This window comes from Streptomyces sp. BK79 (genome assembly GCF_044142145.1).
In the GTDB taxonomy this organism is placed as follows: Bacteria; Actinomycetota; Actinomycetes; order Streptomycetales; family Streptomycetaceae; genus Streptomyces.
The window spans coordinates 169,818-282,696 of the sequence record NZ_JBHVOC010000008.1; the positions used below are offsets into that span (position 1 = coordinate 169,818).

At 73.0% G+C, this 112,879-nt stretch carries 105 protein-coding genes, 1 pseudogene and 1 riboswitch; of the genes and pseudogenes, 54 read left to right on the top strand and 52 right to left on the bottom strand.

Annotation, left to right across the window (positions count from 1 at the left end; genetic code table 11):
- The first annotated feature begins 123 nt into the window (after positions 1-123).
- Both ACFIF2_RS12415 and ACFIF2_RS12420 read left to right on the top strand, forming a co-directional pair.
- Entirely contained in the window at positions 124-1,080 is a 957-nt protein-coding gene (locus ACFIF2_RS12415; protein ID WP_395572644.1) for a 5-dehydro-4-deoxyglucarate dehydratase, read from the top strand.
- On the top strand, positions 1,077-2,246 hold the full coding sequence (locus ACFIF2_RS12420) for a hypothetical protein (protein WP_395572645.1): 1,170 nt from the start codon (positions 1,077-1,079) through the stop codon (positions 2,244-2,246). The genes ACFIF2_RS12415 and ACFIF2_RS12420 overlap by 4 nt, the downstream gene beginning before the upstream one ends.
- A gap of 80 nt (positions 2,247-2,326) precedes the next feature.
- On the opposite strand, the gene ACFIF2_RS12425 is transcribed toward ACFIF2_RS12420, so the two are convergent.
- Positions 2,327-3,559, bottom strand: a complete 1,233-nt coding sequence (locus tag ACFIF2_RS12425) for an MFS transporter (RefSeq protein WP_395572646.1) — start codon at positions 3,557-3,559, stop codon at positions 2,327-2,329.
- A 142-nt stretch (positions 3,560-3,701) separates the two neighbouring features.
- On the opposite strand from ACFIF2_RS12425, the gene ACFIF2_RS12430 reads away from it, so the two are divergent.
- The 15 genes and pseudogenes from ACFIF2_RS12430 (at position 3,702) to ACFIF2_RS12500 (ending at position 20,414) form a co-directional block, all read left to right on the top strand.
- Positions 3,702-4,301 carry a TIGR03086 family metal-binding protein gene (locus ACFIF2_RS12430; RefSeq protein ID WP_395572647.1) on the top strand — a complete coding sequence of 200 codons (600 nt, stop codon included), beginning with the start codon at positions 3,702-3,704 and terminating at the stop codon, positions 4,299-4,301.
- Between the two features lie 205 nt (positions 4,302-4,506).
- Entirely contained in the window at positions 4,507-5,175 is a 669-nt protein-coding gene (locus ACFIF2_RS12435) for a GntR family transcriptional regulator (protein WP_310873985.1), read from the top strand.
- Positions 5,172-6,080: a dihydrodipicolinate synthase family protein gene (locus ACFIF2_RS12440; RefSeq protein WP_395572648.1), complete on the top strand. Its 909-nt coding sequence runs from the start codon at positions 5,172-5,174 to the stop codon at positions 6,078-6,080. Before ACFIF2_RS12435 ends, ACFIF2_RS12440 begins: the two co-directional genes overlap by 4 nt.
- Positions 6,077-7,813, top strand: coding sequence for an L-arabinonate dehydratase (araD, locus tag ACFIF2_RS12445; protein ID WP_395572649.1), 1,737 nt, complete (start codon positions 6,077-6,079; stop codon positions 7,811-7,813). Before ACFIF2_RS12440 ends, araD begins: the two co-directional genes overlap by 4 nt.
- Positions 7,814-7,924: 111 nt before the next feature.
- On the top strand, positions 7,925-8,860 hold the full coding sequence (locus ACFIF2_RS12450) for a carbohydrate ABC transporter permease (protein ID WP_395572650.1): 936 nt from the start codon (positions 7,925-7,927) through the stop codon (positions 8,858-8,860).
- A complete protein-coding gene (locus ACFIF2_RS12455) occupies positions 8,857-9,756 on the top strand; it encodes a carbohydrate ABC transporter permease (RefSeq protein WP_395572651.1) in 900 nt (299 codons plus the stop codon). Before ACFIF2_RS12450 ends, ACFIF2_RS12455 begins: the two co-directional genes overlap by 4 nt.
- Positions 9,753-10,910, top strand: a complete 1,158-nt coding sequence (locus ACFIF2_RS12460) for a Gfo/Idh/MocA family protein (RefSeq protein WP_395572652.1) — start codon at positions 9,753-9,755, stop codon at positions 10,908-10,910. Before ACFIF2_RS12455 ends, ACFIF2_RS12460 begins: the two co-directional genes overlap by 4 nt.
- Positions 10,907-11,752 (top strand): PmoA family protein, encoded by an 846-nt coding sequence (locus tag ACFIF2_RS12465; RefSeq protein WP_395572653.1) that lies wholly within the window; start codon positions 10,907-10,909, stop codon positions 11,750-11,752. The genes ACFIF2_RS12460 and ACFIF2_RS12465 overlap by 4 nt, the downstream gene beginning before the upstream one ends.
- Positions 11,749-13,269, top strand: coding sequence for a family 43 glycosylhydrolase (locus ACFIF2_RS12470; protein ID WP_395572654.1), 1,521 nt, complete (start codon positions 11,749-11,751; stop codon positions 13,267-13,269). The genes ACFIF2_RS12465 and ACFIF2_RS12470 overlap by 4 nt, the downstream gene beginning before the upstream one ends.
- A gap of 33 nt (positions 13,270-13,302) precedes the next feature.
- Positions 13,303-14,349, top strand: a pseudogene (locus tag ACFIF2_RS12475) (polysaccharide lyase family 1 protein); the annotation flags it as partial.
- A 78-nt stretch (positions 14,350-14,427) separates the two neighbouring features.
- Positions 14,428-15,792 (top strand): ABC transporter substrate-binding protein, encoded by a 1,365-nt coding sequence (locus ACFIF2_RS12480; protein WP_395572655.1) that lies wholly within the window; start codon positions 14,428-14,430, stop codon positions 15,790-15,792.
- Between the two features lie 126 nt (positions 15,793-15,918).
- A complete protein-coding gene (locus ACFIF2_RS12485) occupies positions 15,919-16,719 on the top strand; it encodes a rhamnogalacturonan acetylesterase (RefSeq protein ID WP_395572656.1) in 801 nt (266 codons plus the stop codon).
- A gap of 36 nt (positions 16,720-16,755) precedes the next feature.
- Complete coding sequence (locus tag ACFIF2_RS12490; protein WP_395572657.1) at positions 16,756-18,090, top strand: polysaccharide lyase family 1 protein; 1,335 nt, start codon at positions 16,756-16,758, stop codon at positions 18,088-18,090.
- An 88-nt stretch (positions 18,091-18,178) separates the two neighbouring features.
- Positions 18,179-19,318: a pectinesterase family protein gene (locus ACFIF2_RS12495; protein ID WP_395572658.1), complete on the top strand. Its 1,140-nt coding sequence runs from the start codon at positions 18,179-18,181 to the stop codon at positions 19,316-19,318.
- The gene (locus tag ACFIF2_RS12500; RefSeq protein ID WP_395572659.1) at positions 19,302-20,414 is read left to right on the top strand and encodes a dienelactone hydrolase family protein; all 1,113 of its coding nucleotides are present in this window, start codon (positions 19,302-19,304) and stop codon (positions 20,412-20,414) included. Before ACFIF2_RS12495 ends, ACFIF2_RS12500 begins: the two co-directional genes overlap by 17 nt.
- 168 nt (positions 20,415-20,582) lie before the next feature.
- Here ACFIF2_RS12500 and ACFIF2_RS12505 read toward each other — a convergent pair whose 3' ends face one another.
- The 6 genes from ACFIF2_RS12505 to ACFIF2_RS12530 all read right to left on the bottom strand — a co-directional run bounded on the left by ACFIF2_RS12505 (position 20,583) and on the right by ACFIF2_RS12530 (position 25,894).
- Entirely contained in the window at positions 20,583-21,416 is an 834-nt protein-coding gene (locus ACFIF2_RS12505) for a pectate lyase (RefSeq protein ID WP_395572660.1), read from the bottom strand.
- A gap of 85 nt (positions 21,417-21,501) precedes the next feature.
- On the bottom strand, positions 21,502-22,392 hold the full coding sequence (locus ACFIF2_RS12510) for a hypothetical protein (protein ID WP_395572661.1): 891 nt from the start codon (positions 22,390-22,392) through the stop codon (positions 21,502-21,504).
- The gene (locus ACFIF2_RS12515; RefSeq protein WP_395572662.1) at positions 22,389-22,955 is read right to left on the bottom strand and encodes a SigE family RNA polymerase sigma factor; all 567 of its coding nucleotides are present in this window, start codon (positions 22,953-22,955) and stop codon (positions 22,389-22,391) included. Before ACFIF2_RS12515 ends, ACFIF2_RS12510 begins: the two co-directional genes overlap by 4 nt.
- A 140-nt stretch (positions 22,956-23,095) precedes the next feature.
- A complete protein-coding gene (locus ACFIF2_RS12520; protein WP_395572663.1) occupies positions 23,096-24,547 on the bottom strand; it encodes a peptidoglycan D,D-transpeptidase FtsI family protein in 1,452 nt (483 codons plus the stop codon).
- Between the two features lie 99 nt (positions 24,548-24,646).
- Positions 24,647-25,117 carry a GNAT family N-acetyltransferase gene (locus ACFIF2_RS12525; protein ID WP_395572664.1) on the bottom strand — a complete coding sequence of 157 codons (471 nt, stop codon included), beginning with the start codon at positions 25,115-25,117 and terminating at the stop codon, positions 24,647-24,649.
- A 3-nt stretch (positions 25,118-25,120) separates the two neighbouring features.
- Complete coding sequence (locus ACFIF2_RS12530; RefSeq protein WP_217162798.1) at positions 25,121-25,894, bottom strand: IclR family transcriptional regulator; 774 nt, start codon at positions 25,892-25,894, stop codon at positions 25,121-25,123.
- A 113-nt stretch (positions 25,895-26,007) separates the two neighbouring features.
- Here ACFIF2_RS12530 and ACFIF2_RS12535 point away from each other — a divergent pair, with 113 nt between their 5' ends.
- The 4 genes from ACFIF2_RS12535 (at position 26,008) to ACFIF2_RS12550 (ending at position 30,163) form a co-directional block, all read left to right on the top strand.
- Positions 26,008-27,537, top strand: coding sequence for an aldehyde dehydrogenase (NADP(+)) (locus tag ACFIF2_RS12535; protein ID WP_395572665.1), 1,530 nt, complete (start codon positions 26,008-26,010; stop codon positions 27,535-27,537).
- Positions 27,538-27,596: 59 nt separating this feature from the next.
- Positions 27,597-28,205 carry a DUF1349 domain-containing protein gene (locus ACFIF2_RS12540; RefSeq protein ID WP_395572666.1) on the top strand — a complete coding sequence of 203 codons (609 nt, stop codon included), beginning with the start codon at positions 27,597-27,599 and terminating at the stop codon, positions 28,203-28,205.
- A gap of 90 nt (positions 28,206-28,295) precedes the next feature.
- Positions 28,296-29,009, top strand: a complete 714-nt coding sequence (locus ACFIF2_RS12545; protein ID WP_395572667.1) for a DsbA family oxidoreductase — start codon at positions 28,296-28,298, stop codon at positions 29,007-29,009.
- 59 nt (positions 29,010-29,068) lie between these two features.
- A complete protein-coding gene (locus tag ACFIF2_RS12550; protein ID WP_395572668.1) occupies positions 29,069-30,163 on the top strand; it encodes an aminotransferase class V-fold PLP-dependent enzyme in 1,095 nt (364 codons plus the stop codon).
- A 127-nt stretch (positions 30,164-30,290) separates the two neighbouring features.
- On the opposite strand, the gene thpD is transcribed toward ACFIF2_RS12550, so the two are convergent.
- The 5 genes from thpD to ACFIF2_RS12575 form a co-directional block, all read right to left on the bottom strand.
- The gene (gene thpD / locus ACFIF2_RS12555) at positions 30,291-31,190 is read right to left on the bottom strand and encodes an ectoine hydroxylase (protein ID WP_395572669.1); all 900 of its coding nucleotides are present in this window, start codon (positions 31,188-31,190) and stop codon (positions 30,291-30,293) included.
- 6 nt (positions 31,191-31,196) lie between these two features.
- Positions 31,197-31,595: an ectoine synthase gene (locus ACFIF2_RS12560; protein WP_043374438.1), complete on the bottom strand. Its 399-nt coding sequence runs from the start codon at positions 31,593-31,595 to the stop codon at positions 31,197-31,199.
- 89 nt (positions 31,596-31,684) lie between these two features.
- The gene (gene ectB, locus ACFIF2_RS12565) at positions 31,685-32,956 is read right to left on the bottom strand and encodes a diaminobutyrate--2-oxoglutarate transaminase (protein WP_395572670.1); all 1,272 of its coding nucleotides are present in this window, start codon (positions 32,954-32,956) and stop codon (positions 31,685-31,687) included.
- A 106-nt stretch (positions 32,957-33,062) separates the two neighbouring features.
- Positions 33,063-33,581 carry a diaminobutyrate acetyltransferase gene (gene ectA, locus ACFIF2_RS12570; protein WP_395572671.1) on the bottom strand — a complete coding sequence of 173 codons (519 nt, stop codon included), beginning with the start codon at positions 33,579-33,581 and terminating at the stop codon, positions 33,063-33,065.
- A gap of 327 nt (positions 33,582-33,908) precedes the next feature.
- The gene (locus ACFIF2_RS12575; protein WP_395572672.1) at positions 33,909-35,039 is read right to left on the bottom strand and encodes a pyridoxal-phosphate-dependent aminotransferase family protein; all 1,131 of its coding nucleotides are present in this window, start codon (positions 35,037-35,039) and stop codon (positions 33,909-33,911) included.
- Between the two features lie 276 nt (positions 35,040-35,315).
- On the opposite strand from ACFIF2_RS12575, the gene ACFIF2_RS12580 reads away from it, so the two are divergent.
- Positions 35,316-36,407 (top strand): amidohydrolase family protein, encoded by a 1,092-nt coding sequence (locus ACFIF2_RS12580; RefSeq protein WP_395572673.1) that lies wholly within the window; start codon positions 35,316-35,318, stop codon positions 36,405-36,407.
- 186 nt (positions 36,408-36,593) lie between these two features.
- Positions 36,594-37,538: an SCO1860 family LAETG-anchored protein gene (locus ACFIF2_RS12585; protein ID WP_395572674.1), complete on the top strand. Its 945-nt coding sequence runs from the start codon at positions 36,594-36,596 to the stop codon at positions 37,536-37,538.
- 273 nt (positions 37,539-37,811) lie between these two features.
- On the opposite strand, the gene cobC is transcribed toward ACFIF2_RS12585, so the two are convergent.
- From cobC to cobM, 6 genes are read right to left on the bottom strand one after another with little or no spacing between them, the layout of a single operon-like run.
- Positions 37,812-38,894, bottom strand: a complete 1,083-nt coding sequence (gene cobC, locus ACFIF2_RS12590) for an Rv2231c family pyridoxal phosphate-dependent protein CobC (protein ID WP_395572675.1) — start codon at positions 38,892-38,894, stop codon at positions 37,812-37,814.
- Entirely contained in the window at positions 38,866-39,786 is a 921-nt protein-coding gene (locus ACFIF2_RS12595) for a sirohydrochlorin chelatase (protein ID WP_395572676.1), read from the bottom strand. The genes cobC and ACFIF2_RS12595 overlap by 29 nt, the downstream gene beginning before the upstream one ends.
- On the bottom strand, positions 39,783-40,373 hold the full coding sequence (locus ACFIF2_RS12600) for a precorrin-8X methylmutase (RefSeq protein ID WP_395572677.1): 591 nt from the start codon (positions 40,371-40,373) through the stop codon (positions 39,783-39,785). The genes ACFIF2_RS12595 and ACFIF2_RS12600 overlap by 4 nt, the downstream gene beginning before the upstream one ends.
- Entirely contained in the window at positions 40,370-42,052 is a 1,683-nt protein-coding gene (gene cobJ, locus ACFIF2_RS12605; protein ID WP_395572678.1) for a precorrin-3B C(17)-methyltransferase, read from the bottom strand. The genes ACFIF2_RS12600 and cobJ overlap by 4 nt, the downstream gene beginning before the upstream one ends.
- Complete coding sequence (gene cbiE / locus ACFIF2_RS12610; RefSeq protein ID WP_395572679.1) at positions 42,049-43,284, bottom strand: precorrin-6y C5,15-methyltransferase (decarboxylating) subunit CbiE; 1,236 nt, start codon at positions 43,282-43,284, stop codon at positions 42,049-42,051. The genes cobJ and cbiE overlap by 4 nt, the downstream gene beginning before the upstream one ends.
- A complete protein-coding gene (gene cobM / locus ACFIF2_RS12615) occupies positions 43,281-44,138 on the bottom strand; it encodes a precorrin-4 C(11)-methyltransferase (RefSeq protein ID WP_395572680.1) in 858 nt (285 codons plus the stop codon). The genes cbiE and cobM overlap by 4 nt, the downstream gene beginning before the upstream one ends.
- Positions 44,139-44,224: 86 nt before the next feature.
- Here cobM and ACFIF2_RS12620 point away from each other — a divergent pair, with 86 nt between their 5' ends.
- On the top strand, positions 44,225-44,953 hold the full coding sequence (locus tag ACFIF2_RS12620; protein ID WP_395572681.1) for a ZIP family metal transporter: 729 nt from the start codon (positions 44,225-44,227) through the stop codon (positions 44,951-44,953).
- A gap of 11 nt (positions 44,954-44,964) precedes the next feature.
- On the opposite strand, the gene cobI is transcribed toward ACFIF2_RS12620, so the two are convergent.
- The 9 genes from cobI to ACFIF2_RS12665 form a co-directional block, all read right to left on the bottom strand.
- The gene (gene cobI / locus ACFIF2_RS12625; RefSeq protein WP_395572682.1) at positions 44,965-45,696 is read right to left on the bottom strand and encodes a precorrin-2 C(20)-methyltransferase; all 732 of its coding nucleotides are present in this window, start codon (positions 45,694-45,696) and stop codon (positions 44,965-44,967) included.
- Complete coding sequence (locus ACFIF2_RS12630) at positions 45,693-47,060, bottom strand: cobyrinate a,c-diamide synthase (protein WP_395572683.1); 1,368 nt, start codon at positions 47,058-47,060, stop codon at positions 45,693-45,695. The genes cobI and ACFIF2_RS12630 overlap by 4 nt, the downstream gene beginning before the upstream one ends.
- Positions 47,054-47,653 (bottom strand): cob(I)yrinic acid a,c-diamide adenosyltransferase, encoded by a 600-nt coding sequence (cobO, locus tag ACFIF2_RS12635; protein WP_395572684.1) that lies wholly within the window; start codon positions 47,651-47,653, stop codon positions 47,054-47,056. Before cobO ends, ACFIF2_RS12630 begins: the two co-directional genes overlap by 7 nt.
- Entirely contained in the window at positions 47,653-49,671 is a 2,019-nt protein-coding gene (locus tag ACFIF2_RS12640; protein WP_395572685.1) for a putative cobaltochelatase, read from the bottom strand. The genes cobO and ACFIF2_RS12640 overlap by 1 nt, the downstream gene beginning before the upstream one ends.
- A 169-nt stretch (positions 49,672-49,840) precedes the next feature.
- A complete protein-coding gene (gene cobN, locus ACFIF2_RS12645) occupies positions 49,841-53,491 on the bottom strand; it encodes a cobaltochelatase subunit CobN (RefSeq protein WP_395572686.1) in 3,651 nt (1,216 codons plus the stop codon).
- Positions 53,488-54,996 (bottom strand): cobyric acid synthase, encoded by a 1,509-nt coding sequence (locus ACFIF2_RS12650; protein WP_395572687.1) that lies wholly within the window; start codon positions 54,994-54,996, stop codon positions 53,488-53,490. Before ACFIF2_RS12650 ends, cobN begins: the two co-directional genes overlap by 4 nt.
- On the bottom strand, positions 54,993-55,958 hold the full coding sequence (locus ACFIF2_RS12655) for a cobalamin biosynthesis protein (RefSeq protein WP_395572688.1): 966 nt from the start codon (positions 55,956-55,958) through the stop codon (positions 54,993-54,995). Before ACFIF2_RS12655 ends, ACFIF2_RS12650 begins: the two co-directional genes overlap by 4 nt.
- A gap of 113 nt (positions 55,959-56,071) precedes the next feature.
- A riboswitch (cobalamin riboswitch) is annotated at positions 56,072-56,214 on the bottom strand.
- 161 nt (positions 56,215-56,375) lie between these two features.
- On the bottom strand, positions 56,376-56,597 hold the full coding sequence (locus ACFIF2_RS12660; protein ID WP_395572689.1) for a hypothetical protein: 222 nt from the start codon (positions 56,595-56,597) through the stop codon (positions 56,376-56,378).
- A 34-nt stretch (positions 56,598-56,631) separates the two neighbouring features.
- Entirely contained in the window at positions 56,632-57,867 is a 1,236-nt protein-coding gene (locus ACFIF2_RS12665) for an anion permease (RefSeq protein WP_395572690.1), read from the bottom strand.
- A 224-nt stretch (positions 57,868-58,091) separates the two neighbouring features.
- Between ACFIF2_RS12665 and ACFIF2_RS12670 the strand changes: the two genes are divergently transcribed.
- From ACFIF2_RS12670 to ACFIF2_RS12680, 3 genes are all read left to right on the top strand, one after another.
- Positions 58,092-58,787 carry a class II aldolase/adducin family protein gene (locus ACFIF2_RS12670; protein ID WP_395572745.1) on the top strand — a complete coding sequence of 232 codons (696 nt, stop codon included), beginning with the start codon at positions 58,092-58,094 and terminating at the stop codon, positions 58,785-58,787.
- A 1,171-nt stretch (positions 58,788-59,958) separates the two neighbouring features.
- Positions 59,959-61,086 (top strand): alpha/beta hydrolase, encoded by a 1,128-nt coding sequence (locus tag ACFIF2_RS12675; protein WP_395572691.1) that lies wholly within the window; start codon positions 59,959-59,961, stop codon positions 61,084-61,086.
- A gap of 168 nt (positions 61,087-61,254) precedes the next feature.
- Positions 61,255-62,682 carry a hypothetical protein gene (locus ACFIF2_RS12680; RefSeq protein WP_395572692.1) on the top strand — a complete coding sequence of 476 codons (1,428 nt, stop codon included), beginning with the start codon at positions 61,255-61,257 and terminating at the stop codon, positions 62,680-62,682.
- Positions 62,683-62,711: 29 nt separating this feature from the next.
- Here ACFIF2_RS12680 and ACFIF2_RS12685 read toward each other — a convergent pair whose 3' ends face one another.
- Complete coding sequence (locus tag ACFIF2_RS12685) at positions 62,712-63,125, bottom strand: VOC family protein (protein WP_395572693.1); 414 nt, start codon at positions 63,123-63,125, stop codon at positions 62,712-62,714.
- A gap of 305 nt (positions 63,126-63,430) precedes the next feature.
- Here ACFIF2_RS12685 and ACFIF2_RS12690 point away from each other — a divergent pair, with 305 nt between their 5' ends.
- The 3 genes from ACFIF2_RS12690 (at position 63,431) to ACFIF2_RS12700 (ending at position 66,548) form a co-directional block, all read left to right on the top strand.
- Positions 63,431-65,029, top strand: a complete 1,599-nt coding sequence (locus tag ACFIF2_RS12690; protein WP_395572694.1) for an ABC-F family ATP-binding cassette domain-containing protein — start codon at positions 63,431-63,433, stop codon at positions 65,027-65,029.
- A 335-nt stretch (positions 65,030-65,364) separates the two neighbouring features.
- On the top strand, positions 65,365-65,586 hold the full coding sequence (locus tag ACFIF2_RS12695; RefSeq protein ID WP_003976983.1) for a helix-turn-helix domain-containing protein: 222 nt from the start codon (positions 65,365-65,367) through the stop codon (positions 65,584-65,586).
- 158 nt (positions 65,587-65,744) lie between these two features.
- Positions 65,745-66,548 carry an enoyl-CoA hydratase/isomerase family protein gene (locus ACFIF2_RS12700; protein WP_395572695.1) on the top strand — a complete coding sequence of 268 codons (804 nt, stop codon included), beginning with the start codon at positions 65,745-65,747 and terminating at the stop codon, positions 66,546-66,548.
- A gap of 245 nt (positions 66,549-66,793) precedes the next feature.
- Here ACFIF2_RS12700 and ACFIF2_RS12705 read toward each other — a convergent pair whose 3' ends face one another.
- Positions 66,794-67,564 (bottom strand): nucleopolyhedrovirus P10 family protein, encoded by a 771-nt coding sequence (locus tag ACFIF2_RS12705; protein WP_395572696.1) that lies wholly within the window; start codon positions 67,562-67,564, stop codon positions 66,794-66,796.
- A gap of 80 nt (positions 67,565-67,644) precedes the next feature.
- Between ACFIF2_RS12705 and ACFIF2_RS12710 the strand changes: the two genes are divergently transcribed.
- The 5 genes from ACFIF2_RS12710 to amaP are packed head-to-tail and all read left to right on the top strand — an operon-like array spanning position 67,645 to position 69,958.
- A complete protein-coding gene (locus tag ACFIF2_RS12710; RefSeq protein WP_395572746.1) occupies positions 67,645-68,118 on the top strand; it encodes an Asp23/Gls24 family envelope stress response protein in 474 nt (157 codons plus the stop codon).
- 22 nt (positions 68,119-68,140) lie between these two features.
- Positions 68,141-68,326, top strand: a complete 186-nt coding sequence (locus tag ACFIF2_RS12715; RefSeq protein ID WP_395572697.1) for a hypothetical protein — start codon at positions 68,141-68,143, stop codon at positions 68,324-68,326.
- Positions 68,323-68,703, top strand: coding sequence for a hypothetical protein (locus ACFIF2_RS12720; RefSeq protein WP_395572698.1), 381 nt, complete (start codon positions 68,323-68,325; stop codon positions 68,701-68,703). The genes ACFIF2_RS12715 and ACFIF2_RS12720 overlap by 4 nt, the downstream gene beginning before the upstream one ends.
- Entirely contained in the window at positions 68,700-69,374 is a 675-nt protein-coding gene (locus ACFIF2_RS12725; RefSeq protein ID WP_395572699.1) for a DUF6286 domain-containing protein, read from the top strand. The genes ACFIF2_RS12720 and ACFIF2_RS12725 overlap by 4 nt, the downstream gene beginning before the upstream one ends.
- Positions 69,371-69,958, top strand: coding sequence for an alkaline shock response membrane anchor protein AmaP (amaP, locus tag ACFIF2_RS12730; protein ID WP_395572700.1), 588 nt, complete (start codon positions 69,371-69,373; stop codon positions 69,956-69,958). The genes ACFIF2_RS12725 and amaP overlap by 4 nt, the downstream gene beginning before the upstream one ends.
- 87 nt (positions 69,959-70,045) lie before the next feature.
- Here amaP and ACFIF2_RS12735 read toward each other — a convergent pair whose 3' ends face one another.
- From ACFIF2_RS12735 to ACFIF2_RS12770, 8 genes are all read right to left on the bottom strand, one after another.
- Positions 70,046-70,801 carry an SDR family oxidoreductase gene (locus ACFIF2_RS12735; protein WP_395572701.1) on the bottom strand — a complete coding sequence of 252 codons (756 nt, stop codon included), beginning with the start codon at positions 70,799-70,801 and terminating at the stop codon, positions 70,046-70,048.
- A 4-nt stretch (positions 70,802-70,805) separates the two neighbouring features.
- A complete protein-coding gene (locus tag ACFIF2_RS12740) occupies positions 70,806-72,593 on the bottom strand; it encodes a glycoside hydrolase family 15 protein (RefSeq protein ID WP_395572702.1) in 1,788 nt (595 codons plus the stop codon).
- Between the two features lie 61 nt (positions 72,594-72,654).
- A complete protein-coding gene (locus tag ACFIF2_RS12745; RefSeq protein WP_395572703.1) occupies positions 72,655-73,446 on the bottom strand; it encodes an SURF1 family protein in 792 nt (263 codons plus the stop codon).
- A 115-nt stretch (positions 73,447-73,561) separates the two neighbouring features.
- On the bottom strand, positions 73,562-73,795 hold the full coding sequence (locus ACFIF2_RS12750) for a hypothetical protein (RefSeq protein WP_071528763.1): 234 nt from the start codon (positions 73,793-73,795) through the stop codon (positions 73,562-73,564).
- A gap of 101 nt (positions 73,796-73,896) precedes the next feature.
- Positions 73,897-74,883, bottom strand: a complete 987-nt coding sequence (locus ACFIF2_RS12755) for a DEDDh family exonuclease (RefSeq protein WP_395572704.1) — start codon at positions 74,881-74,883, stop codon at positions 73,897-73,899.
- A 234-nt stretch (positions 74,884-75,117) separates the two neighbouring features.
- The gene (locus tag ACFIF2_RS12760; RefSeq protein WP_395572705.1) at positions 75,118-76,125 is read right to left on the bottom strand and encodes a CopD family protein; all 1,008 of its coding nucleotides are present in this window, start codon (positions 76,123-76,125) and stop codon (positions 75,118-75,120) included.
- 209 nt (positions 76,126-76,334) lie between these two features.
- Complete coding sequence (locus tag ACFIF2_RS12765; protein ID WP_395572706.1) at positions 76,335-77,870, bottom strand: S8 family peptidase; 1,536 nt, start codon at positions 77,868-77,870, stop codon at positions 76,335-76,337.
- Positions 77,871-77,947: 77 nt separating this feature from the next.
- Positions 77,948-79,504, bottom strand: coding sequence for a S8 family peptidase (locus ACFIF2_RS12770; RefSeq protein ID WP_395572707.1), 1,557 nt, complete (start codon positions 79,502-79,504; stop codon positions 77,948-77,950).
- Between the two features lie 265 nt (positions 79,505-79,769).
- Here ACFIF2_RS12770 and ACFIF2_RS12775 point away from each other — a divergent pair, with 265 nt between their 5' ends.
- The 3 genes from ACFIF2_RS12775 (at position 79,770) to moaA (ending at position 82,915) form a co-directional block, all read left to right on the top strand.
- Positions 79,770-80,126 (top strand): DUF485 domain-containing protein, encoded by a 357-nt coding sequence (locus ACFIF2_RS12775; RefSeq protein ID WP_395572708.1) that lies wholly within the window; start codon positions 79,770-79,772, stop codon positions 80,124-80,126.
- Positions 80,123-81,757, top strand: a complete 1,635-nt coding sequence (locus tag ACFIF2_RS12780) for a cation acetate symporter (RefSeq protein ID WP_395572709.1) — start codon at positions 80,123-80,125, stop codon at positions 81,755-81,757. Before ACFIF2_RS12775 ends, ACFIF2_RS12780 begins: the two co-directional genes overlap by 4 nt.
- A 168-nt stretch (positions 81,758-81,925) precedes the next feature.
- Positions 81,926-82,915 carry a GTP 3',8-cyclase MoaA gene (moaA, locus tag ACFIF2_RS12785; protein ID WP_395572710.1) on the top strand — a complete coding sequence of 330 codons (990 nt, stop codon included), beginning with the start codon at positions 81,926-81,928 and terminating at the stop codon, positions 82,913-82,915.
- Here moaA and ACFIF2_RS12790 read toward each other — a convergent pair.
- Both ACFIF2_RS12790 and ACFIF2_RS12795 read right to left on the bottom strand, forming a co-directional pair.
- Positions 82,912-83,145 carry a hypothetical protein gene (locus ACFIF2_RS12790; RefSeq protein WP_395572711.1) on the bottom strand — a complete coding sequence of 78 codons (234 nt, stop codon included), beginning with the start codon at positions 83,143-83,145 and terminating at the stop codon, positions 82,912-82,914. The genes moaA and ACFIF2_RS12790 overlap by 4 nt on opposite strands.
- A 243-nt stretch (positions 83,146-83,388) precedes the next feature.
- Positions 83,389-83,787, bottom strand: coding sequence for a DUF3099 domain-containing protein (locus ACFIF2_RS12795; RefSeq protein WP_395572712.1), 399 nt, complete (start codon positions 83,785-83,787; stop codon positions 83,389-83,391).
- Between the two features lie 262 nt (positions 83,788-84,049).
- Here ACFIF2_RS12795 and ACFIF2_RS12800 point away from each other — a divergent pair, with 262 nt between their 5' ends.
- Positions 84,050-84,331, top strand: coding sequence for a GlsB/YeaQ/YmgE family stress response membrane protein (locus ACFIF2_RS12800; RefSeq protein ID WP_395572747.1), 282 nt, complete (start codon positions 84,050-84,052; stop codon positions 84,329-84,331).
- Positions 84,332-84,401: 70 nt separating this feature from the next.
- Here ACFIF2_RS12800 and tyrS read toward each other — a convergent pair whose 3' ends face one another.
- From tyrS to ACFIF2_RS12815, 3 genes are read right to left on the bottom strand one after another with little or no spacing between them, the layout of a single operon-like run.
- Entirely contained in the window at positions 84,402-85,670 is a 1,269-nt protein-coding gene (gene tyrS, locus ACFIF2_RS12805) for a tyrosine--tRNA ligase (RefSeq protein ID WP_395572713.1), read from the bottom strand.
- A 43-nt stretch (positions 85,671-85,713) separates the two neighbouring features.
- Positions 85,714-87,111, bottom strand: coding sequence for a metallopeptidase TldD-related protein (locus ACFIF2_RS12810; protein WP_395572714.1), 1,398 nt, complete (start codon positions 87,109-87,111; stop codon positions 85,714-85,716).
- Positions 87,108-88,631 carry a TldD/PmbA family protein gene (locus tag ACFIF2_RS12815; protein WP_395572715.1) on the bottom strand — a complete coding sequence of 508 codons (1,524 nt, stop codon included), beginning with the start codon at positions 88,629-88,631 and terminating at the stop codon, positions 87,108-87,110. The genes ACFIF2_RS12810 and ACFIF2_RS12815 overlap by 4 nt, the downstream gene beginning before the upstream one ends.
- A 287-nt stretch (positions 88,632-88,918) precedes the next feature.
- On the opposite strand from ACFIF2_RS12815, the gene fabG reads away from it, so the two are divergent.
- The 3 genes from fabG to ACFIF2_RS12830 all read left to right on the top strand — a co-directional run bounded on the left by fabG (position 88,919) and on the right by ACFIF2_RS12830 (position 90,933).
- Positions 88,919-89,638 carry a 3-oxoacyl-[acyl-carrier-protein] reductase gene (gene fabG, locus ACFIF2_RS12820; RefSeq protein ID WP_395572716.1) on the top strand — a complete coding sequence of 240 codons (720 nt, stop codon included), beginning with the start codon at positions 88,919-88,921 and terminating at the stop codon, positions 89,636-89,638.
- 5 nt (positions 89,639-89,643) lie between these two features.
- Positions 89,644-90,411 carry an enoyl-ACP reductase FabI gene (gene fabI / locus ACFIF2_RS12825; RefSeq protein WP_395572717.1) on the top strand — a complete coding sequence of 256 codons (768 nt, stop codon included), beginning with the start codon at positions 89,644-89,646 and terminating at the stop codon, positions 90,409-90,411.
- Positions 90,412-90,582: 171 nt separating this feature from the next.
- Positions 90,583-90,933, top strand: coding sequence for a hypothetical protein (locus ACFIF2_RS12830; protein ID WP_395572718.1), 351 nt, complete (start codon positions 90,583-90,585; stop codon positions 90,931-90,933).
- Here the strand turns inward: ACFIF2_RS12830 and ACFIF2_RS12835 are convergent.
- Positions 90,911-91,603 (bottom strand): FadR/GntR family transcriptional regulator, encoded by a 693-nt coding sequence (locus tag ACFIF2_RS12835; RefSeq protein WP_395572719.1) that lies wholly within the window; start codon positions 91,601-91,603, stop codon positions 90,911-90,913. The two genes, ACFIF2_RS12830 and ACFIF2_RS12835, sit on opposite strands and share 23 nt — an antisense overlap.
- 46 nt (positions 91,604-91,649) lie before the next feature.
- On the opposite strand from ACFIF2_RS12835, the gene ACFIF2_RS12840 reads away from it, so the two are divergent.
- The 4 genes from ACFIF2_RS12840 (at position 91,650) to ACFIF2_RS12855 (ending at position 94,313) form a co-directional block, all read left to right on the top strand.
- Complete coding sequence (locus tag ACFIF2_RS12840) at positions 91,650-93,053, top strand: CynX/NimT family MFS transporter (protein WP_395572720.1); 1,404 nt, start codon at positions 91,650-91,652, stop codon at positions 93,051-93,053.
- Between the two features lie 128 nt (positions 93,054-93,181).
- Entirely contained in the window at positions 93,182-93,298 is a 117-nt protein-coding gene (locus tag ACFIF2_RS12845; RefSeq protein WP_019329374.1) for an SGM_5486 family transporter-associated protein, read from the top strand.
- A gap of 181 nt (positions 93,299-93,479) precedes the next feature.
- A complete protein-coding gene (locus tag ACFIF2_RS12850) occupies positions 93,480-93,692 on the top strand; it encodes a hypothetical protein (protein WP_395572721.1) in 213 nt (70 codons plus the stop codon).
- 102 nt (positions 93,693-93,794) lie between these two features.
- Positions 93,795-94,313, top strand: a complete 519-nt coding sequence (locus ACFIF2_RS12855; RefSeq protein ID WP_395572722.1) for a SixA phosphatase family protein — start codon at positions 93,795-93,797, stop codon at positions 94,311-94,313.
- 121 nt (positions 94,314-94,434) lie between these two features.
- Here ACFIF2_RS12855 and serB read toward each other — a convergent pair whose 3' ends face one another.
- Entirely contained in the window at positions 94,435-95,679 is a 1,245-nt protein-coding gene (gene serB / locus ACFIF2_RS12860) for a phosphoserine phosphatase SerB (RefSeq protein WP_395572723.1), read from the bottom strand.
- Between the two features lie 119 nt (positions 95,680-95,798).
- The gene (locus ACFIF2_RS12865; RefSeq protein WP_395572724.1) at positions 95,799-97,757 is read right to left on the bottom strand and encodes a streptophobe family protein; all 1,959 of its coding nucleotides are present in this window, start codon (positions 97,755-97,757) and stop codon (positions 95,799-95,801) included.
- 262 nt (positions 97,758-98,019) lie between these two features.
- Here ACFIF2_RS12865 and ACFIF2_RS12870 point away from each other — a divergent pair, with 262 nt between their 5' ends.
- Positions 98,020-100,632 (top strand): FHA domain-containing protein, encoded by a 2,613-nt coding sequence (locus ACFIF2_RS12870; protein ID WP_395572725.1) that lies wholly within the window; start codon positions 98,020-98,022, stop codon positions 100,630-100,632.
- Between the two features lie 122 nt (positions 100,633-100,754).
- Here the strand turns inward: ACFIF2_RS12870 and ACFIF2_RS12875 are convergent, their stop codons facing one another.
- From ACFIF2_RS12875 to ACFIF2_RS12885, 3 genes are all read right to left on the bottom strand, one after another.
- Positions 100,755-101,492, bottom strand: coding sequence for a transglycosylase SLT domain-containing protein (locus tag ACFIF2_RS12875; protein WP_395572726.1), 738 nt, complete (start codon positions 101,490-101,492; stop codon positions 100,755-100,757).
- Between the two features lie 352 nt (positions 101,493-101,844).
- Complete coding sequence (locus ACFIF2_RS12880; RefSeq protein WP_395572727.1) at positions 101,845-102,951, bottom strand: S-adenosylmethionine:tRNA ribosyltransferase-isomerase; 1,107 nt, start codon at positions 102,949-102,951, stop codon at positions 101,845-101,847.
- Positions 102,948-103,646: an SDR family NAD(P)-dependent oxidoreductase gene (locus ACFIF2_RS12885; protein WP_395572728.1), complete on the bottom strand. Its 699-nt coding sequence runs from the start codon at positions 103,644-103,646 to the stop codon at positions 102,948-102,950. The genes ACFIF2_RS12880 and ACFIF2_RS12885 overlap by 4 nt, the downstream gene beginning before the upstream one ends.
- Positions 103,647-103,866: 220 nt before the next feature.
- Between ACFIF2_RS12885 and ACFIF2_RS12890 the strand changes: the two genes are divergently transcribed.
- The 3 genes from ACFIF2_RS12890 to chpE all read left to right on the top strand — a co-directional run bounded on the left by ACFIF2_RS12890 (position 103,867) and on the right by chpE (position 106,047).
- Positions 103,867-105,012 carry a GAF domain-containing sensor histidine kinase gene (locus tag ACFIF2_RS12890; protein WP_395572729.1) on the top strand — a complete coding sequence of 382 codons (1,146 nt, stop codon included), beginning with the start codon at positions 103,867-103,869 and terminating at the stop codon, positions 105,010-105,012.
- On the top strand, positions 105,005-105,646 hold the full coding sequence (locus ACFIF2_RS12895) for a response regulator (RefSeq protein ID WP_395572730.1): 642 nt from the start codon (positions 105,005-105,007) through the stop codon (positions 105,644-105,646). Before ACFIF2_RS12890 ends, ACFIF2_RS12895 begins: the two co-directional genes overlap by 8 nt.
- A gap of 155 nt (positions 105,647-105,801) precedes the next feature.
- Entirely contained in the window at positions 105,802-106,047 is a 246-nt protein-coding gene (chpE, locus tag ACFIF2_RS12900; RefSeq protein WP_395572731.1) for a chaplin ChpE, read from the top strand.
- A 271-nt stretch (positions 106,048-106,318) separates the two neighbouring features.
- Here chpE and ACFIF2_RS12905 read toward each other — a convergent pair whose 3' ends face one another.
- Entirely contained in the window at positions 106,319-107,107 is a 789-nt protein-coding gene (locus tag ACFIF2_RS12905) for a hypothetical protein (RefSeq protein ID WP_395572732.1), read from the bottom strand.
- A gap of 152 nt (positions 107,108-107,259) precedes the next feature.
- On the opposite strand from ACFIF2_RS12905, the gene ACFIF2_RS12910 reads away from it, so the two are divergent.
- The 3 genes from ACFIF2_RS12910 to ACFIF2_RS12920 all read left to right on the top strand — a co-directional run bounded on the left by ACFIF2_RS12910 (position 107,260) and on the right by ACFIF2_RS12920 (position 109,665).
- On the top strand, positions 107,260-108,057 hold the full coding sequence (locus ACFIF2_RS12910) for an ABC transporter ATP-binding protein (protein ID WP_395572733.1): 798 nt from the start codon (positions 107,260-107,262) through the stop codon (positions 108,055-108,057).
- Positions 108,058-108,111: 54 nt separating this feature from the next.
- Positions 108,112-108,543, top strand: coding sequence for an NfeD family protein (locus tag ACFIF2_RS12915; protein WP_395572734.1), 432 nt, complete (start codon positions 108,112-108,114; stop codon positions 108,541-108,543).
- A 168-nt stretch (positions 108,544-108,711) separates the two neighbouring features.
- A complete protein-coding gene (locus tag ACFIF2_RS12920) occupies positions 108,712-109,665 on the top strand; it encodes an SPFH domain-containing protein (RefSeq protein ID WP_395572735.1) in 954 nt (317 codons plus the stop codon).
- Between the two features lie 114 nt (positions 109,666-109,779).
- Here the strand turns inward: ACFIF2_RS12920 and ACFIF2_RS12925 are convergent, their stop codons facing one another.
- From ACFIF2_RS12925 to ACFIF2_RS12935, 3 genes are all read right to left on the bottom strand, one after another.
- On the bottom strand, positions 109,780-110,286 hold the full coding sequence (locus ACFIF2_RS12925; protein WP_395572736.1) for an HNH endonuclease: 507 nt from the start codon (positions 110,284-110,286) through the stop codon (positions 109,780-109,782).
- Positions 110,287-110,484: 198 nt separating this feature from the next.
- Positions 110,485-111,024 carry a YbhB/YbcL family Raf kinase inhibitor-like protein gene (locus tag ACFIF2_RS12930; RefSeq protein WP_395572737.1) on the bottom strand — a complete coding sequence of 180 codons (540 nt, stop codon included), beginning with the start codon at positions 111,022-111,024 and terminating at the stop codon, positions 110,485-110,487.
- A gap of 49 nt (positions 111,025-111,073) precedes the next feature.
- Positions 111,074-111,856 carry a sporulation protein gene (locus tag ACFIF2_RS12935; RefSeq protein WP_395572738.1) on the bottom strand — a complete coding sequence of 261 codons (783 nt, stop codon included), beginning with the start codon at positions 111,854-111,856 and terminating at the stop codon, positions 111,074-111,076.
- Positions 111,857-111,973: 117 nt separating this feature from the next.
- On the opposite strand from ACFIF2_RS12935, the gene ACFIF2_RS12940 reads away from it, so the two are divergent.
- Complete coding sequence (locus ACFIF2_RS12940; protein WP_395572739.1) at positions 111,974-112,615, top strand: DNA-3-methyladenine glycosylase; 642 nt, start codon at positions 111,974-111,976, stop codon at positions 112,613-112,615.
- The last annotated feature ends 264 nt before the right edge of the window (positions 112,616-112,879 follow it).

Sequence of the window (112,879 nt, forward strand, 5' to 3'; positions counted from 1 at the left end):
ATATGGACGCAGATCACGCATATGACGACGACGCTATGACGACTCGATGCCATGACGACGACGCGATGACGTCGCCAACACGTCGCCATGACGTCGCCCATGGATACGGAATGGGGAGCGCCCGTGACCTCAGCCCCTCTCGCCACCCGGCTCGCCGCTCCCGGCGGGCCGCTGTTCTTCCCCGTCACGGCCTACGGACCCGGCGGCGAGGTCGACCTCGACGTCTACCGCGCCCATGTGCGCGCCGGGGTCGAGGCCGGGGCCGCCGCCGTGTTCGCCTGCTGCGGCACCGGTGAGTTCCACGCGCTCACGCCCGAGGAGTTCCAGGCCTGCGTCCGGGCGGCCGTCGAGGAGACCGCCGGACGGGTACCCGTCGTGGCGGGCACGGGCTACGGCACCGCCCTCGCCGTGCGCTACGCCCGCCTCGCCGAGGAGGCGGGGGCCGACGGGCTGCTCGCCATGCCGCCGTACCTGGTGCTCGCCGGGCAGGAGGGGCTGCTGCGGCACTACCGGGAGGTGACCGCGGCGACCTCCCTGCCGGTGATCGTCTACCAGCGCGACAACGCCGTCCTCACCCCGGAGACCGTGGCCGGGCTGGCCCGTACCGAGGGGATCGTCGGCCTCAAGGACGGGCTCGGCGACCTCGACCTCATGCAGCGGATCATCAGCGCCGTGCGCACCGAGGCCCCCGGCGAGTTCCTCTACTTCAACGGGCTGCCGACCGCCGAACAGACCCAGCTCGCCTACCGCGCGCTCGGCGTCCCCCTCTACTCGTCCGCCGTGTTCTGCTTCGCCCCCGAGATCGCCCTCGCCTTCCACCGCTCGCTCCGCACGGGCGACGAGGCCACGGCGCACCGGCTGCTTGACGGCTTCTACCGGCCCTTCGTCGAACTGCGCGCCCAGGGCCGCGGCTACGCCGTCGCCCTGGTGAAGGCGGGCGTACGGCTGCGGGGCCTGGACGTGGGCGAGGTGCGGCCGCCGTTGCAGGAGCCGGCCGAGGACCACGTGAAGCGACTGGCCCGCATCATCGAGCACGGCCACGCGCTGCTGGACGACGCGAGCGCGGGGGAGGGCGCGTGAAGGCGTCGGCGTTCGTCTACCCCTGGGACGTCAACGGGGACCCGGCGGCGGCGCGGCTCATCGCCGGCACCGGCGTGGAGCAGGTGACGCTCGCCGCCGCCTACCACTCCACCCGCGCCCTCACCCCCCGCCACCCCCGCCACCGCGTCGTCACCGCCGAGTACGCCGCCGCCCTCTACCCGCCGGACGCCGCCCGCTGGGAGGGCCGCGAGTTCCGCCCGTACGAGGCCGGGGACTGGGCGCCCGGCGACGCCTGGGGCGAGGCCGCCGCCGCCCTCGCGGACGCGGGAGTGGAGGTGCACACCTGGGTCGTCCTCGCCCACAGCTCCCGCCTCGGCGCCGAGCACCCGCACACCTCGGTCGTCAACGCCTACGGCGACCGCTACCCCTGGGCACCCTGCATCGCCCAGCCCGCCACCCGCGCGTACCTCACCGCCCTGGCCGCCGAGGCGGCCACGCGGGACGGGGCGCGCGGCACCGAGCTGGAGTCCCTCGGCTGGTACGGGCTCGCCCACCTGCACGCACACGACAAGACGGGCGGGGTCGCGCTCGGGGACGCCGGGCAGTACCTGATGTCGCTGTGCTTCTGCCCGCACTGCCGGGCGGGCTACGGCGGTCAGGGCCTCGACCCCGACGAACTCGCCGCCGCCGTGCGCGCAGCGCTGGAGCCGGTGTGGCGGGGGACGGTGCCCTCGGACGGCGGCTGGGCGGGCGTCGGGAAACTGCTCGGCGAGGCGTCGGCCGAGGCGACCCGCGTATGGCGGGACGAGCGGGCCCGCACGCTCCAGGAGGAGGCGGTCGCGGCCGTGCGCACCGCCGCGCCCGACGGCTTCCAGGTCCTGCTGCACGCCGACCCGGTGTCGTACCACTGCGGCGCCAACGCCGGTGTCGACCCCGCGCACATCCTCTCCGTGGCGGACGGCGTGGTCGTTCCCTGCACGGGCGGCGCGGGCCTGCTGAGCCCCTTCGCCGAGCAGGGCCGCGCCGGCGCCGTCCTGGCCGCCAACCTCACCGTGGTCTCCGGCATGGGCGGCAGCCCGCACACCCTCGCCGACGACGCGGCCCGCGCGCGTGACCTGGGCGCGACACAACTGCGGCTGTACCACGCGGGGCTGGCGTCGGACGGGGACCTGGAGGCGGTACGGGCCGGGCTGGCGGCGAGGTGAGGGCGGGGGACGCCTGAGGGAGCGGTGAGATGAGGGCGGGGGACGCCTGAGGGGCGCGCGGGTGCCTCCGGGCCCCGTGCTCACGTCCCCTCGGTCTCCGCCGGCCGGCGGGCGAGCGGTACCGCCGTCGCCAGCAGGACGGCCCCCAGGGCGGGCAGCAGTATGCGGAGGTCGGCACGTTCCACCAGCACCGCGCCCGCCGCCAGGCCGAGCACGTTCGGTGCGAAGACCAGGGAGTGGGCCGTGGCCGTGACCCGGCCCAGCAGCGGCCCCGGCGTCTCCCGCTGGACGGCGGTCAGGGCGGCGATCAGCACCGCCGGCATCCCCGCCCCGGCCGCCGCGCAGGACACCAGGGCCACCGCGTCGTACGGCACGGCCCGCACGGCCACCGCCGCGGCCAGCAGCGCGATCCCGGCCGCCGCGAACCGCCGTCCGCCCACTCTGCGCAGGGCGGGCCCGGCCAGCAGCCCGACCGTCACCGACCCGGCGCCCTGGACGGCGTACAGCACACCGGCGTACGCGGGGGAGTGCCCCAGGGAGTCGACCACGGCGTACAGCGTGGGCCCGCAGACGCCCGCGCACAGCATCATGGCGCCGCCCGCGAGGACCAGCGGGCGCAGCCGGGGGTGCCCCCACAGGTACCGGGCGCCCTCGGCCGTCCCGCGCCGCCGGCTCACGGTGGGCCGCTCGGGCCTCGCCTCCCGCACGCGCAGAGCGGCGTACAGCCCCGTGGCCAGCACGAACGTCGCCGCGTCCAGCAGGACCACGCCGGGGCCGCCGTACGCCGCGTACAGGCCCGCGCCGGCCAGGGGCGCCACGAGCTTCATACCCTCGCTCGCGGTCGTGCGCAGCCCGTTGAAGTCGCCGAGCAGGCGCGGGTCGACGGCGGCGGCGACGAGCGCCGACTCGGCCGCGTCGTGGACCACGCCCGCCGCGCCGTAGACGAACAGCACCGCGAACAGCAGCCACAGGGTGTCCGGCGAGTCGACGGTGAGGAGGGTGAGCACGAGGGCGCCCAGGAGCAGGTTCACGCCGATCAGCAGCGGCTTGCGGCGGACCCGGTCGGCGAGCGTGCCCAGCGCCGGGCCCGCGAGCACCGGTGCCCACATGGCCAGCATGCACAGCGCCGCGAGCCCGTCCGAGCCGGTGAGGTCCTTCACCCACACCCCGGACGCCAGCCACAGCGCCGAGGTGCCGAAACCCGACACCACCACCCCGGCCAGACACAGCCCCGCGTCGCGGTCGTGCAGGACACGGGCCACGGGCCACGATCCGGGGGCCGTCCTTCGCCTGCGCGTCGTCCTTGTCGTCATGCCTGGTCATCGTGGGGCTGAGGGGTGGCCGTCGGCATCGGGCGGATGCCCTAGGAGCGGGCGCGCCCGCCGATGAGTTTCGGGGCCGTGACCGGTCTACCTCCTCAGGACAGCCGTCCCCGCGACACCCGAGGAGCACCCGATGACCCAGGCCCCGACCACCCTCGATCTCGGACCGCAGACCCGCGTCCTCACCCGCCTCGCCGAGGGTGTGGGCGACGCCCGTCTCGACGACCCGACGCCGTGCCCGGACCTGGCGGTCCGCAACCTGCTCGGCCACCTGACCGGCCTGGCCGTCGCCTTCCGCGACGCCGCGCGCAAGGACCTGGGCGCCACGACCGACACCGACCCCGGGGCGGCCGTGCCGGACATCGGCCCCGGCTGGCGCGAGGAGCTGGCGAAGGTGCTCGGGGAACTCGCCGAGGCCTGGCGCGCCCCGGACGCCTGGACCGGCATGACCCGGGCCGGCGGGATCGACCTGCCCGGCGAGGTGTGCGGTGCCGTGGTCGCCGACGAACTGGTGATCCACGGCTGGGACCTGGCCCGCGCCACCGGCCAGGAGTACCGCCCCGACCCGGCGGCCCTCCAGGCGTCGTACGGCCTGCTCTCCGCCGCCGCCGAGGAGGCCGACCGGGACGCCGGCATGTTCGGTCCCGTCGTCGCCGTCCCCGCCGACGCGCCGCTGCTGGACCGGGCGGTGGGCCTGAGCGGACGCGACCCGGGCTGGACGCGCCCCGCCTAGGAGCGGCACCAGAACCTCAACTTCCTTTGTCAGAAGCATTGACGTGGCCTCGCGCCCCTCTTACCTTCAACGCGTCGTACTCCGTACGTCATATATGAGACGCGATACGCGAGATCAGATTCCGGGCCCGGATCAGGGATTCAGATCCAGGGACGGCCCGGTGTCCGAGGTCCGCGCATCCGACGCGAGATTCCGAGAGGCGCGCATGACCTCTGTGCCCACGCCGATCCCCTCCCGCACGCAGTACGTGCTGGAGGAGATCAAACGCCGCATCCTCACCGGCCGGCTGACGCCCGGCCAGGCCCTGGTCGAGACCGACCTCGCCGCACAGTTCGGGGTGTCCAAGACACCGGTGCGCGAGGCGCTCAAGACCCTGGCCGGTACCGGACTGGTCGTCATGAGCCAGTACAAGGGCGTCACCGTGCGCATGGTGGACGCGGACATGGCGCGCGAGGTCTACGACGTGCGGCTGCTCCTGGAGCCCGAGGCGCTCAGGCGCGCGGTGCGCCGGGGAGCCTCCCTGGACGCCGCCCGGGACGCGCTGACCCAGGCCGACCAGGCCACGGACACCGCCGAACGGTCGCTGGCCAACCGGGAGTTCCACCGCGCCCTGTACGTGCCGTGCGGCAACCCGCTGCTCGGCCGGATGCTCGACGAGGTCCGCGACCAGGCGGCCCTCGTCTCCGCCGTCGCCTGGGCCGCCGACCCCTCCTGGGAACGCGAGGCCGGCGAGCACCAGGAGATCCTGCGCCTCGCCCTCGCCGGAGACGCGGACGGCGCGGCCCGCGCCCTGCACGCGCACATCGCGTCGTTCGTCGAGCGGGCCTTCCCCGAAGCGGGGACGGCGGCCCAGGAAGAGGACGGTCAGGCATGACAGCGACGTTCGAGACCCAGCGGGCGGCCCTGGCCGACGTGGTGGCGATCCCGGTGACCCCGTTCGCCGAGGACGGCACCGTGGACCCCACCGTCTACCGGGCCCTGCTGCGTCGTCTCCTCGACGGTGGCATCACGACCCTCACCCCGAACGGCAACACCGGCGAGTTCTACGCCCTCACGCCGGCCGAGCGCCGCCTCGTCACCGAGCTGACCGCCGAGGAGGCCGGCGACCGCGCGGACATCCTGGTCGGCGTCGGACACGACCTGCCCACCGCGGTCGCCTCCGCGCGGCACGCCCGCGACCTGGGCGCCACCATGGTGATGGTCCACCAGCCCGTCCACCCCTACGTCTCCCAGGGCGGCTGGGTCGACTACCACCGCGCCATCGCCGAGGCCGTGCCCGCGCTGGGCGTCGTCCCCTACATCCGCAACGCGCAGCTCACCGGCGCCCGGCTCGCCGAACTCGCCGACGCCTGCCCCAACGTCATCGGCGTGAAGTACGCCGTCCCGGACGCCGCCAGATTCGCCGCCTTCGCCCGCGACGCCGGCCTGGAGCGCTTCGTGTGGGTCGCCGGGCTGGCCGAGCCGTACGCGCCCTCGTACTTCTCCGCGGGCGCCACCGGCTTCACCTCGGGCCTCGTGAACGTCGCCCCGGCCGTCTCGCTGAACATGATCGAGGCGCTGCGGTCCGGCGACTACACGGCCGCCATGAAGGTCTGGGAGCAGATCCGCCGCTTCGAGGAACTGCGCGCCGCCAACGGCTCCGCCAACAACGTCACCGTGGTCAAGGAGGCCCTCGCCTCACTCGGCCTGTGCCGCAGGGAGGTCCGCCCGCCGAGCAAGCCCCTGCCGGAGGACGAGCGCGCCGAGGTCGCCGCCATCGCCGCGGGGTGGTCGATATGACCGGCCCCGCCCGCAAGCGCCCCGAGGACCTCCGCAGCCACCAGTGGTACGGCACCGACGGACTGCGCTCCTTCAGCCACCGCGCCCGCACCCGCCAGCTCGGCTACCTGCCCGAGGAGCACCTCGGCAAGCCCGTCATCGCGATCCTCAACACCTGGTCCGACATCAACCCCTGCCACGTCCACCTGCGCGATCGCGCCCAGGCGGTCAAGCGGGGCGTGTGGCAGGCGGGCGGCTTCCCGCTGGAGTTCCCGGTCTCCACGCTCAGCGAGACCTTCCAGAAGCCGACCCCGATGCTCTACCGCAACCTCCTCGCCATGGAGACCGAGGAGCTGCTGCGCTCCTACCCGGTCGACGGCGCCGTCCTGATGGGCGGCTGCGACAAGTCCACCCCCGCCCTGCTCATGGGCGCCGCCTCGGTGGACCTGCCCGCGGTCTTCGTGCCCGCCGGGCCCATGCTGCCCGGGCACTGGCGGGGCGAGACCCTCGGCTCCGGCACCGACATGTGGAAGTACTGGGACGACAAGCGGGCCGGCCTCATCGGCGACTGCGAGATGCAGGAGTTGGAGAGCGGCCTGGCCCGCTCGCCCGGCCACTGCATGACGATGGGGACCGCCTCCACGCTGACCGCCGCCGCCGAGGCCCTGGGCGTCACGGTCCCCGGCGCCTCCAGCATCCCGGCCGTCGACTCCGGGCACGACCGGATGGCCGCCGCCGCCGGACTGCGCATCGTCGAACTCGTCCACCGCGACCGGAAGCTGAGCGACATCCTCACGGCCGACGCCTTCGAGGACGCCGTCACCACGGTCCTCGGACTCGGCGGCTCCACCAACGCCGTGATCCACCTGATCGCCATGGCGGGCCGCGCCGGCGTCACCCTCACCCTGGACGACTTCGACCGCGTCGCCCGCACGGTCCCGGTCCTGGCCGACGTCCGGCCCGGCGGACAGAAGTACCTGATGGAGGACTTCCACTTCGCCGGCGGCCTGCCCGGCTTCCTCTCCCGCATCACCGACCTGCTCCACCTGGACCGCCCCACCGTCGCGCACGACACGATGCGCGAACAACTGGAAGGCGCCCTCGTCCACGACGACGACGTCATCCGCCTCCGCGACAACCCCGTCGCGCCCGAGGGCGGGGTCGCCGTCCTGCGCGGCAACCTCTGCCCCGACGGCGCCGTCATCAAGCACATCTCCGCCGAACCGCACCTGCTGAGGCACACCGGTCCCGCCGTGGTCTTCGACGACTACAAGACGATGCAGCGCACCATCAACGACCCGTCGCTGGGCATCACCGCCGACAGCGTGCTGGTCCTGCGCAACGCCGGACCCAAGGGCGGCCCGGGCATGCCCGAGTACGGCATGCTGCCCATCCCCGACCACCTGCTCAAGCAGGGTGTGCGGGACATGGTCCGGATCTCCGACGCCCGGATGAGCGGCACCAGTTACGGCGCGTGCGTGCTGCACGTGGCCCCCGAGTCGTACGTCGGCGGACCGCTCGCCCTGGTGCGCACCGGCGACTCGATCACCCTCGACGTCGAGGCGCGCTCCCTGCGGCTCGACGTGGACGACGAGGAACTGGAGCGCCGCAGGGCCGCCTGGACACCGCCGCCCGCCCGGTACGAGCGGGGCTACGGCGCGCTCTACAACGAACAGATCACCCAGGCCGACACCGGCTGCGACTTCGAGTTCCTGGCCCGCCCGGGCAAGGTGCGGGACCCGTACGCCGGCTGAACCCCGTACGCCACGAAAGACCTCCGCACACCCCTGCACGCGGAGAAAGCGCTTCCTGTACCGGCGCTTCCCGTACGACCCACGCACGACGCACCAGAACGGAGAACTGTCATGGCCCAAGCCGCAGCCGTGGCGAAACCGCCCGCGCCACCCCGGCGGCGCCGTGCCTCCGCCACGCCGCGCAGGCTGCCGTACCTGCTGATCGCACCGGCCGCCCTGCTGATGCTGGGCTTCATCGCCTACCCGGTCATCAGCGTCTTCTACTACAGCCTCCAGGAGTACAACCCCACCAAACCGTGGCGCAACGGCTACGCGGGCTTCGACAACTTCGTCAAGATCTTCACCGACGACCCGGTCTTCTGGGACACCCTCGTCTTCAGCGCCAAGTGGGTCTTCGTCGAGGTCGGACTGCAACTGCTCTTCGGTCTGGCACTGGCGCTGATCGTCAACCAGACCTTCGTCGGCCGGGGCATCGGGCGCGCCCTGGTCTTCTCCCCGTGGGCCGTCTCCGGCGTGCTGACCTCGGCGATCTGGGTGCTGCTCTACAACTCCCAGACCGGCATCTCCCGCTACCTCGCCGACCTGGGGATCGGCGAGTACGGCACCAGCTGGCTGTCGGACACCTCGACCGTGTTCTCCGCGGCCGTCGTCGCCGACCTGTGGCGCGGCGTCCCGTTCTTCGCGATCCTCATCCTCGCCGACCTCCAGTCCGTCTCGAAGGACCTGTACGAGGCCGCCGAGGTCGACGGGGCGAGCCGGATCAAGCAGTTCTGGCACATCACGCTGCCGCACCTGAAGGACGCCATCATCCTGTCCACGCTGCTGCGCGCGGTGTGGGAGTTCAACAACGTCGACCTGCTCTACACCCTGACCGGCGGCGGACCCGCGGGCGAGACCACGACGTTGCCCCTGTACATCGCCAACACCAGCGTCGACGCGCACGACTTCGGCTACGCGTCGGCCCTCACCACGGTCGCGTTCGTGATCCTGCTCTTCTGCTCGATCGTCTATCTGCGGCTGAGCAAGTTCGGAGGCGAGAACAAGTGATCACCAAGGAGGCCCCCGCGCCCGCCCCCGCGCCCGCGCCGGCCGGCCACGAACCGCCGCGGCACGCGAAGAAGCACCGCCCCGCCTGGGACGAGGTCCCGCGCTGGCAGATCTACCTGCCGCTCGGCGTCTACCTGGTCTTCACCCTGATCCCGTTCTACTGGATCCTGCTCTTCGCGCTCCGCCCGGCCGGCTCGACCTCGCTCGTGCCCTGGCCGATGACCTTCGAGCACTTCGAGAAGGTGTGGACCGACCGCAGCTTCGGCACCTACTTCGAGAACAGCGTCTACGTCGGTCTCGCCACCCTGGTGATGACCACGCTCGTCGCGCTGGCCGGCGGCTACGCCCTCGCCCGGTTCGACTTCAAGATCAAGCGGGCCTTCATGCTCGCCCTGCTCTGCTCCCAGTTCGTGCCCGGCGCGCTGCTGCTGGTCCCGCTCTTCGAGATCTTCGCCGAGCTGCAGATGATCAACTCGCTGGGCAGCGTCATCATCGCCGAGACGGTCTTCCAGCTGCCCCTGTCGATGATCCTGATCAGCAACTTCATCAAGAACGTGCCGTATTCGCTGGAGGAGGCCGCCTGGGTCGACGGCTGCGGCCGGTTCCGGGCCTTCCTGGTGGTCGTCCTGCCGCTGCTGCGGCCGGGTCTCATCGCCGTCGGCTCCTTCGCCTTCGTGCACTCCTGGAACCATTTCCTGTTCGCCCTGATGTTCCTCAACAACCAGGAGAAGCAGACCATCCCGGTCGGCCTCAACACCCTGATGAGCGCGGACAGCGTCGACCTCGGCGCGCTCGCCGCCGGCGGCATCATCGCCGCCGTGCCGGTGGTCCTCGTCTTCGCCTTCATCCAGAAGTGGCTGATCACCGGCTTCAGCGCGGGGGCGGTGAAGGGATGAGCCGGATTCCCGTCGTCCTCGCCGGCGCCCGCGGCCACGGCCGCTGGCACGTCGCCAACATCCGCCGCCTGGAGCGGGCGGGTCTGGTCCGGCTGGCCGGCATCTGCGAGCTGACGCCGCTGACTGAGGAGGAGGCCGGCGGGGAACTGCCCGAGCAGTCCGCCGACTTCGGCGCCCTGCTCGACTCCACCGGCGCCCGGATCGCCGTGATCTGCACGCCGATCCCCACCCACACCGACCTCGCCCTGACCGCCGCCCGCAAAGGCGTGCACCTGCTCCTGGAGAAGCCCCCGGCACCGTCGTACGCCGAGTTCCGGCGCATGGCCGACGGGGTCGCCGAGGCCGGCGTCGCCTGCCAGGTCGGGTTCCAGTCGCTGGGCTCGCACGCCGTGCCGGCCGTCCGCGAGCTGATCGCCCGGGGCGCCGTCGGCGACGTGGTGGGCGTCGGCGGTGCCGGGGCCTGGGCGCGCGACGAGGCCTACTTCCGCCGGTCGCCCTGGGCCGGCCGGCGGCGGCTGGATGGCGCCGACGTGATCGACGGGGCGCTGACCAACCCGCTCGCCCACGCCGTCGCCACCGCCCTCGCGCTGGGCGGCACCACCCGCGCCGAGGACGTCACCGGCATCGAGACCGAGCTGAGCCACGCCAACGACATCGAGGCCGACGACACCTCCTGCGTGCGGATCAGCACCGCGCGCGGGCCCCGGGTCACCGTCGCCGCGACCCTGTGCGCCGAGCGGCCCGACGAGCCGTACGTCCTGGTGCACGGCAGCAGCGGCCGCATCACCTTCTGGTACAAGCAGGACCGCGTCCTGCTCCAGCGCGCCGGCCACGGCCCCGAGGAGTACGAGCACGGCCGCACCGACCTGCTGGAGAACCTGGTCGCCCACCTCACCACCGGGGCGGACCTGCTGGTGCCCCCGGACGAGACCGGCGCCTTCATGCGGGTCGTCGAGGCGATCCGCCGGGCCCCCGACCCCGAGCCGCTGCCCGCGTCCGCGTGGCACCGCGTCCCCGGCGAGGGCCGCCGCGTGGTCCCCGGCGTCGACGGCCTCGTGGCCGCCGCCGCCGACACCCTCTGCCTCTACTCCGAACTGGGCGCGCCCTGGGCGCCGCGCACCGAACACCCGCGATACGAGGTGAGCACCCGATGACCGGCAACGACTCCCCGGTGCTGCGCGTGGCCGGCCGCCCCGTCGGCCGGTACGTGGTCCGGCCCGGGCTGCCCGCCCGGCTCTCGCCGCGCCCCCACCTGCACCCCGTCACCACCCTGGCCGGCACCGTCGTGACCGAGTCCGGTCCCGCCGACCACCTCCATCACCTCGGCGTCGGTGTCGCCGTTCCCGACGTCGAGGGGCACAACTTCTGGGGCGGACGCACCTACGTCCGCGACCAGGGGCCGACCGAGCTGGACAACCACGGCGTCCAGCGGCACACCGCCTTCCAGCTCCGCGACCCCGACGGCTTCGTCGAGGAGCTGCGCTGGGCCGCCGCCGGCACCGACCTGCTGCGCGAGCGCCGCACCGTCGCCGCCACGGAACTCACCGACACGGCCTGGGCGCTGGACTTCACCTTCTCCCTGACCAACGTCACCCCGGCCCCGCTGACCCTCGGCAGCCCCGCCACCAACGGACGCCCCGGCGCGGCCTACGGCGGCTTCTTCTGGCGCGCCCGCAAGGAGAGCACCGCGCCGGCGGTCTTCACCGCCGACCGGGAGGGCGAGCCGGACGTGCACGGCAGCCGCGCCGACTGGCTCGCGCTGACCGGCGACACCTGGTCGCTGGTGTTCGCCGGGGCCACCGACCGGACCCGGCGCGACCCGTGGTTCGTGCGCACCGGGGAGTACCCGGGCGTCGGCTCCTCCCTCGCGTCCGACGAACGGCGGACGATCGCCCCCGGCGACACCCTCGTGCGCCGGATCGTCACCGTCGTCGCCGACGGACGCCTCGACCCGGACGGCGCCGCCGGCCTCGTACGGAAGGCGGTCGGCCCGTGATCCCCGAGAGCGCCACGACGTACACCAACCCCGTCCTGAACGCCGACTGGTCCGACCCCGACGTCGTCCGCGTCGGCGACGACTTCTACCTCACCGCCTCCAGCTTCGGCCGCGTCCCCGGGCTGCCGCTCCTGCACTCCCGGGACCTGGTGAACTGGACCCTGGTCGGACACGCCCTGACCCGCCTGGAACCGGCGCGGGAGTTCACGACGCCCCGCCACGACTGCGGCGTCTGGGCCCCGTCCCTGCGCCATCACGCGGGCCGCTTCTGGATCTTCTGGGGCGATCCCGACCACGGGATCTTCCAGGTCAACGCCCCCGAGATCCGCGGCCCGTGGACCGGCCCCCACCTGGTGAAGGCGGGCAAGGGCCTGATCGACGCCTGCCCCCTGTGGGACGAGGAGACCGGCGAGGCCTACCTCGTGCACGCCTGGGCCCGGTCCCGTTCCGGCATCAAGAACCGTCTCACCGGCCACCGCATGCGCCCCGACGGCACCGGGCTCCTCGACGAGGGCAAGGTGATCGTCGACGCCGACCGCATCCCCGGCTGGTTCACCCTGGAGGGCCCCAAGCTCTACCGGCACGACGGCTGGTTCTGGATCCTGGCACCCGCCGGGGGAGTGGAGACCGGCTGGCAGGGCGCGTTCCGCTCCCGGGACTTCTTCGGACCGTACGAGGAGAGGGTCGTCCTCGAACAGAAGGACACCGACGTCAACGGCCCCCACCAGGGCGGCTGGGTGCGCACCGCGGCCGGCGAGGACTGGTTCCTGCACTTCCAGCAGCGCGGCGCGTACGGGAGGGTGGTCCACCTCCAGCCGATGCGGTGGGACGGCGCGGACGGCTGGCCGGTCCTCGGCGACGACGGCGCCCCGGTCGCCGAGCACCGGCGTCCGGCGCTGCCCCCGCAGCCGCCCGCCGCGCCCGCGACCGACGACGACTTCCCCGGCGGACGGTTCGGCCGCCAGTGGTCGTGGACGGCCAACCCCCGCGACGGCTGGGCGCTCGGGCACACCGGGGACGGACTGCGGGCGGCCTGCGTCCGCTCGGCCGACGCGCACGACCTGCGCCGGCTGCCGAACGTGCTGACCCAGCGGCTGCCCGGCACGCCCTCGGTCGTCGAGGTGGACCTGCGCCTGGACGCCGGGGAGCCGGGCGCGCGGGCCGGACTGGCGGTGCTCGGCGACGCCTACCGCTGGATCGGACTTGAGCGGGACGCGGACGGGACGGTGCGCCTGGTGCACCGGTTCGCCGAGACGGTCGCGGAACGGGAACGGGACGCCGACCGTCCCCGGCCCGCGCCCGAGGGGCGGGTACGGCTGCGGATCGAGACCCTCCCCGGTGCGCGCTGCCGCTTCTCCTACGACCTCGGCGACGGCCCCCGCCCCACCGGCCGGGAGTTCGCCGCCACCCCCTGGCGCTGGGTCGGCGCCCTGCTCGGTCTGTTCGCGCTCGCCCCCGCCGGCCAGGGAGACGCCGGCACCGCCACCTTCACCCGGTTCCGGATCGGACCCCGGTAACCCATCTCACCCGTACGCCTGTTGGGAGCCGCAATGACGCACTTCCGTAGCAAGCGAGTGCCGGGAGCCGGCAGAGCGGCGGCCGCCGCCCTCGGCCTGGTCGCCGCCCTGGTCCTCGGGACGGCCGGAGAGGCACAGGCCGCCGCCCCGGCCCACGAGGCGGGGGCGGCCCGCCCCGTCGACCGGCCGCACGGTTTCGCCTCCCTCGCCGGCGGCACCACCGGCGGCGCGGGCGGCGAGGTCGTCACCGTCTCCGACCAGGCCGCGCTGGCGAAGTACGCGGCGGCGAAGGAGCCGTACGTCATCCGGGTGGCGGGCTCCATCGCCGTCACGCCCTTCGGCTCGGACATCGTGGTCGGCTCCGACAAGACGATCATCGGCGTCGGCGGCACCGGCGAGATCGTCCACGGCGAGCTGCACCTGAACCCCGGCACGCACAACGTGATCATCCGCAACCTGACGATCCGCGACAGCTACGTCGAGGGCGACTGGGACGGCAAGACCAGCGACTTCGACGCGATCCAGATGGACTCCGTCCACCACGTCTGGATCGACCACAACCGCCTCACGCACATGGGCGACGGACTGCTCGACGTCCGCAAGGACAGCGAGTACATCACCGTCTCCTACAACCGGTTCGAGAACCACAACAAGGCGCTCGGCATCGGCTGGACGGACAACGTCCGCACCCAGATCACCATCGACCACAACTGGTTCACCGGCACCAAGCAGCGCAACCCGTCCGCCGACAACTGCGCCTACGCGCACCTGTACAACAACTACGTCTCCGCCCAGGTGGCCGACGGCGACCCGACGTGGACGTACGGGAACTGGGCGCGGGGCGCGACGCGGATGGTCATCGAGAACAGCTACTACGACGGGGTCCAGCACCCCTACCAGGCGGACGCCGGCGCGGAACTCGTGCAGCGCGGATCGATCCTGAAGAACACGACCGGCCGGCACGACGCGTGGGGCGACGCCTTCGAACCGGGCGACTTCTACGACTACCGGCTGGACCCCGCGGCCGCCGTACCGGCGCTGGTCAAGCGCTTCTCCGGGCCGCAGAAGCACCTCGGCACCCCCTGACCCCCCCACGTGTTCAGCCCGTTCACCGCACCGTTCAACCCTGAGTTGGATCCAGAAGAAGAGAGCCGACCAATGAAGATCAGCATGCGCAGCAGCAGAAGCACAGGCAGGCGCCGGACCTCCGCCGCCGTCGCCCTCGGGGCGGTGCTCGCGCTGACCGCCACCGCCTGCGGTGACGACGGCAGCGGGGCGGGCGGCGACAAGGGCGCCGACGGCAGCGGCAAGGGGAAGATCGTCTTCTGGGACAACAACGGCGGTATCCGTACGGCCGTCTGGAAGGAGATCATCGCCGACTTCGAGAAGGCGAACCCGGACATCGACGTGGAGTACGTCGGGATCGCCGCCACCGAGTACCAGTCCAAGGTCGACACCGCCATCCAGGGCGGCGGCCTGCCGGACGTCGGCGGTGTCGGCGCGGCGATGCTCGCGGGCTTCTCGGCCCAGGGCGCGCTGGAGCCGCTGGACAACCGGCTCACCGGGTCGTCCCTGAACGGCAGGGTCAACAAGGACATGATCGAGTCGCTGCGGGCGGCCGGCGGCGGTGACGGACGGCTGTACTCGGTGCCGACCTCGGCCAACAACGGCGTCCTCTACTACCGCACCGACCTGTTCGACAAGGCGGGCCTGGAGCCGCCCACGACCTGGGACGCCTTCTACAAGGCCGCCGAGAAGCTCACGAACACGGGCAAGAACGAGTTCGGCTACACCATCCGCGGCGGCTCCGGCTCCATCGCCCAGGCGCTCGACGCGATGTACGGGCAGTCCGGCATCACCTCCTTCTGGGACGCCGGCAAGGAGAAGACCACCGTCAACGACCCCAAGAACGTCGAGGCGCTGGAGAAGTACGCGGCCCTCTACAAGAAGGCCACGCCGGCCGCCGACGTCAACAACGACTTCGCCAAGATGGTCGCCCAGTGGGACTCCGGCACGATCGGCATGCTCAACCACAACCTGGGCTCCTACCAGGACCACGTGAAGGCGCTGGGGCTCGAGAAGTTCCGCGGCATCCCGCAGCCGGTCGGCGCCACCGGCAAGCGGGTCCAGGTGTCCAACCCGGTCGACGGGCTCGGCATCTTCAAGAGCTCCAAGAACAAGGACGCCGCCTGGAAGTTCGTCGAGTTCGCCACCTCGCACGAGCAGAACTCGAAGTTCAACGAGTCCGCGGGCCAGGTGCCGTCCAACACCGAGGCCGCCAAGGACGCGTGGATCCAGAAGGCCGAGCCGACGAAGCTGGCGGCCGAGGCCCTGAACGACGGCTCCACGACCATCGTCCAGCTGCCGTACTACCTGCCGGACTGGAACACGATCTCCAAGGCGGACAACGAGCCGAACCTGCAGAAGGTGCTGCTCGGGAAGATGAGCGCGAAGTCGTTCCTGGACACGGTGGCCGAGCAGCTGAACGAGGCGCAGGCCGAGTGGAACGAGCAGAAGGGCTGACCGCCCGGAGCTGAGAATCGCCGTGGGGCGGCCTGTGGTGTGCAGGCCGCGGGCCGTCCCCGGCTGGGCGCGCAGTTCCCCGCGCCCCTGGTTGACCCACTCACCTCTCTTGAAAGGTGCGCCAGCGTGTCCATGACCCGAAGACAGGTCACTTCGGCTGCCCTCGCCTCCATTCCTCTCGTAGCCTCCACCACCGGCATCGCCCAAGCCGGCGGAAGTCGGACCCGCACCCTCCACATCGCCGGCGACTCCACCGCCGCGCCGAAGTACGCCGACGCCGCGCCCGAGACCGGGTGGGGGATGGCGCTGCCCTTCTTCCTCCGCAAGGGACTCGGCGTCGCCAACCACGCCGTGAACGGGCGCAGTTCCAAGAGCTTCGTCGACGAAGGGCGGCTGGACGCCGTACTGGACGCGATCCGGCCGGGCGACTTCCTGCTCGTCCAGTTCGCGCACAACGACGAGAAGAAGGAGGACCCCGCCCGCTACACCGAGCCCTGGACGACGTACCAGGAGCACCTGCGGCTCTACGTCGACGGCGCCCGGGCCCGCGGGGCGCGGCCGGTGCTGGCCACGCCCGTCGAGCGGCGCCGGTGCGACGCGGCCGGCACCGCCCTGCCGAGCCACGGGGAGTACCCGGCGGCGATGCGGGCGCTCGCGCGGGAGGAGGGCGTGGCGCTGCTCGACGTACAGGCGCTGTCGCTCGCGCTGTGGCAGCGGCTGGGCACGGAGGGCACCAAGGCGTACTTCAACTGGACCGCCACCGAGCAGGACAACACCCACTTCAACCCGCCCGGCGCGATCGCCGTCGCCCGGCTCGTCGCGCGGGAGCTGCTGCGCACGCGGGTGCTGGCCCACCGGGACGTGCGCCGGCTGGACGAGGAGATCCCCGGGTCCTGGATCGACTGGCCGGAGCCGGCCACCGCGTAAGAACCCTCCGACCTCCGAGAAAGGGAGAGCCGCACCATGAACCCACTGAGATGGCATGGGCATGCCATGAGAAGAGTCACCGTGCTGACCGGCTGCACCGCCCTCGTGCTGACCCTGACCGGCACCACCGCGCAGGCCGGCCACCCCGACCACCACCCGCGCGACACCGCCCGGCAGACGCTGCCGGCCGACGACGGCTGGGCCGCGCACGGCACCGGTACGACCGGCGGGGCCGCCGCCGACGCGGAGCGCGTGTACACCGTCTCCACCTGGGCCGAGTTCAAGGCCGCCCTCGCGGTGGAAGGCACCGCGCCCCGCATCGTCAAGGTCAAGGGCCTGATCGACGCCGTCTCCCAGGGCTGCGACGCCTTCGCCGAACCCGGCTACGACTTCGACGCCTACCTGGAGAAGTACGCGCCCGAGACGTGGGGCCGCGAGACCGACCTGAGCGCCGAGCCCGACGACAGCCCCGAAGGACTGCGCCGCGCCTCGGCCGCCCGGCAGGACCAGGCCATCAAGGCGAACGTCCCGGCGAACACCACCATCATCGGCGTCGGCCGGAACGCCGGCCTCAAGGGCGCCAGCCTCCAGATCAAGGGCGTCGATAACGTCATCGTCCGCAACCTGACCTTCGAGAGCCCCGTCGACTGCTTCCCGCAGTGGGACCCGACGGACGGCGCCCAGGGCAACTGGAACTCCGAGTACGACAGTGCCGTCGTGTACGGCTCCACCCACGTGTGGCTGGACCACAACACCTTCACCGACGGCGAGCACCCCGACAGCGCGGCACCCACGTACTTCGGCATGCTCTACCAGCAGCACGACGGCCAGCTCGACATCGTGCGCGGCGCCGACCACGTCACCGCCTCCTGGAACGTCTTCACCGAGCACGACAAGACGATCCTGATCGGCAACAGCGACAGCGAGTCCACCGCCGCCGGCGATCGCGGGCACCTGAGGACGACCTTCCACCACAACCTGTTCAAGAACCTCGTCGAGCGCGCGCCCCGGGTGCGGTTCGGACAGGTGGACGTCTACAACAACCACTTCGTGGCCGGCGAGGACTACTCCTACAGCTTCGGCGTCGGCAAGGAGTCCCAGCTGGTCGTCGAGCACAACGCCTTCACGCTGCCGGCCGGCGTCAGCCCCGCCAAGGTGCTGAAGCGGTGGAACGACGCGCCGCTCACCGCCGCGCACAACCGCGTCAACGGCCGGCCCGCCGACCTGATCGCCGCGCACAACGCGGCGAACCCGGCCACGCCCCTGCGCTCCGGCGCGGGCTGGACGCCCACCCTGCGCGGCAAGGTCCTCCCGGCCTGGGCGGTCCCCTTCGTCGTCGATCACGGCGCGGGCGCCGGCCGCCTGCGCTGACGCCGCCCCCCCCGAACGAGGGCCGGGGCGCCCGCACCGCCCCGGCCCTCCTGCCTCGCACCCGCCCGCCCTCCGAAGGAGCATCCGCATGCACCGACCCGCCTTGTCCCGCAGGGGCTTCCTCCTGACGACCGCGGGCGCGGGCGCCGCCCTCGGCCTCGCCGCCGGCCCGGCCGCCGCGACCGTCCGGCCGCACCCGCACCCGCACCCGCGTCCGTTCGGCCGGTACGGCTCACCGGCCGACCGCCGCACCCCGGCGACCCTGTACGTCGACCCGCACGGGCGCGGCGACTTCACCTCCGTCCAGGCCGCCGTGACCGCCGCCCCGGGCAGCGGCTGGACGCTGGTCCTGGCTCCCGGCACCTACCGCGAGACGGTCTCCGTGGACGCCGACCGCACCGACGCCACCTGGATCGGCGCCTCCGGGGACCCGCGCGACGTCGTCATCGTGTACGACAACGCGGCCGGCACCCCCAGGCCCGACGGTTCCGGCACCTACGGCACCAGCGGCTCCGCCACCACCACCGTGCGGGCCGACGGCTTCACCGCCCGCGGGATCACCTTCGCCAACGACTGGCTGCGCGCCGACCATCCCGGCGTCACCGGCACCCAGGCCGTCGCCATCAAGGTCCAGGGCGACCGCTCGGCGTTCCACCACTGCCGCTTCCTCGGCCACCAGGACACCCTCTACGCCGACACCCGCGACCTCGGCCACTTCGCCCGCCAGTACTACGCCCACTGCCACGTCGAGGGCGACGTCGACTTCGTCTTCGGCCGGGCCACGGCCGTGTACGAGGACTGCCACTTCCGTACCCTGCTCCGCACCGACCTGGCCGGCGCCCCCCACGGGTTCGTGTTCGCGCCGTCCACCGCGGGCGCCAGTCCGCGCGGCTACCTGGTGACGCGCGGCAGGGTCAGCAGCGAGGCTCCCGACGGCTACTACAAGCTGGCCCGCCCCTGGGTGCCCAGCTCCGACACCACCGCCCGCCCGATGCTCACCGTGCGCGAGACCCACCTCGGCGCGGGCATCGACGCGGTGGCGCCGTACGCGAACATGCGGGACGCCTTCCCCTGGCAGGAGCAGCGGTTCCGGGAGTACCGCAACACCGGCCCCGGAGCCGCGGTCACCGTGCCGGCCAACCGGCCGCAGCTGACCCGCGCCGAGGCCGCCGCGCACACCCGGGAGGCGTACCTCGGCGACTGGCGGCCGTATGCCCGCCGGCGCTGACCCGCGCGACGGCCCGCCCGGCGCCCCGCCGGACGCCCTGCCCGGCTTCCACCCGGCGCTCAAGGAGGAGCTGACCTTCCCGCTCGCCTGGGGCACCGCACCGGTGGACGACTTCGGGGCGTGGCGGCGGGCGGCCCGCGCCAAGGTCGAGGAGCACCTCCTCGTCGACCGGCAGGACGACACCCCGTACGCCCCGGAGTACACCGCCCGCAGCGACGGCGACGGGTACACGCGGGAGCTGGTCACCCTCTCCCTCACCCGCTACGGAAGGGTCCGCGGCGCCCTGCTTACCCCGCACGGCGCCGGGCCCTTCCCGGCCGTCCTGTTCCTGCACGACCACGGCTCCCGCTTCGACATCGGCAAGGAGAAGGCGGTCCGGCCCTGGTACGACGAGACCCGGCTCGCCGCCGCCGTCGACTGGGCCGACCGGCACTTCGACGGCCGCTTCCCGGGCGACGAGCTGGCCCGGCTCGGGTACGTGGTCCTCTGCGTGGACGCCCTGGGCTGGGGAGACCGCGAACCCCTCACCTACGAGCGGCAGCAGGCCCTCGCGAGCAACCTCTTCCACCTCGGCAGCTCCCTCGCCGGCCTGCTCGCCCGCGAGGACCAGCGCGCCGCCGGCTTCCTGGCCGGGCTCGACCGCGTGGACGCCCGGCGGATCGCGGCCGTCGGCTTCTCCATGGGCGGCTACCGCGCCTGGCAGACCGCCGCCCTCAGCGACGACGTCGCCGCCGCGGTGAGCGTGTGCTGGATGACCGGCCTGAAGGACATGCTGGTGCCCGGCAACAACAGCCTGCGCGGACAGTCGGCGTTCCACATGCTGCACCCCGGGCTCGCCCGCCACCTCGACCTGCCCGACGTGGCGAGCATCGCCGCGCCCCGGCCGATGCTGTTCCTCGGCGGTGCCGAGGACCCGCTGTTCACCGCCGAGGGTGTGCGCACCGCCCATGCGAGGCTGCGCGCCGTCTGGGACTCGCGGGGCGCCGGCGACCGGCTGCGCACCGAGACCTGGCCGGGCGTCGGGCACGCGTTCCCGCGCCGGATGCAGGAGGCGGCCTTCGCGTGGCTGGAGTCGGTCATCGGCGCACCGGCCTGAGCGGCTCCGGGGCCGTGCGGGGAACACCCCCGCCGGTCGTCACCGGCGGGGGCGTCCGAAGGGCCGCCCGAGTAGGGGCTCGGACGGCGCGCACCGGCCCGGGGGGCGGGCCGGTGGTCCTGGCGGGGCTGGACGCCTACCTGGCTGACGGCTACCGGTTGCTGACGGCTACTGGTAGCTGATGTCCGAGGCCTTGAAGTCGCAGGTCTTGCCGTACGGGCCGACCGGTGACAGCTTCTTCGGCTCCTTGCCGCTGCTGTTGCCCTCGTAGCGGGCGCAGGTCTCGATCTTCTTCTTGCCGTCGCCGTGGACGCGGATCCTGCGCAGGGCGGCGGTGTCGCCGTAGTTCTGGTTGACGCCGACGATCGACTTGCCGGGCGCGGTGAGGTCCACGTCGTCGATGATGATCGTGCGCTGGTACTGCTTGCCGCAGTTGCCGCAGGAGCGCACCAGCTTGCCGAAGTTCTCGACCTGGAACTCGGTGACGACGAGCTTGCCCGCGCCGTTGAACTGGAGCACCTTGTCGTCGGCGTTCCGCGCGCCGCCGCCGTGCACCGTGTAGACGGCGGAGGGCGAGGTGCCCTTGAAGCTGGCGGCGTCCTCGCCGACGTCCAGCCACCACACGTTCCGCAGCGTGCAGGAGCCCTTGCAGTGGACGCCGTCGGCGGCCGGGGTGCCGATGATCACGTTCTTCAGCGTGGCGCCGTCGGCCAGTTCGAAGACGGGGTCCTGGCCCTCGTCCTGGCTGTCGCCGCCCAGGGCGCCGGTGCCGTAGAACTTCTTCATCCCGCCGTCGTAGGTCCCCTTGACCGGGATCGTCGACGAGACGGGCTTGCCGCCGGTGTCCTCGGGCCAGGACGAGGCGGCACCCGCGGTGGACAGCATCGTGGTGGTGACGACGGCAGCCCCGGTGAGGCCGAAGGCAGCGGTACCGGCGATCACCGCCCGGCGCCTGGTGACCCGGCGGCGGTGGCGGACGCGCTGTTCAGCTCGTGCAGTCATGCCCATGTTCCTTGCGTGGGGAGGAGACGTTGCGCTTCCTGGTCGCCACCGGCGGGAGAAGGGTTGCCGCGTCTTCGCGGTTTTCTCAGGAACCACCGTCACGGGGTGCGAAGTCGCCCCGCACGGCCGCCTGTCCGGACGCGGCCGAGGCCGTCGCCGCGTAGCGGTCGCCCTGCGCGTCCCGGCCTCCGCGGTCGTGATCGTACTGGCCGGCGAACATCCACTCGCCCGCCGGGACCGTACGGCCCTCCTTCAGCGTCCACCGGTACACCAGGAAGCCGTCCCGCTCCCGCACCGTCGAGGTGAAGTCGCCCTCCGGCAGGGACCGCCACGCGCCGGTCGAGGTGACGCCGCCGGTCTGCGCCACCCGCAGCTCCACGGTGAGCGCGGTGAGGGGCTCCCGGGTCCTCAGGGTGACGTTGCTCTGCGCCCAGAAGTCGTTGCTGTGCGGGTCGACCGAGCCGTCCGACCACAGCGGGCCGTCCGCCACGGCCGAGGCGGGCGGCCGTTCGGACGCGGCCCCGGTCGAGGACGCGGCCGGCGGCCGGGAGGACGCGGAGGAGTCCGGGGACCGCGTCGCGGGCGGGTCGCTCGGCGTCGGGCCGGCCGGGGGCGGGGCGGTGGCGGCGTCCGAGGGCCGCGGGGACCGCGGGGAACGAGAGGACTCCGGGGACGGCGTGGGGGTCGGCGAGGTGGCTACCGAACGCTGCGGGGGAGCGTCGTCCTTGACCGCGGACGCGACCGCGTAGCCACCGACCGCGAGGACACCGGCCACCGCGGCCGTCGCCCCGGCCACCCGCGCCCAGCCCAGCAGCGGCGGACGCGTCGCCCGGTGATGCCCGGGGCCGCCCCGCTCCTGGCCCGCCATCCCGCGCTCGACCCGGGCCAGGATGCGCGCCCGGTCGGGTTCGTGCGCCCCCGCCGCCTCGTGCAGCCGGGCGCGCAGCTCCTCGTCCCGGTCCCGCTGCCCGGTCATCGGTTCCTTCCCGCGGCCTCGCCGCTGCGCGCGATCGCCGCGTGCACCCGCGTCGCCGCCGCCCCTGTGCCGAGCAACCGCTGCAGTTCGGCCATTCCCTTCGACGTCTGGCTCTTCACCGTACCCACCGAGACGCCCAGGGCGAGCGCCGTGTCCTTCTCGGAGAGGTCGAACGCGTGCCGCAGCACCACGCACGCCCGCTTGCGGAACGGCAGCCGGCGCAGCGCCTCCCGCACGTCCACCACCCCCGCGACGTCCGGGTTCTCCGTCCTCTCCTCGCGCTGCGACCAGAACAGGGCGACCCGTCTGCGCTCGCGTACGGCGCTGCGGACGCGGGTGCGGGCGAGGTTGGCGACGACACCGCGCGCGTACGCGGCCGGGTGGTCGGCGGCGCGGACCCGGTCCCAGCGGTGCCACAGGGCCAGCAGGGCGTCCGCCGCGAGGTCGTCGGCGGCGTCCGGTTCGCCGGTCAGCAGGTGGGCGAGCCGGGCGAGTTCGGCGTAATGGCGCTCGAAGAAGGCGTGGAACTCCACGGAGGCGGCGTCGTCGACGACTGTCCCCACGGGCGGACTCTCCTCGCAGCGGCTTCCCCGGCGTCGAACAGCCGTGCGCCGGGCCGGAGTCCGGAACTGTAGCAGCGTCCGACGCACCGCTCGTGCGGTGCGTCGAACGCCGTGTGGCAGACCGAACCGGCCGTGGAGGGTCAGCCCTTGAGCGCCGCCTCCATGATCGCCTTGGCCACCGGGGCCGCCAGGCCGTTGCCGCTGACCTCGGAACGGGCCGCGTCGGACTGCTCGATGATGACCGCCACGGCGACCTCCTCGTCCGACGAGTCGGACTTGGCGTACGAGGTGAACCAGGCGTACGGCGTCTTGCTGTTGTTCTCGCCGTGCTGGGCCGTGCCCGTCTTGCCGCCCACGGTCGCGCCGGGGATCTGCGCGTTCGACCCCGTGCCCTCCTCGACGACGGTCCGCATCGCCGACTGCAGCTGCGCGGCCGTCCCGGAGGAGACGATCCGCTTCGTGTCCGGATCGGTGTGGTCCTCCAGCACGTCGCCGCCGCTGTCGGTGACCTGCGACACCATGTGCGGGGAGACCAGTTCGCCGCCGTTGGCGATCGCCGCCGAGACCATCGCCATCTGCAGCGGGGTCGCCGTCACGTCGAACTGGCCGATGCCCGTCAGGGCCGTCGAGGAGCTGTTCATGTCCTTCGGGTACACGCTGGTGTACGCCCGGACCGGCACGTCCTGCGACTCGTCGTTGAAGCCGAACCTCTCCGCCATGGCGCGCAGCTCGTCCTGGCCGAGGTCGACGGCCATCTTCGCGAACACGTTGTTGCACGAGTACTGGAGCGCGGTGCGGATCGTGGCGTTCTCGCAGGGCGCGTTCGGGTTCTCGTTGGACAGGTCGGTCGTGGTGCCCGGCAGCCGGTACGGGTCCGGGCTGTCGGTCTTCTCGTCCACCGACCCGTACAGCCCGTTCTCCAGCGCGGCGGCCGCCACGACCAGCTTGAACGTGGAGCCCGGGGGCAGCGGCTGGCGCAGCGCGCGGTTGGTCAGCGGCTTGTCCGGGTCCTTCGTGAGCCTCTCCCACGCCTCACCGGCGGTGTTCGCGTCGGTCAGGGACGTCGGGTCGTACGACGGGGTCGACACGACCGACAGGATCCTGCCCGTCCTCGGGTCGATCGCGACCGCGGCGCCCTTCGTGTCGCCCAGTGCCTCGAACCCGGCCTTCTGTACGTCCGGGTCGATGGTCGTGACCACGTTGCCGGGCTCGGCCCGGGTGCCGGTGATCGTGTCCATCACCGTCTTGAGCCGTGGGTCGGTGCCGTTGAGGACGTCCTGGTAGATGCCCTCCAGCTGCGTCGGCGCGTACGCCTGTGAGGCGTAGCCCGTCACCGCCGAGTACAGCTCTCCGTTCTCGTACGTGCGTTTGTGGGCGAGGTCACCTCCGGTCGGTGCCGAGCCGGTGATCGACCGGCCGGCCACGATGATGTTCCCGAGCGGCTCCGCGTACGTCTCGATCGCGTTGCGCCGGTTGGCCTTGTCGTCCGCGAGCGCCCGGCCCTCGTAGAACTGCACCCAGGTCGCCCTGACCAGCAGAGCGAACACCAGGAGCAGCGTGAAGACCGAGGCGCGCCTGATCGTCTTGTTCATCCCGCTGGAGGGACGAACGGGCGGAGGCGAATCGTTCCGTCCGCCCCGTTTTCTCATCGTCCGTTCATGTGGCCGGGCTCCCGGGCCCGGGACCCCGGGTCAGTCCGCGAGGTGCAGGACGACCTCGTCGATCACCTCGCCGCGGGCCGGGGCGAACCCCCGGGCGTGCGCGCTCCTGACGAAGCCGCACTTCTCCAGCACGCGTACCGAACCCGTGTTGTCCGCCGCCGCCCGCGCGTACAGCGGGCGGTCCGTCACCTCGGCCAGCAGGCACCGCAGCGCCGCCGTGGCCACGCCCTTGCCCCAGTACGCCCGGTCGACCCAGTAGGTCACCTCACGCTCGCCCGGGTCCCCGTAGACCGCCGCGCTGCCGACCACGTCACCGTCGCCGAGGATGGTCCGCACGACGTCGCGCGACCCGCGGATCTTGTGCCAGTGCGTCGCGAACGCGTCCCAGTCGGCGGGATCGGGCGGGGTGAAGGCCGCCATGCGCAGGGCCTCCGGGTCGTTCATCTGCCGGAAGAAGACGGGCAGATCGCTGTCGTGGACCTCGCGCAGTGCGATGTGCATGGCTCAGAGCCTACGCGTGGCCAGCGTCAGCCGGTCCCGCGCGTCGAACAGCGCGTCCTTCACCATCTGCTCGTGCGCGGGCGTCAGCCGCGCCACCGGCACCGAGCAGCTGATCGCGTCCCGCGCGGGGGTGCGGTAGGGCACCGCCACGCCGAAGCAGCGCAGGCCCAGCGTGTTCTCCTCGCGGTCCACGGCGAAGCCCTGCTCCCGCACCTGGTGCAGCTCCTCGATGAGCTTCTCCCGGTCGGTGATGGTGTGCTCGGTCAGCGCGGGCAGCGTCTCGGGCAGCATCTTGCGGACCTGCTCGTCGGTGTACGTGCTCAGCAGCGCCTTGCCCAGCGACGTCGAGTGCGCGGGCAGCCGGCGGCCGACCCGGGTGAAGGGCCGCAGGTAGTGCTGCGACTGGCGGGTGGCCAGGTAGACCACGTTCGTGCCGTCCAGCCGCGCGAGGTGGATGGTCTCCGTGGTGTCGTCGGAGAGCCGGTCCAGCGTCGGCCGCGCCGCCGCGACCACCTCGTCGCCGTCGATGTACGACGTGCCGACCAGCAGCGCCCGTACGCCGATGCCGTACCGCGTGCCGGTCGCGTCGGTCTCCACCCAGCCCAGCTCCACCAGCGTGCGCAGCAGCATGTAGAGGCTGGACTTGGGGTAGCCGACGGCCTCCTGGACCGACGCGAGGGAGTGCATACCGGGGCGTCCGGCGAAGTACTCGAGCAGTTCAACCGTCCGCACCGCGGACTTGACCTGCGCTCCGCCCCCCGTCTCGACAGCCGACATCGCCCTTGACCCCTTCGTTCGACGGGAAATAGTCTCCGACAGCATATTCATCAGTAGAGACAGCGTTCAGTATATCGAACGAGTTGCAGGTACAGCACGTGAAGGGACCCGCGGTGGCAGCAGCACCAGTCTGGAGTGTCGACCCCCGTACCGGGAAGCAGCGTGAGCAGGTCGCGGTGGAGGCCACGGCCCAGGAGGTGGACGCCGCCGTCCGCGCCGCGCACGCCGCCCGGGACGCCCTCGCCGACCGCGCCGTCCGCGCGGCCTTCCTGCGCACGGCCGCCGACGAGCTGAAGGCCGCCGAGAGCACCCTCGTCGAGGTGGCCGACGCGGAGACCGCGCTCGGCCCGGTCCGGCTCACCGGCGAACTCGCCCGCACCTGCTACCAGCTGCGGGCCTTCGCCGACATCGTCGACGAGGGCGAGTTCCTCGGGGTCGTCGTCAACCACCCCGACGACACCGCGACCCCGCCGATCCCGGACCTGCGCCGCTACAAGGTGCCGCTCGGCGTCGTCGCCGTCTACTCGGCCTCCAACTTCCCCTTCGCCTTCTCCGTCCCCGGCGGCGACACCGCGAGCGCCCTCGCCGCCGGCTGCCCGGTCGTCGTCAAGTCCCACCCCGACCACCCGGGCCTGTCCGAGCTGGTCGCCAAGGTGCTGCGCGGGGCCGCCGCCCGGCACGGCCTGCCCGACGGCGTCCTCGGCCTGGTGCACGGCTTCGAGGCCGGCATCGAGCTGATCAAGCACCCGCTGGTGGCCGCGGCGGGCTTCACCGGCTCCGTCCGCGGCGGCCGCGCGCTGTTCGACGCGGCGGCGGCCCGCCCGGTCCCGATCCCCTTCCACGGCGAGCTGGGCTCGCTGAACCCGGTCGTCGTCACCGAGGCGGCGGCGGCCGAGCGGGCGGCGGACATCGGCGCGGGTCTCGCCGGTTCGATGACGCTGGGCGTAGGCCAGTTCTGCGTGAAGCCCGGCCTGGTCCTGGTGCCGGCCGGCGCCGCCGGTGACGGCCTGGTCAAGTCGCTCACGGACGCCGTCAGCGACACCGACGCCGGGGTGCTGCTCGACCACCGCATGCGGGACAACTTCGTCGCCGGGGTCGCCGAGCGGGCGGCGCTGCCCGACGTGGATTCCCCGGTGACACCGGGCTCGGGCGGCGAGCACACCGTGAGCCCCGGGTTCCTGACCGTGCCGGCCGGACGGCTGGCGGCGCGGGGCGAGCACGACCTGCTCCTGGAGGAGTGCTTCGGGCCGGTCACCGTGGTGGCCCGCTACGAGGACGAGGCCGAGGTGCGCGGGGTGCTGTCCCGGCTGCCGGGGAACCTCACGGCGACCGTGCAGCTCTCCGCCGAGGAGGCCGCCGGGGAGGGGGCCGGGGCCGAGCTGCTCGCCGAGGTGACGCCGCTCGCGGGGCGCGTGCTGGTCAACGGCTGGCCGACGGGTGTCGCCGTCGCGGCGGCCCAGCACCACGGGGGGCCGTACCCGGCCACGACGTCGACGTCCACCTCGGTGGGCGGCACGGCGATCGAGCGGTGGCTGCGGCCGGTCGCCTACCAGGGGGTGCCCGAGGCGCTGCTGCCGCCCGAGCTGCGGGACGACAACCCGCTGGGGCTGCCGCGGCGGTTCAACGGGGTGCTGGAGCGCTGACGCCGAGCGGGTGCGCCGGAGGGGTACGGGCGCGTCCGCCGGGCTGAGAGGATCACTTCATGCTGCTCGAACTTCCCGAACTGCCCTTCCCCCTGCGCCCCTACGGGCCCGACGGGAACTGGTCCTACGCCGACGGCGTGCTCACCGGGACGGCCGGGCCCCGGCAGGACCGCTTCGTGCCGCCCACCGGGGACGTGCTGGAGCCCGCCTCCGACGCGCCCCGGCTGCTGGGGGCGCCCGAGGGGGACTTCCAGCTGATCGCCCGCGTGACGGTCGGGTTCAACGGCGCCTTCGACGCCGGGGTCCTCTACGTCCACGTCGGCGACCGGGCCTGGGCCAAGCTGTGCCTGGAGTACTCCCCCGACGTGCCCACCGTCTGCACGGTGGTCACCCGGGGGCACTCCGACGACTGCAACTCCTTCACCGTGGACGGTGACGCGGTGTGGCTGCGGGTCAGCCGCGCCGGACGGGCCTTCGCCTTCCACGCCTCCCTCGACGGCGAGCGCTGGACCTTCGTCCGGCTGTTCACCCTGGGCGATGAGGAGGAGACCGGAGCGGCCCTGGTCGGCTTCCTCGCCCAGGCGCCCACGGGGGAGGGCTGCGTCGTGACGTACGACCGCCTGGAGTTCCGGCCCTGCTGGCCGGCCGACCTGCGCGACGGCAGCTGACGCCACCGGGGAATGGGACCGGCTGGTTGAATGTTCACGTACCGGGCGGAGAGGTCCTCCGTCCGGTACGACCTGGAGAAGAGCCGAGACATGCGCGTCGAGATCTGGAGCGACATCGCCTGCCCCTGGTGCTACGTGGGCAAGGCCCGCTTCGAGAAGGCGCTCGCCGCCTTCGAGCACCGGGACGGCGTCGAGGTGGTCCACCGGTCCTTCGAGCTGGACCCGGGGCGGGCCAAGGACGACGTCCAGCCCGTGCTGACGATGCTCACTGCCAAGTACGGCATGAGCGAGGCGCAGGCACGGGCCGGCGAGGACAATCTGGGCGCGCAGGCCGCCGCCGAGGGGCTGGAGTACCGCACCCGGGACCGGGACCACGGCAGCACCTTCGACATGCACCGGCTGCTGCACCTCGCCAGGGAGCGGGGACGGCAGGAGGCGCTCCTCGACGCGCTCTACCGGGCCAACTTCGCCGAGGAGCGGTCCGTCTTCAACGACGACCAGCGGCTCGTGGAACTGGCCGTCGCCGCCGGCCTTGACGCGGACGCCGCCCGCGCGGTGCTCGCCGACCCCACCGCCTACGCCGACGAGGTGCGCGCCGACGAGCGCGAGGCCGCGCGGTTCGGGGCCACGGGCGTGCCGTTCTTCGTGCTCGACCGGAAGTACGGCGTGTCCGGCGCCCAGCCCGCCGAGGTCTTCGCCCGGGCGCTGACGCAGGCGTGGGGCGAGCGCGCGCCGCTGAAGCTGATCGACGACGGGGGCGCCGAGGCGTGCGGCCCGGACGGGTGCGCGGTGCCCGGCCGCTGAGGCGGCGGGCCGGGGCGCTCGCATAAGCGTTCCTTGGAGGTACCGCGCAGGAATACGCGATGGACGGGCAGATCCCGGAGCCGCACAGTGGTTCCATGGAGAGCTTCGAGAACGTCGTCCGTACCGAGTTCGCCCCGAAGACCACGTACCTCAACACCGCCAGCACCGGTCTGCTGCCCGCCCGGACCCTCGTCGCCATGCGCGACGCGGCGGCGTCCGCGGCGGCCGGGCAGCCGTCCGACATGTTCGCCGACGTCGAGGCGTCCCGGTCCGCCTTCGCCCGGATCGCGGGAGTGCCCGCCACCCGGGTCGCGGCCGGCGCGTCGGTGGCCACGTACAGCGGGCTCGTCGCCGCCTCGCTGCCTCCGGGCGCCGAAGTGCTCACCGCCGAGGCCGACTTCAGCTCCCTGGTGAACCCGCTCCACATGCGGGGCGACCTGAAGGTGCGCGCCGTGCCGCTGGAGCGGATCGCCGAGTCGGTGGGACCGGACACCGCGCTCGTCGCGGTCAGCGCCGTCCAGTCCGCCGACGGCCGGATCGCCGACCTCGCGGCGCTGCGGGACGCCGCCCGGGCGCACGGCGCGCGGACACTGATCGACGCGTCCCAGTCGAACGGGTGGCTGCCGCTGGACGCCGGCGACTTCGACTTCGTGGCCGCCGTCGCCTACAAGTGGGTGCTCTGCCCGCGAGGCGTCGCCTTCCTCGTCGTACCGGAGGACCTGGGGGAGGCGGCCGGGCTGACGCCGCTGTTCGCCGGGTGGGCGTCGGGGGAGCACCCCTGGGACAGCTGCTACGGCCCCGTCGAGGAACTCGCGCACTCCGCGCGGCGGTTCGACGAGAGCCCCGCGCTGTTCTCCTACACCGGCGCCCGGCACTCCCTGGCCCTGATCGAGAAACTCGGCGTGGACGCGGTGCACGCCCATGACACCGCCCTCGCCGACCGGTTCCGGGCGGGGCTCGGCTCCCTGGGCCACGAGCCGGTGCCCGCGCCGGGTTCCGCCATCGTGTCCGTGCCCGGACTCGGACACCGCCAGGAGGAGCTGGGCCGGGCGGGGATCCAGGTCTCCGACCGGGCGGGAAACCTGCGGGCCGCCTTCCACGTGTACAACACGGCGGCGGACGTGGACCGGCTGCTGGACGTGCTGGCGGGCTGAGGCGGCGGGCCCGGGAGAAAAAACCGGGCAGGGGCGAAACCGGGCAGGGGCCTCCCGTCCCACACGAAAAGGCCCCTGCCCGAGATCAGACGCGGGTCACTTCACCGGGGTGAAGCCCCGCCGCGGGTCACTTCACCGGCGTGAAGTCCCGCGCGCCGATGAACTCCGGCCGACGGATCGGTGCCGCGAACGGCTCGACGGCCGTGTTCTCCACGCTGTTGAACACGATGAACACGTTGCTGCGCGGGAACGGCGTGATGTTGTCGCCCGACCCGTGCATGCAGTTGCAGTCGAACCAGGTCGCCGAACCGGCCTTGCCGGTGAACAGCTTGATGCCGTACTCCGACGCCATCTTCGTCAGCGCCTCGTCGGACGGCGTGCCCGCGTCCTGCATCTGCAGGGACTTCTTGTAGTTGTCCTTCGGCGTGGCCCCCGCGCACCCGAGGAACGTCTTGTGCGACCCCGGCATGATCATGAGACCGCCGTTGGTGTCGTAGTTCTCCGTGAGCGCGATCGACACCGAGATCGTCCGCATGTTCGGCAGGCCGTCCTCGGCGTGCCAGGTCTCGAAGTCCGAGTGCCAGTAGAAGCCGCTCGCGCCGAAGCCCGGCTTGACGTTGATCCGCGACTGGTGGACGTAGACGTCCGAGCCGAGGATCTGCCGGGCGCGTCCGACCACCCGCTCGTCGCGCACCAGATTCGCGAAGACCTCGCTGATCTTGTGCACCTCGAAGACGGACCGGATCTCCTTGGACTGGGGCTCGACGATCGAGCGCTCGTCCGCGCGGATGGCCGGGTCGGTGACGAGCCGCTCCAGCTCCCGCTGGTAGACGGCGACCTCGTCCGGACCGATGAGCTGGTCGATGGCGAGGAAGCCGTCGCGGTCCAGGGCCTGGAGGTCACCGGCCGAGACGGGGCCGGGCGTGTCCGGGGAGCCCCAGACGACCGGGTCCTGCCGGGGGGTGGCCACCTCGGTGGCGCCGCGGGTGGGATAGAGATCGGTGACGTTCGTGGTCGTGATGGTCACGGTGACTCACACCTCCTCGGTGAGCAGCGGGTAGACGCCGTTCTCGTCGTGATCCTCCCGTCCGGTCACGGGCGGGTTGAAGACGCAGATGCAGTGGAAGTCCTCCTTGACCTTGAGCGTGTGCCGCTCGTGGCCGTTGAGGAGGTACATCGTCCCCGGCGTGATGTGGTACGTCTTCCCGGTCTCGCGGTCGGTCAACTCGGCGTCGCCCTTGGTGCAGACGACGGCCTCGATGTGGTTCGCGTACCACATGGACGTCTCCGTACCCGCGTACAGGATCGTCTCGTGGACGGAGAAGCCGACCTTCTCCTTCGCGAGGACGATGCGCTTGCTCTCCCAGGTGCCGGACGCCGACTTCACGTGCCGGTCGGTGCCTTCGATCTCCTTGAACGAACGGACGATCACGGTGTTGCGATGCCTCCTAGGTGAAGGGTGTGCAAGGGTCCCCGGCGCCCTCGGCCGCGCGGGCCGAAGGCGCCGGAAGTACGGGAGGGTCAGGCGGTCTCGCGCACGGCCCGGGCGAGGGTCTTCATGCCCTCGTCCAGCTCGTCGGGCGTGATGGTGAGCGCCGGGAGCAGCTTGACGACCTCGCTCTCGGGGCCGGACGTCTCGATGAGCAGGCCCAGTTCGAAGGCGCGCTTGGCGACCCGGCCGGCGCGCTCCTTGTCGTGGAACTCCAGACCCCAGACCAGGCCGCGGCCGCGGTACTCCTTGATGTCGGCGAGGTTCTCCTCGGTGATGGCGATCATGTGCTGCTCGACCTGCTCGCCGCGGGTGCGGGTCTGCTTCTCCATCGCCGACCCGTCGGCCCAGTACGCCTCCAGCGCGGCGGTCGCCGTGACGAAGGCGGGGTTGTTGCCGCGGAAGGTGCCGTTGTGCTCGCCGGGCTCCCAGATGTCCAGCTCGGGCTTGAACAGGCACAGCGACATGGGCAGGCCGTAGCCGCTGATCGACTTGGACACGGTGACGATGTCCGGCGTGATGCCCGCCTCCTCGAAGGAGAAGAAGGCGCCGGTACGGCCGCAGCCCATCTGGATGTCGTCGACGATGAGCAGCATGTCCTGGCGCTCGCACAGCTCGCTCAGGGCACGCAGCCACTCGGCGCGGGCGACGTTGATGCCGCCCTCGCCCTGCACGGTCTCGACGATCACGGCGGCCGGCTTGTTCAGACCGGAGCCCTGGTCCTCGAGCAGCCGCTCGAACCACAGGAAGTCCTCGACGGCGCCGTCGAAGTAGTTGTCGAACGGCATCGGCGTGCCGTGCACCAGCGGGATGCCCGCGCCGGCCCGCTTGAAGGCGTTGCCGGTCACCGCGAGGGAGCCCAGGGACATGCCGTGGAAGGCGTTGGTGAACGACACGATCGACTCGCGTCCCTTCACCTTCCGCGCGAGCTTCAGCGCGGACTCCACGGCGTTGGTACCCGTCGGGCCCGGGAACATGACCTTGTACGGCAGGTCACGCGGACGCAGGACGAGGTTCTGGAACGTCTCCAGGAAGCGGCGCTTGGCGGTGGTCGACATGTCGAGCCCGTGCGTGACGCCGTCCCGCTCCAGGTAGTCGATGAGCGCGCGTTTCAGGACGGCGTTGTTGTGCCCGTAGTTGAGTGAGCCCGCTCCCGCGAAGAAGTCGAGGTACTCGTGGCCGTCCTCGTCGTACATGCGGCTGCCGAGCGCACGGTCGAAGACGGTGGGCCAGCCGCGGCAGTAGCTGCGCACCTCGGACTCGACGGTCTCGAAGACACTGAGGTCGGGCTGGGTGATGGTCACGACGAAATCGCTCCTCGTGGGGTGAGGGTGGGAGAGGAAGGTCGTACGGATCCGGGGGACCGGTGCGGTCCCGGCCGGGAAGTCTGGGGGAGCCGGACGGCGGGGGTCAGGCGCGGGCCGGGTCGGTGAGGGGGCCTATGCGGTACAGGACCTCGGGCTCGTGCGGCCCGTCGGGGAACTCGTCCGTGTCGAAGAGGACTTCGCGCTCCAGCGTGGCGCCATGGCGCTCGGCGAACGAGGTGAACAGCCGCTGGGAGGCGGTGTTGTCGGGGGAGATGGTGGTCTCCAGGGTCGTCGTCCCGCACTCCGTGAGAGTCCGGGCGGCGAGTCCGTCGAGCATCGACGCCGCGAGCCTTCGACCACGGTAAGCCTCGTCCACCGCCACCTGCCACACGAGCAGCGTGTCCGGCTGGTCGGGCCGCACATAGCCGGTCACGAAGCCGACCGGCACGCCGTGCCCGTCGCGGGCGACGGCCGAGGTCGCCGCGAAGTCACGGCACCAGAGCAGATAGCTGTAGGACGAGTTCACGTCGAGGACCTTCGAGTCCTTGGCTATCCGCCACAGGGTGGCCCCGTCGGCCACTCTCGGACGATCGATTTGCAGGTCTGCTTGCGCGGCAGTCATGCAAATGAAATTACCCAGCGAAATTCGAAATTGCATCGCCGGACGGGGTTACGTGTGGACGCGTCGTGTGATATCACGCGGGCGCGTGCCACCGCGCGAGGTGGCGACACTTTGGGGGGTTTTGACCCGGATGAAAGTCGCGAATCGGTCAGCATGTGTAACGGGTCACAATCATGTAACCTGTGCGACGCGTGTCCGAAATGCCGGTCTCGAACTTATCGAAATCTTAGCGTTTAGGCCCGGGGAAAGCGGGCAGAAGAACACGGATGGCTGTACTCCGAAGAATTGCCGAATTCGCTTTTGATGACTTCGGCAAATTCATAGAATTCACGCCTGGGAAAGGCCCTCGCCGGTCCGTGTCCCCCAGGAGGACTCGACGGTGCGCCGGGCCGCCCCCAGGTCGGCCCCGACCCCTGCTCCGGCCAGCGCGGCACCCAGTGCCGCCAGGCAGCCCTGCACGGCGCCGCGCGTCGCGTGGGGACCGTAGTGGTTGACCCGGATCATCTCCTGGGCCAGCGCGCCCCCGCCCGCGGCCAGCGGCAGCGCCGGGTCGGACTCCAGGGCCCGCGCCACCAGCGCGGACGCGTCGAGGTCCGAGGGCACCCGGAGTGTCGTCGCGACCGGCGCGGCGTCCCTCGCCTCGTACACGTACGGCTCCAGGCCGCCGCCCAGCGCGAGCGCGCCGGCCCGGGTGGCCGCCGCGGCCGAGGCGTGCCGCGCCATCACCGTCTCGGGGCCCGCCGCCTCCAGGCGCTCCACGCACGCCTCCAGCGCCAGCATCTCCAGCTGCGCCGGCGCGTGCGGCAGCGCCTTGCGGCCGGCGTCGGTCCAGCGCTCCTTCCAGTCCAGCAGGGAGAGGTAGGACCGGCGCGGAGCGTTCGGGTTCGCCGCCATCCGCGCCCACGCCCGCTCGCTCACCGACACCGCCGACACCCCGGCCGGGCCGCCCATCGCCTTCTGCGCGCCGATGACGCACAGGTCCACGCCCCACGCGTCCGGCAGCACCGGCTCGGCACCGACCGAGGCCACGGCGTCCAGGTAGAACAGCGCGCCGTGCGCCCGCACCACCTCGCCGATCTCCGCGACCGGGTTGGTGTTCCCGGTCGCCGCCTCGGCGTGCACCAGCGACACGAAGTCGATCTCCGGGTGCTCGGCGAGGGCCGCGCGGACCTGCTCGGCGGAGACGGCCGTGTGGAACGGCACGGAGAGGTCGTGCACGGTGGCGCCGCAGTCCCGCAGCCAGTTCCCGAACGTCTGCCCGTACGGCCCCGTGATGACGTTCAGCGCGACGGTGCCCGGCCCGGCGGCGGAGCGGATGGCGCCCTCCAGCGGCAGCAGCGCCTCGCCCTGCGTGATCACGACGTCCTGGCGGGTGCCGAGCAGACGGGCGACCCGGTCCTCGATCGCGGCGAAGCGGCCGGCGGTCAGGGGGGCGAGGTCCAGGAAGGGATGGGTCACGGTGGTGCTCTCTTCGTTCACGGGCAGGTGTACGGGCGCGTACGGAGTCGAGAGTAACCACGGCCCGTGCCGCCACTCGCGCCGGAGGGCTTCCGTTGCGACACCCCCACGCCCGGAATCGTGGCTTCCGCCACGGTCGCGGTGCTCGCCGGGCGCGCCCTTCCGCGCCGTCGCGGCCGGTTGCGTGAGCGGGATCCGCGCCCGCGCGGCAGCACGCGGCGGCGGCCGGTGACCGGGCCTTCGAACGGGCCCGGGGCCCGGTCTAAGGTGCGGTGCATGAGCGATCGCGCGGTGCTGCACGTGAAGGGTCGGGTGCTCGTCGGGCCTGAGGAGGTCCGCGACGAGGTGTGGGTGATCGACGGACGGATCTCGTACGACCGTCCCGCCGGCGCCGCCGACGTCCGCACCGTCGAGGGCTGGGCGCTGCCCGGCCTGGTCGACGCCCACTGCCACGTCGGCCTCGACCAGCACGGCGCCGTCCCCGAGGAGGCCGCGGAGAAGCAGGCGCTGACCGACCGGGACGCGGGCACGCTCCTCATCCGCGACGCCGGTTCGCCCTCCGACACCCGCTGGATCGACGACCGCGAGGACCTCCCCCGGATCATCCGGGCCGGCCGGCACATCGCCCGCACCCGCCGCTACATCCGGGGCTACGCCTGGGAGGTCGAGCCCGACGACCTCGCCGCCTACGTCGCCCAGGAGGCCCGGCGCGGCGACGGCTGGGTGAAGCTGGTCGGCGACTGGATCGACCGCGACCTCGGCGACCTGTCCGCCTGCTGGCCGCGCGGCGCCGTCGAGGCCGCGATCGCCGAGGCCCACCGGCTGGGCGCCCGCGTCACCGCGCACTGCTTCGCCGAGGACTCCCTGCGCGACCTGGTCGAGGCCGGCATCGACTGCGTCGAGCACGCCACGGGCCTGACCGACGACACGATCCCGCTCTTCGCCGAGCGGGGCGTCGCGATCGTGCCCACCCTGGTCAACATCGCCACGTTCCCCGCGCTCGCCGCCGGGGGAGAGTCCCGCTTCCCGCGCTGGTCGGCCCATATGCGCCGGCTCCACGAACGCCGCTACGACACCGTGCGCAGCGCCTACGACGCCGGCGTCCCGGTCTTCGTCGGCACCGACGCGGGCGGCTCGCTGGCCCACGGCCTGGCGGCCGCGGAGGTCGCCGAGCTGGTCACCGCCGGCCTCCCGCCCGTCGAGGCGCTCGCCGCGACGACCTGGGCCGCCCGGAAGTGGCTGGGGCGGCCCGGCCTGGACGAGGGCGCGCCGGCGGACCTGGTGGTGTTCGACGAGGACCCGCGCGCGGACGTGCGCGTGCTCGCCGCTCCGCGCCGGGTGGTGCTGCGCGGGCGGGTCGTCGGGTAGCCGACCGGAGTGACGCCGGGGAACACCTGTGCCGTGAGAATCGAAAAGGTTCACCAAAACCCCACGAAGGGGTGAAGTGCCCTGACTTCGCTGACGGTTCGGCGCGCGCGGGGCCATTCTTTCCGGGTCCCAAGCATGTCGCTCATGCGTGTCCCGCACGCATGTCTCACTGGGGGTCCCACCACCTTGAACGGCAACACCTTCCGCATGCCCGCACGCCGCCTCGTCACCGTCGCGGCGGCCACGGCCCTGACCGCCGGCCCGGCGGCCCTGGCCGGCGCGGGCACCGCCCACGCGACCGGCGACCACGGTCGCGCGAGCGCCACCGTGCTGCGCACCGGCCTCGACGTGTCCCTGCTCAACAAGACCGTGAACGTCCCGCTCGCGGTCACCCTCAACGAGGTGCACGCACCCGAGAGCGCGCGGAAGACGGCGCTGACGGTCCGGTTGGACGGCGTCGACGGGGGCAGGCCGTTCAGCGTCCTGCGCGCCGACGTGGCCGACGCCGAGGCGACGGCGACCGCGGCGAAGAGCGAGGGGCGCACCGACCTCGCCCGCGCCAGGGTCCACGTCCCCGGCCTCCCGCTGCTCTCGGTGATCGAGGTCGAGAAGGTCACCTCCGTGGCGACCTGCGAGGCCGGGAAGCAGCCGGTCGCCGACGCGAACCTGCTGGGCGCGGTGACGGTCCTCGGCAAGAAGGTCACGCTGACCACCGGCGGCACGACGGAGGTCGAGGTGCCCGGCGTCGGCGAGGTGCGGCTCGACCTCTCGAAGACGGAGACGACCTCCCGCACGGCCGCCGCCACCGCGCTCGAACTCGAGGTGTCCGTCAACCCCCTCGACCTGAACGTCGCCGAGGTCGACGGCACCGTGACCCTGGCGAAGGCGACCTGCGAGTCCCCGGCCGCCCCCGAGGCCGAGCCGGCGCAGCCCCCGGCGAAGGCCGAGGAGCCCGCGGCCGAGCGGGAAGCCGAGCCCGCCGCCGAGGTCGAGCCCCAGGGCGCCCGGGCCGAGGCCGACCTGGCGGAGACGGGCGGCAGCTCGGCGACCCCGTACCTCGCGGCCGGCGCGGCCACCCTGGTCCTGGCGGGCGGCGGCACCCTCCTCCTGACCCGCCGCAAGCGCGGCTGACCACCACAGGGGGGACGGGGGCGGCCTGTCGCGCGGGGGCGCGGGAGCGTGACGCGGCGGGGCCGCGCGCGAGCCCGGGGCGGGGGCCGACGGGGGCCGGGGGGTGAGGGCCGACGGGGGGGGCCGGGCCACGCGGACGCGCGGGGCGGGGGCAGGGCGGGCAGGGGGCAGGGCGGGACAGGGGGACGCGGGGCGTGCAAGCCCGCGCGGATGCCCGCCGGCGCGCTCCGGCACCGCCCGCCGCGCCCCGCTCGGCCCGGCGGGGCGGACCGCTCAGGTCCGCTTCGGGAGGGCCCGCCGCAGGGCGCGCAGGAAGGCGTCCGACGTGCCCCGGTCCCGTACCGCCAGCCGCAGCCAGTCCGCGCCCAGCCCGGGGAACGTGTCCCCGCGCCGCACCGCGTAACCGAGGTCACGCAGCCGGTGGCGTACGGCGTCGGCGTCCGGGAGGCGGACGAGGACGAAGGGGCCCTCGGCGGGACCGGCGACCCGCAGCCCGGCGTCCGCGAACCCGGCCAGCCCGGCGACGAGGTGGGCCCGGTCCGCGGCGATGCGGTGGGCGGCGTGGGCGGCCTCCGCCAGGGCCCGCGGCGCCACGCACGCCTGGGCCGCCGCAAGCGCGGGCGTGGACACGGGCCACAGGGGCTGCGCGCGCTCCAGCTCGGTGATCGTCTCCGGGGCCGCCAGGACGTACCCGACGCGCAGCCCGGCCAGTCCCCACGTCTTGGTGAGGCTGCGCAGGACGACCAGTCCGGGCACGTCCGAGCGCCCGGCCAGCGCCTCCCGCTCGCCCGGCACCGCGTCCATGAACGCCTCGTCCACGACCAGCGTCCGCCCGGGACGGGCCAGCTCCGTGACCACGTCCGCCGGGTGCAGCACCGACGTCGGGTTCGTCGGGTTGCCGATCACCACCAGGTCGGCCTGTTCCGGTACGGCGGCCGGGTCCAGCCGGAAGCCGTCCGCCTCCCGCAGCAGCACCCGGTCGACCGTGTGCCCCGCGTCGCGCAGCGCCGCCTCCGGCTCGGTGAACTGGGGGTGCACCACGACCGGCCGGCGCACCTTCAGCGCCCGTGCCAGCAGCACGAACGCCTCCGCCGCGCCCGCCGTCAGCAGCACCCGCTCCACCGGCAGCCCGTGCCGCGCCGCCACCGCCGCCCGCGCGGCCCGCCCGTCCGGGTAGGCCGCGAGGGAGCCCAGCGAGGCGGCGACGTGCTCGCGCAGCCAGGCCGGGGGAGTGTGGGCGCGGACGTTCACCGCGAGGTCCACGAGCGCCGAGCCGTCGTCGCGGACCTCCGCGTCCCCGTGGTGCCGCAGATCAGGACCGGCGGCCTCAGTGTGCATGGGAGTGTGCGTGTCCATGCCCGTGATGGTGCCCGTGGTGGTGATGGCCGTCGTCGTCGGGGTGGAAGTGCGGCTGCTGCGGCAGCCCCACCTTGTCCTCGAACCCGGGCAGCGCGATCCGGTACACGCACGAGTCGCAGTTCATCCGCAGGTCGCCCTTCACCGCCTCCTCGTACCGCTCCCACACCAGATCCAGCAGCTCCGGCTCCGGCCCGATGACGTCGGCCGACCGCACCTCGGTCTCCGGGTGCGCGGCGGCCCACTCCTCGGTCTGGTGCCGGACCCGGTCCGGGAGGATGCCGGTGAACAGGAAGTACGGCAGGACCACGACCCGCCGCGCCCCCAGCCGCGCGCACCGGTCCAGGCCGCCCGGCACGTCCGGCTCCGCCAGCGACACGAACGCCGTCTCCACGGCCGCGTACCCGCGCCCCTCCCACAGCAGCCGCGCCGCCTTGAACACCTCGGCGTTGGCGTCCGGGTCCGTCGACCCGCGCCCCACCAGGAGCACCGTCACCTCGGCCGGGTCCCAGGACGGGTCGACCGCCTCCGCGAGCCGCCGCTCCAGCACCCGCAGCAGCGAGGGGTGCGGGCCCAGCGGACGCCCGTACGTGTACGAGATCCCGGGGTGGCGCTCCTTCTCCCGGGACAGTGCCGCCGGGATGTCGCCCTTGGCGTGCCCGGCGGACACCAGCATCAGCGGCACGGCGGCGAACCGGCGCACCCCGCGCTCGACCAGGTCGGCGACGGCCTCGCCCAGCGGCGGCGGGGACAGCTCGATGAAACCGCCCGCGACGGGCAGTTCGGGGTGGCGGCGGCCCAGCTCGCGCACGAAGTCGCGGAACGCCTCGGCTCCGGCCTCGTCCCGGGTGCCGTGTCCGGCGATGAGCAGGGCGGGCGGGGGGGTGGTCACGATGTCTCCTCGGAGTACGAAGTGGGGTGGTACAGCAGGGCGTTGAGCGCGGCGGAGGCGACCGCCGAACCGCCCTTCTCGGACACGTTGCTCACGGCGGGCAGCCCGCTCTCGCGCAACGCGGCCTTGGACTCGGCCGCGCCGACGAAGCCGACGGGCAGACCGATGACGAGCACCGGGTCGGCGTTCAGGGTCAGCAGCTCCTCCAGCGCGGTCGGCGCGTTGCCGATCACCCACAGGGCGCCGGGACCGACCTGCTCGTACGCGAGCCGGATCGCGTGCGCCGAACGGGTCAGCCCCGGCCCGGCCACGGCGTCCCTCAGCCGGCACACGGTCTCCCGCCGGGTGATCCCGGCCGCGACCATCTCCACGTCCACCACGACCGGCGCCCCGGCGTGCAGCGCGGCGTACGCCCGCTCCAGCACGGCCTCGTCCATGACCAGGTCGGACGCGTACTCCAGGTCGGCGGCGGAGTGGACGACCCGCTCCACCACCGCCCGGGTCAGCGGCGGGAAGTGCGAGGTGTCCAGGCGGGCGCGCAGCCGCCGGTAGGACTCCTCCTCGATGGGATGGACCACGCGGTTCACTTCGGCTCCTCCTGCCAGCGGTAGCCGCGCGGTGTCACCATGCGCCCGGCGATCTCGCGGGTCGCGGTGTTGCCCACCGTCACGACCGTCATCATGTCGACCGTCGCCGGGTCGAGGGCGGCGAGCGTGGTCAGGCGGCTGGACTCGTCGGCCCGCGACGCGTTGCGCACGACGCCCACCGGGGTCGCCGGCGCCCGGTGCTCCGCGAGGATCGCCAGCGCCTTGGGCAGCTGCCAGTCGCGGCCCCGGCTGCGCGGGTTGTAGAACGTCACGACGATGTCCGCCTCGGCCGCCGCCCGCACCCGCCGCTCGATGACCTCCCACGGCGTGTGCAGGTCGGACAGGCTGATCGACACGTGGTCGTGGCCGAGCGGCGCGCCCAGGATCGCCCCGGCCGCCAGCGCCGCCGTCACCCCCGGCACCCCGACCACGTCGATGTCGTCGGACGCCTCCGCCAGCGCGGGCGACGCCATCGCGTACACACCCGCGTCCCCGCTGCCGATCAGCGCCACCGCCTGCCCGCGCCGGGCCTCGGCCACGGCCGTCCGCGCCCGCTCCTCCTCGGCGCCGAGCCCCGACTCCAGGATCCGGGTGCCGGGCCGCAGCAGGTCGCGGATCTGGTCGACGTACTGGTCGAGGCCGACCAGCACCGACGCCCGCCGCAGTTCGGCCCGCGCGCGCGGCGTCACCAGGTCCCGGGCGCCCGGCCCGAGCCCGACCACCGCGAGCCGCCCGCGCCCCGGCCGCCGTACGACGGCACAGGTCGCCATCGCGGGCCGCGCCGCCGTCTTCCGCTTGGGCACGAGGAGTTCCCCGCCGCGCACCAGCGCCGCCGCCTCCGCGACCGACGGGGTGCCGACGGCAGCGAGCGGGGCGTCGGAGGGGTTGGGCACCTCGACGCCCGCCAGCTCCCCGGCCGAGTACGTCACCAGGGGCACGCCCAGCCGCTCGGCCGCCCCGACGATGCCGGGCTCCTGAGCCTTGGCGTCCACGGTGGCCAGCTCGGCGACCGACGCGGCGGACAGCCCGGCGTCCCGCAGGGCCTCCTCGACCAGCCCCAGCACCTCGTCCACCGGCGCCCCCCTGGAGGCGCCGACGCCGACGACCAGGGACGGCGGACGCAGCACGGCCTCCCCCTCGGCCGGCTCCACCAGACGGTCCGTCAGCCGGACCGTGTACGCCCCCTCCCCGGCGACCGGCAGCGGCGGCAGCGGCCACCGCACCTCCGCCCGCAGCGCCACCGGTTCCCCGTCCAGCAGGGCCCGCGAGACACCGGCGACATCGCCCTCCACGGGCAGCCCGAGCGTGTCCAGCCCGGCCAGCCCCACCGCGTCCGTCGCCGTCGTCACCACCGGCTCGGCACCCAGCACCCCGCCGACCGCGGCGGCGAGTTCGTTGGCGCCGCCCCCGTGGCCGCCGACCAGCGACACGGCGAACCGCCCGCCTTCGTCGACGCACACCACACCGGGGTCGGTCCGCTTGTTGTCCAGCAGCGGCGCCACGAGCCGGACCACGGCCCCCGTGGCGAGGAAGCACACGAGCTGCTCGCACTCGGCGAACGCGGTCCGTACGGCGTCCGCGACGGGACCCTCGTACACGCGCGTGCGGTCCGGCCACGCGGCGGCCAGCCGGTCCCGCGCGGCCGCGCCCGCCGAGGTGGCGGAAATGAGGCCGATCACTGGCCCACTCCTTCGGTACGGGTGCGGGGCCTGGTGCCCCACAACAGGAAAACGGGATTGGTCGCCGCCAGCCGGGTCACGTCCCCCGGCAGCGGCGCGAGGCGCGAGGACTGCAACAGCACCCCGTCGCAGTCCAGTCCGGCGTCGAGCAGCGCCGCACGGGCCGCCGGCACCCGGTCCAGCGCGGCCATGGCGACGACCACGGCCCGCCGGGCGCGCCGCGCGCAGGCGGCGACGATCGCGGGCAGTTCCCGCCCGCCGCCGCCGACGAACACGGCGTCGGGGTCGTCCAGCCCGGACAGCGCCGCGGGCGCCGCCCCGTGCACCACCCGCACGTCAACGCCGTGCGCGGCGGCGTTGGCGCGGACCCGCTCCACCCCGTCCGGCGTCTTCTCGACGGCGGTGACGGCGGCACCGAGCCGCGCGCACTCCACGGCCACGGACCCCGAGCCCGCCCCGACGTCCCAGACCAGGTCGCCGGGCCGGGGACCGAGCCGGGCCAGCGCCAGCGCCCGCACCTCGAACTTGGTGATCATCGAGTCGCGGTGGGCGAACTCGGCCTCGTCCAGCGCCCACCCGGCCGGCCCCGGACGCGGCCCGGCGACGGTCCGCACCGGCCCCAGCGCCCGCGCCTCGTCCAGGCACAGCACCACGCTCACCGCCGCCCCCCAGTCCCGGGCCGCGGCCTCGGCGGGCGTCACCCGCTCCACCCGCTCCTGAGCCGAACCCAGCGCGGAGGCGACGACGAGGACCCGCGGATCGCCCCCGAGCGCCGCGCCCAGCTCCGCCGGACCCGCCCCGGGCCCGGTCAGCACGGCGACCTTCGGGTGGGCCCGGCACAGGTTCACCGCCGTCCGCAGGTCCCGCCCGTGCGCGCTGGCCACCACGGCGTCGTCCCACGGCAGCCCGGCCCGCGCGAACGCGGCGGCGACGGAGGACACCCCGGGCCGCACGTCCAGCCACCGGGCCCCGAACCGCTCGGCCAGCGCCCGCACGATCCCGAAGAACCCGGGGTCACCGGAGGCCAGCACGGTCACCGGCCGCTCCTTCGCGACGTACTCCGCGACCGTGTCCAGGGCCGGCGCCAGCGCCCCGAGGACGACCCGCTCGGCCCCCTCCGGCAGCCGTACGGCGTCCAGGTGCCGCCGCCCGCCGACGACCAGCTCGGCACCGGCGGCGACGCCCTCGGCGGGCGCCGCGCCGGCGGCCCCCATCCCCACGACGGTGATCACGTGCTCGCACCCCGCGTGCGCAGCTCACGCCGGGCCTCGGGGTCGGCCTTCCGGTACCCGTGGAAGTGCCCCGGGTGGTACAGGTGCGAGCGGGTGCCGCGCGCGTCGAGGGCCGGCCCGACCAGGAACAGGGTGTGCTTCCAGAGCTTGTGCTCCTTGACCGTCTCCTCCAGCGTGCCGATCGTGCACTTCACGACCAGCTCCTCGGGCCAGGTGGCCTGGTACGCGACGACCACCGGCGTCTCGGTCGGGTAGCCGCCCTCCAGCAGCTCCCGCACCAGCTGGCCGCTGCGGGCCGCCGACAGGAAGACCGCCATCGTCGTCCCGTGCCTGGCGAACTCGCGGACCTCCTCCCCGGGCGGCATCGGCGTCTTGCCGCCGCCGAGCCGGGTGAGGACCACGGACTGCGCGACCTCCGGGATGGTCAGCTCCCGCCGCGCCAGCGCGGCCACCGCCGAGAACGCGGAGACGCCGGGCACGACCTCGGTCGCGATGCCGATCTCCTCGCACCGGTCGAGCTGCTCCTGCGTGCCGCCCCACAGCGCCGGGTCGCCGGAGTGGATGCGGGCCACCCGCAGCCCCTCCTCGCGCGCCCGCCGGTAGACGGCCACGACGTCCTCCAGCGACATGGTCGCCGAGTCCAGGACCTCCGCGTCCGCACGCGCGTGCTGGAGCACCTCCGCCTGCACCAGGCTCGCCGCCCAGATCACGACGTCGGCCTCGGCGATGGCCCGCGCCGCACGGAACGTCAGCAGGTCGGCGGCGCCGGGACCGGCACCGACGAACGTCACCTTGCCGGGGAAGGCGTCGGCCACGGAGGAGACATCGGAAGCCTCGGGGGCCACGGAAGCCATGGGATGGGGTCCTTTCCTACGCATATTTACTGCGGTTGCCGCTGTCGTGCGCACGGATGAGCGCTCTGATCGGATAGCAAGGGCCCATGGCGGTCTTCGTCGCGCTCGGCGCGTTCCTGATGACGCTGGCCGGCGGCTGGACGGCACAGCGCGTGACCGACCGGCGTCACCTGGTCCTGGGCCTGGCCGGCGGCCTGATGCTGGGCGTCGTCGGCCTCGACCTGCTGCCGGAGGCCCTGGAGGCGGCCGGCGAGGAGGTGTTCGGCGTCCCCGAGGCACTGCTGCTGTTCGTCGCCGGGTTCCTCCTCGCGCACCTGGTGGAACGCCTCCTGGCCGCCCGCCGCGCCGCGCACGGCGCCGACGAGCACGGGCAGCGCTCGCCGCAGGTGGGCCTGACGGCCGCCGCGGCGATGGTCGGACACAGCGCGATGGACGGCGTGGCGATCGGCGCGGCCTTCCAGGTCGGCGGCGGCATGGGCACGGCGGTCGCGATGGCGGTGATCGCCCACGACTTCGCGGACGGCTTCAACACCTACACGCTCACCAGCCTGTACGGGAACGCCCGCCGCCGCGCGATCGCGATGCTGGTCGCCGACGCCGTCGCCCCCGTGGCCGGCGCTGCCTCGACGCTCCTGTTCTCCATCCCGGAGGGCGCGCTCGGCGCCTACCTCGGCCTCTTCGGCGGCGTACTGCTCTACCTCGCCGCCGCCGAGATCCTCCCCGAGGCCCACCACGAACACCCCGCCCGCTCGACCCTGCTGTGCACGGTCGCGGGCGTGGCGTTCATCTGGCTGGTGGTGGGGGTGGCGGAGTGACGAGCGCCGGTTCACAGCTTGCCGCCCCGCCCGCCCTCGCGCCGGGCGGGCGCGATGAGCGTCGACAGATACGGCAGCGGCGCCCCGTCCAGCTCGGCGGCTGCCCGTACGGACTCCTCCGGCAGCCCCAGCGCCGACCCCCACACGGCGTCGTCCAGCCGCCCGGTCTCCCGCAGCGCCTCGGCGACCTCGGCCGCCTGCCGCCCGAACTTGTAGGCGACGACCGTACCGGGCCCGTTCAACGCGTCCTTGAGCACGGCGGCCCCGGCGGTCACCGGCACCAGCGTCAACGGCTCGGTGCCCTCCGTCAGCACCGCCCCCGACCGCGCCGCGAGATCCTGCATGGCGGTGATCCCCGGCACGGTCTCCACGACGGTGCCCGGCACCAGCTCGCCGACGGTCTGCGCGAGGTACGTGAACGTCGAGTACACGTTGGGATCGCCGATGGTGGCGAACGCGACCCGGCCGTGCTCCCGCAGCAACCCGGCCACCCGCTCCCCGGCCGCGTCCCAGGCCGCCTCGCGCCGCGCCCGGTCGGTGCGCTCGTTCAGCGCGAACACCACCCGGACGACCTTCTCGGCGCCCACGTAGTGCAGCACGGTCGCTTCCGCCCGCCCCCGCTCCCCGGTGTCCATCACGGGCACGACGACGACCTCGGCGGCCCGCAGCGCGTTGACCCCCTTGACGGTCACCAGCTCCGGGTCACCGGGACCCACCCCGACCCCGACCAGATGGCTGCTCATGACGTCCGGCACCTCTCCACGAACCGACGGGCGACACCGGGCTCGGACGCCCAGTGCGTGTGCAGATAGCTCGCGTGCACACCGCGCTCCACAAATCCCTCGACGCGCCGCTCCGGCGCCCGCATCCCCCACGCCGGCGCCGCCCCGGCCCCCGGCTCCACGACCGTCCGGTGGAACTCGTGCCCCCGCATCCGCGTCCCCGCCACGGCCAGCGCGCTGTCGGCCACGGCCACGGCGTCCCGGTAGCCCAGGGTGAGCCGCTCCGACATCCGCGCACAGGCGTCCAGCACCCCGCACATCGGCAGCCCGTCCAGCTCCCGGCACAGGTACAGCAGCCCGGCACACTCCGCGGCGACGGGCGCCCCACCGAGGGCCAGCTCCGCGACCGCCTCGCGCAGCGGCTCGTTGGCGGACAGCTCGGCGGCGTACACCTCGGGAAACCCACCCCCGATCACCAGCCCGGCGGTCCCCTCGGGCAACCCCTCGTCCCGCAACGGATCGAAGACCACGACCTCCGCCCCGGCGGCGGCGAGCAACTCCGTGTGCTCGGCGTAGGAGAACGTGAAGGCGGCACCACCGGCGACGGCGACCCGCTTCGGGCCGGGAAGGGGCGCCGGGGGCGGGGAAACGGCCACACCCGCGTCCCAGGCCGCACAGTCCAACGCTCCCGCACTCCGCGCCAACCCGGCCAACGCCTCCAGATCACACCCGTCGGAGACCAGCGCGGCCATCGCCGCGACCGCCTCCACCGCCTCCGCCCCCCGCTCCGCGACCGGCACCAGCCCCAGATGCCGCGACGGCGTGGAGACCTGCCGCGCCCGCCGCAACACCCCCAGCACCGGCACCCCGACGCAGTCCAGCGCCTCCCGCAGCAACGCCTCGTGCCGGTCCGACCCGACCTTGTTGAGGATCACGCCCCCGACCCGCACCTCCGGATCCCAGGACACGAACCCGTGCACCAGCGCCGCCACCGACCGCGACTGCGACGACGCGTCCACGACCAGCACCACCGGCGCCCGCAGCAGCTTGGCGACGTGCGCGGTGGACGCCAGCTCACCCTCCCCGGCGGCACCGTCGTACAGCCCCATCACCCCCTCGACCACGGCGACGTCGCACCCGCGCGCCCCGTGCAGGAACAACGGCCCGACCAGCTCGGGCCCGCACAGGTAGGCGTCGAGGTTGCGCCCCACCCTCCCCGTGGCGAGCGCGTGGTACCCGGGGTCGATGTAGTCCGGCCCGACCTTGTGCGGCGACACGGCGAGCCCGCGCGCGGCGAACGCGGCCATCAGCCCTGTGGCGACGGTGGTCTTGCCGCTGCCGGAGGCCGGAGCGGCGATCACCAGCCGGGGCACGGACGTCACCACTCGATGCCTCTCTGGCCCTTCTGGCCGGTGTCCATCGGATGCTTGACCTTGGACATGTCGGTCACCAGGTCGGCGAAGTCCACCAGCTTCCCGGGCGCGTTACGACCCGTGATCACCACGTGCTGGGTGCCGGGACGGTCGCGCAGCACGTCGACGACCTCGTCCGTGTCCACCCAGCCCCAGTGCATCGGGTACGCGAACTCGTCCAGCACGTACAGCTTGTACGTCTCGGCGGCCAGGTCCCGCTTGACCTGCTCCCAGCCCTCCCGGGCCTTCTCCTCGTTGTCCGTCTGGGCGTCGCGCTGGACCCAGGACCAGCCCTCGCCCATCTTGTGCCAGTCGACGGACCCGCCCTCACCGCTGGCGCCCAGCACCCGCAGCGCGTTCTCCTCGCCGACCTTCCACTTGGCCGACTTGACGAACTGGAACACCCCGATCGGCCACCCCTGGTTCCAGGCGCGCAGCGCCAGTCCGAACGCGGCGGTGGACTTGCCCTTGCCGATGCCCGTGTGCACCACGACCAGCGGACGATTACGCCGCTGACGGGTCGTCAGCCCGTCGTCCGGCACGACACTCGGCTGTCCCTGCGGCATTACGCGGCCCTCCTGTTCCCCTGCACGTCCTTCACCAGCCCGGCGATGGAGTCCGCCCGCAGCTCGTCCAGCGTCACCGCCGTACCGCCCAGCTCACCCGCGAGCCGCCCGGCCAGCCCCAGCCGCACCGGTCCCGACTCGCAGTCGACGACCACCGAGGCGGTGCCCTCGGCCGCGAACAGCCGCGCCGCACGCCCCGCCAGCGCCACCGGCTCCGAACCCCCGGTCGCCCGCCCGTCCGTCACCACCACGACCAGCGCCCGCCGCGCCGGGTCCCGCAGCCGCTCCACCCGCAGCACCTCGTGCGCCCGCAGCAGCCCGGCCGCCAGCGGCGTCCGCCCGCCCGTCGGCAGCGACTCCAGCCGTACGGCCGCCGCGTCCACCGACGAGGTCGGCGGCAGCGCGACGTCGGCCGCCGCACCCCGGAAGGTCACCAGCCCCACCTTGTCCCGACGCTGATAGGCGTCCAGCAGCAGCGACAGCACGGCACCCTTCACGGCGCTCATCCGCTGCCGCGCGGCCATCGACCCGGAGGCGTCCACGACGAACAGCACGAGGTTGCCCTCACGCCCCTCCCTGCTCGCCTGCCGCAGATCGTCCCGCCGGACCACCAGACCGGGCCCCGACCGGCCCCGCGCCCGCTGGTGCGGCGCCGCCGCCTGCACGGTCGCGGCCAGGTGCAGCTTGGTCAGCGCACCCTCGGGACGCCGGGCCCCGATGGTCCGCCCGTGCTCGGTCCGCGCCCGGGAACGCCGCCCGGCGGCACCCTCGCCGAGTCCCGGCACGCTCAGCACCTTCGTGCGGAACGGCTCGGCGGCCCGTACGGGGGACTGCTCACCGGAGCCGCCGGAGGGCTGCGGCTCCCCGCCCTCCCCGGCCTCGGGACGCGCGGCGGCGTCACCGTCGCCCTGCGGGGTGTCGTCATCGGGCTCCGGCTGCCCGCCGGGGCCACCGGGACCGTCGGGACCCGGGTCGGGATCGTCGTCCCCGCCGCCGTCCCCGTCCTGCCCGCCGAACTCCTCCAGCGTCTCGTCCAGCTTGTCCTCGTCCAGACCGGGGGCGTCGAACGGCGCTCGACGACGGCGATGCGGCAGGGCAAGCAACGCAGCCTGCCGTACGTCCTCCGCGAGCACCTCGGTCCGCCCGTCCCACGCCGCCAGCGCGGTCGCGGTCCGAGCCATCACGATGTCGGCCCGCATGCCGTCCACCTCGAAGGCGGCACAGGTCGCCGCGATCTGCCTGAGCGCCCCGTCGCCGAGCCGCACCGACCGCAGCAGCTCCCGCGCCGCCACGATCCGCGCCCGTACGGCGGCCTCCTCGTCGGCCCAGCGGGCGGCGAAACCGGCCGGATCGTCGTCGTACGCCAGCCGGCGCCGCACGACCTCCACCCGCTGATCGGGCTCACGCGAGGCGGCGACTTCCACGGTCAGCCCGAACCGGTCCAGCAGTTGGGGCCTCAGCTCCCCTTCTTCCGGATTCATGGTCCCGACGAGCAGGAACCGCGCGGCATGTCGCACCGACACGCCCTCGCGCTCGACGTAGGAGGCACCCATGGCGGCGGCGTCGAGCAGGAGGTCGACCAAGTGGTCGTGCAAGAGATTGACCTCGTCGACGTACAGGATCCCGCGGTGTGCTTGAGCCAAAAGACCCGGCTCGAAGCTCTTCACGCCCTCCGCCAGCGCCCGTTCGATGTCGAGGGCGCCCGCCAACCGGTCTTCGGAGGCACCGACGGGCAGCTCGACCATCCGTGCGGGGCGCGATGCGAAGGCACCCGGCTCGTGCGGGCCGTCCGGGCAGCCCGGGTCGGGGGAGTCGGGGTCACAGGAGAAGCGGCACCCGGAGACGACGTCCACCTCCGGCACCAGCGCCGACAGCGCCCGCACGGCCGTGCTTTTTGCGGTCCCTTTCTCTCCCCGTACCAGGACTCCACCGATTGCGGGACTTACGGCGTTGAGAAGCAAAGCCAGGCGAAGATCTTCCTGACCCACTACAGCGGTGAAGGGGTAGGGCGTGCTCACGCGGTGATCACTCCTTCGGGTGACTCAAGGCAGAGCGGCCCGAGATGAGGCCGATCGCCGGTCAAAGTGGTGGCGTGCTCCCCGCCTGCTCGGGGATGGTCCGAACGTCGACACTCGGGAACACGACCTTGTCGACTGCTCCCCGCAAAAGCGGGGATATCGGGGGGAGTCACTCCTCTCCCTCCAGATCTCCCTCAAGTTCGAGGTAGGTCGCCCGGAGCCGGTCCAGGGTTTCCTGGTCCGGCTCCGCCCACAGCCCGCGGTCGGCCGCCTCCAGCAGCCTTTCCGTGATGCCGCGCAAGGCCCAGGGGTTGGACTTCCGCATGAACTCCTCGTTCTCGGGAGAGAACACGTACTCGGCCGACAACTTCTCGTACATCCAGTCGTCCACGACCCCGGCCGTGGCGTCGTAGCCGAAGAGGTAGTCGACGGTCGCCGCCATCTCGAAGGCGCCCTTGTAGCCATGCCTGCGCATCGCTGACATCCACCTGGGATTGACCACCCGCGCCCGGAAAACCCTGTGCGTCTCCTCGCCCAACGTCCGCGTCTTCACCTGGTCCGGAGTCGCGGAATCCCCGACGTACGCCTCCGGGCTCTCGCCCGTCAGATGCCGCACCATCGCCACCATGCCGCCGTGGTACTGGAAGTAGTCGTCCGCATCGGCGATGTCATGTTCACGTGTATCGACATTCTTCGCCGCCACCGCGATCCGCCGGAACGCCGTCTCCATGTCCCCGCGCGCCGCCCGCCCGTCGAGCCCGCGACCGTAGGCGTAGCCACCCCACACCGCGTACACCTCGGCCAGGTCCGCGTCGGAGCGCCAGTTGCGGGCGTCGATCAGCGGCAGCAGACCGGCACCGTAAGCGCCCGGCTTGGAGCCGAAGACGCGGGCCGTGGCCCGGCGCCGGTCGCCGTGCTCGGCGGTGTCCTCGTCGGCGTGGGCCTTCACGAAGTTGGACTCGGCGGGCTCGTCCAGCTCCGCCACCGCCCGCACCGCGTCGTCGATCAGCCCCACGACGTGCGGGAACGCGTCCCGGAAGAAGCCCGAGATGCGCACCGTGACGTCCACGCGCGGCCGGCCCAGCTCCTCCAGCGGCACCACCTCGAAGCCGGTCACCCGGCGCGAGGCGTCGTCCCACACCGGACGGCAGCCCAGCAGCGCCAGGATCTCGGCGATGTCGTCGCCCTGGGTGCGCATCGCGGACGTGCCCCACACCGTCAGCCCGACGGACCTCGGATACTCGCCGGTGTCGGTCAGATAGCGCTGGATCAGCGAGTCCGCCAGCGACTGGCCGACCTCCCAGCTCAGCCGGGACGGGATCGCCTTCGGGTCGACGGAGTAGAAGTTCCGGCCGGTCGGCAGCACGTTGACCAGCCCGCGCGTCGGCGAACCGGACGGCCCGGCCGGGACGTAACCGCCGTCCAGGGCCCGCAGGATGTGCCCGATCTCGTCGGTGGTCCGGGCGAGCCGCGGCACGACCTCCGTGCAGGCGAACTCCAGCACGGCCACCGCGTCGGGCAGTTCGGTGCCCAGCACCTCCCGCACCAGCCCCGGTACGGCCGCCGCGTCCCAGTCCCGGGCCTCCATGCCCTCCGCGGCCCGCCGGCACAGCTGCTCCAGCAGGTCGATCGCGTCGGCGGCCGACCGCGCCGGACCCTCCACCAGGTCCGTCAGCTCCACCGGCGCCTTCACCGGCGCGCCCGGTTCGGCGAGCAGCTCCTTCTCCACCAGCCCGAAGTGCGCGGCCAGCGCCGCCCGCAGTCCCGGCAGGGCGTTGGCCTGGCCGCCCCACACCTGCGAGGCGCGCAGCACCGCGAGGACCAGGTTCACGCGCGGCTCGCCGACCGGGCCGCCGCCCAGGATGTGCAGGCCGTCGCGGATCTGCACGTCCTTGATCTCGCACAGGTAGCCGTCGATGTGCATGACGAACTCGTCGAACGCGTCGTCGTCCGGCTGGTCGTCCACGTGCAGGTCGTGGTGCAGCTCGGCCGCCTTGACCAGCGTCCAGATCTGCGCGCGGACGGCCGGCGCCTTCGTCGGGTCCAGGTCGGAGACGAGCGCGTACTCGTCGAGGAGCTGCTCCAGCTTGGCCAGGTCGCCGTAGGTGTCCGCGCGGGCCATCGGCGGCACCAGGTGGTCCACGACGGTGGCGTGTCCGCGCCGCTTGGCCTGGGTACCCTCGCCGGGGTCGTTGACGATGAACGGGTAGATCAGCGGCAGGTCGCCCAGCACCGCGTCCGGCGCGCAGCCGCCGCTCAGCCCGAGGCCCTTGCCCGGCAGCCACTCCATCGTGCCGTGCTTGCCCATGTGGACGATCGCGTCGGCGCCGAAACTATTCTCCAGCCACCGGTAGGCGGCCATGTAGTGGTGCGACGGCGGCATGTCGGGGTCGTGGTAGATCGCGATCGGGTTCTCCCCGAAGCCGCGCGGCGGCTGGATCATCACGACGACGTTCCCGAACCGGAGCGAGGCGAGCACGATGTCGTCCCCGTCGACGTACAGCGACCCCGGCGGCTCGCCCCACGCCTCCCGCATCCCGTCCCGCAGCCGAGGGTCCAGCTTCTCGAACCAGGCCCGGTAGTCGGCCAGCGGCACCCGCGCGGGCGCGGCGGCCAGCTGGTCCTCCGTCAGCCACTCCACGTCGTGCCCGCCGGCCTCGATCAGCCGGTGGATCAGCTCGTCCCCGCCGGCCGGGTACCCGTCGACGGCGTACCCCGCCTCCCGCAGCGCGTCCAGCACCCGCACCGCCGAGGCCGGGGTGTCCAGCCCCACCGCGTTGCCGACGCGGGAGTGCTTGGTCGGGTACGCGGTGAAGACCAGCGCGAGCTTCTTGTCGGCGTTCGCCTTGTGCCGCAGGGCCGCGTGCCGTACGGCGATCCCGGCGACGCGCCCGGCCCGGCCGGGGTCGGCGACGTACACCGGCACCTCGTCCGGCCCCTGCTCCTTGAACGAGAACGGCACCGTGATCAGACGCCCGTCGAACTCCGGGATGGCGACCTGCATCGCCGCGTCCATGGGGGAGAGCGCGGCGTCGGAGGCCTCCCAGGCGGCCCGGGAAGAGGTGAGGCAGAGCCCTTGCAGCACCGGCACGTTCAGGTCGGCCAGCGCGCCGATGTCCCACGCCTCCTCGTCGCCGCCCGCCGACGCCTGCGAGGCGTGCGTGCCGCCGGCCGCGAGGACGGTGGCGACCAGGGCGTCGGCCCGGCCCAGCAGCTCGTACAGCCCGGCGTCCGCGCCGCGCAGCGAACCGCAGTACACGGGGAGCGCGTTGGCGCCGCGCGCCTCGATCGCGTCGCACAGGGTGTCAACGAAGGCGGTGTTGCCGCTCAGGTGGTGGGCGCGGTAGAAGAGCACGCCGACCGTGGGCCGGCCCTCGGTGAACGGCCGGTCGCCGTGGACGCCGTACTCCGGCATCTCGCGCGGCTCGTCGAAGCCCTCGCCGGTCAGCAGCACGGTGTCCGACAGGAACCGCGCGAGCTGGGTCAGGTTCTCCGGCCCGCCCTCGACGAGGTAGCGCAGCGCCTCCGCCACCACCCCGGCCGGCACCGAGGACTCCGCCATCAGCTCCGCGTCCGGCACGGACTCGCCGCCGAGCAGGACGGTCGGGACGCCGGACGCCTTCAGCGCGGCGAGCCCGTCCTCCCAGGCGCGCTTGCCGCCCAGCAGGCGTACGACGGCGATGTCCGCGCCTTCGACCAGGCCCGGCAGCTCCTCTTGGACGTCGACGCGGGTCGGGTTGCCGATCCGGTAGGCGGCGCCCGACGCGCGGGCCGCCAGGAGGTCCGTGTCGGCGGTCGACAACAACAACACTGTGCTCATGCGGGCGCTCCCGGTGGAATGAAGGGCAGTCCTTGCGGCGCGCCGGACTCGATGAGCCGCCACAGCGCGTCCGTGTCCGCGTGCTGTTCGATCAGGTCGCCGAGCCGGTCGAGCTGCTCCTCGCGCAGCGCGGCGAACGAGGTGTCGGGGGCCGGCACGAAGCGGCGGCCCGCGGCGGCGGCCACCTCGCGCAGGAACGCCCGCCGGAAGCCGTCCGACTCCAGCGAGCCGTGCCAGTGCGTGCCCCAGGTCTGGCCGACCCGGCAGCCGTCCAGGAAGGGTTCGCCGCCCACGACTTCGGCGATCCCGTGGTGGATCTCGTACCCCTCGACGTGCTCGCCGAGGGCCTCGCCCTGCGGCCGGGTGAGGGTCTTCTCGCGGGCGAACCGCACCCGCACGGGCAGCAGTCCGAGCCCGTCCACGTGCCCGGCGCGGGACTCCACGTCGTCCTCGATGTGCTCGCCGAGCAGCTGGAAACCGCCGCAGATGCCGAGCACGGGCCGCCGCTCGGCCGCCCGGCGCGCGAGGGCGTCGGCGAGCCCCCGCTCCCGCAGCCACCGGAGCGCCCGGACCGTGCCCCGCGTCCCCGGCACGATCACGAGATCGGCGTCGGACAGCTCCTCCGGCCGGTCCACGAACCGCACCACGACACCGGGTTCGGCGGCGAGCGCGTCCACGTCGGTGAAGTTCGACATCAGCGGGACGGCGCACACGGCGACCCGCAGCACGTCCTCGCCGACCGGCGGCGCGACGACCGACTCGCGCACGGTCCCGCGCAGGGAGACCCGCAGTCCGTCCTCCTCGTCGATGCCGAGCCCGTGGCGGAACGGCAGCACGCCGTACGACGGCCGCCCGGTGAGGTCCCGGAGCATGTCGAGGCCCGGCTCCAGCAGCGACACGTCGCCGCGGAACTTGTTGACGAGGAACCCGGCGACCAGCGCCTGGTCCTCGGGCGCCAGCAGCGCCACCGTGCCGAAGAACGACGCGAAGACGCCCCCGCGGTCGATGTCGCCGACGACGAGGACGGGGAGCCCGGCACCCCGGGCGATCCCCATGTTCACGATGTCGGTCCGGCGCAGGTTGATCTCGGCCGGACTGCCCGCCCCCTCGCAGATCACCGCGTCATACGTGCCCCGCAGCGCGGCCAGGCAGTCGAGCACCGTGCCGAGCAACTGCCGCTGGCGTCCGCCGTGGTAGCCGCGGGCGCTCATCTCGCCGACCGGCTTGCCCAGCAGCACCACCTGGCTGCTCTGCTCGCCGCCCGGCTTCAGCAGCACCGGGTTCATCTGTGCGGTCGGCTCCACGCGGCACGCCTGCGCCTGCATGGCCTGCGCCCGGCCGATCTCCGCGCCCTCCCGGGTCACGAACGAGTTGAGCGACATGTTCTGCGCCTTGAACGGCGCGACCCTCACGCCCTGCCGCACCAGCCAGCGGCAGATCCCGGCGGTGACGACGCTCTTGCCGGCGTCGGAGGTGGTGCCGGCGACGAGGAGGCCACCGCTCATGACGTACGTCCCTTCGTGAGTGACCGGCGGGCCAGCAGCCGCGCGCCCGCGCACACGCCGAGCGCCAGCCAGCCCACGCGCCGGGAGAGCCGCACGGCCCGGTCGATGTCGCCGGAACCGGCCCGGACGGCGCGTCCCGCCGCCCCGTTGAGGACGGGCCGGTGCTCGACCCGCCCGCCGTAGGAGAGCGTCCCGCCGAGCCGCACGCCCAGGGCGCCCGCGAAGGACGCCTCCACGGGACCGGCGTTGGGGCTCGGATGCCGTCCGGCGTCGGCGCGCCAGGCCCGTACGGCACCCCGCGGATCCCCGCCCGCCACGGTGGCCAGTACGGCGGTCAGGCGGGCGCCCGGCCAGCCCGCGACGTCGTCGAGCCGGGCCGAGGCCCAGCCGTAGCGGCGATACCTGGGGGACCTGTGGCCGACCATCGCGTCCAGCGTGTTCACGGCCCGGAAGCCGGCCAGCCCGGGGACCCCGGCCACCGCGCCCCACACCAGGGCGCCCACGACCGCGTCCGAGGTGTTCTCGGCGACGGACTCCACGACGGCCCGGGCGATCCCGTCCGCGTCCAGCGCCTGCGGGTCGCGTCCGCACAGGTGCGGCAGCCGCGCCCGGGCGGCCTCGACGTCCCCGGCGTCCAGGGCCCGGCCGATGGCGCGCGCCTCGCGGGCCAGCGAGGTCCCGCCGACGACGGCCCAGGTGGCGGCGCCGGTCAGCGCGACGGAGGCGGCGGGGGAGCGGCGTACGGCGCGGGTGGCGGCCAGGCCGAGGGCGGCGGCGCCACCGGCGCACACGGCGGTGTGCAGCGCGCCCCAGCCCCGGTGGTCGTGCCACAGCACCCGTTCCACGGCACCGGCGGCACGGCCGAACGCGGCGACCGGGTGTCCGCGGCGCGGGTCGCCGAGGAGGAGGTCACCGAGGAGGCCGGCGGCGGCGCCGTACGCGAAGACGCGTTCGGCGCGCACGGCTCAACCGGCCGCGGGGCGGGGGAGCGTGTCGCTGGTGGACCGGGGTCCGCTGTACCTGGAACGGCAGCCGCGCATGGCGATATGTCCTCACTCAGGGTGTCCGCGCCCTGGTTCGAAGAGACCGGCGGTGAGAGTTCCTGGCTGCCGGGGATCTGCTCCCCGGTCACAGTGGCGGGACCGCGCCGGATTCGCACCGGGCTTCCTCTCGTGCCGCCGTAATGGCTCCGGCAGTCCACCACGGCCCGCGAACACCCGTCAACTTGCCGTTGACCAGCGAGGGGGGAGTGTGCGAAGCCCCACACACCGCCGGTGCGCGCCGGTCCACGCGAAGGCGGGGCGCGGGACGGTGGAGTCCGTCCCGCGCCCCGCCTCAGGAGTGCGCGCGTGGTGGGCCGTCGGTGCGGAGACCGGCGGTCAGGCGACGATCAGGTAGATGCCGTACGCCACCGCCGCCGCGCAGGCGGCGAAGCAGGCGTAGGCGCCGGTGACCGCGAGGCCGGCGGAGCCGCCCTGGGCGACGGCGCGCTCCTGACGGGAGAGGCCGACGATGCCGAGGGTGAACAGGCCCACCAGGACCACGGTCGCCACGAGGCTGACCCCGAAGACGGAGCCGAGGGCTGCCCAGTCGATGCTCATGGAGGTTCGCTTCCTTCGTACCCGGGGAGCGGGCTCAGACGGTGGTGGTGGCCGACGGGGTCTTGGCTTCGGACTCGGCGGCCGGGATGGTGGCCGTCAGGTCCTCGCTCACGCCCGCCGGGGGCGGGGACACGGCGGCCATCGCCTGGGTCACCACTCCGGACTGCTCGGCGTCGTCGACGACGTTGGTGTGGTCGATGACCTCACGCCGGGAGATCTTCCAGATGGCGGCGCTGGAGGCGATCAGGAAGACCGCGACGAGGCCGGTGCCCCAGTCGCCCAGGCCGCAGACCCACTCGGCGATCGCGGCGACCAGGGCCGCGGCCGGCAGGGTCAGGCCCCAGGCCACGAACATCCGGGTCGCCGTGGACCAGCGCACCACGCCGCCCTTGCGGCCGAGGCCCGCGCCCATCACCGCGCCGGAGACCGAGTGCGTGGTGGAGAGGGAGAAACCGAGGTGGGAGGAGGCCAGGATGACCGTCGCGGCGCTGGTCTGGGCGGCGAAGCCCTGCTGCGGCTGGAGGTCGGTCAGGCCCTTGCCCATGGTGCGGATGATGCGCCAGCCGCCGAGGTAGGTGCCGAGGGCGATGGCGATGCCCGCGGACAGGATGACCCACATGGGCGGGTCGGAGTCGGGGGCGAGGGCGCCGCCGGCCACCAGGGCGAGGGTGATGATGCCCATCGTCTTCTGGGCGTCGTTGGTGCCGTGGGCCAGCGAGACCAGGCCGGCGGAGGCGATCTGCCCGGCGCGGTAGCCCTTCGCGGCGGCCTTGCCGTCGGCCTTGCGGCCGAGCTTGTAGGTCAGCCGCGCGCCGAGCATCGCCGCGATGCCCGCGACGAGGGGGGCGGCGATCGCCGGCAGGAGCACCTTGGTGACGAGCACGTCGCCGTGGACCGCGCCGACGCCAGCCGAGGCGATCGCGGCACCGATCAGGCCGCCCATGAGGGCGTGCGAGGAGCTGGACGGGAGTCCGACCAGCCAGGTCAACAGGTTCCAGAGGATCGCGCCGACCAAGGCCGCGAAGATGACCTCGGGACGGATGCCGGTCTCGTCGACGAGACCCTTGGAGATCGTGTTGGCGACCTCCACCGAGAGGAAGGCGCCGACAAGGTTGAGGACGGCGGACATCGCCACCGCCACCTTGGGCTTGAGCGCACCGGTCGAAATGGTCGTTGCCATCGCGTTCGCGGTGTCGTGGAAACCGTTCGTGAAATCGAACGCGAGTGCGGTTACCACCACAATCGCGAGGATCAGCGAGAAGCTTTCCATTTACCCAGGCAATCGTTCGAGGTCATTGGCTGGACGAACGTAGGTAACCAGAGTGAACGGAAGATGAACTGAGCAGGGCTTCGCGGTGACCGGAACCGGGACCGCCGCCTCCCTCTGCGTGCCCGGTCCGATGCTCTCCGGAGACGTGCCTGGCAGGATCGCCGCCAGACACGGTCGACGGGCGGTGCGAGGGGGCGCGGGGCGCCAGGGAGGAGACGGTGAGTGTGACGTATTCGCGGGTCAACGGGGTCGGCGAGGACGATCGCGGGGCCGGGGAGCCGGCCGTCGCGGACGCCTGGGAGGCCCTCGTCGCGACGGCCCGGCGGACGGTGGCGGAGGGGCTCGTGGTCGGCACCTCCGGCAACGTCTCGGTGCGCGTCGGCGACACGGTGCTGGTCACCCCTTCGGGTGTCCCCTACGACCGTCTGGCCCCGTCGGACATCACCGGCGTCGACCTCGACGGCCGGCAGGTGCTCGGCACGCTGGTCCCGACCAGCGAACTGCCCATGCACCTCGCCGTGTACCGCGCCACGGACGCCCGGGCCGTCGTCCACACCCACGCCGTGCACGCGACGGCGGTCTCGCTGCTCGTCCCGGAGCTGCCGCCGGTCCACTACATGACCGCCGCGCTCGGCGGCCCCGTCCGGGTCGCCCCCTACGCGGCCTACGGCACCGAGGAACTGGCCCGCTCCGTGCTCGCCGCCCTCACCGACCGCACCGCCTGCCTCCTCCAGAACCACGGCACGCTCACCTACGGCACCTCCCTCGACCAGGCCTACGACCGCACCGCCCAGCTCGAGTGGATGTGCCGCCTCTGGCTCACCGCCTCCTCCGTCCCGAACCACACCCCGTCCCTCCTGACCCCCGCCCAGCTGACGGAGGCGACGAAACGCCTCCACAACTACGGCCAGCACCCCTGACCCGCCCTCCGGCCGGGACCCCTGACCCGCCCTCCGGCCGGGACCCCTGCCCCGCCCTCCGGCCGGGACCCCTGCCCCGCCCTCCGGCCGGGACCCCTGCCCCGCCCTCCGGCCAGGGCCCCTGACCCGCCCCCACCCCCGGCCAGGACACCGAACGCACGGCACCCGAGCCGAACCCCGCCCCGCGACTCAGCCGACCCGCCTCCGCGATTCAGCCGACCCGCCTCCGCGATTCAGCCGGCCTGCCTCCGGGACTCGGCCGGGCTGCCTCCGGGACCCAGTCGTGCCGCCTCCGGGACTCGGCCGTGGCTCGTCCGGGACTCGGCCGGTGCCGCCCCGGGACCGGGCGAACCCCGCCCGGGGGTCGGCCGTACGCCCGGCCGGCACCGGCTGAATCCCGCCAGGGACTGGCCAAGTCCCGCCCGGGGGTCGGCCGTACCCCCGCCCGGCACCGGCTGAACCCCGCCCGAGGATCGGGTGAACCCCGCCCCGGGACCCAGTCGTGCCGCCTCCGGGACCCAGCCGGGCTGCCACCGGGACTCGGCCGGTGCCGCCCCGGGACCGGGCGAACCCCGCCCCGGGGACCCGCCCGGTGGCGTCCTCGGACCCGGCGGGCGTCGGTCCGGGGTTACACCGGTCCCCGGTGTCCCGCGCCCGCGCCCCGTGCCCACCTTCCGCGCCCTGCGCCCCGCGATCGGGGAGTCGGACGCCTGCACGGGCGGCAAGCCCCTGGACGTCGCAACGACCGGCGCGAACCACCAGAACGACGTCCTCCGGGCTCGGCCGGGGCCGTCCGGGAGCCGCACCGGCTCCCCGGGTCCCGTGATCCGGCGGGGGGAGCCGGAGCGTTCCGCCCTCTCGAACCCCGTACGGACCGACCGCGGTCACTCCTGGACGAGCCTCACCACCCACCCGTCCGGCGCCCTCGATCCGGCCGATCGCGGCGTCCCACCCCGTCGTCCCCCCATCGCCTCGCGGCCCGCGTTCCCGCCGACGGCGTCTTCCCCCCCGCCCCCCGGCGGAGCCCCCCGCGCGTACCCCGGTGCTTCGGGGGTACCGGGAGCTGGACCGACGACCCAGGTTTCCGGCCCGGTCGGCGGCCCGGCGGGCACCGTCACTCCCCGTCGCCCGCCCGCTGGCCGCCCGAGGAGTCCACCAGGAGACTGGCCCCATGCGCACTGTCACAGCAACGGCCGCCGCCGTCACCGCAGCCCTGGCGGCCGGTGCGGCGAGCGTCGCCGCCGGCCGGCTGGCCAGCGACGCCGCGCTCAAGGCGCCCCCCGGCAGGCCCCTGCCCACCGAGCCCCGGCTCACCGTGCACGGCACCGCCGCGGGCCAGATCACCCTCACCCGGGACCTCGCCGCGCTGCGCCCCGGCCGGTACGGCCTCGCCGGCGACGGTTCGCACGCGGTCGTCGGCCCGGTGCTCGGTTCCGCCCCACACGACGCCGACACCGTGGTCCGCCGCCTCGAACGCGTCACGCACGGCACCCTCACGGCCGGCGACCGGGCGTGGTTCACCCCGAACCTGTACGTCGGCAATCCCGGGACCGCCCTCGACCTCGAATACGCCGACGTCGACATCCCCGGCGAACTCGGCCCCCTCCCCGCCTGGTTCCTGCCCGGTTCCCGCCCGACCTGGCTGATCGCGGTGCACGGTCTGGGCGCCACCCGCGAGCACGCCATGAACTTCATGGCCCCCCTGCGCCACCGCCAGGTCCCGGTGCTGGCCCTCGCCTACCGCGGCGACGTCGGCGCCCCGCCCTCGCCGGACGGCCTGCACCACTTCGGCGAGACCGAGTGGCGGGACCTGGACGCGGCCGTCCGCTACGCCCTCGACCACGGCGCCCGCCAGGTGGTGCTGCTCGGCTGGTCCACCGGCGCCACCATGGCCCTGCACACCGCCGCGCTCTCCGGCGTGCGCGACAGCGTCGCGGGGCTCGTCCTGGACTCCCCGGTGCTCAGCTGGGAGACCACCCTGCGGGCCCTGGCCGCCGCCCGCCGCACGCCGGGCGCGCTCCTGCCGCTCGCCGTGCGCGCCGCCCAGGGCCGCGCCGGACTCCACGCCGACCGCGACGTCCACACCGCCGGTCTGCACCGCCCCGCGGTCCCGACGCTGATCTTCCACGGCCCCGACGACGCGGTCGCCCCCTGGCGGCACTCCCGCCGCCTCGCCGACACCCACCCGCGCCTGGTCACCCTCCACCCGGTCAAGGACGCCCCGCACGCCGCCATGTGGAACGCCGACCCCGAGGACTACGAGGAGAAGCTGCGCCGCTTCATGACCCCGCTGGTGTGACCCTCACGCCCGCCCCCGCACCGGCCGCCGCTCCGGTTCCGCTTAGCGCCGTACGACTGGCCGGATCCGATGCCCGAACGGCTCACCGAGCCCGCCCGCCCGCCGTCCCGGAGGCCCCCCACGGCATTCCGTTTGGGTTTTCGGACCGTCAACCGGAAGACTGCCCCCGTGACGTCCCGTATCCCGCGCGACTCCAGGCTTCGACTCGTCCGCCCGCGACCCCTGGCCGCCGCCCCCCAAGCGATCAACCAGCGGCGTCCGCGCCGCGCCGCGCCACGACCCCCGGAGGGCACACCGGCCCGCTCGGAGCTGGCCAGAATGGCGCGCTCCGGCCTCGCCGACGCGGCCCGTGTCGCCCGCTGGGCCGACAACGCCCTCGGCCCCGGCCGCGGCAACGCGACCGCCGACGGCAAGGCCACCCTCTCCGACGCGACCGCCGAACACGCGGCCCGCGACCTCGGCCTGACCCCGGCCGAGGTCCGCGCCGACTGGGACACCGCCCGCCTCGCCGGACTGGTCGAGGTGCACGGCGACAGCGCCCGCCCCGGCTGGCGGCTGCGCGCCTGGAACCGCGACGACAGCGCCGTCCTGCGCGGCTGGGTCGCCCTCTTCGACGCCTGGTCGCTCGCCCACCCCGAGCCCGCCGGGCTGGAGCCCGCCGCGGTCGCCGAGGTCGTCTCCGCGATGCCCCAGGTGCTCTCCTTCCTCCAGCTGTCCGCCGGACCCGTCCCCGTGGCGCAGCTCCTGGACCTGCTGGAGCAGCGCGTCACCGAACTGCGCACCGAGCGCTGCGAGGTGCCCTACGGCCCCCGCCTGGAACCCGGCACCCCCGAGACCGCTCCCGTCGCGCCGGCCCCGGACACCGGCGCCGACACCCCGCTCGCCCCCCTCCTCGACTGGGCCCTGCACGCCCTGGCCTCCGTCGGCGCCCTCACCTGCGGCGACGGACACGCCACGCTCACCCCGCTCGGCAGCTGGGCGGTCTGGGTCAAGCTGGAGCAGATCTGCGTCGCCGCGCAGAGCCCCGCCGGCAACATCGAGCAGCCGGCCGAGGACATGCTCCGCGGCTGCGGCCGGCTCCGCCCGAACGCCGCCCGCGCCGAGTACCGCGCCTGGCTCGCCGCCCGCCCCGTCGGCAGCGCCGTCGCCGAGCTGCTCGCCGCCGCCCGGGGCGAGGACGCCCTGCTGCGCGGCCTCGCCTTCGACGCGCTGCGCGTCGTCGGCGCCCCGGCCGAGCCCGACGTCCGCGCCGTCCTCGACGAGCCGACGCTGCGGCCGTACGCCCTGCTGTGGCTGGCCGAGCACGACGGCGCCGACCCCGAGGACGCCCACGAGGTCCTCACCCGCCAGGAGGCCACGTGGCTGTGGGTCGACACCGCGGCCGCCGTCGCCGACCACGGTGAGGCCCCGCTGCTCGTCAGGCACCTGGAGTCCGCGGTGCAGCCCACCGTCCCGGCCCTGCTGGACGAGGTCCGGGCCGTCGGTCACCCCCGCACCGTGCAGGTCCTGGTCGCCCTCGCCGCCGCGCACCCGGACCCCGCCCTGGCCAAGGCCGTACGCAGGGCGGCCTTCCAGGTGCACACCGGGCGCGGCTGACCGGCGGGACGCACGCCGCCGGAGGCCGGCTAGCCGCGTACCTCCGGCGCGTAGGTCCCGAAGCTCCAGACGTTGCCCTCCAGGTCCCGGGCCATGTAGTCCCGTGAGCCGTAGTCCTGGTCGGTCGGCGGCATCAGGATCTCCGCGCCGTGTTCCACGGCCTGCCGGTGGTGGGCGTCCACGTCGTCCACCACGACGTAGACCCCCGTCGTGCCCGCGTTCTTCATCGCCTCGTCGAAGCGGCTGCCCGTGCCCTTCGAGCCGAGCATGATCGCGCCGTTGCCCTGGGCCAGCTCGGCGTGGGCCACCGTGCCGCCCTCGCCCTCGTACACGGCCAGTTCCCTGAAGCCGAAGGCCTCGGTGAGCTGCCGGACCGCCGCCTTGGCGTCCGCGTACAGCAGCGTCGGGTAGACGCTCGGACGGCCACCGTCGATGCCTGCCATGCCGATCACTCCTTCGTGAGCCGGTGCCGGAGGGCCGGACGCCGCGAAGGTCCCTGAAGTCCCGATCGCCGGGAAATCCCGGAATCCGGCCCTGTCGCCCAGTCTGGCACCGCCCACCGACAACGCCCGGGACCCGCGCCCCCGAACACGGGAGCACCGAACAGGGGGGCGCGGGGAGAGGAACCCGGGAAAAGCGGTTGCACCGCCCCGTTAGACTGGCCCCATGGCCATTCTCCTCGCGCATTAGACGGCGGGAACGTCCTCCAGCCGCCCTTCCCGCCAACCACCCGCCCAGGAGTCTGACCGTGATCTCCGCCTCCGGCATCGAGCTGCGCGCCGGTGCCCGCGTCCTCATCGAAAGCGCCACCTTCCGCATCGCCAAGGGCGACCGCGTCGGCCTGGTCGGGCGCAACGGCGCCGGCAAGACCACCCTCACCAAGGTCCTGGCCGGCGAGGGCCAGCCCGCCGGCGGCACCGTCACCCGCTCCGGCGAGGTCGGCTACCTCCCGCAGGACCCGCGCACCGGCGACCTCGACGTCCTCGCCCGCGACCGCATCCTCTCGGCCCGCGGCCTGGACGTCCTGATCCGCAAGATGCGCGAGAACGAGCAGCGCATCGCCAACGGCCAGGGCGCCACCCGCGACAAGGCCCTGAGGCAGTACGAGCGCCAGGAGACGGAGTTCCTCACCAAGGGCGGCTACTCCGCCGAGGCCGAGGCCGCCACCATCGCCGCCGCGCTCAACCTGCCCGACCGCGTGCTCGGCCAGCCCCTGCACACGCTCTCCGGCGGTCAGCGCCGTCGCATCGAGCTGGCCCGGATCCTGTTCTCGGACGCCGACACCCTGCTGCTCGACGAGCCGACCAACCACCTCGACGCCGACTCGATCGTCTGGCTGCGCGACTACCTGAAGACCTACCGCGGCGGCTTCATCGTGATCTCCCACGACGTCGACCTGGTCGAGACGGTCGTCAACAAGGTGTTCTACCTGGACGCCAACCGCTCCCAGATCGACGTCTACAACATGGGCTGGAAGCTCTACCAGCAGCAGCGCGAGGCCGACGAGAAGCGGCGCAAGCGCGAGCGCGCCAACGCCGAGAAGAAGGCCGCGGCCCTGCACTCGCAGGCCGACAAGATGCGCGCCAAGGCCACCAAGACCGTCGCCGCGCAGAACATGGCCCGCCGCGCGGACAAGCTGCTCTCCGGCCTGGAGGCGGTCCGCCAGTCGGACAAGGTCGCCAAGCTCCGCTTCCCGGAGCCGGCGCCCTGCGGCAAGACCCCGCTGATGGCCGAGGGCCTGTCGAAGTCGTACGGCTCCCTGGAGATCTTCACCGACGTCGACCTGGCCATCGACAAGGGCTCCCGCGTCGTGATCCTCGGCCTCAACGGCGCGGGCAAGACCACCCTGCTCCGCCTCCTCGGCGGCGTCGAGAAGCCCGACACCGGTCAGGTGATCGAGGGCCACGGCCTCAAGCTCGGCTACTACGCGCAGGAGCACGAGACCCTCGACCCCGAGCGCACCGTCCTGGAGAACATGCGCTCGGCCAACCCGGACCTCGACCTGGTCGAGGTCCGCAAGACGCTGGGCTCGTTCCTGTTCTCCGGCGACGACGTCGACAAGCCGGCCGGGGTCCTGTCCGGCGGTGAGAAGACCCGTCTGGCGCTGGCCACCCTCGTGGTGTCCTCGGCGAACGTGCTGCTGCTCGACGAGCCCACCAACAACCTCGACCCGGCCAGCCGCGAGGAGATCCTCGGCGCGCTGCGCACCTACAAGGGCGCCGTCGTCCTGGTCACCCACGACGAGGGCGCCGTCGAGGCGCTCCAGCCGGAGCGGATCATCCTGCTTCCGGACGGCGTCGAGGACCTGTGGGGCGCCGACTACGCGGATCTCGTCGCCCTGGCTTGATCGAATGGATGATCCACTGGGTATGGATCATTCGGCCGATCCGTGATCCACCATCTGTGTGAGATCTCCTCATCACGAGGTGTGTCCTACACGGATTTCGCGGCCGGACCCCCATGCCCGGGGGGTCCGGCCGTGCTGCCGTTCTGACCTGGAACTTCACGGAGAAACCCGTTCGGCGGTACGGGCGGGATCCTTTGGAATTCGGCATTCCGTATGTGGGGACCCGCTCCTGTCGTCACAAGCTTGTCTCATCGACCTTGCCGAATGGGTGGCCATGAGGCCCGGGAGGGGTGATCATGAGGAGACCAGAGCGCACTTCCCATGAGGAGGACCGGGTGGCCGAGACTCTGAAGAAGGGCAGCCGGGTTACCGGCGCCGCGCGCGACAAGCTCGCGGCAGACCTGAAGAAGAAGTACGACGCCGGTGCGAGCATCCGGGCGTTGGCCGAGGAAACCGGCCGCTCGTATGGCTTCGTGCACCGCATGCTCAGTGAGTCGGGCGTCACGCTGCGAGGGCGTGGCGGGGCTACCCGGGGCAAAAAGGCCACATCGGCCTGACGTCCCGGGCGACCCCTCGGCTCCGCAAGTGAAGGTGGTCACCCGGTCGGTCATCAGACCGCCCGGGTGGTTACTGTGCAGTCACTTAGCTCTGCCGTCGTACGGCGTGACAGTCGGCGCGCGGCGGGGACGACGACCGCAGCTTCCGGAGGCGCCCCATGGCTTCGCCCGCCCACGACCCCGCTCCCGTACTCGACCAGGACGGCGTGCGGCTCACCGTCGACGACGCGATCGCCACGGTGACGCTGGCCAACCCCGCCAAGCGCAACGCGCAGAGCCCCGCTCTGTGGCGGGCGCTCGCCGAGGCCGGCCGGCTGCTGCCGGGCTCCGTCCGCGTCGTGGTGCTGCGGGCCGAGGGCAAGTCCTTCTCGGCCGGGCTCGACCGGCAGGCGTTCACGCCCGAGGGCTTCGACGGCGAACCGTCGTTCATCGACCTCGCGCGGGGCGGCGACGCCGAGCTGGACGCGACCATCGCCGAGTACCAGGAGGCGTTCACCTGGTGGCGACGCAGCGACCTCATCTCCGTCGCCGCCGTGCAGGGCCACGCCATCGGGGCGGGCTTCCAGCTGGCCCTCGCCTGCGACCTGCGGGTCGTCGCCGACGACGTGCAGTTCGCCATGCGCGAGACCAGCCTCGGCCTGGTGCCGGACCTGACCGGCACGCACCCCCTGGTGTCCCTGGTCGGTTACGCCCGCGCGCTGGAGATCTGCGCGACCGGCCGCTTCGTCCTGGCCGAGGAGGCGGTGAACTCCGGGCTGGCCAACCTCGCCGTGCCCGCGCACGAACTCGACGGCGCCGTGCAGGACCTGGCGTCGGCGGTCCTCGCCGCGCCGCGCGACGCGGTGATCGAGACCAAGGCCCTGCTCCAGGGCGCCCAGAGCCGCGACTACGAGACCCAGCGCGCCGCCGAACGCGCCGCCCAGGCCCGCCGACTGCGCGACCTGGCTGGCCTCGGCGAGTAACCGGGCACGAACCCTGTCGACCGCCGCCCCCTCCAAGGGCGCCGCGACCGGGCCGATCGGCGCCCGCTCCGTACCGGGCGCCGTTCCGCCGGTCGCCGCCCCGCCGAGCGACGGGGGAGTGCCCCGGGCCGGGACCCGACGGCCATGATCCGGTGTGCGCGGCCCGGAACCCGGTCGGCGACCGTCGGTTCCTGCTCGGCGCCCTCCTCCCGGGTGCGCCGGCACGGGCCCCGGGCGGGCGTCGGTCAGTCGAGGGCCGTCACCAGTACCGCCACCGACGGGTGATCCGGCAGACAGTCCGTGACCGCCGCGCGGACGCGCCGGGCCACCTCGACGGCCCGGTGGTCCCGGGCCACCGCCAGCTCCACCCGGACATGGCGGCGCGGCAGGGCCGCCTCCTGAGGCGGCCGCGTGAGGTCGACCGGCCGCCCCAGCACGGCCGTCAGCCGGGTCACGCCCGCAACGGCCAGCGCGGCGGCGGCCACCCGGCCGGCGTCACCGTCGCCCGCCTCCGCCGCGACCACCTCCGCCGCCGCGGCCGGACGCGCACGCGGCTCGCCTCCCAGCGCCGGCTCAGAGGCCGTGGCCGCGTCCAGTACGTCCGTCGCCCGCAGGTCCACCCGGGTCACCGCCATCCCGATCCCCCGCGACGCCGCCGACAGCGCGGCCCGCACCCGGGCGGCCACCTCCGGCAGCGGCTCGGCCGCCACCGCCGGGCCGACGGCCACCGCGAAGTCGGCCGTCACCCGCAACGGCCCGGGCGGCAACGCGCTCGGCGGTGGCAGAACGGCCGGTTCGGGCGCCTCGCCGGGGTCCGCGGGCGCGATCCGCAGGCCGCCCGGACGCACCCCCGGCACGCCCCGGGCCGCGGCCAGCAGGATCTCCCGCGCCGCGTCCTCGGCGATCCAGGCGCCGTCCCGCGGTTCGCCCAGCGGCAGCAGCCTGCCGAGCCCCAACCGCTCCCGCACCGTCCGTGTCCACCGGTCAGCCGTCGTCACTCCTCCAGCCTGCCGCATCCATGGCGCGCTGCGCCGCAACCGCGCCTACCGTGGACAACAGGGACTACGACCGAAAGGGACGTGCGGCGATGAGCGACATGGAGACCCACCGGACCGGGCAGGACACGGACACCACCGGGACGGTGAAGGCACAGGCGACGCGGCGCGGCGGCGGCGACCCCGGGGCCCGGGGCCGGACCACCATCGCCGACGGCGTCGTGGAGAAGATCACCGGAATGGCCGCACGCGACGTCGTCGGTGTGCACGCGATGGGCAGCGGGATGTCCCGGACCTTCGGCGCCGTGCGCGACCGGGTGCCCGGCGGGGCCAAGTCCGGGGTGACGCGCGGGGTGAAGGCCGAGGTCGGCGAGAAGCAGACCGCGCTCGACCTGGAGATCGTCGTCGAGTACGGCGTGGCCATCGCGGACGTCGCCCGGGACGTGCGGGAGAACGTGGTCGCGGCGGTGGAGCGGATGACCGGTCTGGAGGTCGTCGAGGTCAACATCGCGGTGAGCGACGTGCACCTGCCCGACGACGAGGACGACGAGGAGCCGGAGCCCAGGATCAAGTGACACGGACTGAGGAGAGCGCGCGATGAGCATGGCCGTGGTCGGCATGATCGCCGGCATGGCGCTGGGTTTCGCCGGGTATTTCGGCGGGTTCGGTGCCTTCCTGCTGGTGGCGGCCCTGGGAGCCGTCGGGTTCGTCGTCGGCCGCCTGGTGGAGGGGGACATGGACCTCGGCGACTTCTTCCGCACCCGCGACGACCGGCGGCGGTGACCGGGGTGAGCGCTGGGGCCGGAGAGCTCCTGGAAAGCACCGTCGTCCCGCCGGGTGAGCGCGGTGCCACGCGGATCGCGGACCGGGTCGTCGCCAAGGTCGCCGCACAGGCGGCGCGCGAGGCCGTGGGCCCGCTCCACCCGGACGCCGAGCGCCCGCACGCCACCGTCGTCGTCCACCACGACACCGCGCACGTCCGGGTCCATCTGGAACTGGACTATCCGTGCGACATCGGTGCCCGCTGCGGGCGGGTGCGTCACCAGGTCGTCCAGCGGGTGGGCGCGCTGGTGGGCATGGCCGTCCCCGAGGTCGCCGTCCAGGTGGAGCGGCTGCACCTGGCGGCGGAGCACGGCGCGCAGCAGGGGAGGACGCGATGAACGAACCCCGGGGCTCCGAGGGCAGCACGCGGCACCTGCCCGTCGTGGAGCCCGGCACGGAGCCAGGAACGGAGCAGGAGACGGCCGCAAGCGGGAGTCCGCCGCCCGGCTCCGCCACCGAGGCCGGACCGGCCCGCCGCTTCTGGTCCGCGCGCCGAGTCCCCGCGGGCATCGTCGCGCTGCTCCTGCTGCTCGTGGCGGGCGCGTTCCTCTACGACGTCGTCGCCGTGCGCACCGGCCGCTCCGCCCTCGGATGGCGCCGCGACCTGGCCCGGCAGCTCGCCGAACGCCCCCTCGACGACACCTGGGTCCTGGTCGGCGCCGGCGTCGCCGCCGCCCTCGGGCTGTGGCTGATCGCCCTGGCCCTCACCCCCGGCCTGCGGAAGGCCCTGCCGATGCGGCGCACCCACCCGGACGTACGGGCCGGGCTCCACCGGGACGCCGCCGCCGGCGTGCTGCGCGACCGGGCGGTGGAGGTCGCCGGGGTGCAGGCGGCACGGGTCCGGGCCCGCCGCCGGAAGATCCGGGTGCGCGCCCTGTCGCACTTCCGGGAACTGGACGACGTACGGACCGACCTCGAGGGCGTGCTCGACGACGCGGTGCGCGGGCTGGGGCTGGCCCGGCCGCCCGCCGTGTCCCTGCGGGTCGCGCGCCCCGGACGGAAGGGGTGAGGGCGGTGCTCAGAACCGTCGACCGTGTCCTGCTCGGACTGGTGGGGCTGCTCCTGCTGGCCCTCGGCGGCTCGGTGCTGGCCATCGGCCTCGGCGCCCCGGCGCCCTCCTGGTGGCTGCACCAGGGACCGCACGACGTGCTGCTGAGCGCGGCCGAACGGACGCGGTGGCGGGACGCCGGGTGGTGGTGGCCCGTCGTCATCGCGGCGCTCGCGGTGCTGTTGCTGCTCGCCCTGTGGTGGCTGGTCGCGGTGCTGCGCCGCCGCCGGCTCGGCGAGGTCCTCGTCGACACCGGCGACGGCGAGGGGGCGGTGCTGCGCGGCCGGGCCCTGGAAGCCGTCCTCGTCCAGGAGGCGGACCGGGTGGACGGGGTCGAGCGGGCCTCGGTGCGGCTCACCGGCCGCCGCGCGGACCCGGCGGCCCGCGTCCGGCTGCTGCTGGCCCCCCATGTGGATCCCGGCACCGCCCTGGACGACCTCACCACCCGCGCCCTGACACACGCCCGCACCTCGGCCGGCCTCCAGAACCTCCCCGCCGAGATTCAGCTCCGGGGCGTCAAGCACCGGGCGGAGCGGGTCAGCTGAGCGGCGAGGCCGGAACCGGCGCGACCAGTGTCAGGAACCCGTCCCTGGAACCGAACCCGTCCCTGGGACGCTCCTTGTAGCCCCTCCCTAGAACCCGTGCCGTACCCCGCCGTCCACCGGCAGCATCACGCCCGTCACGTACGAGGCGGCGGGGGACAGCAGGAACGCCGCCGCGCGGCCGAACTCCTCCGGGGTGCCGTAGCGGCGCAGCGGGATGCGGGACTCGGCGGCCGCCCTGGTCGCCTCCGGGTCCGCGGACATGCCGTCGAGCTCGCGCACCCGGTCGGTGTCGACGCGGCCCGGCAGCAGGCCGACCACGCGGATGCCGCGCGGGCCCAGCTCGTCGGCGAGGGACTTGGCGAAGCCGGCCAGGCCCGGCCGCAGGCCGTTGGAGATGGTCAGGCCCGGGATCGGCTCGTACACCGAGCCCGAGAGCACGAAACCGATCGCGCCCCCCTCCTCCAGCTCGGCCGCCGCCGTCCGCGCCAGCCGCACCGCGCCGAGGAACACCGACTCGAACGCCGTCTGCCACTGGTCGTCCGTGTTGTCGGCGACGAACCCGGGCGGCGGTCCGCCCACACTGATCAGAACGCCGTCGAAGCGGCCGAAGCGCTCGCGGGCGGTCGCGATCAGCCGGCCGGCCGCCTCGGGGTCGGCGTTGTCGGCGGCCACCCCGGCCGCGTCCGGGCCCAGTGCCGCCGCCGCTTCGGCGACGCTCTCCTCGTCCCGCCCGGTGACGACGACCTTCGCCCCGTCCGCGACCAGCTCGCGCGCGGCGGCGTTGCCCAGGCCCCGGGTGGCTCCCGTGACGACGTACACCCGGTCCTTCAGTCCAAGATCCATGGCCCTATCCTGCCTCCTTGTCCCCGAACAGGGCGAGAGCGGTGTTGACCAGGCCGATGTGGCTGAACGCCTGCGGGAAGTTGCCGAGCTGGTGACCGGCCACCGGGTCGTACTCCTCGGCCAGCAGCCCCACGTCGTTGGCGAGCCCCACCAGCCGCTCGAACAGCTCCCGTGCCTCCTTGGTCCGGCCGGTCGCGTGCAGCGCGTCCGCGTACCAGAACGAGCACACCAGGAAGGTCCCCTCGCCGCCCGGCAACCCGTCGACGGGCGGCCCCTCGGTGCTGTAGCGGCGCACCAGGCCGTCCCGGGTCAGTTCCTCGCCGATCGCGTCGACCGTGCCGACGACCCGGGGGTCGTCCGGGGGCAGGAAGCCGACGCGCGGGACGAGCAGCAGGGACGCGTCCAGTTCCGTGGAGCCGTAGAACTGGGTGAAGGTGTTGCGTTCCGGGTCGTAGCCCTTCTCGCACACCTCGCGGTGCACCTCGTCGCGCAGCGCGCGCCAGCCCTCCAGGTCGCCGCCGCCCAGCTCGGGATGGTCCTCCAGGGTGCGCACCGCCCGGTCGAGGGCCACCCAGGTCATCACCTTCGAGTGCACGAACTGCTTGCGCCCGCCGCGCACCTCCCACAGCCCCTCGTCGGGCTCGCGCCACGCCGTGGCCAGGAAGTCCATCAGGGCGCACTGCAGTTCCCACATCTGCGGCTGCGGGTGCATCCCCGCCAGCCGGGCCAGCGACAGCGAGTCCATCACCTCGCCGTACACGTCCAGCTGGAGCTGGTTCACGGCGTCGTTGCCGACCCGTACGGGGGTGGAGCCGGCGAACCCGGACAGCCACGGCAGCTCGAACTCGGGCAGCCGCCGCTCGCCCGCCACGCCGTACATGATCTGCAGGTCGGACGGGTTGCCCGCGACCGCGCGCAGCAGCCAGTCGCGCCAGGCCTCGGCCTCCTCCAGGTAGCCGGCCGACAGCAGGGCGCCCAGTGTGAGGGTGGAGTCGCGCAGCCAGCAGAAGCGGTAGTCCCAGTTGCGGACGCCGCCGGGCTCCTCGGGCAGCGAGGTGGTGGGGGCGGCCACGATGCCGCCGGTGGGCAGGTAGGTGAGCGCCTTCAGGGTGATCAGCGAGCGGACCACGGCGTCCCGGTACGGTCCGTCGTAGCGGCAGTGGGAGACCCAGGCCCGCCAGTCCTCGACGCTGTGCTCCAGCGCGACGTACGGGTCGACCAGCGGCGGGCGGGGTTCGTGCGAGGGGTGCCAGGTCAGGACGAACGCGACCTTCTCGCCCGCGGCGAGGGTGAACTCGGCGTGCGTGCCGAAGTCCTCGCCCCAGCTGTGCACCTCCGGCTCGCTGCGCAGCCACGCCGAGTCCGGCCCGGCGACCGCCACCCGGTGGCCGTCGGTCCGGCGCACCCACGGCACGATCGAGCCGTAGTCGAAGCGCAGCTTGAGCACGCTGTGCACGGTGACCTCGCCGCTGAGGCACTCCACGACGCGTACGAGGTCGGGGGCGCGGTCGCGCTGGGGCATGAAGTCGGTGACCCGCACCGTCCCGTCCGGGGTCTCCCACTCGGTGTCCAGGACCAGGGAGTCCGGCCGGTAGGCGCGGCGCGTGCAGCGCTCGGCGCCCTTGGGGGCGATGCGCCAGTGGCCGTTGTCCTCGTCTCCGAGGAGCTTGGCGAAGCAGGCGGCGGAGTCGAAGCGGGGCAGGCACAGCCAGTCCACGGAGCCGTCCGTGGAGACCAGGGCGGCGGTCTGCTGGTCGCCGATGAGCGCGTAGTCCTCGATACGGGGGTGCACGGGGTTCCTCTTCCCGAGGGGGAGCGGAGCAATCGGGTCCGCTCACGCTCCCGTCGGGCGGCTACACCGCCGCGGGTTCGGCCCGCTCCGGTTCCGCGTCCTCGGGGGTCTCACGGTCGCGCTTCTCGCGGCGGACCAGGAACCACCAGCCGACCGGTACGGCCGCGGCGAACAGCCACCACTGGATCGCGTACGCGAAGTTCAGCGCGGCGTCCTCGTTGCCGGGCCTGCCGATCCGCTCCGGGGTGCCGTTCTCCGGCTCGGGCTCGATCAGGACGACGTAGCCGCCGAGCACGGGCGCGTTCAGGCGCTCGGCCTGCTGCTCGCTGTTGATGAGCATGATCTGCCGGTCCGGCAGGCCCTCGAGGTCCTTGATGCCGCTCGCCTCGGTCGTCTCGTCGGGCATCAGCCGCCCGGTGACGGTGATCTGCCCCCGGGGCGGCGCGGGCACCTCGGGGAACGCGGTCTGGCTCGCGCGGTCCGCGGGGATCCAGCCGCGGTTGACCAGCAGGATCTTGCCGTCGTTCAGCACGAACGGGGTCAGCACGTGGTAGCCGATGTTGTCGTCGGAGTCGGTGCGGCGGCGGACGACGACCTCGCGGTCCGTGTCGAAGTGGCCCTCGGCGGTGACGGTGCGGTACCGCTCGCGCGTGGTGATCTTCTTGCCGGGCGCGGTCAGCGACCGGGCCGGCACCGGCTCCGCGTCGAGTGCCCGCGCGACCAGGTCGTTGCGGGCGGAGCGTTCCTCGTAGCGGTGCATCTGCCAGAAGCCCAGCTCGATCATCGTGGGGATGAGCAGCACGGCGACCAGCGTGAGGATCACCCACTGGCGGGACAGGAGGAAGCGGTACACGCGTCGACGGTACCTCGGCCGCGGTCGGCCCTCGCGGGGAGGTCCCCGCGAGGGCCGTGGACCCGTGTCGGCGGGGAGCGCACGACCGGCTTCGCCCGGCGGTCACGTGGCGGGCTCAGACCTTGTCGACGATCCCCGCCCTTCCCTCCGCGCGGGCGCAGTGGGCGCCGCAGTACCAGTGGCCCTCGACCTCGACGCCCTGGCCGATGATCTGCACCCGGCAGTGCTCGCAGATGGGGGCCATCCGGTGGATCGCGCAGGAGAAGCAGTCGAAGACGTGGACCGCTCCCTGGGCGTGGACCTCGAAGGTCATTCCGTAGTTGTTGCCGCAGACTTCACATGTCGCCATGCGCCACAGGGTGGGCCGTCGCCGCGACGCGGGCGAGCGGGCGCCGGGCGAGTCGCCCGGAATCACCCGTCCGTACGGCTCCCGGACGGCCTCGCGCCGGCTCAGCCGTCCGCGGGCTCGACGTCGCCGAGCAGCTGCCCGAAGGCCGCCTCGTCCACCACCGGCGTGCCGTACTGGCGGGCCTTGATCACCTTCGACGTGCCCGAGTCCGGATCGTTGGTGACCAGGAGGCTCGTCAGCCGGGACAGGCTGGTCGCGACGTGCAGGCCGGCCTCGGTCGCGCGGTCCTCCAGCAGCTCCCGCTCGGTCGAGGTGTCTCCGGAGAAGGCGACCCGCATGCCCTGCTTGAGTCGTTTGCCCTCTTCGTACCGTCCCGGGTTGGGATGGGGGCATGCGGGCCTCTTGCGGGCGGGGCGCCAACTGGTCTGGCGGTAGCCGCCGTAGCCCGCCTGCTGTCCGATCCGGGGCGCGGGCCGGTCCGACCACTCGGTCAGCGGCCGGCACTCGTGCAGCGGCAGCCGCAGTCCGCCCGCCGCGGCCGCCGCCAGGCTCGGCCGGAACGCCTCCGCCAGCACGCGCGCGTCGTCCAGCGCGTGGTGCGCCCGCTGCTGCACGACGCCGAAGTGGGCGGCCAGCGACTCCAGCTTGTGGTTGGGCAGCGGCAGGTCCAGCGCCTTGGAGAGCGCGATGGTGCACAGCCGTTGGCGCACCGGCGCCGCACGCTTCGCGCGCGCGTACTCGCGGGCGATCATCTGCCAGTCGAAGACGGCGTTGTGCGCGACGAGCACCCGCCCGTCGAGCCGGGCCGCGAACTCGTCGGCGACGTCCGGGAAGAGCGGCGCCCCCCGCAGCACCTCGGGCGTCAGGCCGTGTATCCACACCGGGCCCGGGTCCCGCTGCGGGTCGACCAGCGTGTACCAGTGGTCCTCGACCTCGCCCCGGGCGTCCAGCCGGTAGACGGCCGCGGAGATGATGCGGTCGTCGCGGGCCAGGCCGGTGGTCTCGACGTCAACGACCGCGTACCCCTGCGGATACGCGGTCGGCCACGCCGTGGCGGACGGCGCTGCGGTCGTGCGGTCTTCGAGCATGGTTCATGAGGATACGGGCCGCGACTGACACTCCGGTCCCTCAGGTGCCCCGCGTCGCCCGGCGAAACGATCCCTCCGTCAAGTTCCTTCCCCAGGGGCGTCGTTGCGCCGGACCGGCGCGCGAGGGCGGCAGCGGAGCGTCGGTACGGGGTGCGGGCCCGCCGGGTGGCGCCCTCCGGCATGTGACGCACCCCACGCGCGAAGAGGCCCCCGGCGGCCCCCCGGCGCCCGGCCTCACCAGCGGATCGGTACCGGAAGGGCCGTCAGGAGCCCCGACACCGCGACCACCACGCCCAGGGCGACGACCTCCGCGCGCGCGGGGGAGCAGGCGGTCAGCGGGTCGGCCGCGCGGCTCAGCCGGACACGGGCCCACAGGGCGAGGGCGGCGACGGCGGCCACGAGGATCACCTTGGCCAGCAGCACCCGCCCGTACGCGGTGTCCGTCAGCTGGTCCGCGATCGTGCCCGGCGGCATCCGGCGCAGCGAACTGCACACCCCCGTCGCCGTGATGGCCGCGAGCAGAACGGCCGCCACGCGCGCGTAGAGCCCCAGCAGGGCCGGTCCCGCCTCGGCGCCCCGCCACCGCACGAGGATCCGCAGTGCGTACAGCAGGCCCCCCACCCACAGCGACGCGCACGTCAGGTGGACCAGGGTCAGGCCGGAACCGGTCAGCGGGCTGTACTCGGTCGTGGGGTGCGCGCGCAGCGCCTCCGCGACGATGACGGCGGCCAGCGGCCAGACCTGGAGGCCGGGCCGGCGCGAGGTGGCGCACAGGCCCGCCGCGAGGAACCCGTTGACCTCCAGGAGCGCGAGCTTGCCGTCGCGGGACTCGTACAGGCCGCCCACGTCGATGTCGGCGACGCCGCCGGGCACGAGGTTGCCGGTGGCCACGACCGAGGCGAGACCCAGCGCGGCGACGAAACCGGCGGCGGCCGCGTACGGCGACCAGCTGCGGGGCCGGTCCGGGGGAGCGCCGGGGAGCGACCGGGCGAGCCGGTTCACGAACAGTTCGCCGACCGGCACGCTCAGCGCGGCGAAGAGCACCGTGCGCAGCAGGGCGATGCCGCCGGTGCCGGGTGCCTCGGCCTCCCCGGTGCCGTGCAGGGCGGGGGAGGGGCCGAGCACGGGTATCAGCGCGGCCAGCACCACCAGCGCGAGCACGGTCACGGTCCGGCCGGTGCCGGAGGGCCGTGCGTGCCGTCCGGGGTCGGCGGTCCGGGACGGGGGACGTATCAAGGTCACCTCGAGATCTTCACCAGTCCCCCCGGACACGGGCAAGTTCTCGGGGGCGACCGGCGGTCCGGCATTCCGTACATGAGGACGTTTTCGGTCCTGTCACGGTTCGCGCGGGCCGGGGAACCGGGTGAGCGGCGCGTCACACGGGCGGCGTCGCCGTACGTACGAAGCGGGCCCGGGCGGCTGCCCGGGCCCGCTTCACGCGCGCGCGCCGGTCACCGGGTCACGGCGTCCAGCGCGTCGGTCATGCCCCAGCCGTAGAAGCCGTTGCGGTTCTTCGAGCCCTCGCACACCGCGTCGACCTTGCCGTCGCCGTCGATGTCGTACGGCTTGGTGCACGGCGTGGCGTCGGCCTGGGCGTACAGGAGGGCCTTGACCATGCCCGGGGAGGCGTGCGGGTGCGTCGACTTGATCAGGGCGGCGACGCCCGCGACGTGCGGGGACGCCATCGACGTACCGGCCATGTAGCCCCACCTGCCGCCGGGCAGCGTGCCGAGGATCAGGCCGCTGGTCGCGGGCGGCTCCGGCTTCTGGTAGGCCGTCGAGTCGCCGCCGGGCGCGGCGATGTCGATGACGCCCAGACCGTGGTTGGAGAAGGACGACTTGAGGCCCTTCGCGCCGGTCGACGCGACCGTGACGACGCCCGGGAGCTGCGTCGGGATGTCGAGGCACTCCGACGGGTCGACGACCCGGTCGCCGGGCGTCGTGTCGTTCGGGGAGGACGGGTCGGTGATCTCGTCGGCGGCGAGGTCGTAGTTCTCGTTGCCCGCCGCGGCGACGTTGACCGCGCCCTTCCGCTCCGCGTACTTCGACGCCCGGGTGACGGCCTCGACGAGCGCCTTCTGGTCCGGGTCGTTCTTGCAGTTGAAGTACCAGGGGTCCGTGTAATAGCTGTTGTTGGTCACGTCGACGCCGTGCTCGGCCGCCCACATGAAGCCGCAGACGACGGCCTCGGTGTAGAAGAAGCCGTCGGGGTTGGACACCTTGATGCCGGAGACCTTCACCCCGGGCGCCACACCGGTCATGCCGACGCCGTTCTTGGCGGCGGCTATCTCCCCGGCGACGTGCGTGCCGTGCGGGCTCTCCGCCGCGCCCGGCCGCCAGGCGCCGTCGGTGGTGTCCGGCTTGCCGGAGACGCAGTTGACGGAGGCGTCCCGGTCGAAGTTCGGGGCGATGTCCGGGTGGGTGTCGTCCACACCGGTGTCGATGACCGCGACGGTCACCTTCTGGCTGCCCAGCGACTTCTCGTGCGCCTGGTCCGCCTTGATGGCGGGCAGGTCCCACTGGAGCCCTTGCAGCGGGTCCTGGCCCTCGGCGGCCTCGGCGGCGGCCAGCTCCTCGCCGCTGAGCACCTTGGGCGCGCCCATGTCGGTCGTGGCGGCCGACGGCAGCGGCGCGGTGCGGGTGGCGCCGGCGGACTGCACGCCGGGCGCCTTGCGGACGGTCTTGGCGAAATCGGGGTCGGCCGAATGGACGACGACCACGCCGATCCGGTCGTACGACGTCACGATCGTGCCGCCGGCCTTCGCTATCGCCCGCTTCACGTGCGCCGAGGGACCGTGCCCGGGGCGGACGTTGACGACGTAGCTGAGCGGCGACGAGGCGGCCGACGAGTCCGCCGAGACGGAGGACGCGGCCTCGGCCTCGGCGGCGGCGGCCGGCCCGCCCGGCAGGAAGGCCAGGGACGCGGCCACGGCCATGCCGGCCGGGATCGCGAGGGCACGGCGGTGACGCGGGTGGGGCGCTGTCATGTGCGGTGTCTCCAGTTGGTTCGAGGGCGTGCTCGGAAGGTGCGGCGGGCGCGGGTGCCGGGAACCGGACGAACCGGTCACTTCACCGCGCGCAGCGCGTTCACGATGCCGAAGCCGTAGAAGCCGTTGACCCGCTCGCCGCCCTCGCAGGTGGCGTCCTGCGCGCCGTCGCCGTCCTGGTCGTAGGAGGCGGGGCAGCCCGGGTTGTCGGCCTGGGCCTTCAGCAGCGCCTGGAGCATGGCCGGGGAGGCGTGCCGGTACTTCGACTTCAGCAGCGCGGCGACGCCCGCGGCGTGCGGGGAGGCCATCGAGGTGCCCTGGAGCCAGGCGTACCCGTTGTTCGGCATGGTCGACAGGATGCGGCCGTCCTTCGACGGCGTGTCCGGGATCTGGTAGCGCCGGTCGCCGCCCGGCGCCGCGACGTCCACGACTCCCTTGCCGTACGAGGAGTAGTACGACTTGTCCTCGTCCACGCCCGTCGCGCTGACCGTGACGATGCCGGGCAGCTGGGTCGGCACGTCGAAGCACTCGTGCGGGTCGATGGTCCGCGTCACCGGCGTCGAGTCGTCCGGGCTGGTGTCGTCGACGATCGCGTCGGAGTCCAGGTCGTGGTTGGAGTTGCCCGCGGAGGCGAGGTGCAGGGTGCCCTTCTTCTGGGCGTACAGCTGGGCCCGGTTGACCGCGTCGACGATCGCGCGCTGGTCCGGGTCGTCCATGCAGTTGTAGAGCCAGGGGTCGACGTAGTAGCTGTTGTTGGTGATCTCCACGCCGTGGTCGGCGGCGAACACGAACGCGCACACGACGTTCTCGGGGTAGAACAGCCCGTTGTCCGGGTCGCTCACCTTGATGCTGGAGACCTTCACGCCCGGCGCGACACCGGCGACGCCGACGCCGTTGCGGGCGGCGGCTATCTCACCGGCCACGTGGGTGCCGTGGTAGTCCTCGGCGGTGTACGGCCGCCAGGCGCCCTCGCTGGTGTCCGCCTTGCCGCCGACGCAGTTGGCCGACTGGGACGCGGAGAAGTTCGGGGCGAGGTCGGGGTGGGTGTCGTCGACGCCGGTGTCGATCACGGCGACGGTGACCTTGGAGCTGCCGGGGTTGATCTTCGCGGCCTTGTCGGCGCCTATCGCGCGCAGGTCCCACTGGTCGGCTTCCAGGGGCTCGCTCGCCCCGGCGGCCTCGGACGCCTTCGCGGTCCTCGCGGCCTGCCCGGCGGAGAGCATCTCGGCGGCGCTCGCGTCCGTCGTCCCGGCGGCGGTCAGCGGCGCGGTGCGGGTCGCGCCCGCCGACTGCACGCCGCGCGCCGCGCGTATCTCCTTGCCGAAGTCCGGGTTCGCCGAGTGGACGACGATGACGCCGATCTTCTGGTAGGTGGCGACGACGGTCCCGTCGGCCTCGGCTATCGCGCGCTTCACCGACGCGATCGTGCGGTGGTCCGTCCTCGTGTTGACCACGTACGCCAACTTCGGCGCGTCCGCGGCCGGAGCGGCCTGCGTGGCCGACGCGGCGGATTCCGCGCGCGGGGCGGCCGAGGCGGCCGCCGGCAGGAAGCCGACCGACGCGGTCAGCGACAGTACGACGGGCACGGCGAGGGCCAGGCGTCGTCTGGAACGCGTGGAACGCAGATGAACCATGGGGTCTCCACATCATCCTGAAACGAAACCGGCCCGAGTCACAGGTGGTGCTCGGGCAGGTACATGACGGAGTGGTGCAGGGCGAAGCTATCTCCCGCAGTCCTTGGCCAGCAATGACCTGCCGCGGGTGACTTCGGAAAGTGCCCCGGGGTTTGAACCGGTGCCCGCGGGGCGCCGTGTCGTTGGACAGGGAGCCCGAGCACGATCAGGCCCCCGCGAGAACACCGAGGTCCAAGCCGTCATGTCCGTCGTACGAGGAGACTCCGTGGCCACCGACGCACCGCCCCCCTCGAAAGAGGAACGCCCACTTCCCTCCGCCGAGGAGTTCTCCGAGGTGCAGCAGAGCGCTGAGTTCGCCGAACTGCGCCGCTCCTTCCGCTCCTTCGCGTTCCCGCTGACGATCGCCTTCGTCGCCTGGTACCTGCTGTACGTGCTGCTGTCGAACTACGCCGGCGGCTTCATGGGCACCAAGCTGTTCGGCAACATCAACGTCGCCTTCGTCTTCGGCATCGCCCAGTTCGTCACCACGTTCCTCATCGCCTGGTGGTACTCGCGGCACGCGGCCGCGAAGCTCGACCCCAAGGCAGAGGCCATCAAGTCCCGGATGGAGGGCGGCGCATGAGCCCCGCACAGACCGTTCTCGCCGCCGAACTGGCCGCCAACGAGGCCAGCGAGCACCGGCCGCTGATCATCACGCTCTTCGCGCTCTTCGTCCTCGCGACACTCGGCATCACCGTCTGGGCGGGCCGCCAGACCAAGGACGCCGCCGACTTCTACGCGGGCGGCCGGTCGTTCAGCGCCTTCCAGAACGGACTCGCCGTCTCCGGCGACTACATGTCCGCCGCGTCCTTCCTCGGCATCGCCGGCGCCATCGCCCTCTTCGGCTACGACGGCTTCCTGTACTCCATCGGCTTCCTGGTCGCCTGGCTGGTCGCCCTGCTCCTGGTCGCCGAGCCGCTCAGGAACTCCGGCCGCTACACGATGGGCGACGTCCTCGCGTACCGCATGCGCCAGCGCCCCGTGCGCACGGCCGCCGGCACCTCCACGATCATCGTCTCGATCTTCTACCTGCTGGCCCAGATGGCGGGCGCCGGCGTCCTCGTCTCCCTGCTGCTCGGCATCACCTCCGACGCGGGCAAGATCCTCATCGTCGCCCTCGTCGGCGTCCTGATGATCGTGTACGTCTCGATCGGCGGCATGAAGGGCACCACCTGGGTCCAGATGGTCAAGGCCGTCCTGCTGATCGGCGGCACCATCCTGATCACCTTCCTGGTGCTGCTGAAGTTCGACTTCAACATCTCCGACCTGCTGGGCACCGCCGCCGAGAAGAGCGGCCACGGCGCCGCCTTCCTGGAGCCCGGCCTCCAGTACGGCGCGACCGGCACCACCAAGCTCGACTTCATCTCCCTGGGCATCGCCCTGGTGCTCGGCACGGCCGGCCTGCCGCACATCCTGATCCGCTTCTACACGGTGCCCAACGCCAAGGCCGCCCGTAAGTCCGTGAACTGGGCGATCGGCATCATCGGCGCCTTCTACCTGATGACCATCGCGCTCGGCTTCGGCGCCGCCGCGCTCGTCGGGCCGAAGGAGATCACCGAGTCCAACCCGGCCGGCAACACGGCCGCGCCGCTGCTCGCCCTGCACGTGGGCGGCGTCGACTCGGCCTGGGGCGCGATCCTGCTCGCCACGATCTCGGCGGTGGCCTTCGCGACCATCCTCGCCGTGGTCGCCGGCCTCACCCTCGCCTCGTCCTCGTCCTTCGCGCACGACATCTACGCCAACGTCATCCGCAAGGGCCAGGCCACCGAGAAGGAGGAGATGCGGGCGGCCCGCTGGTCGACCGTCCTCATCGGCGTCGTCTCCATCGCGCTCGGCGCCCTCGCCCGCGACCTGAACGTGGCCGGCCTGGTCGCCCTGGCGTTCGCGGTCGCCGCCTCCGCCAACCTGCCGACGATCCTCTACAGCCTGTTCTGGAAGCGGTTCACCACCCAGGGCGCCCTGTGGTCGATCTACGGCGGTCTGATCGTCGCCGTCGGCCTGGTGCTCTTCTCACCCGTGGTCTCCGGCGACCCGAAGGCGATGTTCCCCGACGTCGACTTCGCCTGGTTCCCGCTGAAGAACCCCGGCATCATCTCCATCCCGTTCGGCTTCCTCATGGGCTGGCTCGGCACCATCCTGTCGAAGGAGAAGCCCGACGAGGCGAAGTACGCGGAGCTGGAGGTGCGGTCCCTGACCGGCACCGGAGCGCACTGACCCCCGTACCGACCCGTCGAGGACGCGGCCGCTCGTAGATCCCTACGACGCGGCCGCGTCGCACGTCGTGGGATCGGGGCCGCTGTCGATGTCGTACCGGTCACGTAGGCTCGCAGATATCGGAGGAGAGAAGTGCTCCACCGATCCGCGTCGAGGGAGGGGGCCCACGTGCTCATCGACACCTACGGCCGAGTGGCCACCGACCTGAGGGTCTCGCTGACCGACCGCTGCAACCTGCGCTGCACCTACTGCATGCCCGAAGAGGGCCTTCAGTGGCTGGCCAAGCCCGACCTGCTCACGGACGACGAGATCGTCCGCCTCATCGGCATCGCCGTCACCTCCCTCGGCATCGAGGAGGTCCGCTTCACCGGCGGCGAACCCCTGCTGCGCCCCGGCCTGGTCGGCATCGTCGAGCGCGTCGCCGCCCTTCAGCCGCGCCCCCAGATGTCCCTCACGACCAACGGCATCGGCCTCAGGCGCACGGCGACGGCCCTGAAGGCCGCGGGCCTCGACCGGGTCAACGTCTCCCTGGACACGCTGCGCCCGGACGTCTTCAAGACCCTCACCCGCCGGGACCGGCACAAGGACGTCCTGGAGGGACTGGAGGCCGCCCGCGAGGCCGGCCTGACCCCCGTGAAGGTCAACTCCGTCCTGATGCCGGGGCTCAACGCCGACGAGGCCCCCGACCTGCTGGCCTGGGCCGTCGAGCACGACTACGAGCTGCGGTTCATCGAGCAGATGCCCCTGGACGCCCAGCACGGCTGGAAGCGCGAGGGCATGGTCACCGCCGGTGACATCCTCGCCTCCCTGCGCACCCGCTTCGAGCTGACCGCCGAGGGCTCCGAGGAGCGCGGCTCCGCCCCCGCCGAGCGCTGGCTCGTGGACGGCGGCCCGCACCGCGTCGGCGTCATCGCCTCCGTCACCCGCCCGTTCTGCTCGGCCTGCGACCGCACCCGCCTGACCGCCGACGGTCAGGTCCGCACCTGCCTGTTCGCCACCGAGGAGACCGACCTGCGCGCCGCGCTGCGCTCCGACGCCCCCGACGAGGAGATCGCCCGCATCTGGAAGCTGGCGATGTGGGGCAAGAAGGCCGGCGCCGGCCTCGACGACCCGGCCTTCGTCCAGCCCGACCGGCCGATGTCGGCGATCGGGGGCTAGGACTGGTCCGGAGCGGTCTCTGGGGACTCCCACTCGGCGAGGGGGACCACGTCCTTCAGGAACCCCCGCACCCCGAGGAACTGGGAGAGGTGCTCCCGGTGCTCGTCGCAGGCGATCCAGGTCTTGCGCCGCTCGGACGTGTGGATCTTCGGGTTGTTCCACGCCAGGACCCACACGGCGGTGGTGCGGCAGCCCTTGGCGGAGCAGATCGGGGTGGTCTCGTCACTCACAGGTTCGTCTCACAGATCCGCACGGGACCACACCGGGGTCCACTCTGGTCCACACAAAAGGCGACGCCGAGCAGCCACGGGGGGAGCTGCCCGGCGTCGGTCCGTCGCTCCGACGGGGGATGCGGAGCGCGTACGAAGTATGTCACGCATCACCCGCCGCCCGGCACCGGAACTACATGATTCATCTGAGCTTTTCTTGAGCCTGGCGCGGAATCGACGCCCGTCCCGACGGGCTCCCCGCGGTCACGGCCTGCCGCGCGTCCCACCGTTCCCGCCCGGTCCCGGTTCGGACGCCACGCCCTCCGGGACGGATTCCGCCGCGTCGTCGTCGGCCCGCGGCGGCATGATCATCGGCGGCGTCGGCACCGTCACGAACGTCGACGGCAAGGATGGCGCGTTCTCACGCCCCGCGTTCGCGATCACGACCGCGATGTACGGCAGTACCACGCCGAGGACCAGGGCCACGATCGCGACGTGCCGTTCCACGTTCCACAGGCAGGCCGCGAGGACGACCGACACCGTACGCACCGACATCGAGATGATGTACCGGCGTTGCCGCCCGCGCACATCCTCCTGGAGGCCCGTCCGGGCCCCGGTGATCCGGAACACCTCGGCGTTGCCGCCGGCACTCTGCTTCCGCATCTGGTTCCACCATCCGCCCGCATCGGACTCTCCCCGCCCCGCTCTCGTCCGCGGCCGCTCGGGGACACCGGTCCCGGACAACTCTCCACGTTACGCCGCGCCTGCGCCGCCCACGAGACCGGGTCACCCTCCGGACCGCGCGCACGGACTGCGCCGCGCCCCGTACGCGTGTCCCCCGTTCGGCCGTACCCGGCGTGCGTCGTACGCCGTACGGGCGAAGACTGGCGTCAATGCTCGCGTGGAGCCGTATGAGGAGGCAGACATGGGCTGGTTGTGGGCGATCATCGTCGGATTCGTGCTGGGTCTGATCGCCAAGGCGATCATTCCCGGGAAGCAGCACAGCCCACTGTGGCTGACCACCATCTTCGGCATTCTCGGCGCCATCGCCGGCAATGCCATCGCCCGGGCGGCCGGAGTGGACGCGACCTCCGGCATCGACTGGTGGCGGCACGTCTTCCAGCTGGTGGCCGCGATTATCATCGTCGCCGTCGGCGACGCGGCCTACATGGCGGTACGGGGCAACAAGCGACGCGAACGGGCCTGACCGGCCCGGTACGCCAAGGGGCGGCCTCCGACAGCGGCGACGCTGCGGAAACCGCCCCTCCGTCGTGCGCTCAGGCCCCGGTGACCTCGACCGCGGCCAGGTTCTTCTTGCCGCGGCGCAGCACCAGCCAGCGCCCGTGCAGCAGGTCCTCCCGGGCGGGGACCGCGTCCTCGCCGGCGACCTTGACGTTGTTCACGTAGGCGCCGCCCTCCTTGACCGTGCGGCGCGCGGCGGACTTGCTGGCGACGAGGCCGACCTCGGCGAACAGGTCCACGACCGGGCCCAGCTCGGTGACCTCGACGTGCGGCACCTCGGAGAGGGCGGCCGCCAGCGTACGGTCGTCCAGCTCGGCCAGGTCGCCCTGGCCGAAGAGGGCCTTGGAAGCGGCGATCACCGCGGCCGTCTGGTCGGCGCCGTGCACCAGCGTCGTCAGCTCCTCGGCCAGCGCGCGCTGCGCGGCCCGGGCCTGCGGACGCTCCTCGGTCTGCGCCTCCAGCTCCTCCAGCTCCGCGCGGGAGCGGAAGGACAGGATGCGCATGTACGTCGAGATGTCCCGGTCGTCCACGTTCAGCCAGAACTGGTAGAACGCGTACGGCGTGGTCATCTCCGGGTCGAGCCAGACGGCGCCGCCCTCGGTCTTGCCGAACTTGGTGCCGTCCGCCTTGGTCATCAGCGGCGTCGCGTAGGCGTGCACCGACGCGTCCGGCTCCAGCCGGTGCAGCAGGTCCAGGCCGGCCGTGAGGTTGCCCCACTGGTCGCTGCCGCCCTGCTGCATCGTGCAGCCGTACCTCCGGTAGAGCTGGAGGAAGTCCATCGCCTGGAGGAGCTGGTAGCTGAACTCCGTGTAGCTGATGCCCTCGGAGGACTCCAGGCGCCGGGCGACGGAGTCCTTGGTCAGCATCTTGTTGACCCGGAAGTGCTTGCCGATGTCCCGCAGGAACTCGATCGCGGAGAGCCCCTCGGTCCAGTCGAGGTTGTTGACCATCACGGCCGCGTTCTCGCCCTCGAAGGACAGGAACGGCTCGATCTGGCCGCGCAGCCGCTCGACCCAGCCCGCGACGGTCTCCGGCGAGTTCAGCGTGCGCTCGGCGGTCGGGCGCGGGTCGCCGATCTGCCCCGTGGCGCCGCCGACCAGCGCCAGCGGCCGGTGACCGGCCTGCTGGAGCCGGCGCACGGTGAGCACCTGGACCAGGTGCCCCACGTGCAGGGACGGCGCGGTCGGGTCGAAACCGCAATAGAACGTGACGGGACCGTCCGCGAGCGCCTTGCGCAAAGCGTCCTCGTCGGTGGACTGGGCGAACAGCCCACGCCACTTCAGCTCGTCGACGATGTCCGTCACGGTTCTCGTGTCTCCTCGAATGGTCTCGTGTGCGGGTACGAGGTTATACGCCCTGGCTGACAGAGCTCATATTGAAGTCCGGCACCCTCAGCGCGGGCATCGCGGCCCTGGTGAACCAGTCGCCCCACTCCCTGGGCAGCGTCTTCTCCGTCCGCCCCGCCTCCGTGGCCCGGTCCAGCAGGGACACCGGCGACTCGTTGAACCGGAAGTTGTTCACCTCCCCGACGACCTCGCCGTTCTCGACGAGGTAGACGCCGTCCCGGGTCAGCCCGGTCAGCAGCAGCGTCGCCGGGTCGACCTCGCGGATGTACCAGAGGCAGGTGAGCAGCAGCCCGCGCCCGGTGCCGGCGACCAGGTCGTCGAGGGACCGGTCGGGGTCGCCGCCGTCCAGGATCAGGTTGCCGGTCGCCGGGGCCACCGGCAGCCCGGTCAGCCCGGCGCTGTGCCGGGTGGTCGTCAGCCGGTTCAGCTCGCCCGCGCGGATCCAGTCGGTCGCCGCCACCGGCAGCCCGTTGTCGAACACCGACTGGTCGCCGCCGGAGGAGTGCGCGACCACGAAGGGCGCGCACTCCAGGCCCGGCTCGTGCGGGTCGCCGCGCAGGGTCAGCGGCAGCGCGCCCAGCCGCTCGCCCACGCGCGTGCCGCCGCCCGGCTTGGAGAACACCGTGCGCCCTTCGGCCGCGTCCCGCCCCGAGGCCGACCAGAACTGGTAGATCAGCAGGTCCGCGACCGCGGTCGGCGGCAGCAGCGTCTCGTACCGCCCGGCGGGCAGCTCCACCTTGCGGCCGGCCCAGCCCAGCCGTACGGCCAGCTCGGCGTCGAGGGCCGCCGGGTCGACGTCCTTGAAGTCCCGGGTGGCCCGTCCCGCCCACGCCGAGCGGGTGCGGTCCGGCGACTTGGCGTTCAGCTCCAGCGTCCCGGTCGGCTGGTCGTGCCGCAGCCGCAGCCCCGTGGACGTACCCACGTACGTGGAGGTCATCTCGTGGTTGGCGAAGCCGTACAGCTCCCGGCCGCCCGCACGCGCGCGGGCGAACGCCTCCCCGAGCGCCGGCGCGAAGTCGGCGAACACGGCGGACGACGTCTCGGCGGGCGCGTCCGTGAAGTCGGGCGCCGCGGGCACACCCGTGACCAGCGGCTGCGCGTCCTCGGCCGGTCCCGCCCCCCGCGCGGCGGCCTCGGCGGCCCGCACCAGGGGCTCCAGCTCGTCCACGGTCACGGCGGAACGCGACACGACCCCGGACGCCGTGCCCTCCCGGCCGTCCACGGTGGCGACGACGGTGAGCGTGCGCCCGCGCGTGACACCGTTGGTGGTGAGCGCGTTGCCCGCCCAGCGCAGGTTGGCGGTGGACTCCTCGTCGGCGATGACCACGCACCCGTCGGCCCGGGACAGCTCCAGCGCCCGCTCGACGATCTCGTGCGGCTTGCCCGTGCGCGCGCTCATCGACCCGCCTCCTGGGTGGTGTTCAGAATGTTGACTCCCTTGAAGAGGGCGGACGGGCAGCCGTGGGAGACGGCCGCGACCTGGCCCGGCTGGGCCTTGCCGCAGTTGAAGGCGCCGCCCAGGACGTACGTCTGCGGGCCGCCGACGGCGGCCATGGACCCCCAGAAGTCGGTGGTCGTCGCCTGGTAGGCCACGTCCCGCAGCTGACCGGCGAGCCGCCCGTTCTCGATCCGGAAGAACCGCTGCCCGGTGAACTGGAAGTTGTACCGCTGCATGTCGATCGACCAGGACCGGTCCCCGACGACGTAGATCCCGCGCTCCACGCCCCCGATCAGGTCCTCCGTGGACAGCCCGCCCGGGTCCGGCCGCAGCGACACGTTGGCCATCCGCTGCACCGGCACATGGCCGGGGGAGTCGGCGTAGGCGCAGCCGTTGGACCGCTCGAACCCGGTGAGCCTCGCGATCCGCCGGTCGAGCTGGTACCCGACCAGCGTGCCGTCCTTCACCAGGTCCCAGGACTGCCCCTCGACCCCCTCGTCGTCGTACCCGATGGTCGCGAGCCCGTGTTCGGCGGTGCGGTCGCCGGTGACGTTCATCAGCTCCGAGCCGTAGCGCAACTTGCCGAGCTGGTCGAAGGTCGCGAAGGAGGTGCCCGCGTAGGCGGCCTCGTAGCCGAGGGCGCGGTCCAGCTCGGTGGCGTGCCCGATGGACTCGTGGATGGTCAGCCACAGGTTCGACGGGTCGACGACCAGGTCGTACAGGCCCGCCCGGACGCTGGGCGCCCGCATCTTCTCCGCGAGCAGCTCCGGGATCCCGGCCAGCTCCGCGTCCCAGTCCCAGCCGGTCCCGGTCAGGTACTCCCAGCCGCGCCCGGCGGGCGGCGCCAGCGTGCGCATGGAGTCGAACTCGCCGCTGGAGTCGTCCACCGACACGGCGGTCAGCACCGGATGCAGCCGCACCCGCTGCTGCGTGGTCACGGTCCCGGCGGTGTCGGCGTAGAACTTGTTCTCGTGCACGGTGAGCAGCGAGGCGTCCACGTGATCGACCCCGTCCGCCGCCAGCAGCCGCGCGCTCCAGTCGGCCAGCAGGGCGGACTTCTCCGCGTCGGGCACGGTGAAGGGGTCGATCTCGTACGACGAGACCCACGTCCGGTCGGCGTGCACGGGCTCGGCGGCCAGTTCCACCCGCTCGTCGGACCCGGCCGCCTTGATCACCTGCGCGGACAGCTTCGCCATCGCCACCGCCTGGGAGGCGACCTTGGCGGCGGCGTCCATCGTCAGGTCCACCCCCGACGCGAAGCCCCACGTGCCGCCGTGCACCACGCGCACCGCGTACCCGAGGTCGGTGGTGTCCGAGGACCCGGCGGGCTTGGCGTCCCGCAGGCGCCAGGAGGCGCCCCGCACCCGCTCCAGCCGGAAGTCGGCGTGCTCCGCGCCGAGCGCCCGCGCGCGTGCGAGGGCGGCGTCGGCGAGGGCGCGTAGGGGGAGGGCCGTGAAGGCTTCGTCGATGCTATGAGGCACCTGCGTCTCTTTCTGTCGACATGACCGGTCGTCGCCGCGATACCGGGGGCTGTGCCGCATCATGTCGTGCCGGGCCGGACGGGGACCACACCTTTCGGGCCGGTCCGGGGCCCGGACGCCCCGGGTCTTTCTGTAGGGACCCGACAGTCAGCCCCGTAAGCCACTGTGGGTGCCCGAGTCTTTGGGGACCGGCGGGGACCGATAGGTTTTCGCTGAAGCCGCCTGTCATCGCCGCCTGTCACCGGGTGTTCGGGCGGGTACCACACCGCAATCGAAAGGGTGATCCGTTGAGCCGCTCGGTTCTCGTCACCGGAGGCAACCGGGGCATCGGCCTCGCCATCGCCCGCGCCTTCGCCGACGCCGGCGACAAGGTCGCGATCACGTACCGCTCGGGTGAGCCGCCCGCCGCCCTGACGGAGCTGGGCTGCCTGGCCGTCAAGTGCGACATCACCGACAGCGAGCAGGTGGAGCAGGCCTACAAGGAGATCGAGGAAGCGCACGGCCCCGTCGAGGTCCTGATCGCCAACGCCGGCGTCACCAAGGACCAGCTCCTGATGCGCATGTCCGAGGAGGACTTCACCTCCGTCGTCGACACCAACCTCACCGGCACCTTCCGTGTGGTCAAGCGCGCCAACCGCGGCATGCTGCGCGCCAAGAAGGGCCGCGTCGTGCTCATCTCGTCGGTGGTCGGACTGCTCGGCTCCGCGGGGCAGGCGAACTACGCCGCCTCCAAGGCCGCCCTGGTCGGCTTCGCGCGCTCCCTCGCCCGTGAGCTGGGGTCGCGCAACATCACCTTCAACGTCGTCGCGCCCGGCTTCGTCGACACGGACATGACCAAGGCGCTCACCGACGAGCAGCGGTCGAACATCGTGTCGCAGGTGCCGCTCGGCCGGTACGCGCAGCCGGAGGAGATCGCCGCGACGGTGCGGTTCCTCACCTCGGACGACGCCTCGTACATCACTGGAGCCGTCATCCCCGTTGACGGCGGACTGGGAATGGGTCACTGATCACCATGAGCGAAATTCTCGAGGGCAAGCGCGTCCTGATCACCGGTGTGCTGACGGAGGCCTCCATCGCCTTCCACGCCGCGAAGCTGGCCCAGGAGCAGGGCGCCGAGGTCATCCTCACCGCGTTCCCGCGGCCCACGCTGACCGAGCGCATCGCCAAGAAGCTGCCCAAGCCCACCAAGGTCATCGAGCTGGACGTCACCAACGACGAGCACCTCGGGCGCCTGGCCGACATCGTCGGCGAGGAGCTGGGCGGCCTCGACGGCGTCGTCCACTCCATCGGCTTCGCCCCGCAGGACGCGCTCGGCGGCAACTTCCTCAACACGCCGTTCGAGTCGGTCGCCACGGCCATGCACGTCTCGGCGTTCTCCCTGAAGTCGCTGACCATGGCCTGCCTGCCGCTGATGCAGAACGGCGGCTCGGTCGTCGGCCTCACCTTCGACGCGCAGTTCGCCTGGCCGCAGTACGACTGGATGGGCCCGGCCAAGGCCGCGCTCGAGGCCACCAACCGCTACATGGCCCGTGACCTGGGCAAGCAGAACATCCGCTGCAACCTGGTCTCGGCCGGCCCGCTCGGCTCCATGGCCGCCAAGTCCATCCCGGGCTTCGGCGAGCTGGCCTCCGTGTGGGACAGCCGTTCCCCGCTGGAGTGGGACCTGAAGGACCCGGAGCCCGCCGGCCGCGGGATCGTCGCGCTGCTGAGCGACTGGTTCCCGAAGACCACCGGCGAGATCGTCCACGTCGACGGCGGTCTGCACGCCATCGGCGCCTGACCGCCCGTCCCGCCCGCTGGTTGCGAGGGGCCCGCATCCGACCCGGGTGCGGGCCCCTAGGCGTGTCACCCGTTCGGCCCAGCCGGCCGGGCGGCGAGGCGGTGGCCGGCGCACGCTGGAGCACGAGTTCACCACGCGCTCTCCCTCCCCCGTACGGCCGAGGAGGTCCCTGTGCGTCTGCTTCCCCGCCTGGCCTCAGCGACCGTCGCCCTCGCGTGCGTACTGGTCCTGCCGTACGAGGCGATGTCCCACGCGCGCGTGCCCGCCGGGGACACCGAGCCCACGGAGCTGTTCGGTGCCGAGTGCCGGGTCCGCGTCGACGACTCCGACGTGACCGCCTACTGCCACAACCCGTACCCGGAGACCGACCACGTGCGTCTGCACATCGAGTGCGTGGACTGGTGGGACCTCGACAGCGACGGTCCGGCGGTCCCGGCGGGACCCGCGCAGACCGTACGGCTGGACGGACGGTGCTGGAACGAGGTCCAGGCGGCGTGGGTCAGCCACCGGCGGGAGCGCTGAACCGGCCCGGGCGGCACAGGAAGGGATAGCCCGCGGCCTCCGCCGCGGCCGTCTCCGCGTCCCCCGCCCGGATCGCGTCCACGAGCCGCGTGTGGTCCATGTGCGTCTCCGGCGTCAGCTCGCTGCCGACGTCCCCGCGCAGCCAGTCCCGCATGACCTCGCCGAGGTCCGCGTACATCGCGGTCATCACGTCGTTGTGCGAGGCGGCGACGACGGCCAGGTGGAAGGTCGCGTCCGCCGTCACGAACGCCTCCGTGTCGCCCGACGCCCAGACCTCCTCGCGGCGCACCAGCAGCGCGTCCAGCTGCTTGAGGTCCTTCTCCGTGCGCCGCTCGGCGGCGAGCCGCGCCGCGGCGGACTCCAGGGTGGAACGCAGCTCGGCGATGTGCCGCGGGTCGGCCCCGGCGAAGCGGCGCTGCATCACGCCCGCCAGCTCGCTGGTCGCCACGACGTAGGTGCCGGAGCCCTGGCGGATGTCCAGCAGGCCGTTGTGGGCCAGCGCGCGGACCGCCTCGCGGACCGTGTTCCGGGCGACGCCGAGCTGCTCGACCAGCTCCGGCTCGGTCGGGATGCGGGAGCCGACCGGCCACTCGCCCGAGGTGATCTGCTGGCGCAGCGCCGCGATGACCTGCTCGGACAGCGCCGACCGACGGGGATGGCTCAGGGGCATGGCTCACCTTCGCACGCGAGTGGACAATCAATCATCCCATGATTCTATGATGGGTCTCATGGCTAGTGACGAAACCCGGACGGAGACTCGGACGGAAACCTCGAAGTCCACCCACCCCGGCGAGCCGGCCCCCCGCGCGGCCCGGGTACCCGGTGAGGTGCCCACGGAGACCGGCACGCGCGCGTGGACGGCCTGGACGACCCGCCTGCTCATCCTCGGCATCGTCCTGGCCGCGCTCAACCTGCGCCCCGCCATCACCAGCCTGGGCGCGCTCCTCGAAGAGGTCCGCGACGGGCTCGGCATGAGCGGCAGCGTGGCCGGACTGCTCACCTCGGTGCCCCCGCTCTGCTTCGCCGTCTTCGGGGTCACCGCCCCGCGGCTGGCCCGCCGCTTCGGCCCCGGCGCGGTGGTCTGCGCGGGCATGGCCGCCATCACCGCCGGCCTGCTGATACGCCCGTACGCCGGCGGCACGGCGGGCTTCCTGGCCGCCACCGCCCTCGCGCTGATGGGCATCGCGGTCAGCAACGTCCTGATGCCGGTCATCGTCAAGCGCTACTTCCCGGACCGGGTCGGCTCCATGACCGGCCTGTACTCGATGGCCCTCGCCTTCGGCACCTCGATCGCAGCCGCGGCCACCGTGCCCATGACGAACGCCCTGGGCGGGCACTGGCAGCCCGGCCTCGCGGTGTGGGCCGCGGTGGGAGCGGTGGCCATTCTGCCGTGGATCCCGTTCGTACGGGACCGGAAGGCGCCGTCCGCGACCGCGCCGGCCCGGAGCGCCGCCGACGGGGGCGAGGCGGCCGGTGCCGAGACGACGGCCGCCCGCGCGGGCCGGCCGGCGGAGCGGACCGCCGAGCAGCCTCCGCTGCGCATCACCCGCAGCCGTACGGCCTGGGCGCTCGCCGTCTTCTTCGGTCTCCAGGCCACCGCCGCCTACATCACGATGGGCTGGATGGCCCAGATCTTCCGGGACTCGGGCGTCTCCGCCGGCACCGCGGGCCTGCTGCTCGCCGTCATCATGGTGATGGGCGTGCCGCTCGCCTTCGTCATCCCGCGCGTGGCCACCCGCCTGCCCCAGCAGGGCCCGATCGTGCTGGTCCTGGGCGTGTGCGGGCTGGCCGGATACGCCGGCCTGTACTTCGCCCCGGCCGGCGGCGCCTGGGCCTGGGCCCTGCTGCTCGGCGTCTCCAACTGCGCCTTCCCGCTCGCGCTGACCATGGTCGGGATGCGGGCGAGGACGGGCGCGGGCGTCGCCCAGCTGTCCGCCTTCGCGCAGAGCACCGGTTACCTGATCTCCATCCCCGGGCCGCTCCTGGTGGGCGTGCTCTACCAGCACAGCGGCGGCTGGGGGCTGCCGATCGCGCTGATGAGCGCCCTGATGGTGCCGCAGATCGTCGTGGGCGTCCTCGCGGGCCGCGACCGCACGGTGGAGGAGGAGGCGGTCCGCTGAGCCGGTCACGGGCCCGCCCGGGCCCGCCCGGGCCCGCAGCGGCCCGTCGGCTCCGTGCACGGGCCCGCCGGTTCCCGGTGCACCGGCCCGCTCGGCCGGGGGCGGGCGGCGGATGCGAGACTTGGCGTATGCCAGTCCTCGACCCGAACCCCCAGCACGGCCAGAAGAAGATGCTGATCGTCTTCGGCTCGTTCCTCGCGATCTTCGTGATCATCGGCATCGTCGCGACCATCGCCTCGCCGTGATGCCCGCCCTGCTCACCGATGGTGGGGTTAACCCCCCGTCCCCTAGGGGGTGAGGGTCAGGGTCAAGTGGGTGGACCTCCGGATGGGTCGGGCGCCACGGATTCCGTAGCTTCGAGATGTGCCCGCGGCAGGCGGGCGCAGCGCACGGACCAGGGACGCCCGAAGACCAGCGGAGGCACTCATGTCGGCCCCTTCCCACATCCGGCCTCCCCAGACGACCAGGGGCGGTGTCGAGATCCGGCTGCCCTGGTGGGCCCTCGCCCTGCCCGTGCTCGCCTTCGTCGCGCTGCTCCTGCTGATCCTCAACCCCGTGGACGCCCACGCGGCCGCCACCGGTGAGCAGCCCGCCCTCGCCCAGTTCCTGGAGTGGGTCCAGCAGCTCCTCGCGCGCTGAGACCGGGACGGGGCCGCGGACGCGCCGACGGCCGGGAATCCACGGGAAGCCGCATGTCAACTCCCTGCGCCCCGTGGCCTGTTTCATGCGAAGCTGGATGCCATGAGCGTCGCAGAACCCCGCAGGATCGTCCTTTTCCGGCATGCGAAAGCCGACTGGCCCCAGGTGACCGACCACGAACGGCCGCTCGCCGATCGGGGCCGCAAGGACGCCGCAGAGGCCGGACGCCGGCTGGCGGACACCGGCATCCCCTTCGACCGGGCACTGTGCTCCACGTCCACCCGCACCCGCGAGACCTGGAAGCTCGCCGTCCAGGAGTTCCCGCAGCGGCCGAAAACCGTCTACGAGGAGCGGATCTACGAGGCCTCGCCCGGCGAGCTGATCGCCGTGCTCAACGAGACCCCCGACGACCTGCGCAACGTGCTGGTGATCGGCCACAACCCGGGCATGGAGGGACTCGCCGAGATCCTGGCCGGCTCGGCCGAGGACGAGGTGCGCGAGCACATCGAGCGGCGGGGCTTCCCGACCGCCGCCTTCGCCGTCCTCACCTTCACGGGTTCCTGGAAGGGCGTGGAGCCGGGCGCGGCCTGCTTGGTCGACTACTGGGCGCCGACCGACTGATCCCGCCCACAGGCACCGCCCGGCCACGCCGTGCGACGGGCCCGGCACCCAGGCGGGTCCGGGCCCTCGTCGGTCGGATCCCTCGTCGGTCAGATCCTTAGTCGGTCAGATCCCTAGTCGGTCAGATCCGGTCGAGGGGCAGGCCGGTGTCCTCGCCGAGAACCTCTTCCAGCGTGTCCGCCGCCTCGACCTCTTCGCGGGTGATGCCCAGCAGGTACAGGACCGTGTCCAGGAACGGCACGTTCACCGCCGTGTGCGCCGCCTCGCGCACCACCGGCTTGGCGTTGAAGGCGACGCCCAGACCGGCCGCGTTCAGCATGTCCAGGTCGTTGGCACCGTCCCCGATCGCCACGGTCTGCGACAGCGGCACGCCCGCCTCGGTGGCGAACCGGCGCAGCAGCCGGGCCTTGCCCGCCCGGTCGACGATCTCCCCGGTGACCCGGCCGGTCAGCTTCCCGTCGACTATCTCCAGCGTGTTGGCCTGGGCGAAGTCCAGCCCCAGCCGCTCCTTCAGGTCGTCGGTGACCTGGGTGAAGCCGCCGGAGACGACCCCCACCTGATAGCCGAGCCGCTTCAGCGTACGGATCAGGGTGCGGGCACCCGGCGTCAGCCGTACCTCGCCGCGCACCTTCTCCACCACGGAGGCGTCCAGCCCCGCCAGCAGGGCCACGCGCGCGTGCAGCGACTGCTCGAAGTCCAGCTCCCCGCGCATCGCGGCCGCCGTGACCTCCGCGACTTCGTCCTCGCAGCCGGCGTGCGCGGCGAACAGCTCGATGACCTCGTCCTGGATCAGCGTGGAGTCCACGTCCATCACGACCAGGCGCTGGGCCCGCCGGTGCAGGCCCGCCGCGACGACCGCGACGTCCACACCGAGCGCCGCGGCCTCGGTGGCCAGCGCGGTGCGCAGCGGCTCGGTCTCCACGCCGGACACCGCGAACTCGACGGCGGTGACGGGGTACTTGGCCAGCCGGAAGATACGGTCGATGTTGCTGCCGGACTCGGTGATCCTGGCCGCTATGGCGGCGGTCGCCTCCGCGGTGAGCGGGTGGCCGAGCACCGTGACCAGGGAGCGGCCGAGGCCGCGCGGCCGGTTGTCGCCGATGCCGGAGATGATCTCCGCCTGCAGCTTCAGGGACTCCGCCCAGCTGTGGACCGTCGCCCGGAGATCGCCCTCCAGGCCCCGGGGCGGCTCGGTCACGAGCGCGCACAGCACGATCCGGCCACGGGTGACGACCTGCTCGATGTCGACGACGTCGACGGAGTAGGCGGCGAGGGTGTCGAACAGGCCGGCCGTGATGCCCGGTCGGTCCTTGCCGAAGATCTTGACGAGAAGCGTGGGAACGTCAGAGGTCTGCGAAGCGCTCATGGTGTTCCCACCGTATCCGGCACCCGGTGCCTCGCGCCCCCGAGGTCCGACTGACGGACACGGACCCGGCGGGCGCCGAGGGGGCGGGGCGGCGTCGGGGACGAGGCCGACGCCGCCCGTCACTGACCGTCCCGAGGCCTCCGCGGCGGCGCCGGCGGTGGGGGAGGCGGGGGCGGGGGCCCGTCGCCCCAGCGGTACGGCGACCGCCTCCCGGGCCGCTCACCAGGACGTGGCGGCCGCGGCGGTCGCGGCGGCGTGCCTGGCGGCGGCGTCAGCGGCCCCGCCACCGTGGGCGCGCCGGATACGTCGTCGCCGCCCGCGGCACCCCCCTCCGCCCGGCCGCCCGGGCCCCTCCCGCCTCGGTCACCCGTCTCTGCCGCACGGCCGGAGCCGCCTCCGTCACCCGTCGCCGCCGCGGGGCCGGAGCCGCCCCCGTCACCCGTCTCTGCCGCACGGCCGGAACCGCCTCGGTCACCCGCGTCATCCGTGTGCGCCCAACCGCCGGGGCCCGTGCCACCCGGGCTCCGCTGTCCCTCGCCCGCGTACGCTCCACCGCCCGCCCAGCCGACCGAGCCCCGGCTTCCCGGGCCCCCGACGCCCGGGCCCCACCCGTCCCCGACGCCCGGGCCCCACCCGCCCCCACCCCCGCCCCCGTACGCCGCGCCTCCTCCGCCCGCGTGGCCCGCACCCGCCCGCACCGCCCCGGCACTCCGTGCCAACGCCGTGGCCCGTGCCCCCGCCGCCCCGCACGCCCGCGCCAGCAGGGCCCCCGCCGCCCCGGCCGCCGCGCCCCACACCGCGCCCAGCAACAGGGCCGGGCCCAGGTGTCCGCTCAGGTCGATGCCCGCGCCGAACGCGTCGATGCCGAGCACCGACAGCGAGGCGGTCACGGACACCTCCGTCAGCAGGGCCGACAGCGGAAGCGCCGACGCGGTCGCGAGGCCCAGCCGCAGCGCGCACCGTCCGGCGAAGGCGACGGAACGCGCCTCGTCCCGCGCCACCGGCGTCCGTACCGCCGTCAGCACCCCGGCCAGCAGCATCATCAGCACCGCCGCCACCCCGAGCAGCCACACCCGCCCGTCCAGCTCCGCCAGCCGCCCGAGCGTGACCGGCTCCGGCGTACCGCCGCCCAGCAACTCGTCCAGCGGATCCGGGAGCACCCGGACCAGCTCACCGGTGGCCCGCCCGTCCCACGGCACGAACAGCCCGAGCGGCACGCCGAGCCAGACGCCGTTCGGGGCGCCCAGGAGGGCCGCACCCGCGATCCGCCGGGGATGGGCGTCGCCGATCGCCGCGTAGGCCGCCGCCGCCCACCCCGCCGCCACCGCCACCAGCGCCACCGTGACCAGGGCGGACACGGCCGGCCGCACCACCCGGTGCACGGCCTCCCAGCCACGGGGCAGGGGAGTGCGGCGCGAGGCCAGCAGGGCGATCAACAGGACCCCGGCGGACCAGACCAGCCCGCCCAGCAGCGTCGGCACCGTGTCCACGGTGAAGCCGACCGCGGCCTCCGCGTCGACGAGGTCACCGATCCGGTCGGGCAGCAGCCCTCCGATGTCCCCCACCCCGGGAATCTCGACCCCGCCGTCGCCGCCGGGCAGGTCGTCCAGCCCGAGCGCACCGCCGTCGATCGTGACGACGTCGTGCCCCACCCAGGCCAGCCCGCCCGTCATGGCCACGAACAGGGCGACGACCGTCCCCGCGCGGGCCAGGAGTTCCGCGGGCGGGACCACGGCTCCGGCCGCCCGCAGGGACCGCAGGAAGAAGAACGACAGGAACAGCGCGCCCACCAGCCCGACACCGAGTGGCGTGATCTCGATGGCCGTGTGCGCCTGCGCCCCTTCCAGCCCGAACGCGGACACATCACCGGCCGGCTTGACCGCCCCACCCGCCCCGAGCGCCACGACCGCCGCGGTCATCGGACCCAGCGAGCCCGCCGAGTCCGCGTCGAGCAGGTGCAGCCCGAGCGCGGCCGTCCCCGCCATGCCGATCAACGCCCAGCTCACGGCGGCGATCGCGGACAGCACGACGTCGCCCCAGGGCACCTTGGTGCCGGGCCCGTCGTGTCCCGTACCCATGCACGCGCTCATGGCAGACCCCCCGATCCGCTGCGCGGCGGAGTGCCGCGCATGTCCCCCTCGCGTGGAATACCACTCTCCGGGCAGGTTTCAACCCCGTCAACGGGAGCGGCCGACGGGTGGGCGATGGGTGCCTACGCAGTTTTCACAAGGCCCGACTTTCGGTCAGGGGGCCGAGCCTGAAATAGTTCCCCCCGATGTTCGACATCCCTAGACTCCCCGCGACGGGGGCAATTCGGGGGACAACTCAGTGGGGCATGGAGTGCCGGAACTCGTACTGGAATCCAATGGACAGACCTGGACGCTCGATCCGTCCCGGTCATACGCGCTCGGACGCGATCCGCAGGGGGAACTTGTCTTCGACGACGCCAGGGTCTCCTGGCGGCACGCCACGATCAGTTTCAACGGCCGCAGTTGGGTCGTCGAGGATCACGGCAGCACCAACGGCACGTTCGTGCACGGCCAGCGCGTCCAGCAGATGGAGCTCGGCGCCGGCACGGTGCTGAACCTGGGCAACGCGACCGACGGGCCGCGCGTGAGCCTGACCGGCGCTCAGGCGTCCGTCGCCACGCCGCAGGCCCAGGCCCAGCCCCAGCAGCAGCCGTACGCCGCGCAGGGTGCGAACGCGGGCTGGGCCCAGCCCGCGCCGGCGCAGGATCCGCACCAGCGGCAGGCTCCGCCGCAGCAGGTCCCGCCGCAGCAGGCCGCACCGCACCAGGCCCCGCAGCAGCACGGGCAGCAGCAGGCCGGCTGGCAGCACCATCAGCCGCAGCAGGGCGCACCGCAGCAGGCCGCACCGCACTTCCCCCAGCAGCAGGGACCCGGCGGCGCGGCGGGGGCGCCGCCGGTCCACGGCGACCGCAGCCCGACCACGTTCCACCAGTTCTCGCTGGGCCGGGTGATGCGCATCGGCCGTGCGCTGGAGAACGAGCTGGTCGTCTCCGACCTCCAGGTCTCGCGAAACCACGCGGAGTTCCACTCCACGCCCGACGGGCGCATGGAGATCCGCGACCTGGGCTCGCACAACGGCACGTACGTCAACGGCCAGCCCATCGCCAAGGGCGGCTCCCAACTGCTCGGCCCGACCGACATCGTCGGCGTCGGCCACTCGACGTTCCGGATCGTCGGCGACCGGCTCGAGGAGTTCGTCGACACCGGTGAGGTGTCCTTCTCCGCCCGCCACCTGACGGTCACGGTCGACGGCGGCAAGCAGATCCTCAAGGACGTCTCCTTCGGCGTGCCCGAGAAGTCGCTGATCGCGGTCATCGGCCCGTCCGGCTCCGGCAAGTCGACCCTGCTCAAGGCGCTCACCGGCTACCGGCCCGCCGACCAGGGCGAGGTCCTCTACGACAACCGGAACCTGTACAAGCAGTTCGCCGAGCTGCGTCAGCGCATCGGTCTGGTCCCGCAGGACGACATCCTGCACAAGGAGCTGACCGTCAAGAAGGCCCTCAAGTACGCGGCGAAGCTCCGCTTCCCGGCCGACACCACGGCCGCCGAGCGCGACGCCCGCATAGACGAGGTGCTGCGCGAGCTGAAGCTGGACATCCACAAGGACAAGAAGGTCACGTCCCTCTCCGGCGGTCAGCGCAAGCGCGTCTCCGTCGCCCTGGAGCTGCTCACCAAGCCGTCGCTGATCTTCCTGGACGAGCCGACCTCCGGCCTCGACCCGGGCATGGACCGCGATGTGATGCAGTTGCTGCGCGGCCTCGCCGACGACGGCCGCACCGTCCTCGTCGTCACCCACTCGGTGGCCGAGCTGGCGATCTGCGACAAGCTGCTGGTGATGGCGCCGGGCGGCTCGGTGGCCTACTTCGGTCCGCCCGAGGAGGCGCTGAACTTCTTCGGCTACGACACCTGGGCCGACGTCTTCTCCGCCTTCGAGAACTACCGCGACTACGACTGGGCGGGCCGCTGGAAGGGCTCGCAGCACTACCAGATGTACGCCGCGGACATCGACGCCGTCGCGCCGCAGGCCGTACAGATGCCGGCCATGCAGGGGATGAAACCGCCGAAGCCGCAGGGCTGGATGTCGCAGTTCGTCACGCTGGTACGGCGCTACGTCTCGGTGATCGTCTCCGACAAGGGCTTCCTCGCCCTGATGGTGATCCTGCCGGCCGTGCTCGGCGCGGTGAGCCTGCTCATCGACGCCGACAAGGGCCTGCTGCCCAACCCGCCCAACGCGGCGGGCCGGATCATCCCGAACGGCACGGCGACCACGGTCCTGCTGATCCTCGCGGTGGGCGCCTGCTTCGCCGGCGCCGCGAACTCGGTCCGCGAGCTGATCAAGGAACGGGTGATCTACGAGCGGGAGCGTGCGACCGGCCTGTCCCGGTCGGCGTACCTGATGTCCAAGGTGTTCGTGCTCGGCATGATCACCGTGTTGCAGGGTCTGCTGGTCGGTGTCATCGGTTTCGCCTCCCGGGAGATCCCGGAGGAGGGGCTCGTCCTCGGCGGCCTCACGCTCGTCGAGCTGTCCCTGCCGATCATGGCGCTGGGCTTCACCTCGATGATGTTCGGCCTGATCATCTCCTCGCTGGTGAAGACCGCCGAGAAGACGATGCCGCTGCTGGTCATGTTCGCGATCATCCAGGTCGTCTTCACCGGCTGCCTCTTCGCCCTGAACGGCGCGGTCGGCGTCAACCAGTTCTCCTACCTGATGCCGTCGCGCTGGGCGGTGGCCGCGGCCGGCGCCACGCTGGACTTCAACAGGATCAGCCCGCCCGAGCAGGGCGCGGAGGCCGACCCGCTGTGGGAGCACACCGTCGGCACGTGGGGCCTGAACATGGCCGCGCTGATCGCCCTCGGCGTGATCTGCGGCTTCTTCGTGGCGCGCTTCCTGCGCCGCCACGAGCCCGAGGTCATGCGCAAGTAGCGGCCGGGCGCCGCGACCGTCGGCCCCGTGAACGCCCCGAAGGGCGGCACCCCGTCAGGAGGGTGCCGCCCTTCGGCGTGCGGTCCGGCGTCGGCGACGTCGCGAAGAGGTCCGCGCCGACCTCAGTACGCGCTGTCGACGTTGTCCATGGTGCCGTACTTGTCGGCGGCGTAGTTGCACGCGGCGACGATGTTGGCGACCGGGTCCCAGATGTTCTTCGGGGTGCCGGCCACGTGGTAGGCCTCGAACGTCGGCGGGATGACCTGGAGCAGGCCCTTCGACGGGATGCCGTTGATGGCGTTGATGTCCCAGTCGTTGATGGCCTTCGGGTTGCCCGAGGACTCCCGCATGATGTTGCGGTGGATGCCCTCGTACGAGCCGGGGATGCCGTGCTTCTTCATGATGTCCCGGGCCTCGCGGATCCAGCCGTCGAGGTTGTCCGGGTAGGACTTCGTCGCGGCCTTCTTGACCTGGGCGCGCTCGGTGGACCGGCTCGCGGTCTCCTTGGCCTCACGCTTGGCGACGGCCTTCTCGGCGGCGGCCTTCTTCTTGGCCTCGGCGGCCTTCTTCGCGGCGGTCGCCTTGGCGGCCGCCTCCTTCTTCGCCTCGATGAAGGCGACCTTCTGGTCGGCACCGGCGAGCTGGCCGGTGACGCCGGCGTGCACGTCCTGGATCTGCTGGGTGCTGTACGCCACCTTGGCCTGCGGAGCAGCAGCCTCGCTCGTGGTCGTCTGGCCGCTGGCGGGGACCGCGGTGAGCGCGACGGCGGCGGCGCCGAGCGTGCCGACACCGGCGATCGCGAGCTTGTGGGTGCGGTTCAGGGGACGACTATGACCACGGGTGAAGATGTTCTTGGGCATGGCGGGATAGACCTCTTCGAATAGCGCGGAGGTCGCTCTCGTCCGGTGGGGACAGGGATGCTTCCGGCACGAACGCCGCGGGGCGACAACCCACGGCGTTGAGCGACGAGAGCAATTCTTAGCGGCCGCAAAATCCGGAGGCAAAGGTGTGACGTACGATCCCGGGTAGTGGATCAGGGAAGGGCAAAACGGGGCAGACTGGACTGTCTGCCCCGCTCAAAACGGACGAGTCGTTCTCCTACTCCCCTTCGTACGTGACGTGCGCCCTATGCGAGGGCTCACATCCGCCCCCCGTCGTTCTCACCGCCCGTTGCTGGAGCAATGCAGTACGTGAGGGGCTGCGCGGGCCCTCCTACGGCAGGAGGAGATGGACGTCGCCGAACTCGTGCCACAGGTAGCGCTCCCGCACCGCGGCCTCGTACCCGCGGTCGATCGCCGCCCGCCCCGCCACCGCCTCCAGCATCAGCAGATGCGACGCCTCGGGCTCGTGCAGCCCCGTCAGCAGCCCGTCCACCACCCGCACCCCGCGCTCCGGGGTCACGACCAGGTCGGTCCACCCAGCCCGGGCCCGCACCACCCCGTCCGCACCGGCCGCCGACTCCACCGCCCGCACGGCAGTCGTCCCGACCGCGACCACACGTCCGTCGCCCGCCCTCGTGGCGTTGATCAGCCGCGCCGACGCCTCCGGCACGCGGAACCGCTCCGGGTACGGCGGCTCGTGCGCCTCCGCCGAGGCCACCCCCGTGTGCAGGACGACCGGTGCGAACCGCACCCCCCGGCTCACCAGCTCCGTCACCAGCCGTGCCGTGAAGGGCCGCGCCGCGCTCGGCATCTCCGCGCTGCCCGCCCCGTCCTGCGAGGGCAGGGCGAACACCGTCTGGTACGCGGAGAGCGGCTGATCCCGCTCCGTGTACGCGTAGCGGATGGGCCGCCCGTGCTCCCGCAGCAGCGCCGACACCTCGGCCCCCGACACCCGCGCCCACCACAACCGCTCCCCGCGCGCGCTCAGCGGCTCCTCCAGCACCAGCTCAGCCCCGCCCGGCAACCGCACCCGTGTCCCCCGCGGCCCGCCCGGCCGTCTCCCCCCACCCTCTCCGGGAGGCGGAACCTCACCCCCCTGTCGTCCTTCTCCCCGCGCACGCGCGCGCGTGGTGCCCCGCCCGTCGGGCTCCCGCAGCTCCACCGCCCATCGGCCGTCGTCCCCGCGCGTGGAGAAGTGCACCACCACGCGCGCGTGCCCGACGCGCCCGTCCACGGCGGCGGCCAGTGTCGCCGACGTGTTGACGACCAGCAGGTCCCCGGCCCGCAGCAGCCCGGGCAGCTCCCGGAACCCGTGGTGCGACACCTCCGTCCCGCGCGACACCAGCAGCCGTACGCCGTCCCGGTCCAGCCCCGGACCCCGCTGCTCGGCGGGCACCCGGGCCGACAGCTCCTCCGGTACCCGCAGGGCCAGCGTCATCGCCGTCCCTCCAGCAGCGCGGGGGCCCCGTAGCGGCCCCCGGCCGGCCGCTCGTCGAGGAGCCTGAGCAGCGCCGGAACGACACTCGCCGGATCGGGCCGCGGATCGTCGTCATCCGGTACGGCCGCCGCGTACAGGTCCGTGGCCATGTCCCCGGGGTCGACCGCCCAGACCCGCAGCCCCGGCTCCTCGGCGCCCAGCACCGCCGCCAGCTGGTCCAGGGCCGCCTTCGACGCCCCGTAGCCGCCCCAGGTCTCGTACGCCTCCGCCGCGGCGTCCGAGCTGACCGTCAGCACCGCCCCCGCCGGGGCCGCCCGCAGCAACGGCAGCGCCTCCTGGACCAGGCCAAGCGCGGCCACGACGTTCACCTCCAGCGCCCGCCGCAGCCCGTCCAGCGGCAGCTCCGCCAGCCGCACCAGCGGCTCGGCGCCCAGCGCGCTCGCGTTGCTGACCAGCAGGTCCACCCCGCCCAGCCGCCGCGCCGCCGACACCAGCGCCGCGCGGTGCCCGTCGTCCGTGACGTCGCCGGGCAGTGCCGTCACGCGCGTGCCGTACGCCTCCAGCGCCGCCGCGGTCCGCTTGAGCACATCCGGCGACCTGGCGTCGAGCACCAGGTCCCAGCCCCGTTCCGCCAGGGCCTCGGCGAACGCCCGGCCCAGTCCCTTCGAAGCTCCCGTGATGATCGCGACCGGCATGGCACACGTCCCCTCGTCGTCCCGGGCCCGCTTGATCGGCCCGGCGTGGTCCTCAACGTAGGAACCGGCCCAGGGCGGGCGCCTCGGGCACGGGCCGCAACCCTCCGGGGCCCTTCGCCCTAGGACCGACCCGCGGGACCTCGGGCCTAGGCCCTTCGTCCTAGGCGCGGGCGGTCACAGGTCCGATCCCGCCGTCACACCCCGCCGGTACCGTGAGGACATGAGTCACGGCCCCCGGTCCGGCCTCGCCGCGGTCAGTTCCGCGCTGCTGGCCATGAGCAGGCACCTCGAGGTGCGCGACGTCCTCAAGACGATCGTCGCCTCGGCCCGCGAGCTGCTCGACGCGCAGTACGCCGCGCTCGGCGTCCCCGACGATCACGGCGGCTTCGCCCAGTTCGTGGTCGACGGCGTCAGCGACGAGCAGTGGAAGGCCATCGGCCCCCTGCCGCGCCAGCACGGCATCCTCGCCGCGATGCTGCACGAGGCCACACCCCAGCGCCTCGGCGACGTCCGCAAGGACCCCCGCTTCGAGGGCTGGCCGTCCGCCCACCCCGACCTGGTCGACTTCCTGGGCCTGCCGATCAGGGACGGCGACGAGGTCATCGGCGCACTGTTCCTGGCCAACAAGAACTGCGAGAAGCCCGACGGCCGCTGCGGCTTCACCGAGGACGACGAGGAACTGCTGGGCATCCTCGCCCAGCACGCCGCCATCGCCCTCACCAACGCCCGCCTCTACGAACGCAGCCGGGAGCTGACCATCGCCGAGGAGCGCTCCCGCCTCGCCCACGAACTGCACGACGCGGTCAGCCAGAAGCTGTTCTCCCTGCGCCTGACCGCCCAGGCCGCCGCGACCCTGGTCGACCGCGACCCCGCGCGCGCCAAGGGCGAGCTGCAGCAGGTCGCCGCGCTGGCCGCCGAGGCCGCCGACGAGCTGCGCGCCGCCGTCGTCGAGCTGCGGCCCGCGGCCCTGGACGAGGACGGTCTCGTCGCCACACTCCGTACCCAGATCCAGGTCCTCGACCGCGCCCACAGCGCGCGCGTGACCTTCGCCGGCCACGGAGTCAAGGCCCTGCCGGCCTCCCAGGAGGAAGCGATGCTGCGCGTCGCCCAGGAAGCCCTGCACAACGCCCTGCGGCACTCGGCGGCGGAACGCGTCGACGTGACGCTGCACCGGCGCGGCACCGGAGCCGTGCTCCGGGTCACCGACGACGGCAGCGGCTTCGACCCGCGCACGGTGCGCCGCGCGGGACGCCACCTGGGCCTGGTCTCCATGCGGGACCGGGCGAGCGGCGCCGGTGGCACGCTGACCGTCGAATCGGCGCCCGGCAAGGGCACCACGATCGAGATGGAGGTCCCCGGTGGCTGAGGCGATCAAGGTGCTCCTCGTCGACGACCACCAAGTCGTCCGCCGGGGCCTGCGCACCTTCCTGGAGGTGCAGGACGACATCGAGGTGGTGGGCGAGGCCGCGGACGGGGCCGAGGGAGTCGACCGCGCCGAGGAACTGAAACCCGACGTGATCCTCATGGACGTCAAGATGCCGGGCATGGACGGCGTCGACGCGCTCCGCAGGCTCCGCGAGCTGGACAACCGCGCGCGCGTGCTGGTCGTCACCAGCTTCACCGAGCAGCGCACCGTGGTCCCGGCCCTGCGGGCGGGCGCCGCCGGTTACGTCTACAAGGACGTCGACCCCGACGCGCTGGCGGGCGCCATCCGCGCCGTCCACGCCGGCCACATCCTCCTCCAGCCCGAGGTCGCCGGAGCGCTGCTCTCCCAGGAGGAGGGCACCTCCGGCCAGGGCAGGGCGGGCTCCCTCACCGAGCGGGAGCGAGAGGTACTGGCCCTCATAGCGGACGGCCGCTCCAACCGCGAGATCGCGCGTGCCCTCGTCCTCTCCGAGAAGACGGTGAAGACCCACGTCTCGAACATCCTGATGAAGCTCGACCTGGCGGACCGCACCCAGGCCGCGCTGTGGGCGGTCCGCCACGGAGCGGCCGGCTGACCCTCTACGCGACGGCACACCGGAGGGTTCCCCTCCAGTCCGAGATTCATACCGTCGTGGGAATGTCCCCCATATGGCGCATCCTTCGAGGGGTCCGGCCGTTCTCCAGTGCGTGCCGCGGCGACTGCCGCGGCGATCGCAAGGAGGGCTTGTAAGTGAAGAACCTGAAGAAGGCAGCGGCCGTGACGATGATGGCCGGCGGGCTGATCGCCGCCGGTGCGGGCATGGCTTCCGCCACCGACGGCTCCGCCGCCCACGGCGAGGCCATCGGCTCCCCGGGCGTCGCCTCCGGCAACGTCGTCCAGGCGCCGATCCACATCCCGGTCAACGCCGTCGGCAACAGCGTCAACGTCATCGGCGTCCTGAACCCGGCGTTCGGCAACCTCGGCGTCAACCACTGACCCAGGCCACCGAGCCCTGAGCGGACCCCGGCCTCCCGGCCCCACCCGGGAGGCCGCCCCTTTTTCCCCATAGCTGCGAGCAGTCGTGCCGCTGGGGCGGCACGGGTGGGCGGTGGGGGCACCTCCCGCTCGAGCGGAGCCGAGAGTGGGGGAGGCACCCCGTCAGCGCCGGGCCACCCGACCCACCCCCGACCCACCACGACGCCGGTCACCCCCACCGAGAGACGTCACCGCACAACCAAGACACGCCCCCCCGCCCAACCAAGGGACGTCACCGCACCCCCCTCTCCCGCTCCTCCACAACGGAGTTGTACGCCGCGACCTGCGCCCGCCGAGCCGTCCGCTCCACCGGCCGCAACGCATCCCCCCGAGCCGCCATCTCCGCGGCACTCACCGCACCCCCGTGCCCGTTCTCGTACGCCAGCGACACCAACGCCCCCACCCGCTGCGCCAACTCCAGCACCCGCACCGCCCGCGGCGGATACCCCGGCGCCAGCACCTCCCGCCCTCGCTCGGCCCGGGCCCGGTACGCCGCGACCGCCGCCTCCGCCACCGGCCCCGACCCGGCGACGTCCAGCCGCGTCAGCACCTGAGTCGCGTCCCGCAACGCCTCCGCCAGCTCCCGCTCCGCCTCCCCGAGCGAGGGCACATCGGCCGGCGGCGCCTCCCGCACCGGCAGGCAGTGCCAGACGACCTCGACATGCACATCACCCTCGGGCCCCGCCTCGTGCACCTCCGGCACCAGCCCGAGCGCGGCACCGTGACAGATCACCGCCTCCTCGGCCTCCAGCGCCCGGGCATTGAAGTCGGGCGGCCCGCTCAGCCCCAGCGGATGCCCCGGCGCGGGCAGCGCGACCCGCAGCCCACTCGCCCCGAGCGCCCGCAGCCGCCCCAGCGCCAGCGTGAGTCCGACCGGCGACGATTCACCCGGCAGCCCCTCCACCCGATGCACCGTGTCATCGCCCACAATCGCGACCGCGGCGTCGTCCGGCGAGACCATTCCGGCAATAAGGGCATTTCCCCAGGCGGCAAGGCGCCCTGCGCGTGGTTCCGAGAGCATGCCCCCACCCTAAGGACCGGACCGATGGAACGGCGAAGCCGACCGGTGGCGTAGATTTCCTGGAGGGCCTGCGCCCACCGGCGCGGCGGCCCGAGCCACAGGCGTACGCGACAGCCGAGACCGGCCACAACGCAAGGGGAGACAACGCGCTCATGAGCGATGTTCTGGAGCTTCAGGACGTATCCGTGGTCCGTGAGGGCCGGGCTCTGGTGGACCAGGTCTCCTGGTCGGTGAAGGAGGGCGAGCGCTGGGTCATCCTGGGCCCCAACGGCGCCGGCAAGACCACCCTCCTCAATGTCGCGTCCAGCTACCTCTACCCCAGCCAGGGCACCGCCACCATCCTCGGCGAGACCCTCGGCAGGCCCGGCACCGACGTCTTCGAGCTGCGCCCGCGCATCGGCATGGCCGGCATCGCCATGGCCGACAAGCTGCCCAAGAGCCAGACCGTCCTGCAGACCGTGCTGACCGCCGCCTACGGCATGACGGCCGGCTGGCAGGAGGAGTACGAGGACATCGACGAGCAGCGCGCCCGCGCCTTCCTGGACCGCCTCGGCATGACCGAGTACCTGGAGCGCAGGTTCGGCACCCTCTCCGAGGGCGAGCGCAAGCGCACCCTGATCGCCCGCGCCCTGATGACCGACCCCGAACTGCTGCTCCTGGACGAGCCGGCCGCCGGCCTCGACCTCGGTGGCCGCGAGGACCTCGTCCGCCGCCTCGGCCGCCTCGCCCGCGACCCGATCGCCCCCTCGATGATCATGGTCACCCACCACGTCGAGGAGATCGCCCCGGGCTTCACCCACGTCCTGATGATCCGTCAGGGCAAGGTCATGGCCGCGGGCCCGCTCGAGCTGGAACTCACCTCGCGCAACCTGTCCCTCTGCTTCGGACTCCCGCTCGTCGTCGAGCAGGTCGGCGACCGCTGGACCGCACAGGGGCTCCCGCTGTCCTGACCCGCCCTCCGTGCGCCCTGTCCCCGGCACGTCACCCGGACCTACCATGACCACGTGAACGACATCGACGCATGGGTGTGGTGGCTCGTCGCCGCGGCCGGGCTCGGAATCCCGCTCGTCGTGACCGCGATGCCGGAGTTCGGGATGCTCGCCGTAGGCGCGGTCGCCGCCGCCGTCGCCTCCGGCTTCGGCGCGGACCTCGTCGTCCAGGTACTCGTCTTCGTCGCCGTCTCGGTCGCGCTGATCGCCGTCGTACGGCCGGTGGCCGCCCGGCACCGCGCCCAACGACCTCAACTCGCCACCGGCGTAGACGCCCTGAGGGGCAGACAGGCCGTCGTACTGGAACGGGTCGACGGCTCCGGCGGCCGGATCAAGCTCGCCGGAGAGGTCTGGTCGGCGCGCGCGCTCGACACCGGACGCACCTACGAGGCGGGCGAGGAAGTGGACGTCGTGGACATCGAGGGGGCAACGGCGATCATCATGTGACCTCACCGGACACAAGTGGACCGAACACCCTCCGAGGCACGCGACGGTCTGACAGACTCGACCAGCAAGATCCTCAACAGCCGTAAGATCAGCCGTAGTCAGGGCCAGTAGTCGGGGCCAACAGGATCTGCCAGAGCGCCGAGGCGGAGAAGGGGACGGACAACCACGATGGAACCGGTCATCATCGTCTTGATCATCCTGGTGGTGTTGGTCTTCATCGCCCTGATCAAGACCATCCAGGTCATCCCGCAGGCCAGCGCCGCCATCGTCGAGCGCTTCGGCCGCTACACGCGGACACTGAACGCGGGCCTCAACATCGTCGTCCCGTTCATCGACACCATCCGCAACCGCATCGACCTGCGCGAACAGGTCGTCCCCTTCCCGCCGCAGCCGGTCATCACCCAGGACAACCTGGTCGTCAACATCGACACGGTCATCTACTACCAGGTGACCGACGCGCGCGCCGCGACCTACGAGGTCGCCAGCTACATCCAGGCCATCGAGCAGCTCACCGTCACCACCCTGCGCAACATCATCGGCGGCATGGACCTCGAACGCACCCTGACCTCCCGCGAGGAGATCAACGCGGCCCTGCGCGGCGTCCTCGACGAGGCCACCGGCAAGTGGGGCATCCGCGTCAACCGCGTCGAGCTGAAGGCCATCGAACCGCCCACCTCCATCCAGGACTCGATGGAGAAGCAGATGCGCGCCGACCGCGACAAGCGCGCCGCGATCCTCCAGGCCGAAGGTGTCCGGCAGTCCGAGATCCTGCGCGCCGAGGGTGAGAAGCAGTCCCAGATCCTGCGCGCCGAAGGTGAGGCCAAGGCCGCCGCCCTGCGCGCCGAGGGCGAGGCCCAGGCCGTCCGTACGGTCTTCGAGGCCATCCACGCCGGCGATCCGGACCAGAAGCTGCTGTCCTACCAGTACCTCCAGATGCTGCCGAAGATCGCCGAGGGCGACGCCAACAAGCTCTGGATCGTCCCCAGCGAGATCGGCGACGCCCTCAAGGGCCTGTCCGGCGCCATGGGCAACTTCGGCGGCATGGGCGGCGGTTCGGGCAGCGGCAACGGCGGCGCGAGCGTCCCGCCCCAGGAACGCCGCGAGAAGCCGTCGATCGACTAGCCCGTACCGGCGGACGCCGGGTGGCACCCCGCGCCCGAAGGGGCGCGGGGGACCGCGCGACAAGCCACGACGCACCCGCGGTCAGCGACGGACATCAACCCCTACGGCGCACCCTCACGCCGCGTCCAGCACCAGCCACTCCGGCAGCGCGTCGAAGTCGTCCCTGGCCAGCGCCAGCAACATCGCGTCGGCGGGCGTCGGCTCGAACGGCTCCCGCAGCAACGGCATACCCGCCTGCTCCGGCGTCCGGTTCGCCTTGCGGTGATTGTCCTCGGCGCACGAGGCCACCGTGTTCAGCCAGGTGTCCTGCCCGCCGTGCGAGCGCGGCACCACGTGGTCGACGGTCGTCGCCCGCCGACCGCAGTACGCGCACCGGTGCCGGTCCCGGACCAGCACACCCCGCCGCGACCACGGGGCCCGTCTTCGGAAGGGCACCCGTACGTACTGGCACAGCCTGATCACCCGGGGCGCCGGTATGTCGAGCGCGGCTCCGCGCATCCGCAGCGAGGGGTGGGCCTGTTCCACGACGGCCTTGTCCTGGAGCACCAGAACGACGGCTCGGTTCAGCGTCACCGTCGACAGCGGCTCGAAGCTCGCGTTCAGCACCAGCGTGTCCCGCATACCAGCCCACCTCCCGTGCGCACCGGCCCACCCCCTGGCGGGCTGGGATCAACTCTGGCCGGGCACGCCGAGATGGACAACGCAATATCTGCTGCTCCTGCGGGGGACGCTTCCCCCACCCCCCGGCAACAAAAATGCCCGCCCCTGATCCATTCCAAGACCAGGGGCGGGCAAACGTTCCATGAACGCCCGGAACGCTCAGCCCTCGGCGGGCACCTCGTACTCACCGATCAGCTGGGCCCGCGCGATGGTGTGGAACCGCAGGTTGAAGCCGACGAACGCCGGGGTGGCCTCCGCGTCCGGTCCCAGCTTCTCCTGGTCCACGGCGTACACCGTGAACACGTACCGGTGCGGCCCGTCCCCGGCCGGCGGAGCGGCACCGCCGAAGTCCTTGCTGCCGTAGTCGTTGCGCACCTGGACGGCGCCCTCCGGCAGCCCCGCGAACGAGCCGCTGCCCGCACCCGCGGGCAGCTCGGTCACCGAGGCCGGAATGTCGAACACCACCCAGTGCCAGAACCCGCTCCCCGTCGGCGCGTCCGGGTCGTAGCACGTCACGGCGAAGCTCTTGGTCTCGGCCGGGAAGCCCTCCCACCGCAGCTGCGGCGAGGTGTTGCCGGCCGCGTAGACCTGAGCGTCCTTGAGCGTCCCGCCCTCCTGGACGTCCTCACTCGTGACGGTGAACGCCGCCACGGGCGGGTGGAAGTCATGGGGGAGCGGACGCCGCTTGAGCTCGGTCACCTCGGTACCTCCTGATGGTTCGGTGCAGTGATCTCCGAGCCTAGAACCCTCAGAACCAGTTCCGCTTGCTGCCCACCTCGGACAGCCACTGGTTGAGGTACGCCGTCCAGTCGGTCCCCTGGTAGTCGTTCAGCCCCACCTTGAAGGAGCGGAACGTGTCGCTGCCCTCGCTGAACAGCCCCGGCTTCTTGTCCATCTCCAGCACGACGTCCATCGCCTGCGCGTCGGCCACGAAGCTCAGCTCGACCTGGTTCAGCCCCCGGTACTGCTGCGGCGGGAGGAACTCGATCTCCTGGTAGAAGGGGAGCGTCTGCCGCGTGCCCCGAATCTGTCCGCGCTCCATGTCCGCGCTCTTGAAGCGGAAGCCGAGCCCGATGAACGCGTCCAGGATCGCCTTCTGCGCCGGCAGCGGGTGCACGTTGATCGGGTCCAGGTCACCGGAGTCCACGGCACGCGCGATCTCCAGCTCCGTGGTGACCCCGATGTCCATCCCGCGCAGCGCCTGCCCGTCGATCATCGTGATCGGCGTCTCCCAGGGGATCTCGAGCCCGAACTGCACGGCGTGCACCGCGTTCGCCTTCAGCTCGAAGGCACCGCCGAGCCGGCTCCTCGTGAACTCGATGTCCTGCTTGTACTCCTGGTCGCCGCTCTCCACCTCGACCTTGGCCTGGAGCCCCACCGACAGCGCCTCGATCTGCTGATCGACCGACCCGCCCTGGATCCGCACCTCGCCCTGCACCACACCGCCCGGCACGACGTTGACCTCGGTCAGCACGGTCTCGACGGAAGCACCGCCGGCCCCCAGACTCGCGAGCAGCTTCTTGAACGGCATGTCTCTTCCTTCCAGCTCCAGGCTTCGGGTGAACCCTTGATCCCTCTAAACGCGATCCGGCCGTGGCCGGTTCCACGCCCGGCATCCGGCGAGGCGCCTGCGTTACGCTCGGACGGCATGATCGCGAGCCCCGACCGTACGCCCCTCCCCAGGGATTTCTTCGACCGCCCCATCCTCGAGGTGGCCCCCGACCTCCTGGGCCGGATCCTGGTGCGCAGCACCCCCGACGGCCCGATCGCCCTCCGCCTGACAGAGGTGGAGGCCTACGACGGTCAGAACGACCCCGGCTCCCACGCCTACCGCGGTCGCACCCCCCGCAACGACGTGATGTTCGGTCCTCCCGGACACGTGTACGTCTACTTCACCTACGGCATGTGGTTCTGCATGAACCTGGTGTGCGGACCCGAGGGCAGGGCGAGCGCCGTACTGCTCCGCGCGGGCGAGATCATCGAGGGCGCCGAGCTGGCCCGCACCCGTCGGCCTTCGGCCCGCAACGACAAGGAACTGGCCAAAGGCCCGGCACGCCTGGCCACCGCCCTCGGTGTCGACCGGGCCCTCAACGGCACGGACGCGTGCACGACCGAGGACACCCCTCTGCGGGTGCTGACCGGTACCCCGGTGCCCCGTGACCAGGTAAGCAACGGTCCGCGCACCGGCGTGGCCGGCGAGGGCGGCGTCCATCCCTGGCGTTACTGGGTCGCCGACGACCCGACCGTCAGCCCGTACCGGGCGCATGTGCCGCGCCGACGACGGAGTTGACTCGGCCTCGGCGGACGCGTAATGTAGCCCGAGCCGCTTGACCCGGGTACGGCATTCGCCTGCAGCCGGAAGCGGCCAACCCACTACCTACGGCTTCCCCTCAGCGGGGACGAATTCGTCATGCCTGCATGCCCGAATTCGAACTCGCGGGACTCGATTATGAGTCCACGGAAGAATCCGCTAACGTAGTGAATGTCGAAAGGCCGACGGGCGAAAGCCAGAAGGCCTCGACAAATCCCGCCGACAGGGAATCAGGCCGAAAAG

Coding starts and splice junctions, on each gene's coding strand:
- ACFIF2_RS12425 (WP_395572646.1), bottom strand. CDS start 3,559: ATGACGACAAGGACGACGCGCAGGCGAAGGACGGCCCCCGGATCGTGG.
- ACFIF2_RS12430 (WP_395572647.1), top strand. CDS start 3,702: ATGACCCAGGCCCCGACCACCCTCGATCTCGGACCGCAGACCCGCGTC.
- ACFIF2_RS12435 (WP_310873985.1), top strand. CDS start 4,507: ATGACCTCTGTGCCCACGCCGATCCCCTCCCGCACGCAGTACGTGCTG.
- ACFIF2_RS12440 (WP_395572648.1), top strand. CDS start 5,172: ATGACAGCGACGTTCGAGACCCAGCGGGCGGCCCTGGCCGACGTGGTG.
- araD (WP_395572649.1), top strand. CDS start 6,077: ATGACCGGCCCCGCCCGCAAGCGCCCCGAGGACCTCCGCAGCCACCAG.
- ACFIF2_RS12450 (WP_395572650.1), top strand. CDS start 7,925: ATGGCCCAAGCCGCAGCCGTGGCGAAACCGCCCGCGCCACCCCGGCGG.
- ACFIF2_RS12460 (WP_395572652.1), top strand. CDS start 9,753: ATGAGCCGGATTCCCGTCGTCCTCGCCGGCGCCCGCGGCCACGGCCGC.
- ACFIF2_RS12465 (WP_395572653.1), top strand. CDS start 10,907: ATGACCGGCAACGACTCCCCGGTGCTGCGCGTGGCCGGCCGCCCCGTC.
- ACFIF2_RS12480 (WP_395572655.1), top strand. CDS start 14,428: ATGAAGATCAGCATGCGCAGCAGCAGAAGCACAGGCAGGCGCCGGACC.
- ACFIF2_RS12490 (WP_395572657.1), top strand. CDS start 16,756: ATGAACCCACTGAGATGGCATGGGCATGCCATGAGAAGAGTCACCGTG.
- ACFIF2_RS12495 (WP_395572658.1), top strand. CDS start 18,179: ATGCACCGACCCGCCTTGTCCCGCAGGGGCTTCCTCCTGACGACCGCG.
- ACFIF2_RS12500 (WP_395572659.1), top strand. CDS start 19,302: ATGCCCGCCGGCGCTGACCCGCGCGACGGCCCGCCCGGCGCCCCGCCG.
- ACFIF2_RS12505 (WP_395572660.1), bottom strand. CDS start 21,416: ATGACTGCACGAGCTGAACAGCGCGTCCGCCACCGCCGCCGGGTCACC.
- ACFIF2_RS12510 (WP_395572661.1), bottom strand. CDS start 22,392: ATGACCGGGCAGCGGGACCGGGACGAGGAGCTGCGCGCCCGGCTGCAC.
- ACFIF2_RS12520 (WP_395572663.1), bottom strand. CDS start 24,547: ATGAACAAGACGATCAGGCGCGCCTCGGTCTTCACGCTGCTCCTGGTG.
- ACFIF2_RS12525 (WP_395572664.1), bottom strand. CDS start 25,117: ATGCACATCGCACTGCGCGAGGTCCACGACAGCGATCTGCCCGTCTTC.
- ACFIF2_RS12530 (WP_217162798.1), bottom strand. CDS start 25,894: ATGTCGGCTGTCGAGACGGGGGGCGGAGCGCAGGTCAAGTCCGCGGTG.
- ACFIF2_RS12540 (WP_395572666.1), top strand. CDS start 27,597: ATGCTGCTCGAACTTCCCGAACTGCCCTTCCCCCTGCGCCCCTACGGG.
- ACFIF2_RS12545 (WP_395572667.1), top strand. CDS start 28,296: ATGCGCGTCGAGATCTGGAGCGACATCGCCTGCCCCTGGTGCTACGTG.
- ACFIF2_RS12550 (WP_395572668.1), top strand. CDS start 29,069: ATGGACGGGCAGATCCCGGAGCCGCACAGTGGTTCCATGGAGAGCTTC.
- ectA (WP_395572671.1), bottom strand. CDS start 33,581: ATGACTGCCGCGCAAGCAGACCTGCAAATCGATCGTCCGAGAGTGGCC.
- ACFIF2_RS12580 (WP_395572673.1), top strand. CDS start 35,316: ATGAGCGATCGCGCGGTGCTGCACGTGAAGGGTCGGGTGCTCGTCGGG.
- cobC (WP_395572675.1), bottom strand. CDS start 38,894: ATGGACACGCACACTCCCATGCACACTGAGGCCGCCGGTCCTGATCTG.
- cobM (WP_395572680.1), bottom strand. CDS start 44,138: ATGGCTTCCGTGGCCCCCGAGGCTTCCGATGTCTCCTCCGTGGCCGAC.
- ACFIF2_RS12620 (WP_395572681.1), top strand. CDS start 44,225: ATGGCGGTCTTCGTCGCGCTCGGCGCGTTCCTGATGACGCTGGCCGGC.
- cobI (WP_395572682.1), bottom strand. CDS start 45,696: ATGAGCAGCCATCTGGTCGGGGTCGGGGTGGGTCCCGGTGACCCGGAG.
- cobO (WP_395572684.1), bottom strand. CDS start 47,653: ATGCCGCAGGGACAGCCGAGTGTCGTGCCGGACGACGGGCTGACGACC.
- cobN (WP_395572686.1), bottom strand. CDS start 53,491: ATGAGCACAGTGTTGTTGTTGTCGACCGCCGACACGGACCTCCTGGCG.
- ACFIF2_RS12650 (WP_395572687.1), bottom strand. CDS start 54,996: ATGAGCGGTGGCCTCCTCGTCGCCGGCACCACCTCCGACGCCGGCAAG.
- ACFIF2_RS12660 (WP_395572689.1), bottom strand. CDS start 56,597: ATGAGCATCGACTGGGCAGCCCTCGGCTCCGTCTTCGGGGTCAGCCTC.
- ACFIF2_RS12665 (WP_395572690.1), bottom strand. CDS start 57,867: ATGGAAAGCTTCTCGCTGATCCTCGCGATTGTGGTGGTAACCGCACTC.
- ACFIF2_RS12675 (WP_395572691.1), top strand. CDS start 59,959: ATGCGCACTGTCACAGCAACGGCCGCCGCCGTCACCGCAGCCCTGGCG.
- ACFIF2_RS12685 (WP_395572693.1), bottom strand. CDS start 63,125: ATGGCAGGCATCGACGGTGGCCGTCCGAGCGTCTACCCGACGCTGCTG.
- ACFIF2_RS12700 (WP_395572695.1), top strand. CDS start 65,745: ATGGCTTCGCCCGCCCACGACCCCGCTCCCGTACTCGACCAGGACGGC.
- ACFIF2_RS12705 (WP_395572696.1), bottom strand. CDS start 67,564: ATGCGGCAGGCTGGAGGAGTGACGACGGCTGACCGGTGGACACGGACG.
- ACFIF2_RS12710 (WP_395572746.1), top strand. CDS start 67,645: ATGGAGACCCACCGGACCGGGCAGGACACGGACACCACCGGGACGGTG.
- ACFIF2_RS12715 (WP_395572697.1), top strand. CDS start 68,141: ATGAGCATGGCCGTGGTCGGCATGATCGCCGGCATGGCGCTGGGTTTC.
- ACFIF2_RS12725 (WP_395572699.1), top strand. CDS start 68,700: ATGAACGAACCCCGGGGCTCCGAGGGCAGCACGCGGCACCTGCCCGTC.
- ACFIF2_RS12735 (WP_395572701.1), bottom strand. CDS start 70,801: ATGGATCTTGGACTGAAGGACCGGGTGTACGTCGTCACGGGAGCCACC.
- ACFIF2_RS12750 (WP_071528763.1), bottom strand. CDS start 73,795: ATGGCGACATGTGAAGTCTGCGGCAACAACTACGGAATGACCTTCGAG.
- ACFIF2_RS12755 (WP_395572704.1), bottom strand. CDS start 74,883: ATGCTCGAAGACCGCACGACCGCAGCGCCGTCCGCCACGGCGTGGCCG.
- ACFIF2_RS12765 (WP_395572706.1), bottom strand. CDS start 77,870: ATGACAGCGCCCCACCCGCGTCACCGCCGTGCCCTCGCGATCCCGGCC.
- ACFIF2_RS12770 (WP_395572707.1), bottom strand. CDS start 79,504: ATGGTTCATCTGCGTTCCACGCGTTCCAGACGACGCCTGGCCCTCGCC.
- ACFIF2_RS12780 (WP_395572709.1), top strand. CDS start 80,123: ATGAGCCCCGCACAGACCGTTCTCGCCGCCGAACTGGCCGCCAACGAG.
- ACFIF2_RS12795 (WP_395572712.1), bottom strand. CDS start 83,787: ATGCGGAAGCAGAGTGCCGGCGGCAACGCCGAGGTGTTCCGGATCACC.
- ACFIF2_RS12800 (WP_395572747.1), top strand. CDS start 84,050: ATGGGCTGGTTGTGGGCGATCATCGTCGGATTCGTGCTGGGTCTGATC.
- ACFIF2_RS12810 (WP_395572714.1), bottom strand. CDS start 87,111: ATGAGCGCGCGCACGGGCAAGCCGCACGAGATCGTCGAGCGGGCGCTG.
- fabI (WP_395572717.1), top strand. CDS start 89,644: ATGAGCGAAATTCTCGAGGGCAAGCGCGTCCTGATCACCGGTGTGCTG.
- ACFIF2_RS12835 (WP_395572719.1), bottom strand. CDS start 91,603: ATGCCCCTGAGCCATCCCCGTCGGTCGGCGCTGTCCGAGCAGGTCATC.
- ACFIF2_RS12840 (WP_395572720.1), top strand. CDS start 91,650: ATGATGGGTCTCATGGCTAGTGACGAAACCCGGACGGAGACTCGGACG.
- ACFIF2_RS12845 (WP_019329374.1), top strand. CDS start 93,182: ATGCCAGTCCTCGACCCGAACCCCCAGCACGGCCAGAAGAAGATGCTG.
- ACFIF2_RS12850 (WP_395572721.1), top strand. CDS start 93,480: ATGTCGGCCCCTTCCCACATCCGGCCTCCCCAGACGACCAGGGGCGGT.
- ACFIF2_RS12855 (WP_395572722.1), top strand. CDS start 93,795: ATGAGCGTCGCAGAACCCCGCAGGATCGTCCTTTTCCGGCATGCGAAA.
- serB (WP_395572723.1), bottom strand. CDS start 95,679: ATGAGCGCTTCGCAGACCTCTGACGTTCCCACGCTTCTCGTCAAGATC.
- ACFIF2_RS12865 (WP_395572724.1), bottom strand. CDS start 97,757: ATGGGTACGGGACACGACGGGCCCGGCACCAAGGTGCCCTGGGGCGAC.
- ACFIF2_RS12875 (WP_395572726.1), bottom strand. CDS start 101,492: ATGCCCAAGAACATCTTCACCCGTGGTCATAGTCGTCCCCTGAACCGC.
- ACFIF2_RS12880 (WP_395572727.1), bottom strand. CDS start 102,951: ATGACGCTGGCCCTGCGGGTACCGGAGGAGCTGTCGGCCCGGGTGCCC.
- ACFIF2_RS12885 (WP_395572728.1), bottom strand. CDS start 103,646: ATGCCGGTCGCGATCATCACGGGAGCTTCGAAGGGACTGGGCCGGGCG.
- ACFIF2_RS12890 (WP_395572729.1), top strand. CDS start 103,867: ATGAGTCACGGCCCCCGGTCCGGCCTCGCCGCGGTCAGTTCCGCGCTG.
- ACFIF2_RS12905 (WP_395572732.1), bottom strand. CDS start 107,107: ATGCTCTCGGAACCACGCGCAGGGCGCCTTGCCGCCTGGGGAAATGCC.
- ACFIF2_RS12910 (WP_395572733.1), top strand. CDS start 107,260: ATGAGCGATGTTCTGGAGCTTCAGGACGTATCCGTGGTCCGTGAGGGC.
- ACFIF2_RS12920 (WP_395572735.1), top strand. CDS start 108,712: ATGGAACCGGTCATCATCGTCTTGATCATCCTGGTGGTGTTGGTCTTC.
- ACFIF2_RS12925 (WP_395572736.1), bottom strand. CDS start 110,286: ATGCGGGACACGCTGGTGCTGAACGCGAGCTTCGAGCCGCTGTCGACG.
- ACFIF2_RS12935 (WP_395572738.1), bottom strand. CDS start 111,856: ATGCCGTTCAAGAAGCTGCTCGCGAGTCTGGGGGCCGGCGGTGCTTCC.
- ACFIF2_RS12940 (WP_395572739.1), top strand. CDS start 111,974: ATGATCGCGAGCCCCGACCGTACGCCCCTCCCCAGGGATTTCTTCGAC.